General features: G+C 39.5%; 103 protein-coding genes, 3 pseudogenes and 2 riboswitches. Of the genes and pseudogenes, 32 read left to right on the top strand and 74 right to left on the bottom strand.

The window, feature by feature from the left end; genetic code table 11:
• Nucleotides 1-136: 136 nt before the first annotated feature.
• Nucleotides 137-1,009, bottom strand: a complete 873-nt coding sequence (locus JCM9152_RS11740; protein WP_235715695.1) for a nucleotidyltransferase-like protein — start codon at nt 1,007-1,009, stop codon at nt 137-139.
• 275 nt (nt 1,010-1,284) lie between these two features.
• Here JCM9152_RS11740 and JCM9152_RS11735 point away from each other — a divergent pair, with 275 nt between their 5' ends.
• The gene (locus JCM9152_RS11735; protein ID WP_035344412.1) at nt 1,285-1,653 is read left to right on the top strand and encodes a YgzB family protein; all 369 of its coding nucleotides are present in this window, start codon (nt 1,285-1,287) and stop codon (nt 1,651-1,653) included.
• A gap of 259 nt (nt 1,654-1,912) precedes the next feature.
• Here the strand turns inward: JCM9152_RS11735 and perR are convergent, their stop codons facing one another.
• The 4 genes from perR to JCM9152_RS11715 all read right to left on the bottom strand — a co-directional run bounded on the left by perR (nt 1,913) and on the right by JCM9152_RS11715 (nt 3,793).
• The gene (gene perR / locus JCM9152_RS11730) at nt 1,913-2,353 is read right to left on the bottom strand and encodes a peroxide-responsive transcriptional repressor PerR (RefSeq protein WP_035344410.1); all 441 of its coding nucleotides are present in this window, start codon (nt 2,351-2,353) and stop codon (nt 1,913-1,915) included.
• Between the two features lie 132 nt (nt 2,354-2,485).
• Nucleotides 2,486-2,788 carry a cyclic-di-AMP receptor gene (locus JCM9152_RS11725; RefSeq protein ID WP_035344408.1) on the bottom strand — a complete coding sequence of 101 codons (303 nt, stop codon included), beginning with the start codon at nt 2,786-2,788 and terminating at the stop codon, nt 2,486-2,488.
• A gap of 61 nt (nt 2,789-2,849) precedes the next feature.
• Entirely contained in the window at nt 2,850-3,323 is a 474-nt protein-coding gene (bcp, locus tag JCM9152_RS11720; RefSeq protein WP_035344406.1) for a thioredoxin-dependent thiol peroxidase, read from the bottom strand.
• A gap of 56 nt (nt 3,324-3,379) precedes the next feature.
• Nucleotides 3,380-3,793: a potassium channel family protein gene (locus tag JCM9152_RS11715; protein WP_035344404.1), complete on the bottom strand. Its 414-nt coding sequence runs from the start codon at nt 3,791-3,793 to the stop codon at nt 3,380-3,382.
• Nucleotides 3,794-3,945: 152 nt separating this feature from the next.
• Here JCM9152_RS11715 and JCM9152_RS21935 point away from each other — a divergent pair, with 152 nt between their 5' ends.
• The 3 genes from JCM9152_RS21935 to JCM9152_RS11705 all read left to right on the top strand — a co-directional run bounded on the left by JCM9152_RS21935 (nt 3,946) and on the right by JCM9152_RS11705 (nt 6,593).
• On the top strand, nt 3,946-4,074 hold the full coding sequence (locus JCM9152_RS21935; protein WP_081728019.1) for a sporulation histidine kinase inhibitor Sda: 129 nt from the start codon (nt 3,946-3,948) through the stop codon (nt 4,072-4,074).
• 136 nt (nt 4,075-4,210) lie between these two features.
• Nucleotides 4,211-5,509, top strand: coding sequence for a glutamate-1-semialdehyde 2,1-aminomutase (locus tag JCM9152_RS11710; protein WP_035344402.1), 1,299 nt, complete (start codon nt 4,211-4,213; stop codon nt 5,507-5,509).
• A 13-nt stretch (nt 5,510-5,522) separates the two neighbouring features.
• Nucleotides 5,523-6,593 (top strand): FUSC family protein, encoded by a 1,071-nt coding sequence (locus JCM9152_RS11705; RefSeq protein WP_035344400.1) that lies wholly within the window; start codon nt 5,523-5,525, stop codon nt 6,591-6,593.
• Between the two features lie 416 nt (nt 6,594-7,009).
• Here JCM9152_RS11705 and JCM9152_RS11700 read toward each other — a convergent pair whose 3' ends face one another.
• The 4 genes from JCM9152_RS11700 to fabL form a co-directional block, all read right to left on the bottom strand.
• Nucleotides 7,010-8,749: an ABC transporter ATP-binding protein gene (locus tag JCM9152_RS11700; RefSeq protein ID WP_035344439.1), complete on the bottom strand. Its 1,740-nt coding sequence runs from the start codon at nt 8,747-8,749 to the stop codon at nt 7,010-7,012.
• A gap of 481 nt (nt 8,750-9,230) precedes the next feature.
• Nucleotides 9,231-9,758 (bottom strand): nucleoside tri-diphosphate phosphatase, encoded by a 528-nt coding sequence (gene ntdP / locus JCM9152_RS11695; protein WP_035344398.1) that lies wholly within the window; start codon nt 9,756-9,758, stop codon nt 9,231-9,233.
• A gap of 311 nt (nt 9,759-10,069) precedes the next feature.
• Nucleotides 10,070-10,285, bottom strand: coding sequence for a gamma-type small acid-soluble spore protein (locus JCM9152_RS11690; RefSeq protein ID WP_035344396.1), 216 nt, complete (start codon nt 10,283-10,285; stop codon nt 10,070-10,072).
• A gap of 58 nt (nt 10,286-10,343) precedes the next feature.
• Nucleotides 10,344-11,096, bottom strand: coding sequence for an enoyl-[acyl-carrier-protein] reductase FabL (gene fabL / locus JCM9152_RS11685; RefSeq protein WP_035344394.1), 753 nt, complete (start codon nt 11,094-11,096; stop codon nt 10,344-10,346).
• Nucleotides 11,097-11,261: 165 nt separating this feature from the next.
• On the opposite strand from fabL, the gene yfhS reads away from it, so the two are divergent.
• Both yfhS and JCM9152_RS11675 read left to right on the top strand, forming a co-directional pair.
• On the top strand, nt 11,262-11,483 hold the full coding sequence (gene yfhS, locus JCM9152_RS11680) for a mother cell protein YfhS (RefSeq protein ID WP_035344392.1): 222 nt from the start codon (nt 11,262-11,264) through the stop codon (nt 11,481-11,483).
• Between the two features lie 22 nt (nt 11,484-11,505).
• Complete coding sequence (locus JCM9152_RS11675) at nt 11,506-11,841, top strand: hypothetical protein (protein WP_035344390.1); 336 nt, start codon at nt 11,506-11,508, stop codon at nt 11,839-11,841.
• 61 nt (nt 11,842-11,902) lie between these two features.
• Here the strand turns inward: JCM9152_RS11675 and JCM9152_RS11670 are convergent, their stop codons facing one another.
• From JCM9152_RS11670 to JCM9152_RS11660, 3 genes are all read right to left on the bottom strand, one after another.
• Nucleotides 11,903-12,658: an SDR family NAD(P)-dependent oxidoreductase gene (locus tag JCM9152_RS11670; RefSeq protein ID WP_035344437.1), complete on the bottom strand. Its 756-nt coding sequence runs from the start codon at nt 12,656-12,658 to the stop codon at nt 11,903-11,905.
• Between the two features lie 4 nt (nt 12,659-12,662).
• Nucleotides 12,663-13,778 (bottom strand): A/G-specific adenine glycosylase, encoded by a 1,116-nt coding sequence (gene mutY / locus JCM9152_RS11665; RefSeq protein ID WP_035344388.1) that lies wholly within the window; start codon nt 13,776-13,778, stop codon nt 12,663-12,665.
• 258 nt (nt 13,779-14,036) lie between these two features.
• Nucleotides 14,037-14,387, bottom strand: a complete 351-nt coding sequence (locus tag JCM9152_RS11660; RefSeq protein ID WP_235715694.1) for a hypothetical protein — start codon at nt 14,385-14,387, stop codon at nt 14,037-14,039.
• An 84-nt stretch (nt 14,388-14,471) separates the two neighbouring features.
• Between JCM9152_RS11660 and JCM9152_RS11655 the strand changes: the two genes are divergently transcribed.
• Entirely contained in the window at nt 14,472-15,452 is a 981-nt protein-coding gene (locus JCM9152_RS11655) for a metal-dependent hydrolase (RefSeq protein ID WP_035344386.1), read from the top strand.
• Between the two features lie 43 nt (nt 15,453-15,495).
• Here JCM9152_RS11655 and JCM9152_RS11650 read toward each other — a convergent pair whose 3' ends face one another.
• Nucleotides 15,496-15,654 (bottom strand): YfhJ family protein, encoded by a 159-nt coding sequence (locus JCM9152_RS11650; protein ID WP_369384557.1) that lies wholly within the window; start codon nt 15,652-15,654, stop codon nt 15,496-15,498.
• A gap of 168 nt (nt 15,655-15,822) precedes the next feature.
• Between JCM9152_RS11650 and sspK the strand changes: the two genes are divergently transcribed.
• Nucleotides 15,823-15,975 (top strand): small acid-soluble spore protein K, encoded by a 153-nt coding sequence (sspK, locus tag JCM9152_RS21930; RefSeq protein ID WP_060526032.1) that lies wholly within the window; start codon nt 15,823-15,825, stop codon nt 15,973-15,975.
• Between the two features lie 23 nt (nt 15,976-15,998).
• Entirely contained in the window at nt 15,999-16,154 is a 156-nt protein-coding gene (locus JCM9152_RS21925) for a YpzG family protein (RefSeq protein WP_081728018.1), read from the top strand.
• 339 nt (nt 16,155-16,493) lie between these two features.
• Here the strand turns inward: JCM9152_RS21925 and JCM9152_RS11645 are convergent, their stop codons facing one another.
• Nucleotides 16,494-16,805 carry a YfhH family protein gene (locus JCM9152_RS11645; protein WP_035344383.1) on the bottom strand — a complete coding sequence of 104 codons (312 nt, stop codon included), beginning with the start codon at nt 16,803-16,805 and terminating at the stop codon, nt 16,494-16,496.
• Between the two features lie 13 nt (nt 16,806-16,818).
• The gene (gene recX / locus JCM9152_RS11640; RefSeq protein WP_035344381.1) at nt 16,819-17,619 is read right to left on the bottom strand and encodes a recombination regulator RecX; all 801 of its coding nucleotides are present in this window, start codon (nt 17,617-17,619) and stop codon (nt 16,819-16,821) included.
• A 97-nt stretch (nt 17,620-17,716) separates the two neighbouring features.
• On the opposite strand from recX, the gene JCM9152_RS11635 reads away from it, so the two are divergent.
• From JCM9152_RS11635 to JCM9152_RS11615, 6 genes are all read left to right on the top strand, one after another.
• Nucleotides 17,717-18,631, top strand: a complete 915-nt coding sequence (locus JCM9152_RS11635; RefSeq protein WP_035344379.1) for a TIGR01777 family oxidoreductase — start codon at nt 17,717-17,719, stop codon at nt 18,629-18,631.
• Nucleotides 18,632-19,247: 616 nt separating this feature from the next.
• Nucleotides 19,248-19,796, top strand: coding sequence for a GNAT family N-acetyltransferase (locus JCM9152_RS11630; RefSeq protein WP_173402070.1), 549 nt, complete (start codon nt 19,248-19,250; stop codon nt 19,794-19,796).
• 521 nt (nt 19,797-20,317) lie between these two features.
• Nucleotides 20,318-20,428 carry a YfhE family protein gene (locus JCM9152_RS23705; protein WP_081728017.1) on the top strand — a complete coding sequence of 37 codons (111 nt, stop codon included), beginning with the start codon at nt 20,318-20,320 and terminating at the stop codon, nt 20,426-20,428.
• A gap of 433 nt (nt 20,429-20,861) precedes the next feature.
• Nucleotides 20,862-21,350, top strand: a complete 489-nt coding sequence (gene ectA, locus JCM9152_RS11625) for a diaminobutyrate acetyltransferase (protein ID WP_268870724.1) — start codon at nt 20,862-20,864, stop codon at nt 21,348-21,350.
• Nucleotides 21,351-21,426: 76 nt separating this feature from the next.
• Nucleotides 21,427-22,710: a diaminobutyrate--2-oxoglutarate transaminase gene (ectB, locus tag JCM9152_RS11620; protein WP_035344375.1), complete on the top strand. Its 1,284-nt coding sequence runs from the start codon at nt 21,427-21,429 to the stop codon at nt 22,708-22,710.
• Nucleotides 22,711-22,812: 102 nt separating this feature from the next.
• Entirely contained in the window at nt 22,813-23,199 is a 387-nt protein-coding gene (locus JCM9152_RS11615) for an ectoine synthase (protein WP_035344372.1), read from the top strand.
• Nucleotides 23,200-23,426: 227 nt separating this feature from the next.
• Here JCM9152_RS11615 and JCM9152_RS11610 read toward each other — a convergent pair whose 3' ends face one another.
• Entirely contained in the window at nt 23,427-23,723 is a 297-nt protein-coding gene (locus JCM9152_RS11610; protein WP_035344370.1) for a hypothetical protein, read from the bottom strand.
• Nucleotides 23,724-23,753: 30 nt separating this feature from the next.
• Complete coding sequence (locus JCM9152_RS11605) at nt 23,754-25,625, bottom strand: putative bifunctional diguanylate cyclase/phosphodiesterase (protein WP_035344368.1); 1,872 nt, start codon at nt 25,623-25,625, stop codon at nt 23,754-23,756.
• 258 nt (nt 25,626-25,883) lie between these two features.
• On the opposite strand from JCM9152_RS11605, the gene JCM9152_RS11600 reads away from it, so the two are divergent.
• Entirely contained in the window at nt 25,884-26,123 is a 240-nt protein-coding gene (locus JCM9152_RS11600; protein WP_035344366.1) for a hypothetical protein, read from the top strand.
• A 141-nt stretch (nt 26,124-26,264) separates the two neighbouring features.
• On the opposite strand, the gene JCM9152_RS11595 is transcribed toward JCM9152_RS11600, so the two are convergent.
• Complete coding sequence (locus JCM9152_RS11595; RefSeq protein WP_035344364.1) at nt 26,265-26,711, bottom strand: DUF5946 family protein; 447 nt, start codon at nt 26,709-26,711, stop codon at nt 26,265-26,267.
• Nucleotides 26,712-27,051: 340 nt separating this feature from the next.
• Complete coding sequence (gene rlmD / locus JCM9152_RS11590) at nt 27,052-28,455, bottom strand: 23S rRNA (uracil(1939)-C(5))-methyltransferase RlmD (protein ID WP_081728014.1); 1,404 nt, start codon at nt 28,453-28,455, stop codon at nt 27,052-27,054.
• A 515-nt stretch (nt 28,456-28,970) separates the two neighbouring features.
• Here rlmD and JCM9152_RS11585 point away from each other — a divergent pair.
• Entirely contained in the window at nt 28,971-29,333 is a 363-nt protein-coding gene (locus tag JCM9152_RS11585; protein ID WP_035344362.1) for a hypothetical protein, read from the top strand.
• Between the two features lie 374 nt (nt 29,334-29,707).
• Here the strand turns inward: JCM9152_RS11585 and pdaA are convergent, their stop codons facing one another.
• The 4 genes from pdaA to JCM9152_RS11565 form a co-directional block, all read right to left on the bottom strand.
• The gene (pdaA, locus tag JCM9152_RS11580) at nt 29,708-30,505 is read right to left on the bottom strand and encodes a delta-lactam-biosynthetic de-N-acetylase (protein ID WP_035344360.1); all 798 of its coding nucleotides are present in this window, start codon (nt 30,503-30,505) and stop codon (nt 29,708-29,710) included.
• Between the two features lie 424 nt (nt 30,506-30,929).
• On the bottom strand, nt 30,930-32,468 hold the full coding sequence (locus tag JCM9152_RS11575) for a fumarate hydratase (RefSeq protein WP_035344431.1): 1,539 nt from the start codon (nt 32,466-32,468) through the stop codon (nt 30,930-30,932).
• A gap of 149 nt (nt 32,469-32,617) precedes the next feature.
• The gene (locus JCM9152_RS11570; RefSeq protein WP_035344358.1) at nt 32,618-33,253 is read right to left on the bottom strand and encodes a histidine phosphatase family protein; all 636 of its coding nucleotides are present in this window, start codon (nt 33,251-33,253) and stop codon (nt 32,618-32,620) included.
• Between the two features lie 4 nt (nt 33,254-33,257).
• Nucleotides 33,258-33,440 (bottom strand): SE1561 family protein, encoded by a 183-nt coding sequence (locus tag JCM9152_RS11565; protein WP_035344356.1) that lies wholly within the window; start codon nt 33,438-33,440, stop codon nt 33,258-33,260.
• Between the two features lie 129 nt (nt 33,441-33,569).
• On the opposite strand from JCM9152_RS11565, the gene yfkAB reads away from it, so the two are divergent.
• Nucleotides 33,570-34,694 carry a radical SAM/CxCxxxxC motif protein YfkAB gene (gene yfkAB, locus JCM9152_RS11560; RefSeq protein WP_035344354.1) on the top strand — a complete coding sequence of 375 codons (1,125 nt, stop codon included), beginning with the start codon at nt 33,570-33,572 and terminating at the stop codon, nt 34,692-34,694.
• Nucleotides 34,695-35,194: 500 nt separating this feature from the next.
• On the opposite strand, the gene JCM9152_RS11555 is transcribed toward yfkAB, so the two are convergent.
• From JCM9152_RS11555 to JCM9152_RS11530, 7 genes are all read right to left on the bottom strand, one after another.
• Nucleotides 35,195-36,010 carry a YfkD famly protein gene (locus JCM9152_RS11555; RefSeq protein ID WP_035344352.1) on the bottom strand — a complete coding sequence of 272 codons (816 nt, stop codon included), beginning with the start codon at nt 36,008-36,010 and terminating at the stop codon, nt 35,195-35,197.
• 116 nt (nt 36,011-36,126) lie between these two features.
• Nucleotides 36,127-36,753, bottom strand: coding sequence for a YczE/YyaS/YitT family protein (locus JCM9152_RS11550; protein ID WP_035344350.1), 627 nt, complete (start codon nt 36,751-36,753; stop codon nt 36,127-36,129).
• Nucleotides 36,754-36,756: 3 nt separating this feature from the next.
• Nucleotides 36,757-38,139, bottom strand: coding sequence for an MATE family efflux transporter (locus tag JCM9152_RS11545; RefSeq protein ID WP_035344348.1), 1,383 nt, complete (start codon nt 38,137-38,139; stop codon nt 36,757-36,759).
• 32 nt (nt 38,140-38,171) lie between these two features.
• Complete coding sequence (locus JCM9152_RS11540) at nt 38,172-38,552, bottom strand: OsmC family protein (protein ID WP_035344345.1); 381 nt, start codon at nt 38,550-38,552, stop codon at nt 38,172-38,174.
• A gap of 710 nt (nt 38,553-39,262) precedes the next feature.
• A complete protein-coding gene (locus tag JCM9152_RS11535; RefSeq protein WP_035344343.1) occupies nt 39,263-39,634 on the bottom strand; it encodes a hypothetical protein in 372 nt (123 codons plus the stop codon).
• 109 nt (nt 39,635-39,743) lie between these two features.
• Nucleotides 39,744-39,890: a hypothetical protein gene (locus JCM9152_RS22835; RefSeq protein ID WP_162831724.1), complete on the bottom strand. Its 147-nt coding sequence runs from the start codon at nt 39,888-39,890 to the stop codon at nt 39,744-39,746.
• 128 nt (nt 39,891-40,018) lie between these two features.
• Nucleotides 40,019-40,435, bottom strand: a complete 417-nt coding sequence (locus JCM9152_RS11530) for a hypothetical protein (RefSeq protein WP_035344341.1) — start codon at nt 40,433-40,435, stop codon at nt 40,019-40,021.
• A gap of 181 nt (nt 40,436-40,616) precedes the next feature.
• Between JCM9152_RS11530 and JCM9152_RS21915 the strand changes: the two genes are divergently transcribed.
• Nucleotides 40,617-40,781, top strand: a complete 165-nt coding sequence (locus JCM9152_RS21915) for an FbpB family small basic protein (RefSeq protein ID WP_081728013.1) — start codon at nt 40,617-40,619, stop codon at nt 40,779-40,781.
• A 158-nt stretch (nt 40,782-40,939) separates the two neighbouring features.
• On the opposite strand, the gene JCM9152_RS11525 is transcribed toward JCM9152_RS21915, so the two are convergent.
• Together JCM9152_RS11525 and JCM9152_RS11520 are read right to left on the bottom strand one after the other, a co-directional pair.
• Nucleotides 40,940-42,715 carry a M3 family oligoendopeptidase gene (locus JCM9152_RS11525; RefSeq protein WP_035344339.1) on the bottom strand — a complete coding sequence of 592 codons (1,776 nt, stop codon included), beginning with the start codon at nt 42,713-42,715 and terminating at the stop codon, nt 40,940-40,942.
• Between the two features lie 538 nt (nt 42,716-43,253).
• Complete coding sequence (locus JCM9152_RS11520; RefSeq protein ID WP_035344337.1) at nt 43,254-44,000, bottom strand: formylglycine-generating enzyme family protein; 747 nt, start codon at nt 43,998-44,000, stop codon at nt 43,254-43,256.
• Between the two features lie 135 nt (nt 44,001-44,135).
• On the opposite strand from JCM9152_RS11520, the gene JCM9152_RS23295 reads away from it, so the two are divergent.
• On the top strand, nt 44,136-44,378 hold the full coding sequence (locus tag JCM9152_RS23295; protein ID WP_081728012.1) for a zinc ribbon domain-containing protein: 243 nt from the start codon (nt 44,136-44,138) through the stop codon (nt 44,376-44,378).
• A gap of 187 nt (nt 44,379-44,565) precedes the next feature.
• On the opposite strand, the gene JCM9152_RS11515 is transcribed toward JCM9152_RS23295, so the two are convergent.
• From JCM9152_RS11515 to rnhA, 3 genes are all read right to left on the bottom strand, one after another.
• Nucleotides 44,566-44,880: a catalase-related domain-containing protein gene (locus JCM9152_RS11515; RefSeq protein WP_035344334.1), complete on the bottom strand. Its 315-nt coding sequence runs from the start codon at nt 44,878-44,880 to the stop codon at nt 44,566-44,568.
• Nucleotides 44,881-45,265: 385 nt separating this feature from the next.
• On the bottom strand, nt 45,266-46,666 hold the full coding sequence (locus tag JCM9152_RS11510; protein ID WP_235715693.1) for an aldehyde dehydrogenase: 1,401 nt from the start codon (nt 46,664-46,666) through the stop codon (nt 45,266-45,268).
• Entirely contained in the window at nt 46,650-47,252 is a 603-nt protein-coding gene (gene rnhA, locus JCM9152_RS11505) for a ribonuclease H (protein ID WP_035344332.1), read from the bottom strand. The genes JCM9152_RS11510 and rnhA overlap by 17 nt, the downstream gene beginning before the upstream one ends.
• 83 nt (nt 47,253-47,335) lie before the next feature.
• Here rnhA and JCM9152_RS23700 point away from each other — a divergent pair, with 83 nt between their 5' ends.
• Nucleotides 47,336-47,470 carry a hypothetical protein gene (locus JCM9152_RS23700; protein WP_268870723.1) on the top strand — a complete coding sequence of 45 codons (135 nt, stop codon included), beginning with the start codon at nt 47,336-47,338 and terminating at the stop codon, nt 47,468-47,470.
• A gap of 89 nt (nt 47,471-47,559) precedes the next feature.
• Nucleotides 47,560-47,811 carry a hypothetical protein gene (locus JCM9152_RS11500; protein ID WP_035344330.1) on the top strand — a complete coding sequence of 84 codons (252 nt, stop codon included), beginning with the start codon at nt 47,560-47,562 and terminating at the stop codon, nt 47,809-47,811.
• 458 nt (nt 47,812-48,269) lie between these two features.
• Here the strand turns inward: JCM9152_RS11500 and JCM9152_RS11495 are convergent, their stop codons facing one another.
• On the bottom strand, nt 48,270-48,587 hold the full coding sequence (locus JCM9152_RS11495) for a hypothetical protein (RefSeq protein ID WP_035344328.1): 318 nt from the start codon (nt 48,585-48,587) through the stop codon (nt 48,270-48,272).
• A 402-nt stretch (nt 48,588-48,989) separates the two neighbouring features.
• On the opposite strand from JCM9152_RS11495, the gene glcT reads away from it, so the two are divergent.
• On the top strand, nt 48,990-49,820 hold the full coding sequence (gene glcT, locus JCM9152_RS11490) for a glucose PTS transporter transcription antiterminator GlcT (RefSeq protein WP_035344326.1): 831 nt from the start codon (nt 48,990-48,992) through the stop codon (nt 49,818-49,820).
• 181 nt (nt 49,821-50,001) lie between these two features.
• The gene (gene ptsG / locus JCM9152_RS11485; RefSeq protein ID WP_035344324.1) at nt 50,002-52,038 is read left to right on the top strand and encodes a glucose-specific PTS transporter subunit IIBC; all 2,037 of its coding nucleotides are present in this window, start codon (nt 50,002-50,004) and stop codon (nt 52,036-52,038) included.
• 70 nt (nt 52,039-52,108) lie between these two features.
• Here ptsG and JCM9152_RS11480 read toward each other — a convergent pair whose 3' ends face one another.
• The 11 genes from JCM9152_RS11480 to JCM9152_RS11425 form a co-directional block, all read right to left on the bottom strand.
• On the bottom strand, nt 52,109-52,897 hold the full coding sequence (locus JCM9152_RS11480; protein WP_035344322.1) for a carbon-nitrogen family hydrolase: 789 nt from the start codon (nt 52,895-52,897) through the stop codon (nt 52,109-52,111).
• A gap of 131 nt (nt 52,898-53,028) precedes the next feature.
• Complete coding sequence (locus JCM9152_RS11475; RefSeq protein ID WP_035344320.1) at nt 53,029-53,532, bottom strand: hypothetical protein; 504 nt, start codon at nt 53,530-53,532, stop codon at nt 53,029-53,031.
• Nucleotides 53,533-53,856: 324 nt separating this feature from the next.
• Nucleotides 53,857-55,719: a PTS fructose transporter subunit IIABC gene (locus tag JCM9152_RS11465; RefSeq protein WP_035344316.1), complete on the bottom strand. Its 1,863-nt coding sequence runs from the start codon at nt 55,717-55,719 to the stop codon at nt 53,857-53,859.
• A gap of 1 nt (nt 55,720) precedes the next feature.
• Nucleotides 55,721-56,641 (bottom strand): 1-phosphofructokinase, encoded by a 921-nt coding sequence (gene pfkB / locus JCM9152_RS11460; protein ID WP_035344314.1) that lies wholly within the window; start codon nt 56,639-56,641, stop codon nt 55,721-55,723.
• Entirely contained in the window at nt 56,638-57,393 is a 756-nt protein-coding gene (locus tag JCM9152_RS11455) for a DeoR/GlpR family DNA-binding transcription regulator (RefSeq protein ID WP_035344312.1), read from the bottom strand. The genes pfkB and JCM9152_RS11455 overlap by 4 nt, the downstream gene beginning before the upstream one ends.
• 129 nt (nt 57,394-57,522) lie before the next feature.
• On the bottom strand, nt 57,523-59,412 hold the full coding sequence (locus tag JCM9152_RS11450) for an ABC-F family ATP-binding cassette domain-containing protein (RefSeq protein WP_035344310.1): 1,890 nt from the start codon (nt 59,410-59,412) through the stop codon (nt 57,523-57,525).
• 142 nt (nt 59,413-59,554) lie between these two features.
• A complete protein-coding gene (locus JCM9152_RS11445) occupies nt 59,555-60,034 on the bottom strand; it encodes a glutathione peroxidase (protein ID WP_035344308.1) in 480 nt (159 codons plus the stop codon).
• Nucleotides 60,035-60,102: 68 nt separating this feature from the next.
• Nucleotides 60,103-60,828, bottom strand: a complete 726-nt coding sequence (gene treR, locus JCM9152_RS11440; RefSeq protein ID WP_081728011.1) for a trehalose operon repressor — start codon at nt 60,826-60,828, stop codon at nt 60,103-60,105.
• Nucleotides 60,829-60,848: 20 nt separating this feature from the next.
• Complete coding sequence (gene treC / locus JCM9152_RS11435) at nt 60,849-62,513, bottom strand: alpha,alpha-phosphotrehalase (protein ID WP_052015882.1); 1,665 nt, start codon at nt 62,511-62,513, stop codon at nt 60,849-60,851.
• A 93-nt stretch (nt 62,514-62,606) separates the two neighbouring features.
• Nucleotides 62,607-64,019: a PTS system trehalose-specific EIIBC component gene (gene treP / locus JCM9152_RS11430; protein ID WP_035344304.1), complete on the bottom strand. Its 1,413-nt coding sequence runs from the start codon at nt 64,017-64,019 to the stop codon at nt 62,607-62,609.
• Between the two features lie 228 nt (nt 64,020-64,247).
• Nucleotides 64,248-65,561 carry a polysaccharide biosynthesis protein gene (locus tag JCM9152_RS11425; protein ID WP_035344302.1) on the bottom strand — a complete coding sequence of 438 codons (1,314 nt, stop codon included), beginning with the start codon at nt 65,559-65,561 and terminating at the stop codon, nt 64,248-64,250.
• 138 nt (nt 65,562-65,699) lie between these two features.
• Here JCM9152_RS11425 and JCM9152_RS11420 point away from each other — a divergent pair, with 138 nt between their 5' ends.
• Together JCM9152_RS11420 and JCM9152_RS24085 are read left to right on the top strand one after the other, a co-directional pair.
• Nucleotides 65,700-65,996 (top strand): putative quinol monooxygenase, encoded by a 297-nt coding sequence (locus tag JCM9152_RS11420; protein ID WP_035344300.1) that lies wholly within the window; start codon nt 65,700-65,702, stop codon nt 65,994-65,996.
• A gap of 303 nt (nt 65,997-66,299) precedes the next feature.
• Nucleotides 66,300-66,446 carry an LPxTATN C-terminal sorting signal domain gene (locus JCM9152_RS24085; RefSeq protein WP_158318434.1) on the top strand — a complete coding sequence of 49 codons (147 nt, stop codon included), beginning with the start codon at nt 66,300-66,302 and terminating at the stop codon, nt 66,444-66,446.
• A 301-nt stretch (nt 66,447-66,747) separates the two neighbouring features.
• Here the strand turns inward: JCM9152_RS24085 and JCM9152_RS11415 are convergent, their stop codons facing one another.
• From JCM9152_RS11415 to JCM9152_RS11355, 13 genes and pseudogenes are all read right to left on the bottom strand, one after another.
• A complete protein-coding gene (locus tag JCM9152_RS11415; protein WP_035344298.1) occupies nt 66,748-68,568 on the bottom strand; it encodes an ABC transporter ATP-binding protein in 1,821 nt (606 codons plus the stop codon).
• A pseudogene (locus tag JCM9152_RS11410) lies at nt 68,561-70,284 on the bottom strand (ABC transporter ATP-binding protein). The gene JCM9152_RS11415 and the pseudogene JCM9152_RS11410 overlap by 8 nt, the downstream one beginning before the upstream one ends.
• 303 nt (nt 70,285-70,587) lie before the next feature.
• Complete coding sequence (mgrA, locus tag JCM9152_RS11405) at nt 70,588-71,583, bottom strand: L-glyceraldehyde 3-phosphate reductase (RefSeq protein WP_035344296.1); 996 nt, start codon at nt 71,581-71,583, stop codon at nt 70,588-70,590.
• A 31-nt stretch (nt 71,584-71,614) separates the two neighbouring features.
• On the bottom strand, nt 71,615-72,535 hold the full coding sequence (locus JCM9152_RS11400; RefSeq protein ID WP_035344294.1) for an aldo/keto reductase: 921 nt from the start codon (nt 72,533-72,535) through the stop codon (nt 71,615-71,617).
• A 317-nt stretch (nt 72,536-72,852) separates the two neighbouring features.
• The gene (locus JCM9152_RS11395) at nt 72,853-73,842 is read right to left on the bottom strand and encodes an ABC transporter permease (RefSeq protein ID WP_035344292.1); all 990 of its coding nucleotides are present in this window, start codon (nt 73,840-73,842) and stop codon (nt 72,853-72,855) included.
• Nucleotide 73,843: 1 nt separating this feature from the next.
• Complete coding sequence (locus JCM9152_RS11390; RefSeq protein ID WP_035344290.1) at nt 73,844-75,343, bottom strand: sugar ABC transporter ATP-binding protein; 1,500 nt, start codon at nt 75,341-75,343, stop codon at nt 73,844-73,846.
• A gap of 221 nt (nt 75,344-75,564) precedes the next feature.
• Nucleotides 75,565-76,686, bottom strand: a complete 1,122-nt coding sequence (locus JCM9152_RS11385) for a sugar ABC transporter substrate-binding protein (RefSeq protein WP_052015884.1) — start codon at nt 76,684-76,686, stop codon at nt 75,565-75,567.
• A gap of 102 nt (nt 76,687-76,788) precedes the next feature.
• Nucleotides 76,789-76,903, bottom strand: a riboswitch (SAM riboswitch).
• A gap of 108 nt (nt 76,904-77,011) precedes the next feature.
• Nucleotides 77,012-78,622, bottom strand: a complete 1,611-nt coding sequence (locus tag JCM9152_RS11380) for a hypothetical protein (RefSeq protein ID WP_035344288.1) — start codon at nt 78,620-78,622, stop codon at nt 77,012-77,014.
• Nucleotides 78,623-78,624: 2 nt separating this feature from the next.
• Nucleotides 78,625-79,409 (bottom strand): annotated as a pseudogene (locus tag JCM9152_RS11375) (ABC transporter ATP-binding protein).
• Between the two features lie 303 nt (nt 79,410-79,712).
• Nucleotides 79,713-81,398 (bottom strand): ABC transporter permease, encoded by a 1,686-nt coding sequence (locus tag JCM9152_RS11370; RefSeq protein ID WP_035344286.1) that lies wholly within the window; start codon nt 81,396-81,398, stop codon nt 79,713-79,715.
• A gap of 22 nt (nt 81,399-81,420) precedes the next feature.
• Entirely contained in the window at nt 81,421-82,548 is a 1,128-nt protein-coding gene (locus JCM9152_RS11365; protein ID WP_035344284.1) for an extracellular solute-binding protein, read from the bottom strand.
• A 268-nt stretch (nt 82,549-82,816) separates the two neighbouring features.
• Nucleotides 82,817-83,872, bottom strand: coding sequence for an ABC transporter ATP-binding protein (locus JCM9152_RS11360; RefSeq protein WP_035344423.1), 1,056 nt, complete (start codon nt 83,870-83,872; stop codon nt 82,817-82,819).
• A gap of 354 nt (nt 83,873-84,226) precedes the next feature.
• A complete protein-coding gene (locus JCM9152_RS11355) occupies nt 84,227-85,747 on the bottom strand; it encodes a NarK family nitrate/nitrite MFS transporter (protein ID WP_035344281.1) in 1,521 nt (506 codons plus the stop codon).
• 220 nt (nt 85,748-85,967) lie between these two features.
• Here JCM9152_RS11355 and JCM9152_RS11350 point away from each other — a divergent pair, with 220 nt between their 5' ends.
• Nucleotides 85,968-87,401, top strand: a complete 1,434-nt coding sequence (locus JCM9152_RS11350; protein WP_035344279.1) for a methyl-accepting chemotaxis protein — start codon at nt 85,968-85,970, stop codon at nt 87,399-87,401.
• 235 nt (nt 87,402-87,636) lie between these two features.
• Here the strand turns inward: JCM9152_RS11350 and JCM9152_RS11345 are convergent, their stop codons facing one another.
• From JCM9152_RS11345 to JCM9152_RS11310, 8 genes and pseudogenes are all read right to left on the bottom strand, one after another.
• Nucleotides 87,637-88,326: an ECF transporter S component gene (locus JCM9152_RS11345; RefSeq protein ID WP_035344277.1), complete on the bottom strand. Its 690-nt coding sequence runs from the start codon at nt 88,324-88,326 to the stop codon at nt 87,637-87,639.
• Nucleotides 88,308-89,939 carry an ABC transporter ATP-binding protein gene (locus JCM9152_RS11340; protein WP_035344275.1) on the bottom strand — a complete coding sequence of 544 codons (1,632 nt, stop codon included), beginning with the start codon at nt 89,937-89,939 and terminating at the stop codon, nt 88,308-88,310. The genes JCM9152_RS11345 and JCM9152_RS11340 overlap by 19 nt, the downstream gene beginning before the upstream one ends.
• Nucleotides 89,921-90,799 carry an energy-coupling factor transporter transmembrane component T gene (locus JCM9152_RS11335; protein ID WP_035344274.1) on the bottom strand — a complete coding sequence of 293 codons (879 nt, stop codon included), beginning with the start codon at nt 90,797-90,799 and terminating at the stop codon, nt 89,921-89,923. The genes JCM9152_RS11340 and JCM9152_RS11335 overlap by 19 nt, the downstream gene beginning before the upstream one ends.
• A gap of 15 nt (nt 90,800-90,814) precedes the next feature.
• Entirely contained in the window at nt 90,815-91,624 is an 810-nt protein-coding gene (locus JCM9152_RS21405) for a DUF4430 domain-containing protein (protein ID WP_052015879.1), read from the bottom strand.
• Nucleotides 91,625-91,779: 155 nt separating this feature from the next.
• Nucleotides 91,780-93,648 carry a DUF4430 domain-containing protein gene (locus tag JCM9152_RS11325; RefSeq protein ID WP_158318433.1) on the bottom strand — a complete coding sequence of 623 codons (1,869 nt, stop codon included), beginning with the start codon at nt 93,646-93,648 and terminating at the stop codon, nt 91,780-91,782.
• 130 nt (nt 93,649-93,778) lie between these two features.
• Nucleotides 93,779-93,967, bottom strand: a riboswitch (cobalamin riboswitch).
• A 194-nt stretch (nt 93,968-94,161) separates the two neighbouring features.
• Nucleotides 94,162-95,646: a glutamate synthase subunit beta gene (locus tag JCM9152_RS11320; RefSeq protein ID WP_035344270.1), complete on the bottom strand. Its 1,485-nt coding sequence runs from the start codon at nt 95,644-95,646 to the stop codon at nt 94,162-94,164.
• Nucleotides 95,639-100,236: pseudogene (gene gltB, locus JCM9152_RS11315) on the bottom strand (glutamate synthase large subunit). Before gltB ends, JCM9152_RS11320 begins: the two are co-directional and overlap by 8 nt.
• A 190-nt stretch (nt 100,237-100,426) precedes the next feature.
• Entirely contained in the window at nt 100,427-100,936 is a 510-nt protein-coding gene (locus JCM9152_RS11310; RefSeq protein ID WP_035344268.1) for a hypothetical protein, read from the bottom strand.
• Nucleotides 100,937-101,039: 103 nt separating this feature from the next.
• Between JCM9152_RS11310 and JCM9152_RS22625 the strand changes: the two genes are divergently transcribed.
• Complete coding sequence (locus tag JCM9152_RS22625; protein WP_156314989.1) at nt 101,040-101,207, top strand: hypothetical protein; 168 nt, start codon at nt 101,040-101,042, stop codon at nt 101,205-101,207.
• A 329-nt stretch (nt 101,208-101,536) separates the two neighbouring features.
• Here JCM9152_RS22625 and JCM9152_RS11300 read toward each other — a convergent pair whose 3' ends face one another.
• The 3 genes from JCM9152_RS11300 to JCM9152_RS11290 form a co-directional block, all read right to left on the bottom strand.
• Nucleotides 101,537-103,318, bottom strand: coding sequence for a methyl-accepting chemotaxis protein (locus JCM9152_RS11300; RefSeq protein ID WP_035344265.1), 1,782 nt, complete (start codon nt 103,316-103,318; stop codon nt 101,537-101,539).
• A gap of 199 nt (nt 103,319-103,517) precedes the next feature.
• Entirely contained in the window at nt 103,518-104,567 is a 1,050-nt protein-coding gene (locus tag JCM9152_RS11295; RefSeq protein ID WP_035344263.1) for a cation:proton antiporter, read from the bottom strand.
• Nucleotide 104,568: 1 nt separating this feature from the next.
• Nucleotides 104,569-105,069, bottom strand: coding sequence for a cation:proton antiporter regulatory subunit (locus JCM9152_RS11290; RefSeq protein ID WP_035344418.1), 501 nt, complete (start codon nt 105,067-105,069; stop codon nt 104,569-104,571).
• Between the two features lie 158 nt (nt 105,070-105,227).
• Here JCM9152_RS11290 and JCM9152_RS11285 point away from each other — a divergent pair, with 158 nt between their 5' ends.
• A complete protein-coding gene (locus JCM9152_RS11285; RefSeq protein WP_235715692.1) occupies nt 105,228-106,058 on the top strand; it encodes a DNA alkylation repair protein in 831 nt (276 codons plus the stop codon).
• Complete coding sequence (locus tag JCM9152_RS24350) at nt 106,016-106,306, top strand: YhaZ family DNA alkylation repair protein (RefSeq protein ID WP_500778236.1); 291 nt, start codon at nt 106,016-106,018, stop codon at nt 106,304-106,306. The genes JCM9152_RS11285 and JCM9152_RS24350 overlap by 43 nt, the downstream gene beginning before the upstream one ends.
• Before the next feature lie 64 nt (nt 106,307-106,370).
• Here JCM9152_RS24350 and truA read toward each other — a convergent pair whose 3' ends face one another.
• The gene (gene truA, locus JCM9152_RS11280) at nt 106,371-107,105 is read right to left on the bottom strand and encodes a tRNA pseudouridine(38-40) synthase TruA (protein ID WP_035344261.1); all 735 of its coding nucleotides are present in this window, start codon (nt 107,103-107,105) and stop codon (nt 106,371-106,373) included.
• Between the two features lie 188 nt (nt 107,106-107,293).
• Between truA and JCM9152_RS24080 the strand changes: the two genes are divergently transcribed.
• Nucleotides 107,294-107,845 carry a VOC family protein gene (locus JCM9152_RS24080; RefSeq protein ID WP_369384555.1) on the top strand — a complete coding sequence of 184 codons (552 nt, stop codon included), beginning with the start codon at nt 107,294-107,296 and terminating at the stop codon, nt 107,843-107,845.
• 534 nt (nt 107,846-108,379) lie between these two features.
• Entirely contained in the window at nt 108,380-109,846 is a 1,467-nt protein-coding gene (locus tag JCM9152_RS11270; protein WP_035344259.1) for a hypothetical protein, read from the top strand.
• A gap of 298 nt (nt 109,847-110,144) precedes the next feature.
• Here the strand turns inward: JCM9152_RS11270 and JCM9152_RS11265 are convergent, their stop codons facing one another.
• Nucleotides 110,145-111,326: an MFS transporter gene (locus JCM9152_RS11265; RefSeq protein ID WP_052015877.1), complete on the bottom strand. Its 1,182-nt coding sequence runs from the start codon at nt 111,324-111,326 to the stop codon at nt 110,145-110,147.
• Nucleotides 111,319-111,804 carry a MarR family winged helix-turn-helix transcriptional regulator gene (locus JCM9152_RS11260; RefSeq protein WP_052015875.1) on the bottom strand — a complete coding sequence of 162 codons (486 nt, stop codon included), beginning with the start codon at nt 111,802-111,804 and terminating at the stop codon, nt 111,319-111,321. The genes JCM9152_RS11265 and JCM9152_RS11260 overlap by 8 nt, the downstream gene beginning before the upstream one ends.
• Between the last annotated feature and the right edge of the window lie 47 nt (nt 111,805-111,851).

Genomic DNA, 111,851 nt, shown 5'->3' with positions numbered 1-111,851 from the left:
TTTTCAGCGACTTTTGTATCATAACATCAAATCATTTTTGATGTCAAGATCTTTTCAGAAATAATTCATCGCTCATTTCAGCGACAAATAATAATATATCATCGTAGAAGAATAACGTCAATACTTTTTTTCAAGATCAACAACGTGAATAAATATATTGCTTATACTCCTGATTACTTACTTGCTGCTCTTCAGCCTTTAGCTTTCTTTTTTCTACTAAATGACGAACGAGTAATTCTAAATCAACACGATATGCTTCAAGTTCATTTAATTTCATTAAATCAGTCATCGTAAGGGGGCGTTTCTGCTCTGTCAATACCATTAAGAAATGCCGACTTCCTATATCCGTCTTCGATTGAATAGCAAGCTCCATCGCCAACAATAATAATTCTATTCTCTTTTCAACCGATTCGTTACTATTAAAAAGCTCCTGATGCAATTTATAAATTTGTGGATCTATTCTTTTCACTTGCTCCCAAACGATAACTTCTGAATACATTCCTTGATCAACGATCGACAAGCGAGCAAGGTGATGAAGAGCGTGCATCATATGACTAAACGAATCATATAAGTGCCCTTCACGAAAAAAGGTTTTTCCCTCTTCAAACCTTCTTAACAATTTACTAAATTGGATCGTTAGTTTCTTTTGACGATCTCCAGCAGGTAGAGCATCAATTCGCTCCTTAATCATACGTAAACTTTCATTTCGATCAAAGGCCACTTCTCCATTCACAACCCAATCGATTAAACGGCGATGATTTCCCGTCATTAATGTTTGATCAATCATCTCCATACTAATGCAATGAAAAGAAACAGACTTCTGTTCTATTACATAATGATGGATATCCCATGAATAATTAGAATCATCTTTAATAAGAAGAACAACAACGTCAAATCCATCCGTAACCGTTAATGGTACATTCACCTTTTCAACCACAACAATAGCTAAAGTCCCATCATGACTTGCATACTTCTGATACATTTGACGCAAAGATTGATCAATCACCATAGTTCTTCCCACTCCTTATTAATCACATGCAAATCTATACTAACTATTCTCCACATTCAAAAAAATTCCTTCTACCGACAATTCATTTCTCTGTCAAATCCGATAATGGCCTTCTATGATATACTAGAATGAAGGAGGCCACTGAAAAAGTACAAATCAACTATTTCAGTTCCTATGATTTGACAAGCAATGGCTTCACTCGTTACTTAAAGGGCATCAAAAAGGATGAACATTAAACTTTTTCAGGCCCTTATGAAGAGTTAGGAGGGAAAAACGTGGGATTGAAATACGCAAACAAAATTAACAAAATCAGAACCTTTGCGTTAGGTCTTGTTTTTGTTGGGATATTAGTCATGTACATCGGAATCTTCTTTCGTGAATCACAGGTCATTATGATTATTGCCATGCTTCTTGGGCTTCTATTTGTCATGTCGAGCACAGTCGTCTACTTTTGGATTGGTATGCTATCAACGAGGACGATCCAAGTCGTTTGTCCAAATTGTGGTGGCGCCACAAAAATGCTAGGACGTGTCGATGCATGCATGCACTGTAGCGAACCTCTTACATTAGACAAATCATTAGAAGGAAAAGAATTCGATGAAGCCTTTAATAAGAAGCAGCAAGAAAAAAGCGATCCTTCATAACTGACTATCATTATCAAGCATGTTTTCTCATTTGAAATGTAAGTGAGTTTCTCTCAAAATACCCTTATCTGATCGTTACTTAGCACTGGTGAGCTACCTCATGCAAAAGCAATATGGTAGTAGCTCACCGCTGCCTTGATCTATATACTACGCTATAGCAATCCCTAGTCTCTCGTAAAATTATTTCTATAATCAGTATCCATCGTGAGCTTATAAAAAAAGAAACCCAAACAGCTATTAACCATTTGAGCTCCATTGTTTAATGTTGCTTTGCTTTTGTTTGACAATCCGGACAAATGCCATTAATCTCCATTCGATGATTTAGCACTTTAAATCCTGTCACATGCTCAGCAAGTGTCTCCACTTCATCTAATCCCGGATAGTGGAAATCGACGATCTTCCCACATTCATTACAAATGACGTGATAGTGATCGGATGTCACCGAATCAAAACGACTCGATGAATCACCATACGTTAACTCCCTTACGATACCAGCTTCCTTAAAGACGCGTAAGTTATTATAAACAGTCGCGACACTCATATTTGGAAAACGCCCTTCTAACGCTTTGTATATATCATCAGCTGTTGGATGGGTCATTGATTCAAATAGGAATTCTAGAATCGCATGACGCTGAGGAGTCATACGCACACGTGTACTTTTCAACGTTTCAAGTGCATCTTGTAAGCGATGACCAGACATAGTCATGCACCTCTCTTTCTAAAAAACCATTCTTACTTTGTAATTAGTATAATATCGAACGGTCACATTGTCAATCAAGGTCACATGAAGAATATTTTGTAATTAGATCATGTCGCTAGTTCGATACATTTTTTACCGTTGGTTCGCTGCCAGAAAAGGCGCTGAATCCTTCACGTCTACTAAAAATGAGGTGAAGCGATGAGCTTGTTTACTCTTTCGTTGCTTTTTCTTCTCTAAATCTAGACATGCCTCTTTAATCGATTCCTTTAATATAGAGACATCCTGTTCTTCAACTCCAAACAAGAAAGTTGTATTCCCCTTACGCCAAAACCCACCAGAGCTCGCGAGTTCTGTCATACGGTAATCCTTTTGCTTCAATTGCTTTTCAACTTCATCTCTATAGAAGTTATCAATAATACATACAAGCAGTTTCATCGCCTTTCCTCCTATATCCTGTTATCTATTTATACTCTTCGTTGAAAGGATTGGTTCCTGTCTATCCTTCTATTTCATCCTTAATATACGTTAATGCCTCTTCGACGTGATTCTTCACACGTACCTTGCGCCATTCTTTGATTAGCTTTCCTTCTTTATCAATAATAAAGGTTGAACGTTCAATGCCCATATACTCTTTGCCAAAATTCTTCTTCAGCTTCCAAACACCATATAACTCACTCACCTGATGATCTTCATCTGCTAGTAAATAAAAAGGAAGGTTATACTTATCCTTAAATTTCTCATGTCTTGAAACCGGATCAGGACTTACGCCGATAATGACGGTATTTAAGGCAGAGAAGTCCTCCATATGATCGCGGAAATCACATGCCTGTGTCGTGCAGCCAGGTGTCATATCTTTCGGATAAAAATACAAGACAACCTGTTTGCCACGGAAGTCTTCTAGCGATACACGTTCTCCTGATACGTCTTCAAGTGTAAAAGTAGGTGCGGCTTGTCCTATTTCGACCATGATTCAATCATCCCTTCAATCGTTTCTTCTAGAGTAGCTGATGTGCAGAAGAAATACAACTACCGTCCCATTTTTGCTTGCAAAAATGTGTTCATGACAAATGCCGCTGGCAAAAGAAAGCCTATGAGAGACTGGACAACCGCAAATAGACGTCCTAATCCAATTGGAACGATATCACCATATCCAACTGAGAGCATCGTGATTGCACTAAAGTACATCATATCAAGCATACTAATCGTTTCTCCGAATAACGGTGCATCGATTTGAATGACACGAATGCCAATCAGTTCAACTCCTGTATACAGGATCGCAAAGGAGGAGATTAACGTAACATATACGAGGATGAGAAGACCAAAGTGCCTTAACGAAACAAGGTGCGTTGAAGGGTGGGGATGAAATCGTAAAAGCATTAGTAGACTCACAACTGTTCCAACCGTTGAAATCAATAATATTATGACGACAATCAGCTTCATATTTTCCCCCTCCCTCCTTTCCATTATATGAATAGTAATTGACCGTTAGAAGGACATGTTTCCTACATTTCCTAATAGTTTTTCTACTTTTCCACTGGTAAAATAGTAAGGGAACATCTGTACTTATCTTATTACAAGAGGAGGGTTGAGTGATGCAAAATTTAACAGATGAACAGCTGTTAGAAGCCTATGCTCAAGCAAAAAAAGCACAATTAAATGAAGCCTTTCTCACATTATTACTAGAAGAAATCAAAAGAAGAAACCTCCAAGATCGAATTTAAACATGTTCATCTCTCCTATTAGCCGAAGGGAGGCAAGGTATTCAAACTTTTTCAGTACTCTCTTGGATACTTGCCCTTCTTTGGCATCTATGATTGAATACTATCATGACAAGGAATAAGTATAGGAGAGATCATCATGAATTGGTCAAAATCAGAGCAATACTATAAAGAAGCACAACAACATATTTTAGGTGGTGTGAATAGCCCTTCACGAGCCTACAAAGCTGTCGGTGGAGGGACACCTATTTTTATGGAACGAGCAAAGGGAGCCTACTTTTGGGATGTGGATGGTAATCAATACATTGATTATCTTGCAGCCTATGGTCCGATTATTACTGGACATGCACATCCGCACATTACGAAGGCTATACAAAGAGCAGCCGAAAGTGGCGTTTTGTACGGAACACCGACGACGTTAGAAAACACTTTTGCGAAAATGTTAAAAGAAGCTATCCCTTCACTGGAGAAAGTCCGTTTTGTTAATTCTGGTACGGAAGCAGTGATGACAACTATTCGTGTTGCACGTGCTTACACAGGTCGAGATAAAATCATTAAATTTGCCGGCTGTTATCACGGGCACTCAGACCTTGTTCTCGTCGCAGCTGGATCTGGTCCCTCTACTTTAGGTACTCCAGACTCAGCTGGTGTCACAAAAAGCATCGCGAAGGAAGTGATTACGGTCCCGTTCAATGACATTAATGCTTACGAAGAAGCATTAAAAAGATGGGGCGATGAGGTGGCCGCTGTTCTTGTTGAGCCGATTGTCGGTAACTTCGGAATCGTTCAACCGCAGAAAGGCTTCCTAGAGGCTGTTAATTCGCTCACTCATGATTATGGTGCTCTTGTGATCTATGATGAGGTTATTACAGCCTTCCGCTTTATGTATGGTGGCGCTCAAGACTTACTCGGTGTCCAACCAGATATGACTGCACTAGGGAAAATTATTGGGGGTGGCTTACCGATTGGCGCTTACGGCGGAAGGGCAGATATTATGGAAAAGGTCGCTCCACTTGGACCTGCTTACCAAGCTGGAACAATGGCTGGAAACCCGGCCTCGATGAGTGCCGGAATTGCTTGTCTTGAAGTATTACAGGAAGAAGGACTTTACGATGGCCTTGATCGTTTAGGCGCTCGTTTAGAGGAAGGTATAATTCAATTGGCCAAAAAGCACGATCAATCGATTACCGTTAATCGTTTAAAGGGAGCTTTAACCATTTATTTTACAGAAGAAACGATTACGAATTATGAACAAGCCGAAAACTCCAATAGTGAACAGTTCGCCGAATTTTTCAAAGAAATGCTCAAGCGTGGAATTAATTTAGCTCCGTCCAAATATGAAGCATGGTTTTTGACGATTGCTCATACAGATGAGGATATAGACCAAACATTAGCTGCTGTTGATGGAGCATTCGCTGTGATGAACGCCGCAAAATAAATGAGGGATAAACATGAAATTAGGTGCACGCATTTTCAAAACAGGCTTAGCGATTATACTTTCACTCTATATCGCTTCATGGATCGGTCTTGAACCTCCGACCTTTGCTGCCTTAACAGCAGCACTCGCGGTTCAGCCATCAATCTATCGGACGTTCCAAACGATACTTGATCAATTCCAAGCGAATATGATCGGGGCAGTACTTGCGGTGATATTCGTTTTAACGCTAGGAGCCGATCCGTTTGTCATTGGGCTTACAGTCGTCTTGGCGATCGCTCTTATTTTGAAATTCAAGCTTGAACCAACGACCATTCCGATTGCAATTGTGACAATCATCATTATTATGGAAAGCCCAGGGTCGAACTTTATTGAATTTGCTCTAAGCCGATTTTCCCTTATTATATTAGGAGTGCTGTCGGCATTTATCATTAATCTGCTCTTCATTCCTCCTAAATATGAAACGAAGCTATACCAGAAAATCTTAAAAGTCTCTGAAGATATTCATCAATGGCTACAGTTATTTATTAGACTAAGCGCCGATCACCATGCACTTAAGAAGGATATCGTCCGACTTGAAGAAGAATTAGTCGAGATCGACAACCTGTATTTATATTATAAAGAAGAACGAAATTACTTCATGCGTAATAAATACGCTAAAGCACGGAAGGTCGTTCTTTTCCGACAAATGGCGATCACAACAAAGAAATCACTCTTCGTCCTGAAAAATATCGAAAGCCGCTTAAATAACCTCCATGAACAAGCGAAGGAGGTTCACGAATTACTTGAGAAACAACTATACGAGCTTACAGCCTACCACGAGCTCTTAATGCTTCGTTATATTGGTAAAGCTCATGTCGAACAAACCGATTCGACGAAGCTCGCCCTAAATGAACGAAAAGAAGCCTTATTTAATCAATTAATTGTATTACGTGATCAGGAGACATTAACCGGAGAAGAATGGATGCACACCCTTCCAGCCATTACCCAATTAACCGAATACCAAGAACAACTAGAGCACCTCGAACAGCTCATCGACAGCTTCTTCAGCTACCACACAAGCGAGAACAAAGTGAAGGTAGAATAAGAAAAACGCGTTAGCGTCTTTTCTTATTTGCATTGTGCGGAGCCGTTACAATGGTTTGAAGTTATTCTGAAAGTGGGGTTTTTCAGAATAACTTGTAACGAGCGAAGCAAACGCCACCTGCGAATTCGCTTACATCTCCCTCGAATCATTCGTTGCGGTTCCTCATTCCGCTATTTCCTTCATTTCAACGCGTTTGAATGGCTTTCGGTTCCTCATTCCGCTATTTGTCCTTGCCTCCCTCTATTTCCATCCATTTAGCTTGAATAGAGGAACAAGGATTCCTTTCCCTTCGCTTTAGCGAGGTTATCCCCATTTTAAAGGAATGAGGATTACTCTTAATTCTCTCACCTGCCCTGGCTTCCTTCACAAAAAAGCTCTCCTACAACGTCCTTACAACGTCATAAGAGAGCAATTCTTTAAAGCTGTTGGACATCAAACAGCTTCTTGTATGCTCCTCTTCGGTTCATTAGCTCTTGATGATTCCCCTCTTCAATAATACGTCCATTTTCGATCACAATGATCCGATCGGCATGAGTAATCGTGGATAGGCGATGCGCGACGATGAATGTCGTACGATTTCGGGCAAGCTTTTCCATCGCCTCCTGAATGTAATGCTCACTTTCCAAATCCAAGGCGGAAGTCGCTTCATCAAAAATAAGAATCGGCGGATTTTTTAAAAATACACGAGCGATCGCCACTCGTTGCTTCTGTCCACCAGAAAGCTTCACCCCACGTTCACCAACCTCGGTCTCATAGCCATTTGGTAAATTCATTATAAATTCATGGGCATTTGCCGCTTGAGCCGCTGCAATCACTTCCGCATCTGTTGCATCAGGCTTTCCCATTAATATGTTCTGCTTAACCGAATCACTAAATAGAATATTATCCTGCATAACCATGCCGATTTTATCACGGAGAGAACGCACTTGAAATTCCCGTATATCAGTACCGTCAAACAAAATCTGCCCTGACGTCACATCGTAAAACCGTGGAATTAAGCTAATAAGTGTACTTTTCCCACCACCACTCATTCCGACAAAGGCGACCGTCTCTCCTTTATTAACTTCAAAGTTCAGGTTTTGCAAAATACGATCGTCTTCTTCATATTCAAAGCTAACATCATGAAATGTTACTTGCCCATTTACATGATCCAACGGCTGTGCATTTTCACTATCTTTAATGTCATACTTCTCATCAATAAATTCAAATACACGATCCATTGACGCAATCGCCTGTGTCAACGTCGTTGACGAATTCACTAGTCTTCGCAAAGGACCATACAGCCTTTCCATATAAAGGACAAAGGCTGTCATCACACCGACTTCAAGCTGATTGGTAATGACAATATAACCCGACACGAAGATCACTAGCAATGGCGCAATATCGGTAATCGTATTGACGACGGCAAACGTCTTAGCATTCCATTTCGTATGATCAATCGCCCGCTTGAGAAAATGCTTGTTACGCTCTGCAAAACGCCCTTGCTCATAATCCTCTAACGCAAAGCTCCGAATGACATTCATTCCTTGCACACGCTCATGCAAATGCCCTTGCACCTCAGCCAGCGCTTGAGAACGAACACGAGTTAATTCACGTAGTCTCGCATAAAAATATTTAACGGAAAATCCGTAGAACGGAAACATCGAAATCGCGACGAGTGTAAGCCAAACATTGAGATTAAACATAATAATAAGTGCAATAATAATCGTCGCTAAATCCAGCCAAATATTCATAAGTCCCGTAATGACAAAATTCTTCGTTTGCTCCACATCATGAATCACTCTTGATATGATTTCTCCTACTTTGCGATTTGAATAAAACCGCAAGCTCAGCTTCTGAATATGAGTAAAAAGCTGGTCACGAATATCATACAAAATTTTACTACCAATCCATTGTGCAAAGTATTGCCGGAAATATTCAACCGGTGGTCTGACGACAACGAATAGAATCCCCATTACGATCATTACTTTAACGAGAGTGGACATCTTCTCATCCTGCGACATCGCTTCGGCAAAAATAATATCATCAATTACATACATCATCACAAGCGGGAGCATTAATGGAATTCCGAATTTTAATAGTCCAATTAAAACAGTAATAATAATTTCCTTCCAATATGGCTTTACAAATGCCATATAACGTTTCATACTCTCCAGTGTCAATCACCCCTCAAGCCATAGCGTCTATCTCTTCTCTAAAATTACTACCATTTTGGTGCAACTCTTACTAATTGTATGTTGCGCAGTCGTGCTACGTGGACAACGTCACCCCGCGAGTTCCCCTGCATTCTCATTGATGGATTCTCGTTCCGCTATTTAAGCATATATGCCTCGCTGTTCACTTCTTCTGGCGTATTAGCAGATTGACGTTCCACCTTCGTATTTCGCCCATTTAATAGAATAGAATGACGTTCCATTCAATATAACAAAAACCACGCAACGGCTATTGTCCATTGCATCGTGCTAAGCCGCGACAAAGCGTGTAACGCCGAAGCCAATGTCCTACTCAACTAGCAACTTTTAAACGTTTTTTAGGGTGGCGTTATACGTTCTTATTGTTAAAAAAGTTGTCCCTATTAACGGGACAACTTCTGATTAGAAGCCCTTCATCCACGCAACTGGATAATCGCAACCTGCTCTATCGATATTGTAAAAAACGTTCATACCAATTCTCCACAAATTGCGGAGCAAATGGCCCCTTTCGTTGATGGATCCATGATATAAGCTCATCAACACTACGTTTTAATATCGTATCAATGGCAGGTGGGTATTCCATCATTTTACTATGCAACTCATATTCATCTTCATCTAAGAGCTTAAAGGTCATGTCAGGAAAAACTTTAATATCAAGGTCATAATCAATATACTTTACCGCCTCTTGATCCCATGTAAACGGAGAACCTAAATTACAATAATAGTATATCCCATCCGAACGAATCATACCTATCGTATTAAACCATTTCTCCGCATCAAAATAGCAGATTGCAGGTTCTCGCGTTCTCCAATGTCGACCATCAGATTCCTTCACTAAAATCCGGTCATTCCCTCCAATAATAACCTTTGACGTCCCTTTAAGCACAATTGTTTCTTCCCAAATGCGATGAATCAATCCATTATGCTTGTAGCTATGGATTTCGATGTTGCTTCCAACTTTGGGAAAATTCATAGGCTACTCCTTTCTATTCCATTTTAAAGACGTCAGTAGGTAGAGTAGGATTCCTTATATACAGCCCAAAACCACACGTATCCTCTCTATTCACTACCCTTTACAATCACTAAACATTTTCCTTCACATCTATTATAACTCTTTCAGATTCGATTTGAAATGATTTGACTATTTTATACATGCACATTTTTTGGATAGTGTTAAAAAGGACGATATACAGAGAACCATTGGATGTAATAATCGCATTCATAGAAACGACAAAAAAATACCCTCTGGACGTTATGCCAGAAGGTATTTTTGATTGACAGCAATTATTTTTGTTGCTGCTGGTTCGCAGAAGCTTGTTGTTTACGAGCTTGAGACTGCTGGTTTTGTTGGCGAACTTCTTGTGCATTTGTTTCGCTAGCGAACTCAGTGTTTAAGCTAGATCCTTGTGCAGAAGCTGCGTTTTGCTTACGAACTTGCTGCTTGTTTGTTTGTGCAGCTTGTTTCTGCGCTTGTTGCTGTTGTTGTTGGTTGTTATTCATGTATCTCACCTCCACGATTATTAAGGTGTCCGGGGGGTGAGAACTTTATTCAAAAAAATTACGTTAATAACGAAATTCCCCCATCAACAATGAGAGTCTGACCTCGAATCATATCGGCATCTTCGGAAAGTAAGAATAAAACAGCCTTTGCCAAATCTTCCGTTTCAACAATTCTACCTGCAGGTGTACGATCCTTGGCATCATTTAATAATTCATCACGGTTAGGAAAATGAGTGAGAGCATCTGTATCAACCGCGCCACCTGATACGGCATTGACTCGAATCCCTTTTTCCGCTAACTCCACAGCTAAATAACGTGTTAATGCTTCGACTGCAGCTTTTGATACACCAACGGTTGTATAATTTTTTAAATAGCGAATCGAACCGAGAGAGCTTAAGCTGACAATCGCGCCACCTCCATTATTCTCCATCCTCTTTGCCGCTTCCTGCGCACAGAAAAGAAGAGCCTTACTATTAATATCCATCGTCCAATCCCAATGACTTTCCTCTAATTCCATCACTGGTCGCAACACACCAGATGCGGCATTGTTCACAAGTATGTCAAGCCTTCCAAACTCTTCATCAATTTGCGTAAACATTTCTTTAATTTTTTCTGGCTTCCCTACATTCGCTTTAATAACGAGTGCCTTTTGCCCAAGTGCTTCAACTTCTTGTGCCACTTCAAGCGCAGCCTTTTTACTTCGCGCATAATTTATGACAATGTCATATCCTCTTTTGGCTAATTTAAGTGCGATATTTCTTCCAATTCCACGGCTACTGCCGGTTACTAGTGCTACTTTACTTTGTTCCACTTACACTCCCTCCTTCAATATCAACAATTCCCTCTATTATACCGTATAGTGCAAAAGACGAACAGGAACACTATAAAAGCCTGTTTAAAAGCAATAAATAGAGGTCATTTAGAACAATCTCTATAAAATGGTTTGAGCGAGCCATAATCATTAGGAGGTATAAATATGTATGTTGGACGTGATATGACCGAGCTTTCGATGCTATCCATTGAACAATGGACAGATAAAGAATTAGCCTATTTCCATCATAGTATGCAGCAAGTAACCCCTTATTTAAATATAGAGGGTGTGACGATCCATCGCGAAATTATTGAGGAAATTGAACAAAGAGGGGGCTTAAAGCACGACGCCACCTGGACTAACGGAACCGAAATTCATCCAGATTAACTGCATAGAAAGGAAGAATCCAATGGAAAAGCAATTGTATTATGTAAATTTAAACCCGATTAGTATGGATGATATTAGCCCTATCCGCGTGAATGATGGTCAGCTCATTGAATATGAGATCGAAGCGACATCATTAGAAAAGAAAGAACTCGAAAAGCTTCTACGCGAAGTACAAGCTCATGACGTTGAACTTGGAAACTTATTTACCTTTCGTCATTTCGACGATCAGGAAGGAGATCGTGACAAGAACGAATACCAAAGGGGCTTAAATGACGTATTTGAGGAGCTATATCGCTTAGGAACAGAAGAAACGAAAGCAAAGATCCGCGAAATCCACCTCATTAATGATGATCAATAGATCGTGTAACGAATAACGTACACCATGAACATGGAGCATTTCATGGTGTACGTTATCATTATTAAAAGCTATTTGACTGTCCACCGTCGACATTAATAGTAGCACCTGATACCCAACTTGCTTTTTCTGAGGCTAAGAAGACAACGACGTTCGCCACTTCCTCTGGTCGGCCGAAGCGTCCTCCTGGAATTTCCTCCTCAACAAACTGCTTCATTTTCTCAGGGTTTTCCTCAATTCTTTTTTGCCAATTACCTGTCGGATGTAAAATTGATCCAGGAGCGACACTATTCACCCGAATCCCATCGGCCATCACTTCATCAGCTAATGCCTTTGTAAAGCTAATCATCGCCGCCTTCGCATTATTATACGTTGCCTTCCCTCCTGCCTCACGTCCGAAAATCGATGAAATGTTAATAATCGCGCCAGACTGCTGGGTCTTCATGTGCGGTAAGGCTAATTTACTAAAATGCACGGCTGAGAAATAGTTTAATTCTAGCCCCTCGTAAAAAAGCTCCATACTCGTTTCCTTAATTGCCCCTCCGTTACTTCCACCAACATTATTCACTAAAATATCGATCTTGCCATAACGCTCGATGATATGTCCCATAACACCCTCACGCTCTGTTGGATCCATTAAATCTGCTACTATCGTCTCGACATTGGCAAGCTTTTGTTCTATGTCAGCTAAAGCCTCTTTTCCTCGCGCAACGACGACGACTCTCGCTCCTTCTTCATGCAGACCGTTAACAATCGACAAGCCAATTCCTTTAGACCCGCCTGTTACTAAGGCTACTTTTCCGTTTAGCTGCAAATCCATCGAATCACCTTCCATAACCTTTCATTTTCTTCTCAAATTGCTGTCTTTCTTTTAATGCTTCAATGATCTTTTGATGGGAAACGGGAAAGGCATAATCCTCTAGCCTTTCGATTTCAACCCATTTGCTTTCAGAAGTATAAGTGGAAGACTGATTCCCTACCGTTCCCTCATACACGTCAATTGTCCACTTCAAGTGTGAGAAGACATGCTCCACTTCCTGCACCTTGTCTTCAAGCTTTAATGAGAACTTATATGTCGCAAATTGCTCATAGATTGCGTTTACCTGCTCGTCTCTCCTTGCTTCCACCATCGGAAATTGCCAAAGTCGTGCTAACAAGCCATTTTCCGGCCTTTTCTCAATCAACACTTTACCGTTATCATTTTGAACAATCGTTGCTGCGAGCTCTTTGGACTTTGGCTTTTTCTTTTTCGATTTCACTGGTAGCTCGTCCTGCTTTCCTGCGGAATAAGCGCGGCAAACTTGTTGTACTGGACAGATTAAACAGCCTGGCGAGGTAGGCGTACAGATAAGTGCTCCTAGCTCCATAAGTCCTTGATTAAATCCAGATGGATCTTCCTTATGAATAAGATCGTATAATATCGTCTCAAAGAGCTTTCGAGTAGCAGGCTTAGCAATGTCATCATTAACTAACAATACTCGCGCAAGCACTCTCATCACGTTTCCGTCTACTGCAGGCTCAGCCTTTCCATAGGCGATACTTAAAATCGCCCCTGCCGTATAGGGTCCAACTCCTTTAAGACTTGATATTTCTTCACGAGTGTCTGGTACGACTCCATTAAATTGTTCGAGAACCTGCTGCGCTGCCTTTTGCAAATTACGAACTCGTGAGTAATAACCTAATCCTTCCCACGCTTTTAAGATCGCATCCTCATCTGCCTTTGCTAAATCCAAAAGCGTAGGGAACTGTCTTATAAATGCCTGATAATAAGGGATTACCGTATCGACACGGGTTTGCTGAAGCATAATTTCCGATACCCATATTTTATAAGGATCACTCGTCTGTCGCCATGGCAAGTTACGTTTCTGCGAATGGAACCACTCAACAAGAGCTACCTGAAATGTTTTCTGTGAAAAATCTTCTACATATGATTGACTCATCTTCTCCCCCTTGTTGTTAAAAAGGCATTGAAAAAATTTTTTTACCTATTTCAGCGCCACATAGAACTAGAATTAGGATCCTCATTCCTCTATTTGATCTCTATCTGCTTAATTCGACTGCTTAGCGGATCTTCATTCCTTTATTAAGCCTTCTCATCCTCATTTCCTCTAAAAACAATCACATTAGAGGAATAAGGATTCCCAAATTCGCTTTGTCTGCATTTTTCCCTTATTTAGCGGAATGAGGAACCGTTACGACTACAAATCATCCAGACAAGACTTCGTGTTTGAACAACCTCTTATACACCTTTTCGTTGAAAGGCCCAGCAATGGATTTTCTTCTCTCCACTCAATAAACGGGACAATTGAGCTGAACACAGGATGCTCCGTAGATTGCCTTAGCTTCTTTAATGCTTGGTAATGAGAGACCGTCGGCACTTCAAACATTTCAACATATAGGTATGGCTGATCCTCTGCGACAAACCATTCGATTTCACTTACATCATAATTTGGCAATGTCGTAAGTACCATTTCCATCGCCGCTTCATATTCTTTAATTTTTTGTGGTATTATTTTATACTCCATGAAAATTTGTAAAGGTTTCGTCATCTTTTCCTTGTCTCCCTTTTTAATCTCTTCACTTTCGGGTATAAATAAACTATACCTATTTCAACCGATAAGGAGGATCTCAGCATGGATACTGGAACACACGTGGTGATGGGTATCGCACTTGGTGGATTAGCTACATTAGATCCCATTGTAGCAAACGACCCGCTCTTACCAGCAGCGGTCATGACTGCAACCATTATCGGTTCACAAGCTCCTGACTTTGATACGATTTTAAAATTAAAAAACAACGCCGTCTACATACGGAATCATCGAGGTGTCACCCATTCTGTACCCGCACTTTTCACATGGCCGTTACTCATTACAGGTGGGATTACATTATTTACAGGCACAAGCAATTGGCAAACGATCTTACTTTGGTCTTTTATTGCTGTGTTCCTACACGTTTTCGTTGACATCTTTAATGCATATGGCACGCAAGCATTAAGACCTTTCTCGAATAAATGGATTGCACTTGGCGTCATTAATATCTTCGACCCTTTTATTTTCATTAGTCACTTAGTTGCTCTTTCCCTATGGCTAGTTGGGTCTTCACCCGGACCTGTCATGCTGATATTGTACATCATAATCGCCCTCTATTATATATGGAGGATTTTATCAAAGAAAGCTGTCGTACAAATCGCCAAAGAAGCCCACCCAGACGCAACACATGTCTTTGTTTCACCAACTATAAACTGGAGTCAATGGCACGTTGTTATTCGAACGCCTAGCGTCATGTATGTAACAGAATGTCGTAACCGTCAATTGGAATACTTTGAGCAATATGCCTTTGATCCAATTCCTGATACAGAGGTCTTAAATGCTGCACGACAAGACGCAAACCTTGATGCTTTTCTTTCCTTTTCACCAACATATCGTTGGGAAACGTTTGAGAAGGATGGCATAACAGAAGTTCGTTTCGTTGATCTTAGATATCGCAGCAAAGGCCACTATCCATTTGTGGCGATCGTCCAGCTAGATGAGGAGCTTTCAGTTATGAATTCCTATACCGGCTGGGTATTCAGCGAAGAAGCCTTACAGAAGAAACTTAACATCGTCCTCCCCTAATCGTTCGTAGATTTTGGCGGTCGCTGACCGCCGAAAACACTCGTTAATGTGGAAACGGATCTTCGTTGTTCAAATGGTTAAACTTCTTCTCTTTCGGCTTATAATGATGAAGATGCGGGCCATATTGAGCTATCCATTTGGTGACAACCTTCTCCGTCATGTCCTGCCCTTTGTAGCTCCAGCCACCCTTCGCTCTTGTCACCTCAAAATCCTCCCATAAACTTTCAACCCATGTTCGCTTCAAGAAGCTGTTCCGTTAAACGTTGAAAGCGAATTTCCATATCGGTGCCTCCTTTGTCAATCATTGCGTGAAATAATCACATTATATCAAACCATACTATTACTGAACATGTTTAAAGGAGGGGCATTCGTGAGAAACAAAGCAAAGGACTTTCCTAATCATATTAACTTCAAAGGAAGTTCACCGAAAGATTACAACACCTATGAATCATTACGACCAAACGGGACAATTAATACGCGCCCACAAGAGCGAATGAAAAATAGCCAAGAGCAAGAAAAGTAGTTGATCAATCGGAGGTGTCCGTCATGAATAAGGAAACGATGCATGCATTCGAATACAAAAGTCCATTTGATTCTCCTCGAGCCAATCCTAAACATGCTTCACATCAAGTGAACGGTGAAACACAAATGTCACAGCATGATATCAAAACAAGAATCCACCGCCGAATCCAACGAAGTTAATGCGCTGTAGAAAGCCTTACGATGAGCCTTATACTCATCGTAAGGCGCTTTTATCATTACCATTCAGTAGAACACCGTAAAAGCTAAACAATCCTTCCCTTTATATAAAGCGCTTGATCTGCTACATGGACTAACTGTTCAATTGAAGCTTCATGCTCCGGGTGGGGAAATACGTTTAAGAAAGTACTCGAAATCGGAAACAATATCTTTAATCAAACATGAAGATGTTAATAGCCTAGGTCAAGATTGTTTAATCCAAAGCGGGATATTCCCAAAATAGCCTTGTGCAAATGCAACGACATCCAAACATGAAATCACCTGCTCGGATGTCGTTTTCGTTTATTTTCTTTCAAGCAATGAAATTGGAACAGCTTCTAAGCTCTTAGCTCCATCTCGATAGCCCCAAGCAAAATAACCATTCAAATAATCAATTTTAAAGCTTGACGTGCTACCTTTTACAGAATAAATTTCACCAGGCTTGTAATCAATGGGATCTAACATATAAGCTTGGGCCATTAACATTTTTCGTTCATAGACTGCAAATTCGTTCGACATACCCATTTGTTCTGCCTTCTTAGCTTTCTCGTTAAAATCAGCTATCGCTGTTCTCAACTCATGTTCGGTCATTTCACTGAATCGTTTCTCTGTCACTAGAATTCACTCCTTATTCTTCCTTCAAAAATTGTTCAATTAGATCGATTGAGAAGCCTTTACGATAAAGGGCTTGCTTACACTTTTGCTGGAACTCCCAGCCATGTAAATGTCGATACTTTTTCCTTATCTTTTCCCCTTGATAACAAATCGCTTTCCATTCTTCACGTTCGTGATCCTCATTTTCAAACGTGCTTAGCGCTTCTGAAATAATCGCTTCGGTGTAGCCTTTTGTATATAACTGCCCAACGAGCTTATCTTTCCTCGCTCGTTGTGACAAGCGTATATCCTGTTTCTCTTTCTTTTCAATCCACTTTCTCACTTCTCCCACCCATTCTTCAAATGGTATTTCCATTAAATGAGCATCAATAATTTCTTCATTCACTCCTTTCATCATTAATTCTTGCTTTAATTTCATCGGTCCCTTCACTTGTGTTAATTGTTTTGATTGAATATAAGCTCGTGTAAATTCCCGGTCATCTAACCATTTTTCTTGCTCTAATTTCTTTATTGTTATATCAATATACTTTTCATCCTTCTCTTTTCGGATTAAATAATCACGAATTTCTTTGCGTGAGCGCATTCGATAAGACAAATAATGAATAGCTAAGTGGTAAACCTTCCTTTCTTCATCTGCTTCAATTAAGGCCCGCAATTCCTTTTCATTGATTTCTTGTCCTTTATGTAGACGATATTTGACTAGAACATCTTCATCAACGCTAAAGCCATATTCTTCTCCATTTCCGCGATTCACAAAGATCGAATACCTCGACTTATTCTTCTTTTGAACTTCTATTTTCGTAATAGCTACCATATTCTCCAGACTCCTTCAAACCGTTAATGTTGGCTATTTATCATAGAACCCTTACAATAAATCTATACATGTCAATGTCTAAAGGGAGGTCAACCAATTGAACATTGCAATCGCAGGTGGCTCAGGTTTAATCGGCTCTGCTTTAACTGAACATTTAACGAAACAAGGACATACTGTTTACATTTTAACAAGAGATGCTACAAACAAACCAGTAAAAGAAAAAGTTCATTATGTCGAATGGTTACATGATAAAGCTACTCCTGAAAAAGAATTGCAAGGTGTCAAGGCTATTATTAACTTAGCAGGAGAATCAATCGGCTCTGGCAGATGGACAGAAGAGCGAAAGCAAGCGATTCTCAACAGCCGCATCGAATCAACACGTGCAGTCATCGACTTAATCAAGCAGCTTACTCCTACTTTACGCGTATTAGTCAATGCATCAGCGATAGGCTATTATGGCCATTCAACGAGTAAAACCTTTTCTGAAGACTCAGAGCCTGTTGATGATAGCTTTTTAACGAAAGTCGTAAATAGTTGGGAAACGGAAGCCGCTAAAGCCCGTGATTTCGGGGTACGAGTTGCCTTTTGTCGGCTAGGAATCGTACTTGACAAGAAGGAAGGGGCATTGCCGAAGATGCTTCTGCCATATAAGCTTTTTGCAGGTGGAAACCTCGGTACCGGAGAACAGTGGATGAGCTGGGTACACATGGACGATGTTGTGCGCTTATTCTCTCTTGCCATAGAAAACAGTGCAATTATAGGACCATTAAATGTAACAGCTCCAAACCCAGTTCAAATGAAAGAGTTCGGCCAAACATTAGCAAGCATACTAAATAGACCTCACTGGTTCCCTACCCCAACCTTTCTCCTTAAGGTCGTACTCGGAGAAATGAGTACATTAGTACTTGATGGACAAAAGGTCTTACCAAAGAAAAGCGCAGACTTCGACTACACGTTCCAATATGCTACGTTAGAACCTGCTCTAACTGATACGTTAAAAGGGAAGAACTGACTGAAAAGACTGTGATGATTTAAGGAAACCGGACAATGAATTTCTTTAAGTTCCTGTTGAAATAGCTCCATTCACTACCTGTCTTATGGCGAGAAAGTCATTCACCACACCACTTTAAAAGATCTAGCAACTACACTCATTGCTTCGAGGCCATTCAAAAAGGGAACAATTGCCGTTTTTGAATGGCCTCTTTCATAAGAAGTTCAATTCGCATACTTGTTCATTTTTCTTCTGCTTTTTCCCTCTTTTTTTGCACCCCACCTTTTTCTTTGAAAACCTTGTCTATTCCTTAATCTTTTTGTAAAAAAATGATTAATTTTTTCATGAAAATTTCATGAAAAAGTGGTATCTTTTTTACAAAAAAACATTTAATATAAAAGAGGAATATAGAGTTAAACGTCGTATATTAATAAAAATGATGTGTTTCATATGAATAACTAACGATTTTAGCGTATTATACGTTATTATTCCATTATATAGCGAATGGGAAGGCAATTGGTGCGCCATCAGCTTGGCTGGTTCTAGTGGGTTCGATTCCCACCCCGAATTTGATGTGTTTGATTATTAAATTCGAGGGTGGATTCCCATTCTACCTCTATCAAGGGGGGTTTTTTTGATGATTTTAAAACAAAGAGATGTCGCAGATTGCCATCACTTATATGAATTATTAGTAGACCCAGCCGTTTTTCCCTTTGTACGGGAAAAGGCACATACGTATGATGAATATGTCTTTTTGACAAAAAAGACAATCGAAGCTGAGGAGTGCGGAGAATTAATTTCAAGGACTATTGTCGATGAATGGGGCTCTCCGATCGGCACGATTAATTTGTATGATGTTCATGAACAATCAGGCTTTTTAGGTACATGGATCGGCTCACCTTATTTTGGACTTGGTTATAACCAGAGAGCAAAGGAAGCCTTCTTCAATGAATTGTTTTTTTCCTGTGACATTCAAACGGTCTATATGAGAATTCGTAAGCATAACGAAAGGTCCTACCACGCTGCATTAAAGCTGCCTTATTGTACACTGGCTAATGAATTACGTCCTGATATTTTCGAAGCGCTCAACCAAAAGGGAGACTACAACTTATTTCAAATTGAAAAGGATCTTTATCATCTTCATTTAATGAGAACTTCACCAACAATCGAACGAAAAGAAGCATAGTCTAATCCCCAATTGCGTTGTACGCAGCCTTTACAAGAGTTAGAATGCCATGTGTGTGCTGTGCTTCACTATTTGTAGCCTCTATTCCTCCTTAGTTAGCGGGATTCTTCCTTTAACTTCAGGAGGATTTTCTTTAGTCTTTTACGCGCTCAAATTTGCGTGGCAAGATGACTGGCGTGTGATCTCACGTAGCATTCGGTTCCTCATTCCTCTATTCTCACTCTATTTTACTTTTTTGCATCGCTATGGTGCCCTGATTCCTCTATTTCAACTTTTCTTTCTTATTTTGTACTCGATCTCACTGATTAAAGGAATGAGGATTTCATTTGTTACTCATACAATGGGAATTTAGCTTTTTTACGGCAGGAGGATTCCCTTTAGCCCCTCTTACGGGCTCTTTGCGTGGCATCAGCCTCCTCTGCTTTTGAATTTAACTCACTATATACCCCTTCTCTTAGGATAAAACGACTTTCTTTTGACGAAGCTAGTACTAACCCAATCAGAAAGTGGTGACAGACACAATGGAAAGTAAAAAACGCCGAGCTCAAGAAGAAAGACGAACACTACGTAAAGCACAAGAAGTGAAATTTGGTTCAGAATTCAGAGCTGCTGACAGAGCCGCACGAAGATAACATTCCTATCTCCCCTGAGGATGTCTCAAACTGTATTTTTAAGACATCCCTCTCTCTCATCTATCGATTTCTTAATTGGTATCTCACTATAATACTCACCCATTTTTTTCAAATTTGCTTCTTCATAATTTCTTAACAAAAAAATCCCTTCCATCCAAATAGCGCATAAACCCTTATACAGCAAAGGATACAACTCCACTTGAAAATTTCTGATATTTTCAAATTGTAAGGAAACCTAACCATACAGCAGTATTTACAGCCATTCATGTTCTTACTTCCATTCAACCAATCTAAGAGTGGCTCATCACGATTAATCCTTCTTTTGGTAAGTTGCGCCATTTTCCCGAACACGCTTATCATAATAATAGTTCATTTAACAAATTGAATTTCGAAGGAGGAAACTGATATTAAAAGCCAAGGAACTCCTGTAGCGTTGAAAACGGATGAGGTTGTCTTTTCGAAACCTACTGTTAAAGACGGAGCAGGCATGTGGAATTTAGTCAATGAATCAACACTCGATCAAAACTCTGCGTACAAGTACATTATGATGGGTGAATTTTTTGCAGAGACTTGTGTTGTAGCAAAAGAGAACGATCATGTAGTAGGATTCGTTACAGCATTTATCCCTCCAGAGCGGCAAGATGTCGTGTTTGTTTGGCAGATAGGCGTTCATTCTTCTCAACGCGGCAAAGGACTCGCGTCAAAAATGCTAGAAGAACTTGTTAATCGACCTGGTTGTGCTGATGTCAAATTTGTTGAAGCAACGATTACGCCTTCAAATGAAGCATCTCAAGCATTATTCCGGCGATTAAGCCAAAAGTTCGATACACAATGTGAAGTGAAGGAATGCTTTTCAGAAGATCTCTTCCCTGAGGATGGTCATGAAGAAGAGTTAACATTCCGTATTGGACCTATTCGCTAAGCAAATAAGGACTTGTCAGTGAAACGAAACCATTCCCTTTTTGAAAAAGGGTCAAAAAACAGGAGGAAAACAAATAATGAGTCAAACAAATATGAAGATTTTTGAAGAATTAGAATCTGAGGTACGTAGTTATTGCCGTAGTTTCCCAACTGTATTTACAAAAGCAAAAGGCTACAAAATGTGGGATGAGGACGGTAAAGAATATCTTGATTTCTTTGCAGGGGCAGGCGCTCTTAATTATGGTCACAATGATCCACATATGAAGGCGAAGCTCGTTGATTATATTTTAAATGATGGAATTACTCACTCATTGGATATGGCAACAGCACCAAAGGCCGAATTCCTAAAAACGTTTAATGACGTCATTCTAAAGCCTAGAAACCTTGATTATAAAGTTATGTTCCCAGGACCAACTGGAACGAACACGGTGGAAAGTGCATTAAAGTTAGCTCGCAAAGTAACAGGGCGTACAGATATTATTAGCTTCACTAACGGATTTCACGGTATGACAATTGGTGCACTTTCCGTAACAGGAAATGCCTTTAAACGTAAAGGTGCTGGTATTCCATTACAGAACACCGTGACGATGCCGTATGATAGCTTTGTCAGTGAAAGCCTTGATACGCTAGAGTACCTTGAGCGCTTCCTAGAAGATGGCGGTAGTGGTGTCGAAATCCCTGCTGCAATGATCCTTGAAACGGTTCAAGGTGAGGGTGGAATTAATGCTGCACGTTTTGAATGGTTACAACGTGTTGAGCAAATTTGTAAACGTTGGGGCATCCTCCTTATTGTCGACGATGTTCAAGCTGGTATTGGACGTACAGGAACGTTTTTCAGCTTTGAGAAAGTTGGCATTAAACCGGATATCGTATGTATGTCTAAATCAATCGGTGGAATGGGATTACCACTGGCGATTACATTGATTCGTCCTGATCTAGATATTTGGGCTCCTGGTGAGCATAATGGGACATTCCGTGGAAACAACCATGCGTTCATTACAGCAACAGCATCTCTTTCTTATTGGGAAGATGATAAGTTTGAAAAGGATATCCAAGAGCGTTCAAAACGCATTTATTCCTTCTTAGAGCGCATCGTTGCGGATTATCCTGAATTAGAAGGTGAAGCAAAAGGACGTGGCTATATGGTCGGAATCGCTTCTCAAGTGGACGGCCTAGCATCAAAGGTCGCAGCGGAAGCCTTTGAACGTGGATTAATTATGGAAACATCAGGTCCTAATGATGAAGTATTCAAGCTATTCCCTCCTTTAACAATCGATGATGAAGGATTAAACAAAGGGTTTGAGATTATTGAAGATAGTGTTAAAGCGGTTCTAGGTGCTAGAGAGCTTGTCACTTCTTAATAAAATTAAACGATTTAAAAAAGGGGATCTTAGAATTGCTTGAGATCCCCTTCTCTTATAAAACGACAATCAAATCACTACTGACATGGAGGCTATTTTAAAATGAAAGTTGTAAAATTAGAAGATATTATTGGAACAGAGCAAGAAGTAGATGGAGGCAATTGGGTTAGCCGTCGTCTCGTATTGAAAAAAGACGGTATGGGCTATTCCGTTCATGATACGATTATTCGTGCTGGTACAGAAACGCACATTTGGTATCAAAATCACTTAGAATCAGTTTATTGTATCGAAGGTGAAGGTGAAGTCGAAACACTTGCTGATAATAAAGTATGGCCTATTAAGAAAAATGAAATTTACGTATTGGACAAAAATGATGAGCATCTCCTACGCGCCAAAACAGATATGCGTATGGTATGTGTTTTCAACCCACCGATTACGGGAAGAGAAGTCCATGATGAGAATGGTGTATACCCAGTAGACGAAGATTAAGAAAAATCACGGTAGCAGTCTTTTCTTATAAGCGTCAGGTAACTCCATTGTACTACCCGCTAGCTTCTTCGGCTCCTATTTTATTCATTCTTATTTTTAAAAATAAGGAGACCGCAATGCGGTCTCCTTAAATGAATCGGAACAGAGTCTAAGTAACTTACGGACGCCGATGCCCTTCTCTCTCTGAATTCAGATTCAGCTTCTCAAAGAACCCGCCTTCGTTTGTATTAATGTAAGTACATTGATTGAAATGTGACGTCCTCCTTCCCCACACCTATCTGTTCAAGAAAATCGAACAATTCTCCAAAGGAGCCACATGGATAAGGAGTTTCACAAACTTTATTCGCTTTTTCAAGCTGTTCAATATACTCTTCATTATTGCCTAACCCATCTTGCATCTTCAAAACAAGCTCTAAAGTTTCTTCATCCTTTGCCAATGTCATATATCCCTCATTTTTATTATAGTAAATAATAAAAGGGATATGAGTATACGGATGAATAAACGATGCTTTATACATGACCATTTCCATTCCTTCCTTCTTACACGTTTTAGCCTAAGTCACATTTAGCCTTTTTATCTTACATTTTAATTGTTCTTTTTGCGCAACAATTTCTTCTGCTGAGATCGGCTTACTTATGACAAACCCTTGAACGACTTCACATTCGTTTTCATACAGCTTATTTAGTTGTTCTTGTGTTTCTACACCTTCGACAACCACTTTCAATTTCAGAAGTTTCGTCATTCTTATAACTGACGATAAGAGGGCATTTGCCTTTTCGTTCGTTGTAATATCACTAACGAATGAACCATCGACTTTGACAATATCTATTGGCAAATCTCGTAACTGATTTAGTGAGCTATACCCCGTACCGAAATCATCTATACTAATACTAACACCTAGCTTTTTGATTCTCGTTAAGATTTGCTGAACACTTCCCTTATCCATCGCCATCGTTTCAGTAATTTCTAACTCTAACCGATTAGGCTCAAGGGCGTTCTCCTTCAAAAACTGCTCCATTTTCTCAATTAAATTATGTTGGAACAGCTGACTAACTGATAGGTTTACAGATACAGAAGGAACATAGATTCCTTCCTCCGTCCATTTCCTCATTTGGATACATGCCTGTTCGATGACCCATTCTCCAATTAATAAAATGAGCCCCGTCCTTTCTGCAATCGGAATAAACTCCCCTGGTGAAATCATTCGACCACTTGGATGGTTCCAACGAACTAACGCTTCTACTCCGACTAGATCACCCGTTTGAATATTTAGCTTTGGTTGATAATATAATAGAAGCTCTTCTTGGTCAATTGATTTACGCAAATCCGCTTCAATTCTCATTGCCTCATTAGGACGTGTATTCATTGATTTATGGAAAAAAGCAAACGGTTGATGATTTTCTCTCGCATGCTCGAGCGCATGTTGAGCATTCTTTTGCAAGTCTTTCACCGTTTCACCAACACTGTGAAAGTGGGTAACGCCAACCGTTGCCGTTAAGAAAAACTCATATTGATCGACTTTAATCGATTGTTCGATGGTTTTAATTGCAAAGCGTATCATCTTGATCGTCTGTTCATTAGGGCGCATCTTACGATCAATAATTGCAAAACGACTATCACTAATTCTCGCTATGTATAAATTCGAACTTAATAAAGGTTTAAATCGCTTTGCCAATAAGCGAATGACCTCTTCAGCAATTTCCTGATCAATATGCTTACGTATGAAATTCAAGCGATTGACCTTTAAGATATAAAAACCAAATGGCTCTCCATATTTAATTCGTTCAAATAACGTATATTTTAAGCCTTCATAGTTAGCAAACTCTGAAACCGGGTCATTAAAGTATAGAAAACGAACCTCTTCTGCCGCTTGTTCCTCTTTTGTTATATCGGTTACAATGCCACCAATGTTCATTAATGATCCGCTTTCTGAATAAATCGGATATATTTGATCTTGCACCCAGCATTCTTCTCCATTTTTTTGGATGATGCGATATTTAATCGTTACATTTCCATCTCTTTCGATCTTCTTCTGCCAATATGATGGTGAATACCTCTTTTGGTCATCTGGATGTATCCGTTCATACCAAAGAGTTGGCGATGCTACTAATTCCTCGCTCGAATATCCAAATATTTCACTGACATAAGAAGACACCCGTAATAATTCGTTTGTTCGACTATCTCTAAGCCATAACACTGAATGGGCTGATTCATACATGCTTTCAATTTGATGTTGCGCTTTGTTCTTCTCTTTTATTCCAATGAATATTCGTACAAATAACAGAATGAGCAGGATATATATAGTAAACTCCACAACCCCTAAAAGTGACTCATTTACAACATAAGGTAAGCTAAACTGCAAACCAAGCAAACAAATTAAGACAACTAGTAATTGATTGATCGTTAATAAAGGTTTCCGTATCATCCTATCTTCCCCCATGACAACAACCTAAAACCTACATCATTTAAAGCGCTTACATGATTATTCAACAAAATAAGGCAATTTCCTCTTTTATTGTATCACGTTTCAACATTTTTTTGAAACAATCTGTTAAAGTCTGCAAGAAATTAGGGAAAAACCTTTCTTTTCCACTGAATCCTCTTCGAAGAATTCAGTTATTTTTTTCTCCTTATCTAATAAAATTATGTTAGAATGTATTACGATGGAAACGAGGTGATAGAAATGCAACCATTAAAAAATCCAGGATTAGCAGCAGTCCTCAGTGCTCTTTGGTGCGGACTCGGTCAAATTTATAACGGCCAAATTGGAAAAGGAATTATCTTTATTATTATTCAAGCAATAAATGGCCTTCTTATGTTTCTTTTAATTGGCTTTATTACAGCACCACTTATGTGGATTTGGGGTATGATCGATGCATATCGAGTAGCAGAACGAATGAATCGGCAACATCAATCAAGATAGCAAAAGCCTAGTGTAGCTGCCGTGTTACACTAGGCTTTTATGCTAAGTTAAAATGAAGCGTTTTGGAGGATCGGCACAATGAATTTATATTTTCATAGTTATTCTATATAACTAAGCTATAGGAATTCTTCTATTTTATTATCATCTTAACTCTTTTCTTATTTGCTCTTTCCATTTATTAATATTCACGATTGCCTGTTTCTCCCCACCTAAATATATATCTTCAATTGTCATAGACCACAGTTTTAGTTTACGCTTTCTTTCTTTACTTGGAATAGGGGTTGTGATTTTATCTACTGATTTAACTATTTCTCGATTCTTTTTGAGAATATATGGAGTACTCCAATTATTATCATAAGCGTTAATAAATAGTTTGACTAAATTTTTATATCCTTCTTCTGTATAATTTGAAGGATGTTGTATCATATAACATGAAACAAGCCAAAAATGCAGCTCATACAGTTTAGGGTCATTATGCTCCCAAACAAGTGGAAAACCGAATTGCTGATAACATGAAAGTCCATCAGTCTCCCTAGCTCCACATTCAATGCATATCCCAGATTCCATAACAGTGTTATTATCAACCATGTACCATTCAAACTCCTTTAATACATTCATTAATGATCATTTTATCCTTTGACGTAGTGGCAATGTCAACTTCATTCTTCATCTTGGAAAATCAATGATAAATTTGTGATAACTAGGCATTGAACCTACTAGTATTTGCTCCTTAGTTCATAATAATCAACTTTCCTGATTGTATTAATAAACTAAGGATTACCAATACAAACACAAGAATACAATTATTAGAATGCGATCTTTTCGTATCTTGCAAGGCTTTATTTTTTAATGCAATATGATGAGTAAATTAAGATATAGTCCATGAATACGCCCTTTAATTAAAAAATGAGCCTAGTTGAGCTCATTTTCAATTCTTTACTTCAAGAACCACAACATTTTCCACCTGGGCCGTCCACGGAAACATATCTACTGGCTGGATCGACTTCACTGCATAGTTCTCTTGGCGTAGCTCCTCCACATCCTTCGCTAATGTTGCCGGATTACAGGAGACGTATATAATCTTTTTCGGCTTTACTTTCTTAATCGTTTGCAAAAGCTGCTTGTCACAGCCCACTCTCGGTGGATCAACGATGATCACATCAGGCTTCCAACCTTGCTTAATCCACTTAGGCAGTAAGTTCTCCGCTTTTCCTACTTCATACGCCAAATGATGATATCCATTTTCCTGTGCATTCATTTTTGCATCCTCAATCGCCTCAGCAATGACATCCATCCCTCTCACTTCAGCAACCTGATCAGCAATCCATAACCCAATTGTTCCAACTCCACAGTACGCATCGACTACTTTTTCTTTTCCCGTGAACGCTCCAACTTCCTTTACTTTGTTGTAAAGCTTTTCGGTTTGAACCGGATTCAGCTGGAAAAACGCTCTTGCTGATAAAGCAACCGATCTTGAACCTAATTTCTCAACAATCGCGCGATTCCCAGCAATCACCTTCGTTTGATCACCGAAAATGAGCGACGTTTTCTTTTCATTCACATTGTGAACAATCGATTTCACTTCGGGCAAGCGCTGATTGATTTCCGCAATAATTGCATCTTGCCTCGGTAGATCATTAGTTTTCGTCACGAGAACGACTTGAATCTCTCCTGTCTCAAACGCTACTCGTGATACAACCGAACGAATCGCACCTTTATGCTTGCGCTCTTGATAAATCGACACGTTTAAATCGGTTAATATTTGCTTGACAACTCTAGTCACTCGATTAATCGCTTTGTGCTGGATGGGACACTCAGACAAATCAACAAGCTCATGGGAGTTTCGTGCATATAGACCCGCTCTTACGAATTTCCCCTCCTTCTTTACTTGCATTTGACTCTTATTTCGATAGTGCCAAGGGTTGTCCATTCCAATCGTCGGTTGAATGTTCAACGTATCGATATTCAGCTTTGTATGACGCTCAAACGCTTGTAAGACAATACTACGCTTTTCTGCTAATGTCGCCTCATAATTCATATGCTGCAGCTGACAGCCTCCACATTTTTCATAAACTGGACAAGGCGGATCAATTCTCTCACTTGATTTCTTCCTTGTTTTTAACACTTTCGCCTCCGTATAACGAGGGTGGATTACCTCAGCCTCTGCGACTACCTCTTCACCAGGTAACGCTCCTCTTACAAACACAACCTGCTTCTTAAAATAGCCGACACCTTCTCCATTAATTCCAAGTCGTTTAATCGTTAACGGAAACTTCTGTCCTTTTTCCATTTGATTTGACTTCATGTTTTGACTTTGTCCCTGTCTCTTCATTCTACTCAACTCCGATCACACAATTCCCTTCATTATAGCATAAGAAGCCGACTTCATTTAAAGCTATCAGCATAGGTCAAGGGAAGGAGCATTCTAAGGATCAAAGTGCACCTATGGCCAATATGGTGCAGGATTCTCCTTTATACTCTCGTAAACCTGCGCCTATTTCTGGGGTGATGCTCGTTCCCTCTCTCTTCTCTCACAAAACTGCGCCTATCCCCGTAAGTAATACACGCTTCCCCTCTCTATTCTCACAAAACTACGCCTATCCCCGGGGTAGCACATGTTTCTCCTCTAAACTCTCACAAAACTACGTCTATCTCCCGGGGTGGTGCTCGTTTAAATAACGAAGAAACGTATTCCAACCTGCAAATTTCGATGTACTCCGTTTACTTTTCTTCTACAGAAAGTTGGCATTTCTATATACCTACGAAATCTTCCTAAACTTACTAGGCCTCTTCCCTCTTTACCTCTGATAAAATAGATACAGCAGAAACAAATAAAGGAGAGATAACGTGTCAATACCTACAGATATTGCCTCATTACAAATTATGGCACATGTTTATAAGAAGGAAAGTATGCAAACTATTTTTGAGAAAACAGTGGAAAGCTTAGTTGAACAAGTTCTATACATTGATTGGGCCGGAATCTATATTTACGAACAACTCGATCATAAGCTTGTCGCCGCTTCATCCTTTGAAGATGATTTGAAATGGGAATGTAACGGAGAACTAAAATTTCCTATAACCAATTCGTCTCATGAGGAAATCGGTATGCTCATCGTACGAAGTCGCCAACCAATCGCCTTTGATGTAACAGATGTCAGTACACTTGAAACGATCGCAGCCGCAATTGGTCAAGAAAGTTGTGCCAATTAAATAAGAAAAAGGGCACTAAAAAGTTGGGATTTTAACTTTTTTTGTGCCCTTAGAGGCGTTATGAGAAGCCGTTAATAGGGTTCGCCAACAAAGGTAATCCTCATTCCTCTAAATCAGAGAAAAGTCGCATTCTGAGGTGAAAATGTAACTTTCATTCCGCTATTTTGGCTTTTATGGCTCCTTTTGAACTCATTTAGCTTAAATAGAGGAAATGAGAAACCGTAACGACATAAAACAGGGAATGAGGGGGAAATAGAGGAATGAGGAGCCGCATAGAGCACTGACCTTTGTACCCGCATAATGACGATCCGTTACGAAATTTTTAGCCACCTCTCTTTTTCTTGGTCTTCCTAACCTCTTTCTCTTTAGCTTCTTTAAGGAAATGGTAATGCCTCAAGCTGCTTCTGCAACATTAAATCATCCAGGCTTTTAAAGACATACCCTTGTTCTCTTAGGTCATCAATGACTCGCGGTAATGCTTTAGCATTGTCGCTTGAAACTGAATGGATGAGCATAATTGCCCCTGGATGGATCCGTTTCATAATTTGTTCATAGGCATATTCTTCTCCCTTTTGCTTATCAACCTCCCAATCTTTATAGGCCATCGACCAGAACACGTTTGTATAGCCCAGCTTTTGCGAAAGAGCCAAGGAACGTTCGCTAAACTCTCCTCGAGGCGGACGTAAATAGTGCATCTCCTTAACACCTGTTAGCTCCGTAAACCGTTCCTTTACGTTATTTAATTCATTAAAAAGTCGTCCATCACCAACCTTTGGTAAGCTAGGGTGGTACCAAGAATGGTTGCCAACAATATGACCCTCCTCAGCCATTCTAATAACAATGTCTGTTGCATCCTCTAAATAATGCCCCGTTACAAAAAAGGCTGCTGGTACTTGTTTTTCCTTCAATACATCTAAAATAATCTCGGTATAACCATTTTCATAGCCGTTATCAAACGTTAAATACAACTCTTTCTGACTCGTGTCACCGATAAAAAAACCGCCCGTTTTTTCAAGCAATTCTATGTAATGAGACTCTGTTGTTACAGGTTTTTGATCCTTTTCCGGCTTATAGCTCCAATTATAAATCGTCTCATCATAAGCAAACGCGTTTGGAGTGAGAACAAAAATGAACAGAAAACTAAGCACAATAACAAGCAACCGCTTTTTCATGCTTTCAACTCCTTTTTTTCTTTTATAATGCCATTCCTGTTCACTCTTTATGTATGAAAGCTAAGACTAGACAAAGTGTTCCTGTCTCAAGAAGAACCATTAACAATGACGCCACAAATAACACGCTCTATTAGTCGGTTCCTCATTCCTCTATTTCTGCTTTATCTCTTATTCTGGCCGTATTTTGCTGAAACAGTGGAAAAAAGATTCCCTTTCTTCCTTAAGCAGTCGGTATTTCCCCTTAATAACGAAAGTGGATTCCTTTTAGACTAACCCTTATAACCAAAAAGAAATGCCCCATCAGGAGCACTTCTCTTCTTTTGCATTGTGAGGAGCCGTTTCAACGCTCTTCATTGAATGATTCCGCTAACTTCTTCGGTTCTTCTCACATGTCTCCCTCGAATTTTAATACATTCGTATCTCTTTAAAATACTCGTTCTTTAAACTGTTCAAGCTTCTCTAATGACGTCTTATCGACATCAGCATGTAAGCTATTTCCGTGTGAATCCATTGTGACAATTGCTGCAAACCCTTCTACCTCAAGGTGCCACATTGCTTCAGGAATTCCAAATTCCATTAGGTCAACCCCTTTTACTTCCTTAATACAGTCTGCATAGTATTGTGCTGCACCGCCGATCGCATTTAAATAAACCCCTCCATGCTCTCCAAGTGCCTTCAACGTTTTTGGTCCCATACCGCCTTTTCCGATCACCGCACGGATACCAAATTTCTTCATAATGTCTCCTTGGTACGGTTCTTCACGAATACTTGTCGTTGGACCAGCCGCCTTAACGTGCCAGTTTTCCTCGTCGTCCTTCATCATAACTGGACCACAATGGTAAATGATTTGTCCATTAAGGTCAATCGGCGCATCATGCTCCATTAAATGATGATGAATCGCATCTCTTCCTGTATGCATCATGCCATTAATAACAACGACATCTCCTACTTTTAGCTCACGAATTTGTTCCTCAGTAATCGGTGCCTCTAGCACTACCTCACGAACCTCTTCCGTTGCTTCTGCAACAGCAACTTCTTTTGAAGGTTGTTCCAAATCAACCGTTTCGTCATCCTTATACAACCAATCAACAATATCGCCTGATTGCTGATCTAACACAACTCCTAACCGACGATATGCCCAGCAATTGTACGCTACCGATACGAAGAAGCTTGCTGGTAAACGATTCATCGCACCGACCTTACAGCCTAACAGTGTCGCTTCACCACCAAAGCCCATCGTTCCAATACCGAGCTTGTTAGCATTTTCTAACACATATTCTTCTAGCTTGCGTAAATCTTCATTTTCATTCACGTCATCGACCGTTCGGAACAGCTGCTCTTTTGCCAATGAGTAGCTAGTCGTACGATCTCCACCAATGCCTACTCCAATAAACCCTGCACTACAGCCTTGTCCTTGCGCTTGATAGACCGAGTGCATGATGCATTTACGAATACCATCTAAGTCACGTCCGGCACGACCTAGTCCTTCTAATTCTGCCGGCAAGCTGTATTGAACATTTTTGTTCTCACAGCCACCCCCTTTAAGAATTAGACGAACATCAATGACATCCTTTTCCCATTGCTCAAAATGAATAACAGGCGTACCCCCACCAAGGTTATTACCACTATTTTTCCCCGTTAACGAATCGACTGAATTCGGTCTTAGCTTCCCGTCAGCTGTCGCCTGTTCAATCGCTGCATAGATTGCTTTTTTCATTTCAATTTGATTGACACCTACAGGTACTTTAACCTCAAATGTAGGCATCCCCGTATCCTGACAAATCGGTGAAATGTTCTCATCGGCCATACTAATATTATCTGTTATCGTTTTCAAAGATAGTGCAGCACGAGTACCGGCATTCTCTTTTGCCTTCGCTGCTACAATCGCACGTCTTACGTCATTTGGTAGATTTGTAGACGTTTCCACAATTAGCTTATACATACTCTCCTGAAGCTTCTCCATACCCATTATCAGATCTCCCTTTCCATCTATAAAGTTCTTACTATCATCTATTATAAAGCGAGAAGCCTATGAAAGAAAAGGAAAAGGGGCAGACTTTAAGGACATTGAAAAACCTTACTTTTCAATGTCCTTCAGACTCCCTTTCTCTCTTACAAAAGCCCCTTACTACTTGTTTCATTCATAAGCAGATGATCGGTTTTGTTCGTATAATGAATGAGTGGCGAATATTTTCCTTCTCGCCATTCAATACTTGTCACACTCGTATTCGACAATTGAAACGGGCGCTTATGCCTTGGCCATTGTTCACCTACGATAATATACATTAAAAAGATGCTTAGAAATCCGCCGTGGGAGACTACTGCAACATGTTCATTCATATGTTTCTGTAGCATCTCCGAAAGAAAGTGGCTACATCGATTCGTAATCGACTCAGCTGATTCTGTCCCTTCGATTCCTGATAGAATAATTGACGTCTCAATAACATCAGGATATTTCTCATATATCTCGGTCCGGGTTAAATTTTGTAATGGACCTAAATGAATTTCACGAACATCTTGAGCTTTCACTGGTTTCACATCGATATGATTGGAAATAATCGATGCTGTATCCCACGCTCTAATTAAGTCACTACTATATAAATGAGTAATATGCTTTTCTTTTATATAGCGTCCAACCAACTCCGCTTGCTTTCGTCCGTTGTCCGTAAGATGGTACTCTTCCTGACCTTGGATTCTCCCTAAAGAGTTCCCCTCTGATTCACCATGTCGAATCAAGTACAGCTTCATCTATTTATTCTCCTTTTTGTTGCCAGCCTTTGCGAAATTGCTTACACTTTTCTTCAATATCATCTAACATTGCAAGCACGCGATCAATTTCCTTCACACCTGCCTCCTCTGGATCAATCTCATCTAATACATGTAAAACCGTGTGAAGTCGCTCGTGCAATTCGTCCATTTGCTTTCCTTGTTTCATGCTTTCGCCCCTTTATTCGCTCAAATTCTTTTAAATTGTAACAAACATACACACTTGAAACAATCACCCTTTGTCTACCACTCGTCATATCACTTGTTTTACGTTATGATTAGAATGGAAAGGAGCACGATGGTAGTGATACATACGAAACAACCGATTACGCCTAACCATGATCCGTGGGAAGCGTATGAAGATATAAAAGAATACGGCAAAATGACCTTAACAAACATTGAATTTACTACGACGACGTTATGCAATATGCGCTGTGAGCATTGTGCGGTTGGTTATACATTACAGACGAAGGACCCCGATCCGCTCCCGTTAGATTTGTTAATTAAACGGCTTGATGAGATTCCAACGCTGCGCTCCTTTAGCATAACAGGTGGAGAGCCTATGCTTTCGATGAAATCGGTCGATCAATATGTCGTACCACTTCTCAAATATGCACATGATCGTGGCGTTCGTACACAAATCAACTCGAATCTAACCCTTGATTTAAAGCGATACAAAAAGATCATTCCTTATTTAGACGTTCTTCATATATCCTATAATTATGGGAGCGTTGATGATTTTGCTTCAATTGGCTTTGCTGTCATGGATCGCAAGCCAACCATTGAGCAACGAGAGAAGCTATATAATCGAATGATTGAAAATGCAAAAGCTCTAACAAGTGAAGGAGTACTCGTCTCAGCAGAAACGATGATCAATAAACGAACACTTCCTCACCTTGAAAAAATTCATGAGAAAATCGTTGAAATGGGCTGTCAACGGCACGAGATTCACCCTATGTACCCAAGCGACTTCGCAAGTGCATTAGAGGTCGCTTCACTTGATGACATTCGCGCCGGCATTCATCGTTTACTTGACACACGTCATGAAGACGTCTGGATGTTATTCGGTACGTTACCGTTTTATCCGTGTAATGAGAACGAGGAAGATCTACACTTATTAAAGAGGCTTTATGATGCGAACAATGTCACGGTGCGAAATGACCCAGATGGGCGTTCACGTTTAAATGTAAATATTTTCGATGGCAGTGTGATCGTAACTGACTTCGGTGATGAAGGGCCATCCCTTGGAAACATCCAGCATACACGCTTACAAGATTCTTACGATAGATGGCTTCAATCTCCACTTGCACAAACTCTCCACTGTCATTGCCCAGCTGTACAATGCCTTGGTCCGAATGTGCTCGTTAAGGATGCTTATTATCCAACAATTGATTTTCAATCACGCAAATCAAACATCCAGTAAACTATACGGTTTACTGGATGTTTCCCTTCCCTCAAATCTGTACACGAAAGCAACTGACTTTTCTCATTGCGTAGAATAAATCCCTTCCCATTTTAATAAAGATAGTAATGCGAAAAGGGGGAATCGAAATGGCAAGTTAGGTTTTCGAAAAGAAGAATTATATTAAACCAAAATACGATGACGGTCGTGCGAATTACGAACATAACCCACCAGACCAATTTACTTTGTTTAAATGTGTCGTTTTGGCAGGATCAATTATAATCTAAAAAGATCCGCAATAGAGAAAGAGCACTGAATAAGTTTGGTTCTTACCTTTTCTAGTGCTCTTTTGGCAATGTACGAAAGCGAACATCGGTTGAAGTTATATCACCATAGGTACTAGGAACTTTTTCATTAGCTTCCATTAGCGGTCTTTTTTAGCCTACAATAGTTTGGTTTAACTGTAAGGATCTTCATTTAAATCGAAACGAAGTCGATCGCTCATTCTCTTTCATGGCTTATTACCGCGGCTTACTAGAGGAGATAAATGTGAACGAAAGATGATCTTGAACAGGAATCCATGATCCGACACCTTGCTGAGTGACATTTTTCACTTCTAGTCTTCTTTTCCCACCTTTAAACGTTAAATAAACCTCGCCATACGTTACTTTCCCTTTTTCATGAACAGCCGGAACATGACTGTACAAATACCCCACCTGCTTAGCAGGAACGTTATACTCATTTTGCTTTCTCGTTCCTTGTCCAATGACCGTTTCAAACGCAAGAGGTAAATTCGTTTCTTCTGCTGCATGAATCATCATCATTTTTTTTACGGCTTCACTATTCGGTATTTTAGCGGTTAAACCACCCGTAAACTTCTTCTGTTGCTCTTGGTAATAGGATAGTTTCTTTGAACTGTTCCCACCCCGATTATCGACAAAGTTCGTATTAATTTTCTGATGTTGCCAATTCACTTCCGTACTTTCAGATTGATACGATAACGGCCATTCTCCTAAATAAATCGATGCCCGAAAGCCAATTGCTAATTTTGAATAGTGGATCGTTGATTCATTTAATAATTTGACTAAATCAGGGTTTTCAATTGTAATGTCCGTTGTACCCATTAATTCATCTGCAAGCTCACTTGGCTGCAAATAAGGTAAATCTTGTGTAGGGTTCGTATACGTATTTTCCTTACCGATTTTAATGACAGTATCAGGCACATCAAAGTTGCTTTCCTTCTCTTTCGTCTTATCGTCTTCTGATTCAGCTAGCATATGAACCGGAGACAGCATAACAGCCAACATAACAATGAACCATATGAGTACACGCTTCATCGTACACTCCTCCTTCAATCTAAACTATTTTATGAGTAGTTTGAGCAGAGGAAAAAGATATTATCCATCAAAAGGCCAGTAAAAAGTTTGATTACAACTTTTTACTGGCCTGATCGTTAACTATGTTCATTTTTTACTTTTTCCCATTGAATTTTCTTCTCAACTCTCGGATAGAACCATTGAATCATTGGGCCAATTAAAACGGTAACTAAGATCGTTCCTAATCCAATCGGTCCGCCAACGAAAAAGGCTATACTTAACGCAAGAAGTTCAGTGATCGTTTTCGCAATTAAAAAATTCACCTTTAGCAAATCTTTAATCGCGAGCATCAAACCATCAACCGGAATACGGGCAAACTTAGCTTGTAAATAGATAGAGGCACCAAAAGCTATAATGACAATACCTAAACACAAAACAATGAGCTGTAATAGAAACGTTGCAAAAAACGTATTAGAAAAAATATACAACAACCAAAAATCGATAAAATATCCTAACACAAAAATCGTAACAATTGAATATAATTCAGGCTTGGCTTTTGCAAGTAAAGCATTTAGAAAAATTAATGCAATACCTATAAAAATAACCCAGTTGCCGACAGTATATGTCGTCATATTTGCTAAACCAACATTTAAAGCATCCCAAGCGCCCGTGCCTAATCCAGATATAATCGTTAACGATATTCCAAATGAAACGATAAATAATCCACCGACATAGCTTAGAACTCTTATTGTAAAAGCATTCATTCGTTATAACTTCTCCTTATTTCTTTTCGTATCCATCGATGTCCGTTCAGCAATATCTTCACTGATCTTTCGCCAATTTCCGTGGAAATAATAGCCGATTGCAAAGAAACTACTCACAATAAAACTAACTCCCATCCCAAGTGCAATCCCATTTTCGCCCCAAAAATGCGAAAACAATGCTGTTAATGGGTATCGAAGCAACCAGAATGAAATGATATTTAGCATTAAGATTGGGAACATTGCTCCGGCAGCACGTGCGATCCCATTTAAAACAAAGTTAATGCCTAAAAAAGGGTAAAAAAACGCAATCGTTTGAACGTACATTGTACCAAATTCAACTGTTTGCTCGTCTTGGATAAACATTTGAATGAGTGGTCTTGCACTAACAAAGACAATCAAACTAATCATAAATGAGACGACAACAATTAATCCTACAGCTTTTTTTGCTATTTCATCTACTCGTTTCCACAGCCTAGCACCGATATTTTGTCCTGCCATACTATTAACAGCTGAACCTAACGTTAACGCAGGAAGCATGATATAGCTATCTAAACGTTGAGCAGCACCAAATCCAGCAACTACATCTTCCCCATAGCTCGTGACGACACTCATAATCGCTAAGATTCCTGCTGATATTGTCATCATCGAAAGCCCAGCAGGTAAACCCATTTTAAACAGCACAATGAAGTAATTACGATCCGGCCATGTCGGCACTTGAAACGGAATTCCCGCCTTCTTGATCGAAAACCATAGACCATAGACAAAAGCTGTTCCTTGCGCGACAATCGTCGCATAAGCAGCTCCATCAATTCCTAAATTAAGCACATAAATAAAAAATGGATCAAGTATGGCATTTAGTAACACAGCGATAAAAATAAAACGGACAGGTGTACGACTATCTCCCATCGCTCTAAGTACGGTTCCAATAAAATTATAACCAAATAAAAATAAAATACCGACAAAGTTAATCTGCAAATATGATTGCGCTAGTGGAAGGACGCCCTCAGGTGTCCCGAGCAAGCGTAAAATCGTCCCTGAAAAAAAGAAGCCAATAAAGCCTAACAATATGGTTAACGTCCCAAGAACGAAGACAAACGCATTTAAGGATTCCTTTAGCCCTTCCTCATCTTTTGCTCCTTTACGTTGACTAATAACGGTTAATGTCGCACCATTTAATCCAATAATAAAACTTAAAATCGTAAAGATCACAGTTGCTGAAATCGTGATCGCAGCTAACGCATCAGCCCCTAACAAGTTTCCAACCCAGATGGAATCAATTAATTGATAGGAGGATTGTAAACCATTACTCAAAAAAATCGGCCATGAAAAGATAATCATCTTCTTTAAGATCGGTCCATGTGTAAAATCGAGCTGCTCTGCTTTCATGTTCTTTCCTTCTTCCGCACCATGGGATCAAATTACATCTGCTTGAAACTTTCCGTCACTTGAATACTGTCTTTCACCGATTGAACGATCGGGCAATTTCTTTTCGCAATTTCAAGTGACTTCTCTATTTGCTGATCACTTGCAGAACTTCCTACTATATTAAAATGAAGATGGATATCTGTCACTTCATTTGCACCTGCTTCATTCCTTGTCACATCCGCTTGAATCGTAATATCGTCATATGTAATTCGCTTTTTTTCAAGAACCTTACGTAATACTCCACCGCTACAAACCGCAACAGATGACACTAGTAGCTGAAACGGTCGAAATCCAAATTCCTCATTCCCAGAAACATCTAATGTCCCAAATTCAAACTCACCTTGAAATCCATTCTCTTTCATTTTAAATTCCATCATTCCACATCCTTTTCTTTCAATTCTTCAGTTTAGTCTAACATACGTTTGCTTAAGATGTGACATCCCAAATACAAAAATGCGATAACGAGGGCACTAATAAAGTTTGGTCATCCGCTTAAGGGCCGACTCCTGTAGGAGGAAAGGGCAGGTTGAAATCCACCGGCGTGTGGTTATTCAACGTCCTCCATCTCAGTAGCGGGTTCGAAGCTTAGTAACAAATCTCTAAACAAAAAAGCCTGTCAACCGTCTCGCTTTTGCTAGACTTTGTTGACAGACTAAAGGTGGCCAACGTAATGTGGCCACCTTTTATTCACCTAATTCAGCGATCATTTATATATTATTCAACGAACAATGTGGGGTCGAAACGATTTTTATCTTTTGGAGACACCTCATCTCATTCATGTTAAAAAACAATCTTGAAAATCTTTGTTATCCTCCAACGTAATCACCTCATTAAGAATTGACTACAAAATCAGTTACTATCCTATTGTGCCTTTGAACAATGATGATCGTGAACATTTGGTGAGTGAGTAACAGCTTTTGCTGTCCTCGACTATTATCATGTCCGTTTGTCATGAAACTATACAGATTTTTTTAGGAGATCAGACATTAGCCCAGTGGCTTTTTTTGATCGAAAGGAAGCTCTTTTCCTGAGATTCTCTTCGCAAAAAAATTGAGAGCTTGTCTCCCCAAGACAACCGCTTGAATTATTCTTTCAATTTCTTCACTTCTTGTGCAACGCCCTTCGTCGCTTGAATCACGTCTTCTGAACTTTCTTTAATATGAGAAACAGTTTCAGACATCGTTTTCAGATCGGTGGAAATTCCTCTTATAGCTTCAGAAATTTCATTAGAAACTTGCTTCACCTGCGTCGTAATTTCCTCACGATGATCACGAATAAAACGGACGGCTGCTGATGCACTATCTGTTACGTTCTTACACTCCGAAGCAACCTTCGTTCTCCACTCCTTCTTTGCAAGGACAAGGCCAACAGCCACTGCTCCACCAATCCATAAGCCTTTGCATAATGAACTACATTTCTTCTTCTTCGTTAATTCGGTCTTTACTTGTTCACTCATCATCCCATCCTCCTTCACAAGTCTTTCTTTTATTGTACCAACAAGCACGCAAAAATGAAAAGAAAGGGATGCACGAATTCACAGTGCATCCCTTCATATCGATCAATCCTTAATTATATGCTTGTGTGAGGAAATCATCTGTTTCAACAGATTCAAAGCCTTCATACTCAGCACTTTTCAACTCGTTTAACTCGTTTGCTAAGCGCTCTAACTCTTTTTGCATATCCTCGATCATTCGCTTTTGAGAAACCGTCATATGACCTCGCTCCTTTTTTCGTCGTTTTCCCCTGATTGAGCACTCGCTCAGTTTTATAATAAAAAAAAGAAATTCATTACTTTTAAAGTTAAAAATATTCTAACAATAATTTAGTGATTTGTAAATAGTTATTGCTCATTTATTTGTTGAATTAAATTTTTTTCATATTGTTGTCTCTCTAACAACTCATTGAGACGCTCCACAACAACATGATCTGTTGCCTGATTCGATAATGCATGCAGCTTTTGCTGACGCTGTTGATCTGCCTGCTTTTGTTCCGCTACGCCAGCGTGATACGATTCAGGCCTGTTAAATGGTAATTGATCGACAGACGGCTCTTGACCTGTCAAGTATGAATATACCCATTTGATGCGACTATAATACAACCTTCTGCTCGCTAACACACGTCTCCATATTTGCCGCTCTTCTCGATCAATGGCAATAACAGATAAATAATCGATTCTCAATACGTCTGAACTTTCATATTGAAGGATGCTTAGCAGATCACGAGGATTAATTTCACGAGCATATAACATATAACTCAACGTTACCACCTCTACATGACTACTCTTATTGAGGTTGTTAAAAAAGGGCGGGTTTCCACTTTTGAATGACCTCGTTTCGTATGATGCACAATTCAACTTTTCGAAAAATTATAATAATTCAATCATTAAGTGGGGCATATCTGTTATAATAGTTGTATTACTAAAGAAAAGGTGATGTTTAATGCGTAAACATTTAACATCGTTTCAAGACCTCGTTCAACAAAACAAAAAACAATTACTCGAAGACCCCAAAGCTCTAGACGAAATTGAAAAACGGCTAGAAGACAGACAAATGAAAGCAAGTCTCCAACACGTACAAGACGATCCCGACCAAAAAGAAAACTAACGACCCTATCTACAAGCTAAAAATCGCTCAGACCTATCATCCTGATCGATTTTTTCTTTATGCGGGCATTCAAGAGGAACGCCCGCATGATTACCACCATTCTATGCTTTACGTTCATATATATGCACGTTCACCATTAAGCTCCTATTAAAACCTTTTCATTCCTTTGTTAACGTCATAAATTCATCAATATCTGCTAAAACGACATCTATAGCCCCCTGCCAAAAGTCAGGCTTCGTCAAGTCAACATCGAGATGCTTCCGAGCTAACTCCTCAACACTCATTCGTGCAGTATCCACTAACAAGGCAATATAGCTTTCCTCGTAAGAGCTGCCCACCTCCTGCGCCTTCTTATACAACCCGAGACTAAATAAATAACCAAATGTATAAGGGAAATTATAAAAAGGGACACCGGTTATATGGAAATGCAATTTAGATGCCCAAAAAGTGGGTGAGTAAGTTGACAGTTGCTGCCCATATGCCTCCTGTTGTGCAGTGATCATTAAATCATTTAATTGCTCAGCCGAAAGCATACCTTCTTTTCTTCGTTCATAAAAGCGAGTTTCAAATAAAAAACGAGCATGAATGTTCATGAAAAAGGCGATAGCTCGAGAAATTTTATTATCCAATAGCGCAATTCTCATTTCTTTCGTGTCTGCTTCCTCCACTAATGCATCTGCAACAATAGCTTCAGCAAATGTCGAGGCCGTTTCAGCAACATTCATCGCATACCGTTGTGCTAATGGCTCCTTCTCCCTCAAACAATGCGCGTGAAACGCATGGCCCAATTCATGAGCTAACGTCGCCACGTTAGACATCGAGCCGTCATACGTCATAAAAATTCGTGATTGCTTTGACAGAGGAAACGTTGTACAAAACCCCCCTGGTCGTTTATGCGAACGGTTCTCAGCCTCCACCCAACCATCTCGCAAAGCTCCTTCAGCGAACACCGCTAGCTTCTGACTAAAACGTTTAAAGTGGCTAATAATCAATTCACATGCCTGCTCGTAAGGAATGCTTTGATTGTGCTGCAGTGGCAATGGTGCATTCACATCATAAATAGCCAGTTTCTTTATTCCTAACAACGTTGCTTTTCTATCCATAAAAGGATAAAGCATTTGTTTGTTTTTCTTAATCGTATCCCACATCGCACTCAACGTTTCGTCCTTCATTCGATTCATTTCAAGCGGTTCCTTTAAAACAGAAGTCCAGCCTCTCGCTTTATACAACTGAGTACGGAAACCAGCCAAATGATTTAAAGTGGCCGCAAACAGTCCAGCCTCTTCTCCCCAAACTTTCTCCGATAAATGGAAGGCTCGTTCACGAACTTGACGGTCTGCATCGTGGAGCAAATTTTGCAATTGTCCTGCTGATAGAAACTTTTCTTGGCCATCCTCTACAAATGGTATACTCATTCGACCGACTGCCTGTTGATACACCTTCCCCCATGCATGGTAGCCATCAATAGCCAATTGTGCTGCTAGCTTCTCTTCAGCTGGTGGAAGCTTTTCCTTCGCATTCTTCCTTCTTTCCAATAGGTGGAAGGATATTTCTTTCATCTTCTTCTTTACTAATAATTGCTTCCACTTTGCTTCAGACAGCAGGGTTAGTTCAACATCAATCATCCCCCAAATTGTTTGCAAAGCTGTCGACTGTTCCGTTATTTTCCCCTGCCATAAAGTTGCTTTTTCATCCTTAACATTTTGAGCGGTTAAACAACTGACAAATGCACTCGCCTCTCTTACACGCTGCATCGCTTGCTGAGTGTCAACAATAATTGATTCGAGCTCTTCTACCGTTCTTATTCCCGATTGCAATCGTCCTTCCAGCTCATTGAAAAAATCATCCGTTCCCTCGACAAATTGCTTAAATTCACTTGATGTACTACCTCCCTTAAAGATAGAAGAAAGCTCCCATACGTCTGGATAATTCATACAACTCCCCTTCCCTAATTTGAGGCACCTTAAAAGTTAATAACCAAGCTTTTTCAGCGACCCTTTATTTTACTAATAGTCTATTTCAATATCGTTCATTCTATCACCTTCACAACGAGGAATGATACGTACAAAGTCCGATCCTTATATACTAATTAACAAGATTACGGAAGGATTCGATGGAAAAGAATGGCTGTATCAAATGGGGACATACCGAAAACAAAGGGGAAATAGCTACAACTGGATGTTAGACATTTGTGGGTTGAAATAAAGTTTGATCAAAATAGGGCTATAACGCATGATTCAATAAAAAGATCGGAGCCTATTTTTGAAAAAAACAATAATCAAAACAGGCTCTCAATATATTTCGTTCCATAAATTTTTATAAAAAATTCGATCATTTTCTACCTTTGGTCTTCCCAAGCGGACCCTAGATAGTTTAAGAGAAAATACCCTTCCAACCCTCTTTTCGGTTCCATGAACCTTGTAAGACCCCTTATAATTCCATTAATGTATATTGATTCAGAGTTTCGCACTATTAGACGATTGATCTAGCAATTCTAAATCCGATATCATCTATATAAAAATCAGGCATGCTCTTTCGACGACAAGTAGATCCACATCCACGTTCTTCTTCTGCCCAACTTCCTCCACGAATTATTCTGTAATTTCCAAATGTCTCTTCATCGTATAAGTCCCAGCACCATTCCCAAACATTTCCGATCATGTCATATAAGCCCCAATCATTAGGCTTTTTTTCACCAACTTCATGTACTCGTTTGTTAGAATTATCTTTATACCAAGCAATTTCATCAATTTCACCATACCGATATCCTTTTGATTTTGCCTTACAAGCATATTGCCATTCAGCATCGGTCGGTAAACGAAAACCATTAGTACTATAATTGCAAATAACTGATTTACTTTCATTATCAAAATCATAAAACTTTTCATAACCCAGCGCACCAGATAATAAATTACAAAAATTCATTGCATCTATCCATGAAACATTCACCATTGGTTTTCGAGCATCAGTTGTTGATAAAAATTTGTTCCCCATAATATTCGCATAAAGATCTTCTGTCACCACATATTTGGCAAGATAAAATGGCTTTATCTCAACATTCCAAATAACTTCCCGTAAATTTTTTCTAATACCCGGCATTCCAAATTTATAGTTTGAACTAATCCATTTTTGATCGTTTCGAAAATCTCGTAGGCGGATTTCTCCTTCAGGAATAAACATCATTAAATCGTTTAAGTAGTCATTTAAATTATCTACCATTGTCCTCTCCTAGTCTTGAATTAATGTTTTTAGACACAACATTTAAAGATCTTTTAAGGATTATTGTTTAAAAGTTTCTTCACAATATCATACCAATATTAATATCCAGTTTTATTTTGAAGTCTATTCAAGAACATGGCTCATCGTATTGTGGTCTATCACTATGTTAATTTCACCATAAAGAGCCCGTTTAGACAAAGCTTATCCAAACGGGCAAAAAAGTGCAACATTTTTATAAACGGTACGACTTTATTTCAAATCCACAACATTCAACATAACAAATTTATCGTTGTATATTGCACAAACTGTGGCTACTCAGAGCTCTATAATAGTGAAATGTCTAGCACATCAAATGTCCTTGATTTCTTTTTTGGATAGGCTAGTTCGTGTGCAATTTACGGTATTGTTTCAAACAATGTGCGGCTTTGTTGAGAAACAAGCGGTGTGGCAGAGCCATTGCCCTCTTTACACTCGCTCTCAACTACTCTACAACGATATTCGCATAGAAATTAAAAGCAGTGTCTCTAGTCCATTATGCTAAAGACACTGCCTCAACTATTTCCATTTAGCCATTAAGCATACCAACATAAGGTGAAATATCCACATCTAGACGGTCTGCTAAGTTATGTCCTAACTGTTCATCAGCACGATAAAAATTGCAAATTGCGATTAACCGAGTTCGCTCCTCTACTTGTGAAAGCTCCGAGACTACATTAGTCACAAGAAAGTCCTTTTGCTCCTTCGTGTACTCACGGTAAATGTCCCCTGCTTCCTTGAAATCCTCCTCTTTCGCTATGTGTTTACTAGCAAGTTGCTTCATTAACGGGTATCCCATTAACACTTCTAATCCTTGCTTAACATCATTTGATTGATTACTCATTATGAATCCCCCTATATCCTCATTTCACATCGTTGTCACTCTAGACATGACCTACAAGAAAAATCGAATTATTTATAATAATTATTATATGATTATATTTATCATTGTATACAATCAATTTAAAGCTGTCAACTTTTATTTATAATAATTATAATTAAGAGGTTCTCTTTAAAAGTCTTGATAATAGGAGACCGCAGAAACATATAAATCAACCTTTTATCCTCTTTACTTTGACTAGCAGTGTGTAGAAGTAAAAATCGATCTTCAATACTCTCGACGATGTCTCTCTCTTTGTTATACAATCGTTTCAGTTTCCATCTTAATTTTATTTATGATTTATTCTCAATTAGAAACTCGATAAACTATTTAATTAAGAATAGGAGCTTTATTTCACCCATTTTCTTAATAGAGATAGTAGCACCGAGCCTTGCTTGTAGCGAAAGGGAATATCAAAGTTTGTTGCCTGCTTCAGCAAACTCTTTTTCGTCGTAAAGGTTAAAAAGCTCTCATAGCCGTGGTAAGCTCCGATTCCACTCTCACCTTTTCCCCCAAACGGTAAGTGTGGTGTCGCCAAATGCATGATTGTATCATTAATACAACCGCCACCAAATGAAATGTGTTGCGTCATCAGCTCCTGGAACTCCTTCGTTTCTGAGAAAACATAGAGAGCTAATGGATTCGGATTACGATTGACCTTTTCCATGCAGTCCTCAGTTGAAGTGTATGAAAATATCGGTAATATAGGACCGAATATCTCTTCTTGCATAATAGACGCATCCCATGCCACATTCGTTAAAATCGTTGGCGATAACAGATCATTTTCAGCATCAACTTCTCCTCCTACTACGATTTCACCATCTTCCAAGAAGGATACTAACCGTTTCAAGTGACGCTCACTCACGATTTTTGGATAACGCTTCTGTCGTACACGTTTTGAAAATAACTTCTGCGTATGCTTTTTTAAAAGTGGTAGAAAGGAATCCAGCACCTCTTCATGCACGAGGACATAATCAGGTGCTACACACGTTTGACCAGCATTCAAAAACTTCCCCCAGGCAATCCTCTTAGCAGCCAAATCTAGCTTCGCACTTCGGTCGACAATGGCCGGACTTTTCCCACCAAGCTCAAGTGTTACCGGAGTTACATGCTCAGCTGCAGCCTTCATCACAATCTTGCCTACCTTTGTACTTCCAGTAAAGAATATATGGTCGAAGCGCTGTTCTAACAAAGCTTGACTGACTTCGACATCTCCTTCAATCACCTTCACATACTCATCATCGAAATACGTTCTAATCATTTCAGCAATGACTTTTGAAGTATGTGGGGTTAATTCTGACGGTTTGATAATTGCGCAATTCCCTCCGGCAATCGCTCCAATTAAAGGTGCAATTGCTAAATGAAATGGATAATTCCAAGGGGCAATAATCAAGCAAAGTCCATGAGGTTCATAATAGACGATACTTTTCGAACCTTTATGCGTAATCGGTGTCTTGACCTTTTTAGGCTGTATCCATTTTGATAAATGAGTAAGGACATGTGTAATTTCTTGGTAAACCGGGGCAAATTCCGTTAAGAATGCTTCTTCTTTCGGCTTATTTAAGTCAAGCAATAGCGCCTCTAACAACGGTTCCTCATATTCCTTTACCACTTCCTTTAATTGTTTTAACTGATTTAATCGAAATGTTAAAGAGCGTGTACTTCCATTCATGTAATATGCTTTTTGCCTATTAATGACCGTTTCCATAGCTATCTCTTCACTCCCGTCTATATTAACTCTTTCTACCATAATCAGCTTTAATTTCTCCCCACTTCTCGGTGTGCCATTTCTTAATTTCATTCTCATACTGATTCGTTTGTAGCCAATGTTCGGCACGGTCCATCAATGACCAAATGTATTCAGTTTGTAGATTTCTTTCTAATGTCGACTTTGCTTTCTTTTGCTTCACCCATTTAATCGCCGTCAAAGAATCCGAATAAATGGTTTTATGACTTCCTTGCTTATGTAAATAAGCGAGACCATGAACAATCGCCAAAAATTCACCCATATTATTTGTCCCTATTTTTATTTCATCATGGGCAAAGAGAATTTCCCCAGTTTTCGTATCGACTCCTTTATATTCAACGATACCCGGGTTCCCACGACAACCAACATCAACGGAGATACTATCCCATTCAATTTCACCATCGTCACATTGTGCTGTCTTCTTCTGCGCCTGTTCACCTTTCAGTGCTCGCTCCGCTTCTTCTCTAGTTGGGTAAGATTTGAATTTAGCACCGACATACCCTTTCACCTGTGCTTCACATTCCATCCACGACGTAAAAATCCCCGTCTTACGCCCTTTCCAAACGACATAAAATTTCTTTTTAGCCAATTTAACACCTCATGAATAAGATTTGTTGTTAATGAAATAGTAACAATGAAATAACGAATTGACAAAGAAAGGAGCATATACTCATGAAAAAGCGCAACCCGCAAAAGGACAAAGCCATAACGAATAACAAAACACCGAAAGAATCACTACTAAACGAGGAAGTCGCAAGCGAAATGATTGATAACGGATCAAACAAAGCGAATAATAAAACACGATAGTATCCTTTCCTAGACTTATTTCTTTGAAAGCTTTAACGTATATCATCGCCTCTTTTGTCCAATAATGGTTCTAAAAAGAGGTGATGAGCATGAATATAAGTATTAATCGTAAGCGTACCGTTCAAGAGGCTGGAGATTTAATTAGCACGAAAGGCAATCACCTTTATGCGATCATTGAAGATAAAGGTGAGCGCTTCCCTTATCACTTAGTCTGCTTGAAAACGTTCACCATTGTCGAAAGCTATGACACTCTCCCTACGAATAAAGAAATTGAAGAAGATACCGGAGAAAAAATCAACGGCATTTACGATCACACCGATTCTCATATTAGTGTGTCATAACAAATCGTAACAACGTCTTTTCTAATTGGCCGTTGTGTGAATCCGTTAATAACGTTTTGCTCATAAATTCGTGTATCAAGTGTGGACGACAGCTTTTACGAACCTACTTGCATACGACCAACCAACAACTGTAATCCTCATTCCTCTTAATAAGAGGAGGAACTCTTCCTGAGAAGAAAATGTAGTCCTCCTTCCGCTATTTTCTCTTTCATGGCTCCTTTTGAATTCATTTAACTTAAATAGAGGAATGAAGGAACCATAACGACATGAAACAAGGAATGAGGGGAGAAATAGAGGAATGAGGAATCCCATCGAGAGCCCTTACAATGAGGTTTGGGTACAACTGAAAATCGGGTTCTTTCAATAAGCAAAATCCTGCTCTACCTGCTAATCCTAACTATATCCCTTTAAGCGAAAACAACACGTAAAGCTACCAAGCTCTACGTGTTGTTCTTTGTCTATTTCGCTTCTGCCTCTTGCTCTTCAAACCATTCATCTAACACCTTCGCATCCAAAACTCTAGCCTCAACAAAGGCAATTTGCTTGTCAATAAATAAAGGCTGCCATTCGATCTTGAGATCCTTCGCCATACCAACAAGCGTCAATAGCTCCTGCCATGCCACATAGCGCTTATACCAGAAGAATTGAGGCTGTTCTGTCATATATGGGTAGAGATCATCAAACTCAGTGTGCTTACAATCAACCGTTCTCTCAAACTGTCGTTTCGCCGCTTGAAGGCGTTGTTCAAAATAAGAATGTAATTGTTCTTGCTCCATGTTTATGATACCCTCCCATTTAAAAAAAGTTATTCTCTATATGTCTATCATACCACGATCGTCATCATGACAAAAGGATGACGATTGGCACAGATTCATATAATGTTACCAATATGTCCATCATTCGAAAACGTTGGGAATTTTCGGTTTTTTTCGATCCCTTCTAGCAATGGGAAAAGCCGTTACCTGTTTTGATTAGCTGATACGAGTACTCTTCTAGTGTCAAGCGCGTAACGAGTGCAGTTCTTGCTAGTCAAATCCATCTTTTTTATTCACACTTCCAAAAATAGACAACATGCAATGATTGACGCTTTCATTCAATCTCGCTATGATAGTATGAGTGTCAATTGTACGAATACGATAGACTTATAAAGAAAATCCTAATAAGATGGGAGGTTAGTCATGCTCTCCGTCAAAAAATCATTAAATAACAATGTCCTCGTAGCCACAGATTCTAAATATGGTGAAGTCGTTCTTATCGGTAAAGGGATTGGCTTTGGTAAAAAAAGTGGTGAGACGGTATCTGAGGAAGAAGCAGAGAAATTTTTTATTTTAAAAGAAGCAAAAGAGCAGGAGCAATATAAGCAGCTACTTGATTATGTCGATGAAGGGTTTATTGGTTTAATGGATGATATGATTCATTTAATCGAAAAACGCTTCTCCATCAAGCTCCATGAGCATATTCATATCGCCTTAACTGATCACTTATTCTATGCAGTGAAGCGTGTTAAGCAAGGTCTCGATATTTCGAATCCCTTCCTTACAGAAACGGAACTCGCTTATCCGAAGGAGTATGCTGTTGCCAGTGAATTAATCGAATACTTGAATGAGTCACTTGGCATTCACATTCCACCTGGCGAAATTGGCTTTGTTACATTGCATATTCATAGCGCCTTGTCGAACCGTTCTCTATCCGAAGTCAATAAGCATACACGATTAATTGGTGAATTAGTCCAAATTATCGAAAATGTCTTATCGATTTCGATTGATCGCCAAGACATAAATTATTTACGATTAGTACGACATCTCCATCATGTCATTGAACGAATCGAAAAGGAAAATTACATCGATAATCAAGAAACTTTAAAAAGAGTGTTGCAAGAAGAATATCCAATATGCTACAATCTTTCTTGGAAATTGATGAAGATTATGCAACAAACATTGCACCGTAATGTTCCTGATGCTGAAGCCGTTTACTTAACATTACATCTTCAGCGTCTAGCTAAAAAATAATGTCATTTTTATTATTCTTTTTACCGTGTGACTGGTCATGCAGGCATGAGAGAAAAGAGAGTAATTCACATTGATTAGGAGACAATAATGTTATCCTATATCATTTGTGATACTTCTTTTCACTCATGTCTTTTTTTGTTGTATCGTCTTTATCAAACTAATTAATGAGGAGGAAATGTAAATGTTTAAGAAGTCTTTTGGTGTATTGCAACGTGTAGGTAAGGCACTTATGCTGCCAGTAGCGCTTTTACCAGCAGCAGGTATTTTGCTTGCATTTGGTGATGCTCTGCAAAACCCTGATATTACCTCTGCGCTCCCAGCACTTGAAGCAACTTGGGTTGTCATGCTAGCAAGCATCATGCAAAGTGCTGGTTCCATCGTTTTTGATAATCTTCCGCTTTTATTCGCTGTTGGGGTAGCGATCGGTTTATCAAATGGAGACGGTGTTGCCGGACTTGCTGCCATTATCGGTTACTTGATTATTAACGTAACGATGGGGGTTATGGGTGGTATTAATGCAGACATGATTAATGCTGAAAACCCACAGTATAGTTTAATTCTCGGTATTCCTACTTTAGGAACAGGGGTATTTGGTGGGGTAATCGCCGGTCTACTAGGCTCCTATATGTATAACAAATTTTTTAACATTGAGCTTCCACCGTACCTTGGGTTCTTTGCCGGAAAGCGCTTTGTTCCAATTGCAACTGCTTTTTTCGCCCTTTTCGTTGGGATTCTTCTACATTTTGTTTGGCCTTCTGTGCAAACAGGAATGAACGCGATCTCTTACTTAATGGTCGATTCCAATCGTACGCTAGCTGCTTTTATCTTTGGTGTGATTGAACGTGCATTAATTCCATTCGGATTACATCACATTTTCTATTCACCATTCTGGTTTGAATTTGGTCAATATACAAATGCAGCTGGTCAGCTCATTCGTGGTGACCAACAAATTTTCTTCAATCAAATTCGCGATGGTGCCGAGTTAACAGCTGGTACATTTATGACGGGGAAATTCCCATTCATGATGTTCGGACTTCCAGCAGCAGCACTAGCAATTTATCATTGTGCACGTCCTGAAAAGAAAAAAGTAGTAGCTGGAATTATGATTTCTGCTGCCTTAACGTCTTTCTTAACAGGGATTACAGAGCCACTTGAATTCAGTTTCTTATTCGTTGCTCCGTTACTATTTGCGATTCATACGATATTTGCAGGTTTATCATTTATGATTATGCACATGCTTGACGTAAAAATTGGTATGACCTTCTCAGGTGGGGTTATAGACTTCTTACTTTATGGTGTCTTACCAGGTCGTACAGACTGGTGGCTTGTTATTCCAATTGGTTTAGTATTTGCTGTGATTTATTACTTCGGCTTCCGCTTTGCCATTAAGAAATTTAACTTAATGACACCAGGACGTGAAGAAGACGAAGAAAATGAAGAAAAACCATCAGGCTCTACATCAGAATTACCATACAATGTACTGAAAGCACTTGGCGGAAAAGAGAATTTAACGAACTTAGATGCTTGTATTACACGTCTACGCGTTAGTGTTGATGATGTCAATAAAGTGGAGAAAGACACATTAAAGAAGCTCGGCGCATCTGGTGTTATGCAAATGGGCAATAACATTCAAGCGATCTTTGGTCCTCGTTCTGATCAAATTAAATCACAAATGCAAGATATAATAAGTGGACGTACACCAGCTCCCGTAGAGGAACAACCAGTTGAAGAAAAGACAGAAAAAACATCATCTACTATAAATGGTGAGCTGTCGTTCCACGCACCAATCACTGGGACTGTTTTACCAATCACTGAAGTTCCTGATCAAGTATTCTCAGGTAAAATGATGGGAGACGGCTTTGCCATTGAACCATCAGAAGGCTTAGTCGTTTCACCTGTAAATGGTAAAATTATTAATTTCTTCCCAACGAAGCATGCGATTGGTATTTTAGCTGATTCAGGTCAAGAAATCTTAATTCACGTTGGTCTTGATACGGTGAACTTGAAGGGTGAAGGCTTTGAAGCGCTTGTTTCAGAAGGTGACACGATTACACAAGGGCAGGAACTTCTAAAATTTGACCTTGATTATATTGGAACGCATGCGACTTCTACGATCACACCGATTGTTTTCACGAACTTAGCTGAGGGACAATCCGTTAACATAATCTCAGAAAACAGCGTTAGTCGCAATGACAGTGAAATCATTACTATTAACTAGGTAAATAAGGGCACCAAAAAAGTTAAAAACTTTTTTGGTGCCCTTTAAGCAATGAGCGCAACCATTGCAACTATTTATATAAGGAAGGAACTCGACTCTTAAATACTGGAACATCTTGACGAATGCGCTGGACTTCTTCCAAATCTAATGAAGTGAACAACGTCTCTTCCTTTTCAATCGAACCTTTAGCGACAACTTCTCCCCACGGGTTAATCACTTGAGATTGACCAGCAAACTCCACTCCATCATATGCACCGACACGGTTTGAACTAACAACATACAATTGATTCTCAATCGCTCTTGCCCTCAGGAGCGTATTCCAATGCAGCTCTCTTGCTAACGGCCATTCCGCAACAACAACAAGCATTTCCGCCCCCTCCAAGGCCAAAGACCTTGCAAGCTCCGGAAACCGCAAATCATAACAAATGATCACACCTATTTTACGCCCATCTAATTCAAATACTTCTGCCTTGTTTTGACCACCAGTTAAATAATCGTCTTCCTTTAGCATCGGTACTAAATGAATCTTATCATAATGGTATGCTAGCTCCCCTTGACGGCTATAGACGAGAACTCGATTGTAAAAGTGACCTTTTTCTTTTACAACGATTGACCCTGCTATAACATTCACTTCATATTTTTGTGCTAATCCAACTAAAAAGGATTCCATTTCATCGTTGTTTTCACCAATTAACTGCTGAAGCTGTGGAAGTGTATAAGCAGTTGTCCACATTTCTGGTAAAACAAGCAAATCCATTGACTCTCCTGTACAAACCTCTTCTGCCCAGTTCGCTACTTTTTGACGGTTTTGTTCAATCTCCCCCGCAATAATATCCATCTGATAAATCGCAACCTTCATCTCCGTTCGCCTACCTTATACTAATATGTGTATGTTTATTTTATCATAATACGATTTTTTTAAAGACTGAAAGAATCAATTAACGAGGGCACTGAAAAAGTTTGGTTTTTACTTCTTCAGTGAACACATTGTTAACCTGTTTTCAAGTCCAGATTCCGTGCTTTCCTCTCTCGAATGTTTAATAATAAATAAAAAACAAAATAAAATACGATGAAGTTAGCAAAAATTTGAGTGTTCATAACCCAGCTCGAAACCCCAGAAAATAAGTTTGAAATAAAGAAACTTGAACCATTATTATCACCATATAAAGTTAAAAATGGAAACGGAAATCCGTATGAATACATGTATTTAACTGTATGCAGATGCGTCGGAGACCTATCTGGAATAACCAGTATGAATAGAATGATTACACTGATCGAAACCCAAGCCGCTTTCCTAACCACATATCCCTTCCCCCATCCTTTTCTCTTATATAATACATATATGAAAATAAGAGTAAATATAAACGAAGTCCACAAGTATTTTTCAGCATCAATACCAATAAGTGAATAAGCAATGAATGTCATAATGCTTATAGCTGTGCCACCAACAAAAAGTAATACGTTAAACCGCATTAATTCTGACATTATTTTCACGACTTTCCCTCCTAAAAAAGGACGATATTCTTCTTATACAATTCAATCGCGTAAAGACAATATGTTTTAGACCGTTTATAAGAGAACTCCGGTAAGTTTTTTCCTATTTGTATTTTTGAATTGGTTTTCATCATCTTTAACTATAGCATAAAATAATGAGGAATTTTGATCTGACGTACCTTTCCCTCTCAGCTCCTCCCTTTCCTGCGTCATTCCCAACTGGAAATAAACTCTTCTTTCATTGATGTTTATCATCACAAAACGATCTAAACAGAAAAAAGCACCCAAGCCGTATCATACAGCGTTGGGTGCTTCCTATTACTCTTAAACCGTTTTCTTCTTCCATACTCCTAGCATGAGAGCTGTAACGATTGCTCCGACTAAAATCGCAAACAAGTAAGCAAGCGCACTTCCATAAACGAGTGGAATGACAAATGCTCCACCGTGCGGCGCCGGTAAACCAATTCCGAATAGGGCTGTTAATCCACCAGCTACAGCTGAACCGACGATAATCGAAGGAATCACTCTTCCCGGATCGGCAGCGGCAAACGGAATCGCTCCTTCTGTAATAAACGATAATCCTAATACGTAATTTGTCTTACCACCCTCACGCTCTTGCTTCGTAAATTTATTTTTAAAGAAAGTCGTTGCTAAAGCAATTCCAAGTGGTGGAACCATTCCACCAGCCATAACAGCTGCATGAGGACCGAAGTTCCCAGCATCAATCATCGCAATTCCAAAGGTAAAGGCCGCTTTATTAACAGGACCCCCCATATCAATTGCCATCATTCCACCTAAAATAATACCGAGAATGATCATATTCGACGTACCCATTCCTGATAGCCACGATTCTAAGCCACTATTAAAGGCTGCTAATGGACTAACTAGCAATAGCATTGCCATCCCAGTCAAAAAGATATTGAGGACTGGATATAGTAAGACGGTTTTAATTCCTTCTAAAAATTGCGGTAATCCTTCTAGCAAACGTCTAATAAATAAAGCAACATATCCTGCTAAGAAACCGGCAATTAAACCACCTAAGAAGCCAGCTTCACCTGTTGAAGCAATTAACCCACCAACCATACCTGCCGCAAAACCCGGGCGATCAGCAATACTCATCGCAATAAAGGCCGCAAGAACAGGAATCATAAGACCGAATGCATTGCCACCACCAATCGTCATTAGCATATCAGCAAAGGCATTGTAGCTTGGGTGACTCGGATCACTCGCCTCAATTCCAAATATAAACGAAATCGCAATTAGAATACCGCCTCCGACAACAAATGGCAGCATATTTGATACACCATTCATTAAGTGCTTATAGAAGCCTCGACGCTCACCAGATCCTTCATTTGCTCGACTGCCTCGTTCTGCACTTTCATACACCGGCACTGATTCTGATAACGCTTTCATGATTAACTCGTTAGGCTTACGTATACCATCTGTCACTCCTGTTTGAATAACTGGTTTACCACTGAAACGAGCCATATCTACTTTCGTATCAGCGGCAATTATAATTGCGTCAGCCGCTGCGATCTCTTCAGCTGTCAGACGATTTTTCACTCCGCCTGATCCATTCGTTTCTACCTTAATCGTCACTCCTTGCTTTTTTGCTTCTGCCTTTAAAGCATCAGCAGCCATATACGTATGAGCAATGCCCGTCGGACAGCCTGTTACTGCTAATAGCTGGAAGCCAGAGCCTGAAGGTGAATCTCCTTCTGGTTTTTGCTGCTCCTCTTCCTTTTCATCAATCGCCTTTACAATGTCGTCCTCTGAGCTTGCTACAAGAAGCTTGTTGCGAAACGCTTCATCCATTAAATAGGTAGACAAACGTGAGAGTGTGTCTAAATGTGATTGAGTCGCATTTTCCGATGCTGCAATCATAAAGAACAAGTGAGTCGGTTGTCCGTCTAACGATTCATAGTTTAATCCATCCGACGAACGCCCAAACGCAATGGCTGGTGTTTGGACACCGGCACTTTTCGCATGAGGAATCGCGATACCATCACCAATTCCCGTCGTACTTTGTTCTTCTCTTTCCCAAATCGCTTTCTTATACTGTGAAGGATCATTTAACCGTCCAGCAGAGTCAAGCTTTCTAACGAGCTCATCAATCGCTGAAGACTTATCAGTTGCTTTCATATTTAACACAATCGTATCTTTTTTTAACAGCTCTGAAATTCTCATTTTACTCATCCCCCCATTTTGTAATAAACACTTCTCTTGCTAATGTCTCAACAGCCTCTCTTTGGCAAAAGCCTTGCGAGAATGCTGTCGCACTTCCTGAAGCAACAGCAAAGGCAAAGACCTTTTCAATTGGCTGTTCCTCACGTAAAGCCGACAAAAATCCTGCCACAACGGAGTCACCTGCACCAACGGAATTAACGACCTCACCACTTGGAACGTTCGCCATATAAATCGCATCATCCGTCCCTAAAATCGCCCCATCCCCAGCAAATGACACAAGTACAAACTGAATGCCTTTACTTAAAAGCTCTCGAACATAAGGGATTGCCTCTTCTTTTGTTGAAATCGTTGTTGTAAATAATTCGGCTAATTCATGGTGATTTGGTTTAATAAAGGTTGGCTCTTTTTCAATCACTGATTGTAACGCTGCTCCACTCGTATCTACAAAGACTTGAACATCTTTGCCCTCTATTCTCGTTAACAACCGCTCATATATTGATGAAGGCATCGTTTCAGGAACACTACCAGCTAACACGAGTGAATCTCCATCTTGTAATAGGTCAAGTTTTTTTTCTAAATCACTCAATTCGTCCTCCGTTATTTGGGGAGAAACGCCATTAATTTCTGTTTCCATCGTACTTTGGATTTTCATATTGATTCTTGTATCTGCGTTGATCGATGTGAATTCTGTGACAATCCCATCACGCTCAAGCTGCTCTTGCACGAAACGACCTGTAAAACCACCAATCAATCCGTGCGCCACACTAGTATGACCTAAGCTTTTTAATGCTTTTGAAATATTAATGCCTTTTCCTCCAGCCACTTTACGATCAGCTTTTGCACGATTAACGTGACCAAGCTCAAATTGATCTAATCGAACAAAGTGGTCAATCGCTGGATTTAAAGTAACGGTCCTAATCATAATGTCACCACCTCTAACGTTGTTTGACCTTTTAATTCATGATAGTAAGTGTCATCGATTTGCTCGCTCGTTACAACTATTACATTTTGAATATGAGCGAATGTCGAGAAGGAGACTTCACCGAACTTTGAATGATCCGCTAAAATAATTCCTTGCTGCGCTCGCGCTATGGCGTATTCCTTAATAAACGCTTCCTCAGGATCTGGTGTCGTACACTCACCTTTTAAGCTAATACCATTCACACCGATAAATGCTTTATCAAATTGGAACATTTCTAAGCTCTTTATCGCACTTCTGCCGATGAATGCACTCGTCCCAGATTTCACATAACCACCGATGACATGTGTCTTAATGCCAACCTCAAGCAGTGCTGCTATATTCATCAAGCCATTTGTCACAACAACAACGTCTTTATCCTTTAAGAAAGGTACCATTTCTAGCGTGCTTGTACCTGCATCTAAATAGATACAATCGCCCTCTTCTACAAATGATGCCGCCCATTTTGCAATTTGTCTTTTTTCATGACTGTTTTTGGCTGTTTTCTCCTCCATCGTTGGCTCAACTAGCTTATTCTGAGGTAATGTCGCGCCTCCATGTAATCGCTTTAATTTTCCTGCTCGTTCAAGCTCCATCAAATCACGGCGGACTGTAGATTCCGAAGCTCCTGTCACATCCATAATTTCTTGGATTTTCACTGTTTCCTCTTCTTGTAACATCGCAATAATTTTCTTCTGACGCTCGATCACTAACATGATCATCACCTCTTATATGTATTAGTATATAGTCAAAAACATTCAAAATCAATCATTATTTTTAAAAAACATTCAAAAAGTAGTAATAACCATTCATAAACAGTCACTACTACTTTATCATACAAGCTTTTATTGTTGTAGCTCTTCGATTAGCAATGATAACTCCGTCCATCGCTCGATTGCCGCTTCTAATTCCATTTCTACCTGTTCTTTTTCATTTAATAACGGCTGAATTTGCCCGAAATCACTGCCTGCATTTTCAATGGCTTTCTCAATCTCCTCAACCTGTTGCTCTAGCATCGTAATTCGTTCCTCGATTTGATCCCATTCTAGCTGTTCCCTATATGATAGCTTCTTTCTCGCTTTCGGCTTTTCTTTCTTTTTGGGCTCTGGATAACTGACTCGCTTCCTTTGCTCCTCCACTTCCTTCTGAACTTCTAAATAATCGGAGTAATGACCTTGGAAGCGTGACACTTTTCCATTCCCTTCAAACACGAGCAACCGATCAACGATTCGATCTAGAAAGTAGCGATCGTGGGATACGGTTATAACGACACCTGGAAATTGCTCTAAATAATCCTCTAAAACCGAAAGTGTCTCGGTATCAAGGTCATTTGTCGGCTCATCTAGAAACAGTACATTCGGCTCCTCCATTAACACCCTTAGTAAATAAAGGCGACGTCTCTCTCCACCTGATAAGCGCCTAATGTACGTATATTGACTTGAGCGCGGGAATAAAAACCTCTCAAGCATTTGCTCAGCTGAAATTTGTGTGCCATCTGCTGTATATACGACCTCTGCAATTTCTTTTATATAGTCAATGACTCTAAGATCTCCGTTGATCTCTTTATCCTCTTGAGTGTAATAGCCGATATGAACCGTCTCCCCGATCAATACCTCTCCCGAATCAGGTTTGCTCCTACCAGCTAATATGTTTAATAGTGTCGTCTTTCCTGTTCCATTAGCTCCGACAATCCCTATTCGTTCGCCGGGAATAATAAGCTCATTCAATGAATCTACAATCTGCTGATTGGCGAATTGTTTAGAGACAGCTTTCAATTCAATAACTTGCTTCCCTAATCTTCTCGAACCAATCGCAAAATCGAACTCCCGTTGAATCGACTCATGCCCATCTTCTTTTATTTGATCTATGCGCTGAATACGTGCTTTTTGCTTCGTTGTTCTCGCCTTTGCACCGCGCTTTAACCATGCAAGCTCTCGTCTTAATAAATTTTGGCGCTTCTGCTCCTTATGTTCTGCTTGCATTTGCCGCTCGGCTTTCTTCTCAAGAAAGCGCTCATAATTACCTTCATAAACAAATAAAGCCCCTTGATCTAGCTCAAACATATAATTCGTCACACGATTCAAAAAGTAACGATCGTGGGTAATTAATACAATTGCCCCTTTATAATTCGCTAAATAACCCTCTAACCATTCAATCGAAGCATGATCAAGATGATTCGTCGGCTCATCAAGCAATAATAAATCGGCTGGTTGAATGAGCGCCTTCGCAATCGCCACACGCTTCTTCTGACCACCTGATAGTTGACCAATCGTTAAGTGAAAATCACGTACACCTAATTTCGTCAAAATCGTTTTAGCCATAGTGTTTGCTTCCCATGCTTCCAGCTCATCCATCTTCTGTTGCCACTTCATATACGTTTTTTGGTACGCTTCGTTTGCTGGTTCTCTCTCAAACCTCGATAAACTTTCCTCATAAGCACGCATCGTGACCATGATGTTCGAATCACCAGCATAAATCTCTTCTAGCACCGTAAGTCCATCATCTAAATCAGAGTGCTGTGACAAATATTCAATTTGAAAATCATTCGCATGATGAAGTTCCCCTGTATCTGCGCCTTCCACTCCGGCGATTATTTTCATAAGCGAAGATTTTCCTGTTCCATTCACTCCAATCAGCCCAATGCGTTGCTGCTCTTCAATTGTAAATGAAATATTTTGAAACAGAACCTTCTCTCCATATGACTTCGTTAAACGGTCTACCTGCAAAATACTCATATCATCATCTCCTATGGCCTAACTCCAACACACAGAAATGTTCAAGCTAAACATTTTCGGTGTCCTTGACCTAACCTATCAAAGGGTTGTCTCAATCGGTCTATTGACCTTTTAAGACAACCCTTCATTCATAGTGACTCTATTATACCTTTAATACGTTCTTAATATCATCTTCTATTTTTTCTGGCTTCACTTGTGGTCCATAGCGTTCAACAACATAACCTTCTTGATCAACAAGGAACTTTGTGAAATTCCATTTAATATCTGAGCTAAGAACTCCTTTTTTCTCTTGCTTCAAATATGAGTACAGCGGATGAGCTTCTGATCCATTTACTCGTATTTTAGCAAACAGTGGAAAAGTCACACCGAAATTCAATTTACACGTTTCAGTCATATCCGCATCAGCTACAGGCTCCTGATTCATGAATTGATTCGTTGGAAATCCTAACACATCAAAGCCTTGCTCATGGTAGCGCTGATATAGCTCTTCAAGACCTTCAAACTGTGGAGCTAGCCCACACTTCGTCGCTGTGTTTACAATAAGTAAAGCCCTTCCCTTATACTCCTCTAGAGATTGCTCTTCTCCGTTTGCTTTCTTCACAGTAAATTGATGAATACTCATACAAGTACCCTCTCCATTCTTTTAACATTTATTATTAAAGAAGGTGATGCAAAAAACGAATAGTCTGCTTACCTTTGCCTTCTACGTGCAAAGTCAACAAAGCGAAATTTATCAGGCCGATGCCGTGATTCCGTCAATTGAAATTGTGTCGTATCTTCTAAATAAACATGACTTTTCACAACTACAACGAGCGAATAGTCTTCTAAGTCGAGTAACGTCCGATCTTCCTTCGTTGGTATCTCAACAGTAATTTCCTTTTTCGCAAAACTAATTGCTAAGCCTAATTCTGACTCAATATATTCATATAAAGAATTTTCACTAATTTCCTCAGTCAAATCTGGGACCATCGACGTTAGCAAATAATCCTTATCTAAAATAATCGCTTCCTCGTCTATATCACGAACGCGAACGAGTTCCCACACGGTTCCATTAGCACTCTCATCTAGATAAAATTCAGCTTTTAACGATGAATCTAGCTCTATTTCTCGTAATGAGATGACCGTCGTCTTCGAACGATGTCCAAGCTTTTCCGAAACTTCTTTATAGCTAACAAGTCCTGAAATCGGAAAATTAAACTTAGACATATCTAATACGATCGATCCCTTGCCTTGCATTTTTTGTATATAACCTTGTTCCGATAAGAGCTTCAAAGCCTTACGAACTGTCTCACGTGATGTGTGATATTGCTGTCTTAATTCATGCTCAGACGGGAGAAACTCCCCCGCCTTAATCGTTCCATTTTGTATTTCCTTTGCAATTTGTTCATATATCATTTGAAATTTATTTTTCACCATTCATCACCCATTCTAGTGTATCACTTCTTATGGAAAATGAGGGAATCATATGGAGAAAGTGTTAACTTTTTTTCAAGCTTACGCTCTATACCATTTGTAAGTAGGAGCTCGGCATCTAGATCGTGATGCCATACTTCAGGAATTTCAAATGACACTTCTTGACTATAAAAATTATTCATGACAAGTAATTTCTCTTCTCCCATTACGCGCTCATATACAAATAATTGCGGATGATCGTTTACAAGCTCACGATAGACACCTTCCGTGACAATATCTAATTCATGACGCAAACGAATGAGCTGTTGATAAAAAGAGAAAATCGATTCTTCCTCTTTCATGGCATTTTCCGCATTAATTTCTTTATAATTCTCTGCAACATCAATCCACGGTGTCCCTTTTGTAAAACCTCCATGAGGCTGATCGTTCCATTGTACAGGGGTTCTAGAGTTATCACGTGATTTTTCTTGAATAATCGCCATGACATCCTCTTCTGATTTCCCTTCTTTCTTCATTTGTCGATAATAATTTAATGTCTCAACATCCCGGTATTGATCAATCGTCTCAAAATAAGGATTCGTCATACCAAACTCTTCGCCTTGGTATATATACGGTGTTCCTTGCATCATATGAATCGTGGCTGCGAGCATTTTGGCTGATTTTTTATGATAGTGTTGATCGTTTCCATATCTTGATACAACACGTGGCTGATCGTGATTACACCAAAACAATGCGTTCCAGCCACCTCCTTTATGCATGTCGACTTGCCATGTTGACAGAATCTTTTTCAACGCTTGAAAATCAAAGTCAGCTAACGCCCACTTTTCACCATTAGGATAATCGACCTTTAAATGATGAAAATTAAACGTCATACTTAATTCACGGCGCTCTGGATTTGAATAGTTGATACAATGCTCAATGGATGTAGAGGACATTTCTCCGACCGTCATACTATCGTATTTTGCGAGAACATTTCTATTCATTTCTTGTAAAAACTCATGAACACGAGGGCCATCTGTATAAAAGCGACGTCCATCACCTTTGTCATCATTCGTAAAGGACTGATCCTTAGAAATTAAATTGATTACATCTAAACGAAATCCATCAATGCCTTTCTCAAACCAGAAATGCATCATATCATAAACAGCTTGACGTAGCTCTTCATTTTCCCAGTTTAAATCAGCTTGGGTGACATCAAAGAGATGTAAATAATATTGTCCAGATTTCTCGTCATATTCCCAGGCGTTCCCACCGAATTTTGATTGCCAATTCGTCGGTTCAGCACCATCGACCGGATCTTTCCAAATGTAAAAATCGCGATAACGACTACTAGGAGATGCAATCGCTTCTTTGAACCATGTATGCTCCGTTGATGTGTGATTAACGACAAGATCCATAATGAGCTTCATTCCACGTTTATGAACCTCTGACATTAGCCTTTCAAAATCCTCCATCGTTCCATACTCTTCATGTATCGCAAAGTAGTCGGAAATATCATATCCGTTATCTTTTTGCGGAGATGCGTAAATAGGAGTAAGCCAAATCACGTCCACTCCTAATTCATATAAATAATCTAGTTTTTCAATAATTCCTTGAATGTCTCCTATTCCATTTCCTGTCGTATCATTAAAGCTTTTTGGATAGATTTGATAAACGACTGCTTTTCTCCACCATTCCTTCACTGTGATAGCCCCTTTCTTTGAATCTGATTCTTTGAAAAAAGCCTAACAAGAAGCTTTACTCTCCTCATTAGCTCATTCGCCTCTTTTTCCTTGAGACGGTTATTGATCTTTCATTCGTGTCTTCCCATATAAGAAAGTTAAGACAAACGGTACAACGATTGCAATGACCATTCCAACTAAGAATACGAGCCAATAACCTGCTGTAATCGAGAAGATCCCGGGTAAGCCCCCTACGCCGATCGAATTCGCTGTAACAGAATTAATCGTAATCCATACAGCACCTATCGCTGAACCGATAATGGCACATATGAATGGGAAGCGATAGCGCAAATTCACTCCAAACATCGCTGGCTCAGTAATTCCTAAATAAGCTGATATGGAAGATGTCATCGATAATCCTTTTACCTTCTCATCCTTTAATACATAATACATGGCAAGTGCTGCCGATCCTTGAGCTATATTGGACAGTGCTAAAATAGGCCATAAGAATGTGCTCCCTGTACTCCCAATCAGTTGCAAGTCAACCGCTAAGAATGTGTGGTGCATTCCAGTAATAACGAGTGGTGCATAAATAGCTCCATATAACAAACCACCAATAGCCGCAACATTACTAAAAATCCAAACAAAGACATCTGTAATGATATTACCAATCCAAAAGGTTACAGGTCCAATCGCGATAAAGGCGATAAATCCAGTCACTAATAAGGCAACAGGTGCAACAATAAGTAACTGAAACCCATCTGGAATACGCTTTCTTAATGCAATCTCAATTTTCGCTAATACATATGCCGCAACTAAAATCGGTAACACTTGACCTTGGTATCCCATCTTAGCAATATCTAAACCGAAAATATTCCAATAAGGAATATCTCCATCCTGCAATGCATCACCATATCCCCAAGCATTAAGAAGATCTGGATGAACGAGCATCAATCCAAGGACAATCCCTAATAATTCACTGCCACCAAAACGCCTCATCGCCGACCAGCCGATGAGACCTGGCAAAAAGACAAAGGCCGTATTCGCGATAAGATGAATCATATCAGCTAGATCCGCCCACTGCGGAAACATTTCTACAACTGACTGTTCACTGAAAATGCCTTCAGCAGTCAGAATATTATTAATCCCCATTAATAAACCAGCTGTAACAATCGCAGGTAATATCGGAATAAAAATATCAGCAAGTACTTTAATCGCTCGTTGTAATGGGTTTAAATTTTTCTCTGCAGCTGTCTTCACTTCATCCTTTGTCGCCGCTTTTTTTCCTGAAAGCTCCATTAGCTCCGCATACACTTTGTCAACAGTTCCTTGTCCAATCACGACCTGAAATTGACCATTTGTCGAGAATGAACCTCTTACAACATCAATTTCCTCCAGTTTATCCTTATCTACCTTATCTTCGTCCTCCAATGCAAACCTTAATCGTGTGACACAATGAGTGGCCGATGCAATGTTCTCTTTTCCACCAATTGCATCAAGTATCTCTTTGGCCGCATCTCTATATTGACTCATCTTTACAACTCCTTTCACAAATTATCATGGTCTTCCACTAACATGTTGTATATACAAGTGATCACGCTTACAGATGATCATATCTTGTATATACAACATTGTCAAGAAAATAAGTTCTATTTATTATTTGTTCTATACCCCGTAATTATGAATGTTAAGCTTTCATTAAAAAGGGTATTGAGAAAGTTAACAACAAACTTTCTCAATACCCTTTTTTTCAGTGTTCTTCTATTTATTCCTTAACCACCACGATACTCTTATCCTTTCACAAATCGTTATATAATGCATCATTGTCAATAAGACGGCTGATACGTTCATCCCAATAATAATACCATCCATTTGAAAGGCTGCCATCGATCCAAGAACATACATCAAAATAAAGGAAACAATCGTTGTATATAAAGCATGTAGAAATGCCTCTTTCACGAGTCCGAGTCCAATTAAGTACGCTTGCATTGGAATAACAAAATAATGAAACAGGAAGTAAGGCAATAGTAGTTGTAAATAGCGGACGGCAGGCGAATCATCAAAGAATAAGCTCGTTAGCATTTCTGCATAAAAGTAAAAAACACAAACAGCTACTAATCCATAAATCGCTGTAATCAGCATAACTTTTTGTAGTAACGATCTTAACTTTGCTAAATCCGCCTTATGAAAAGCTTCCGAAACAGTCGGAATCAAGACAATTAACAGTGAATGCGCAATAAAGGCTGGAAAAAAGCCAATCGAAAAGGCCACCCCAGCAAGCTTTCCGTATTGTACCATCGCCACGGATTCAACCATACCCGAACGAACGAGCGCACTCTTAATAAAGAAGGGCTTAATTGCAAACGTTGCTGAATGAAAAATGCGTAGCCCTGTTGTCGGAACAGATACCGATAATAACGAATGTTGAACCTTCTTCCAACCGACTTCAGCACGCGGCTTTTTCTTTAATTTGTACATCTGTCGCAAAAAGGCAATAAACAAGTAGAGAAAGACAAGCGCCTCACTCGCAATAAGAGTAACAAAAGCAATGACTAGAGCAAATTCAATATGATAGGAGGACCATAAAAAGAAAAGAACGAGCAAAGCAAGCTGAGCTGCCCGTCTAATAAAATTGGCAAGCGCAATTCTGCCCATTTGCTGTGCTCCCATAAAGTATCCCCTTGCTACAGAGGAGAACGTCACAATCGGTATTAAGCTAATGAATAACCATGGAACAACCGGATGATATTGATCAAATACCGGTAATAAAGGAAGAATGATAACAGCTACAAGCATACAAATAGCAGCACAAACGGTTGCAAAGCGTAATGCATGCTTGAGCATGCTACGGTGAAATAACTCTTCCTTTTCAGCAACAAACTTTGAAATCGATATTGGTAATTCTAAGCTAGATAGCACAACAATGAACATCACTGTTGGAAAAATAGCCATATACAAACCAAGGCCCTCTTCTCCTAACTCACGTGCTAAGACAACATTTATAATAAATTCTATACACTCTACTATGAGGGCAACTACGATTAACAATAGCGCACTCTTAAAAAATGTCTTCATCGTTTCTCTCCCTCTTTCATCTGTCCGTACACTATATGAGACAAGTCATAAAAATATCGATACTTAAGTGAAAAAGTTTGACACATTTCCAGACATTTGCGAAAGTAAGAGAGAAAACAACTAGTAGGAGGGCTTCCAATGTATATTATTCATGCATTTTTATCTGTCAAACGTGAGCAACGTGAACATTTTTTACGAGATGTGCAACCTTTAATTAAATATTCACAAGCAGAAGAGGGAAACATTCGATATGAACTGTACGAGCAAAGCTCAGCAGACAATCAATTTATTATGGTAGAAGAATGGAAATCTAAGGAGGCGATCGAGTTCCACTTTCAAACAAAACATTTCGTTGAATTTGGTGAACAATCTAAGGATTATATGGCTGCTCCTCCACAAATCAAACAATTCGCTGTTCAAGCAGAACATGACTAGGTCTTTCATTTATCATGGAGTGGTATCCCAACTACATTCCATGATTTTTTTATTTCGTCTCCTTCATAGACGCCCTTCTCCTACAGCTCTTCACATAATCCTAAAAAAAAAGTATATGAAAATATCGAAAATCGGGCACCCTCATTAAGTTCATTCGATTGACGACATCGAGGAAGAAAAGGATGATCCATCAAACGAAGAAAAGGACGATGAAAAAAAAGATCCTCCTGGTGGCGAACCTCCGACAAATGACCGGACATTAACGGATGACAAGGATGATCTCCTTAACGAAAAACAAAATAAATCGAGACGATCATAAGCTCGCAGTCAGGATTCCCGCTTCCAAACACTGCGATCAACACCTATAATCATTTGTTAATCGGCTTACTCATCATTGCAATCGGTTTAACTACTCGTGTAAGTAAGAAAAAAACACAGGCGCTTGGATAATAAGAAAAACGCGATAGCGTCTTTTCTTAATTGCGTTGCGCGGAGCCGTTACAACAATTTTCATTTATTCTGAATGTGGGGTTATTTCAAAATAACGTGTAATGAGTGAAGCCAACGCCTTTCCTTTGACACAGGAATGCCTTTTTTATCTTTTTAAAAAAAACGCGGTAGCGGTTCTTCTTTTCTGAGTCTATAAAACTAACCCGCGATGAGAAATACATCTCAAAGGAGTCCACTGAAAAAGTGAAAATCGCACTTTTTCAGTGGACTCTCTCAAAGCGGGTTTCCCACTTAACTCGTCTTAGCCTTCATTCGTCCCTTTTTCATTCATTTCATAATATAAACCACCGTTTGTCATTAATTCCTCGTGTGAACCTTGTTCAACAATTTCACCTTCCTGAAGAACTAAAATACGATCTGCCTGCTGAATCGTATTTAATCGATGTGCGATAACAAAGCTTGTTCTCCCTTGCATCAGCCTCTTTAACGCATCTTGGATTTTGATCTCGGTCATTGTATCAATGTTACTCGTCGCTTCATCTAAGATGAGAACGGATGGATTAACAAGGATCGCTCTGGCAATTGATAAGAGCTGTTTCTGTCCTTGACTTATTCCACTCCCTTCTTGATCAAGCATCGTATCAAACCCCTCAGGTAGTTTCATAATAAAAGAATACGCATTAGCCTTCTTCGCCGCTTCTTCTATCTCTTCATCGGTTGCATTCAGACGACCATAACGAATGTTCTCACGAATCGTCGCTTGGAACAGAAACGAATCTTGCAGAACAAAACCCATATGCTGTCTTAGACTCTCTCTTTTTAACTCTGATAAAGGAATACCATCAATAAGAATAGCTCCAGAGTCTGGCTCATAAAAGCGTGATAACAGATTGATAATCGTTGTTTTTCCAGCCCCTGTAGGACCTACAAGAGCAACCATTTCCCCTGCTTTGACACGAAAGCTAACATTCGCTATTGTTTTACTTTCTTCTTCATAGGAGAAATGAACATCCTTGAAGACAACATCCCCTCTTATTTCTTTAATCGGCTTCGCATGTTTTTGATCTGCTTCCTCAGGCTCATCAAGCACTTCAAACACACGCTCAGCACCAGCAACAGCTGACAATAACGTATTGAATTGATTAGCTAAATCATTTAATGGCCTTGTAAATTGTCGAGAATACTCTGCAAAGATAACAATAATACCGACCGTAACAGCACTATGTTCCTGTAACGCCAACATCCCACCAATAAAAGCAATAACGGCAAAGCTTAAATTATTCAATACATTCATCAGCTTTGGAATAAGCCCAGAATAGGTTTGTGCCCAGAAACTAGTCATCCGTACCTCTCCGTTTTTTTCTTTAAATTGCTGAATGACATGATCTTCTTGAGAGAATGCTTTAACGATTCGTTGTCCTGATATCGTTTCCTCGATAAAACCATTTGCAGCGCCTAAGCTTTTTTGCTGCTCTTTGAAAAATACCGAGGTTCGTTTCGTAATCCACTTCATTCCGAATACCATTAAAGGTACAACAGTAACTGTAATAAGCGTCATAAGTGGACTCAACCAAAGCATAACAGCTAAAATACCGAAAAACGTTAGCACACTTGAAAAAATTTGAATGACCGAGCTATTCAATGTATTACTTATATTTTCAATATCATTTGTCATACGACTCATAAGTTCTCCATGCTGTCGTTTATCAAAAAAAGGGATAGGTAGCCGTTGAATATGATTAAAAAGCTCCGTTCTAATCGTATAAACCGTTTGTTGTGCAATTCGAACCATCCAAAAGTGTTGCAGCCACATCGTCAACGCATGAGACACATAAACGATGAGCAAAAAGGCTAGCAACCATATAAGCCCAGAAGCGTTTGCAGCCATTAAATAGTCATCAATCGTTACTCCAATTAAAAAAGGTCCTAATAAACTTAAACCTGAGCTTAAAATAATCATTAGAATAACAAGCATCAACATCCGTTTATGTTCACCTAAATAGCTCCATATCCGTTTTGTTGTTATGAACCAATTATCGATTTTTTTCGTACTTTTGTCATTTTTACTACGTTTGATTGATATACGCTCATATTGAAAGGGTCTACTAAATGGATTACTCATGAATAAGCACCCCTTTTTGTTCTTGTGATTGGACTAGCTCTTGATACATAGTCGATTGTTGGAGGAGCTCTTCATGTGACCCTTTCGCAACGATTTGCCCATCTTCCATTAAGACAATCAGATCAGCATCCATCGCTGAAGTGATCTTCTGTGTAATTAAAAGTGTTGTACAGGAGTGCGAGCGAATCGCGTTTAACAGCTTGGCTTCTGTTCGAACATCTAACGCACTTGTACTATCATCCAATAACAGAATTTTCGGTTTCCGAACTAATGCGCGTGCAATCGAAATTCGCTGTTTTTGACCACCAGATAAATTCACACCTTTTTGACCAATCAACGTGTCATATTTTAATGGAAGTGACTGAATGGTATGAGCAATTTGAGCTTCTTCCACCGCTTGAGTCATTTCCTCGACTGACACATTTCGTTTTCCCCATAAGAGATTATCCTTAATCGTTCCTGAAAATAAAAAGACTTCTTGTGGAACATAACCAATGGCTTGACGAAGTTCCTCACTATGAAACTGATTGATTTTGTTTCCATCAATATAAATCGTTCCTTTTTGCGACTCGAACAATCGCGGGATTAATTGAAAGAGAGATGACTTCCCTGAACCTGTTTCCCCCATAAAAGCAACCGTTTGACCTGCTTCAATCGACAATGAGATATCAGTTAGCACATCCTCCTTCATATTAGGATAATGAAAGGAAACATGCTGAAACGTAATTGCTCCTTTTTCAACCTTAGCAGACTGTGGTCGCTCAACATCTTTTTCAGTTTCCTCTTCCAACACTTGCGAAATCCGCTCAGCAGAAGCTTTGGTCCGTGAAAAGATAATCACAAACATCGAAAACATTGAGAGTGCTCCTGTTATACGCATCGTATAATTAAGAATGGCGACAACCTCACCAACCTGTGCATTTTGACCAACGACTGCCATATCACCGAACCAAATAATAGCGACAATCGCCGTATTCATTAATAGCAGTAATAAAGGCATCGCTACTTCCATTAATCGCATCACGTTAATCGTTTTTTCTTTTAATTCCTCATTACGCTGTGAGAAGCGGCTCTGTTCGACTTTACGAGTAACAAATACTTTAATCATTCGAATCGCTTGTAAATTTTCGCGGAAGACGTGGTTAAGACCATCTAAACGCGCTTGAACATCTTTAAATAATCCAGATCCTTCTTCATCATCCATGTTAAAAACAAAATAATAATCGGGATCGTTACAACTAGAATAAGGCCAAGTCTAACGTTGACAAACAAAGCCATGATCACTCCGCCAAAAACAATTAGTGGCGCTCGAAACATAATACGCAAGCACATAAATATCGTATTTTGAATGAGCGTGACATCGTTTGTCATTCTCGTTATTAACGACGATGTTTGAAATCGCTGTAGCGTTTCATAGGAAAAGCGTTGAATCTTCTCATACATGTCTCCTCTTATATCATAACCGGTACTTTGACTTACATGACCTGCATAAAAGGAATTAATAATTCCGGAGATGAAGGCAAGTAAAGACATCGCAATCATCATACCTCCCCATCTCATCACAAAAGCCATATCATTTCCTACAATCCCGTCATCAATGATTCTAGCTAATAATAATGGATGAATGAGCTCAACAACCAATTCCACAAACATTAAAGTAAGGGCAATCCATATCGGAATTCGGTAAGGCTTTAAAAATGGAAATAACTTCAGCATGATGCTCCTCCAAGTTCTGTCTGTTCATTCGCATTCTTTCGTATCCATGTTATAAGAAAAACGCGATAGCGTCTTTTCTTAATTGCGTTGTGCAGAGCCGTTACAACGGGTTCAAGTTTTTATGAAAGTGGGGTTCTTTCAGAAAAATGCGTAACGTATGAAACCGTCTTTCACTTTTGAGTTGGCCAACACCCTCTATGCTTTTCCCCCATTTCTCCCTCGGGTTTTATTCTTTCTTATTCTTTAAAAAGCTGTCCAATCAGGCGGTACCCTCGTGGACAGCTTATGACCATATTCATTTCATTAGTCTTGTAAAATTCGGTCAATTTCATCAAGCTCATCCTGTGAAAACTTAAGGTTACGCACTGCTTGAACATTGTCTTCGATCTGGCTCACCTTGCTTGCTCCGATTAAAGCAGAGGTCACCTTACCATTACGTAGCACCCATGCTAACGCCATTTGAGCAAGTGTTTGACCTCGTCTAGCAGCGACTTCATGTAAGCCTTGAATCTTCCGTATCACTTGCTCCGTAACTTGATCCTCACCAAGAGCTCCCGTCTCCTTAGCTGCTCTAGATTGTGGTGGGATACCTTTCATATATTTATTCGTCAACAGACCTTGCTGTAATGGGCAGAAGGCAATGGAGCCAACCTTCTCCTCTTCTAATACATCCTGTAAGCCATCCTCTTCAATCCAACGATTTAGCATTGAATAACTCGGCTGATGAATGAGCAATGGAGTTCCTAAATTATTTAGAATACGAGTTGCTTCTTTTGTCTGCTCCGCGCTATAGCTTGAAATCCCAACATAGAGCGCTTTTCCTTGACGAACTACTTGATCAAGAGCAGCCATCGTCTCTTCAAGTGGAGTATCGGGATCTGGTCGATGTGAATAATAAATATCCACATAATCAAGACCCATTCGTTTTAAGCTTTGATCAAGACTAGCAATTAAATACTTTTTCGAACCCCATTCGCCGTAAGGCCCGTCCCACATGTGGTACCCTGCTTTCGTCGAAATAATTAGTTCATCACGATAAGGCTTGAAATCGGTTTGTAATATCTTCCCAAACATTTCTTCCGCTGATCCAGGAGGAGGACCGTAGTTGTTAGCCAGATCAAAATGAGTAATCCCTAAATCAAATGCCCGACGTAGCATTGCTCGGCCATTCTCAAACGTATCAACACCACCAAAATTATGCCATAAACCTAACGAAATCGCTGGTAAAAACAATCCAGAATGCCCTGTCCGGTTATATACCATCGAATCATATCGATTATCACTTGCAACATATGTCATATTATCTCTCCTACTTATTTATGTGCCACGATTAAACAGATTGAGGGTGCTTTTCACTAACCATATCTAATGCAGCCGCTAACGCGTTACTTTCAACTTGTTCTACATTTTTGCAACCAGGAATCACACTTGTCACAGCTTCATGTTTCAAGCACCAGGCAAGCGCCCATTGTGCCATATTAACACCTTTTGGCACTTCATTTCGTTGAATCTCTTCAACTAGCTCGAGCTTCTGCTGCAACTGCAATTGATCATGATGAGAACGGACATCACTGTCAACAAAGGACGCACCTGGCTTATATTTCCCACTCAAAAAGCCGCTCGCTAATGGTACTCGTGCCAATACACCTAATTGTTGCCGCTCACATGAAGAAAACACCTTCTCCTCAGGCTCCCTCTCTAAACGATTATAAACAACTTGAATCACGCTAGCATTGAATTCAGATGCCATATCGGTTTGATAAATGTTATCATTAGCACCTATGGAAATACCCAAATGTCTAACCTTTCCTGCTTGAATTTGTTTATCTAGTGCTGTCCATAGTCCATCATTCCGAAATGCTTCATCACTACCTGAATGAAATTGATACAGATCAATATAATCCGTTTTAAGCGCTTTCAAAGACTCATCTAATTGCTGTATCACTTCTTCAGCACTCCAATGATTCGTACGGTCAAACGCTCCATGAAACTTATGTCCAAATTTCGTCGCAACAATCCAATCTTCCCGCTCGTCCTGCTTTAAATAGTTGCCGATAAAAGACTCTGAAAGGTGGTCACCATAACATTCAGCTGTATCAATAATGTTAATGCCAACCTCTTTCGCTCGCTGCAAAATAGCATTCACTTCATCTTGGGTAAATTCCTTGCCCCATTCGCCTCCAAATTGCCACGTTCCAACTCCAACTACGGACACGTCTAATCCAGTTTTTCCTAGCGTACGATATTTCATGGACCTTACCCCTTTCGAAAAAAATAGACTACTATACTTATTTCGATAAAAAGCGTGGAAAACCTGCTAAATCTTCAGAGATTATTTTATCATTCTTTCCTTCTAAATAACAAAGAAAAGGCATGTTTTCAGGAAAAACAAACTCCTTCTACATACCTAACGTATTCTTCCTATAACCTTCCTAGCTATAGGAGCATAATCAAAAATTATCCCAAAAAATATGGCAATGGCTCCGTTCGCTACGCGTCTTGTGGTCAGAAAACCACTCACCACAAGACTTTTAAAAGATGTAGCGACTACGCTCATTGCCTATAAATCTATTTTTTCAATTTATAATACGTAATCGCTAACGCAAAGGCGAGTACAGTCCCTTTTACTATGTCCATCGAATAATAAGGCACAGACATCATTACTAGACCATTGGATAAGATTCCAATCAATACTGCACCGAAAAAGGTTCCTATTGCATTAGGTTTACCTGCACCAAGTACAGAAAAGCCAATAAATGTTGCTGCTACAGCATCCATTAAATATGGACTACCAGCATTTATTTCAGCTGTAGCAACTCTTGACGCTAGCACGATCCCCCCGATAGCAGCAAAAAGTGCTGATAATAAGTAGGCTGTGACTTTGTATTTATTAACAGGTATTCCTGATAATCTTGCAGCTTCCTCATTTCCACCGATCACATACATAAAACGACCATGCTTCGTATAGGTAAGGAAAATATGAACGAGAATGACCGAAATGATCATAATAATAATAATCCAAGGAATTCGACCAAGCTGTAAGAAGAACGAGCTTAACGCCCCCGTTGCAAACGAGCCGTCTGACATCACCATATTTTCAGAAACGGTTGCCCCTTTCGTATACGTTAAAGCAATCCCTTGCACGATAAACATCGTTGCAAGTGTTAAAAGCATATCAGGTATTTTAACCTTCACAATCATAAAGGCATTAAATGCTCCAACAAGTAATGCTGCAATTAAAGCGGCGAAGATCGCTACGAACGTATTTTGTGAAAACCAGACGAACATCGAAATAACGATGGCATTCGATAAGGATGCAACTGAGCCTACTGATAAATCAAAGCCATTGACAGATAATGAGATCGTAATCCCAATAGCAATAATCGTTACAATTGATATCGAACGTAAAATATTAATCATATTTGAACTTTGCATAAAAGAATCCGTTACCAATGAGAAGAATACAATGAGCACAACGATCGTTAGCAACGTTCCATATTTATAAAAGAAGCGAAATGCATCAAATTTTTTCTCTTTTCTGTCTGCTACTTCTTGCACGTTAGTTCCCTCCAGTCGAGAAATACAGCAGCTCTTCTTCATTTGTTTCTGCTGTCTGTACCTCTTTTACCATTTTTCCATCGTACATCACGTACACACGGTTCGTTACACCAACGAGTTCTGCTAGCTCTGATGAAGCATAAATAATCGCTTTTCCTCTCTTCGCTAATTCTTGTATTAAGAGAAAGATATCTTTTTTCGCCCCAACATCAACACCTTTTGTCGGTTCGTCAAACATGTAGACGTCTGCATCCGCAATCAACCATTTTCCAATGGCGATTTTCTGTTGATTTCCACCTGATAAATGTTCAACTAGAGCTAATTCTGATGGAGTTTTGATCCCAAGACTTCGAATCATCTCTACTGACTTTTTACGTTCTGCTCGCACATTTAAAAAACCGAATAGCCTAGTGAAGGAAGACAGGCTAGCCGCTGTCAAATTTGTCGTAACGGATTCTGTTACAAGAACCCCTTCTTTACGTCGTTCTTCTGGAACGAGCGCTAAGCCTTTCTGAACAGCTTGATGGGGTGCTTTCAGCTTTAATTTCTTTCCTTTAAGTAAGACGTCTCCAGATAGATTCGTTGAATTTCCGAATAACGCTTTACATAACTCTGTTTTTCCGGCTCCTACAAGTCCTGCTATCCCAAGGATTTCACCGGCATGAACGTGAAAATGAACATCATGAACCTTTTGTTTATCTGAAAGTCCTCTTACTTCTAGGATACGCTCCCCACTTACCTCAAAGCGACCCGGGTATTGATCTTCGAGCTTTTTGCCAAGCATTTTTTCGATCACTTCATTTTGTGTTACATCTGACGTTCGTAGTCGTTGAACAAATTGACCATTTCTCATCACCGTAATCCCATCACAAATTTGAAAGATCTCTGGCAAACGATGTGAAATGAAAATAATTCCGACTCCACTAGCCTTTAGCTCTGCGACAATACGAAACAATTCATTCGTTTCGGTTTGACTTAAAGGTGCTGTCGGTTCATCTAAAATGAGAAATTGACAGTTTGAACGAACCGCTCTTGCAATTAAGACCATTTGCTTTTCGGCAAGCGTCAATTCATTAACGAGTGTTTTGGAAGAAATACGAATATTCATTTTGTCCAATATTGCTTTAGCCTTTTCGTGAATTGATGACCAGCTAACCAATTGCTTCTTCCCTAATTCATTAACCGTTTCATTCAGCATAATATTTTCTGCTACCGACAAATAAGAGATCAAAGCCGTGTCTACTTCTTGATAGACAATTTGAACACCAGCACTTTGAGCGTCCTTTGGTGATCGAATCTCCACCCCAACACCATCAAAGGATATAGAGCCTGTATAATGACTATAAGCACCTGACAATACTTTCATCAAAGTCGATTTTCCAGCACCATTAGCCCCTAATAATGCATGAACTTCACCCGTTTCAATTTGAAACGTTGCATGATCAAGCGCTTTTACACCAGGAAATTCAATTGATATGCTTTCCATACGTAATATCGTCATGACGATTTTCCCACCTTACGTCTTTTCCTCATACTCTTTCAACTTCTTCACCACTTAAATTGGAGGGCATAGCAAAAGTCAAAATCCATTTTTGCAGCTCTTAAACAGAAGGAGATGTCTAAAAGAGCCCTAACTCCCCCTTTTAGACACCGAAATGGGAGGTACTGAAAAAGTTGGGTTTTTAACTTTTGCAGTGTCATCTGAAAAGATCCTCTTTGACTTTACTGCTGATAATGTTCTTTAAGCTCTTTCATCCAATCTTCTTCGAAAGCATCTGTTTGTCCCCAGCCTTCAATAATATCAGCAAGATTCACCATATTCACAGACTCTTCTTGTCCTAGTAATTGGTCTTGTGATACTAACGAAGCTTCAAGGTCATACGTTTGTGGTGTTTCTTCACCAGCAAGCTTCTTGGCTAAAATTCTCACATTAACAGCGCCGATTAATTTCGGATCAACAGCTGCTGTATACTTCCATGGATTGCCTTCCTCTTGTAGCTCTTGTAAATCTGCATTTGAAATATCTATACCATAAATCGCAATATCCTCACGACCTGCTTCCTTCAATGCCCTTGTCGCACCAATCGCAAAAGCATCCCACGTTGCAAAGATCGCATCAATTTCACCTTCAGGATACTTGGTTAACATCGCTGAAACTGCATTTTGTGTTTGGACTGATGTATCCTCTGCCGCTACCCCAAAACGCTCAAGCTCATTGATTCCTGGATTGCTATCAAGTACTTCTTGATACACATTATTACGTCTAACCATTGGCGGGAATCCATCGACCCATAGGTAAACAATATTCGCCTCACCATCAAAATCCTCTACTAATTGATTTAACGCTAACGATGCTAGCTCTTCGTCATCTTGAGAGGTTAATGTCACACCTTCAATGTCTAACAAACCACCATCTGAATCAAACGCCACAACGCTTTTTCCACTGTCCACTAATTCTTGGACACCTTCAATCGTTGCCTGATCATCACCGTGTGAAATAATAACACCATCATAGTCACCATTTACCGCCTGTGCAATCGCATCATGAAACGCTTCGGTATTTCCATTCGCTGTAAAGGTTTCTACATCAAATCCAAGAGCTGATCCTTCCTCTTGGGCTCCAGCTAAAAATTGCGCTGTATGATCGTCACCACCTATTTTACGGATAACTTTCACTTTCACTTCTTCTCCATCAGCAAATCGCTCTGGAACATGTTCAAAGCTTACATCACTATCATTACTCCCAGCTTGCCCTGTTTGTCCTGCGTCATCAGCTGTACCACATCCTACAAGAAGTAATCCAAGTGCAAGTGGTGCAATCGCATGTTTCAATACGTTCTTCATTTCTCCAGCTCCCCTTTTCTCTTTCATTACTATCATTCATTGACCACAAAAAAACCTCTCTTATCGATAAAGAGAGGTTCATCATGCTATGATTGAAATCCCCTCTCATCTTTCAAAGTATGAAGACATCATACTTTGCAGGATTTAGCACCATTTCTCAAGTAAGAACGGTTGCTGGGCGTCATCGGGCCAGTCCCTCTGCCACTCTTGATAAGAGTCTATTTATCTAATTTTCTGTCAAAAATGAATAATCTAACTTTAATACCTTATCGAAAAGAAGTCAATAGAATTCCGACAAGAAAAATATGTTTTTTACATCTTTCAACTAAATACGCCTCCAAGCGAGCCAATTCGCAACGATTATCATAAGTAAATAACCATAAACCCCACCAGAGAACTGGAGGCTAACGTAATGACCTAAGAAAAACACACCACCTAATAAGACTAAGCCAAGCATTTGCCACCCTTTACTATCTTGAATCACTTTAAATGATTTCGAGAAAGGACGCTTCATACGCACAGCGATTAGCTGACAAATAGCCATATAAAGCATACTTGAAAAGAACAATACAATTAAATCAGGAATAATTCTAATAGAGAATATCCAAAGAAAAATGAGCGAAACGAGAACATATAACGGCAACACAAGCTTGACTAATAATGCCTTTAATGTGCCTTTAACTGCCAAATGCAACCCTTTTAACGGTGATGATTCATACATCCATGCTCCTTTATAGCCTTCAGAGTATTCCGCCATTACGACTATAGTTGGAATGAGCAAAATCGTAAAATACATCGATAAATACCATTGACTACTTGCGATCTCTCCCCAAGTGCTATTTCGCATTTCTGAGAAAAGAAAGAGATAAGGCAAGACAAGTGCAAGACCAATGGATGGATAAACCTTCAACTTAAATTGGCGCTCCCTTTTTACGATAATACTCGCGAAATGGAAAAAGGCCCGTTCTTCCTTGCTCGAGCAAATAAGATTCGAAATCCATATAAGCCATCTTTTCTTTCGTTCCTTCGTATTTCTTTCATGACTGTCAAGCTTCTGCAAATAATACTCAAAGGTCGGCATGAACCTTGCGTAAAAGACCATTGCCACAATAGGAACGAGAATCGCTAGACTCGTAAAACTTATAAGATATGGATTTACCACCTGATTAAAAATGAGCTCAAATAGTGCTGCAAACCAAATAGGCGGTAAGAAGATTTGCCACCATGCTGCTTGGAACTCTATGTTCAGATCTACAAATTCAAATGAACGAACAACAATTTGATAACCGACAATCAGCGCGATAGATAGCCCAATTTGAACATAATTAATCATATCCTTCAGCACTTCACCATTAAAGAAACGTAAAATCAGTAAATATAATAGTGTTGTTATGACAATAATGAATAAATTCAAAAGTACGATACTACCTAAAAACAACAGCGCAAAGCCAACTCCTCTTACAGTGATTGCTACAATTAGTGGAATCGCGATAATAGCTAGCGATAATTGTAGTAAATAACTTGCAACATGAATCACCTTCACAGCGGCTAACGTTTTCTCTGTAATCGGCTTTGTTGCTAGAATAGATCGGTCACGAACATCTAGTAACACAGATGAGAAGTCTGAAATAAGCGATGACATGACAAGAAATATATAAATCGAAAAGACAATACTTAATTGAAATAAGTACTCTTCACCGAAGAGAAAGGGAATTAAAATAAGACCGAATAGTGCATACATCCCTAATGATAATAGAAATTGATTCTTTTTCTTATCTTCTTTTTTTGTTGAATCTGCAAATACCGTCGGAACACGTCGCTGATCCATTTCAAACTTCACTTGTAAAATCGTTCTCATATCAGCAAAATCGATTCCAAGCAAACGGAATACTTTTTTACATCGATCTAATAAACGTAGTAGTAAAAAATCCTTCATCCTTACACCTCTTGAACAATCGAAACAAATTTACTTGCGATTTCTCGATGCTCATGAAAGCCAGTTAATTCATTAAAAATCTCTTCTAATGAGCCTTCCATATTCTTTTCTCTTAGCTCATCAAATGTCCCGTCTGCGATAATCTTCCCTTCAGAAATGAGGACAATTCGATTACTAATCTTCTCAACAACATCCATAATATGTGATGAATAGAAAATCGTTTTACCTTGAGAGGCCAATTGTGCCATAACTTCTTTAACGATCATCACACTATTTGCATCTAAACCACTCAGCGGCTCATCAAGAAACAGTACATCAGGATTATGTAATAAGCTTGAAATAAGTAAAACTTTTTGACGCATCCCCTTTGAAAAAGAAGAAATACGAGAATAATAGACCTCCTCCAATTCAAATTGCTTCATGAGCCGACGCGCTTTATAATCAGCTGCTTCCTTCTCAATCCCATATAACTGACCGATAAACGTTAAATACTCTTGAGCCGTCAACATATCATATAATTCAGCAACTTCAGGGACATAACCAATCTTCCGCTTATACTCAACATTTCCAGTTGTGATATCTTCGCCAAGAACTTGCACTGAGCCCATAAACCCTTGGACAAGCCCAAGCATAATTTTCACGGTTGTACTTTTCCCAGCACCGTTTGGTCCGATGTACCGATAATTTGGCCTTCATACACATCTAAATTTATGCCTCGTAAGACATACTCATCATCATATTTCATCATCAAATCTCGCAATGAAATAACAGGTACCCGATTAGTCATAGCTACAACACCTTCTATCCTAGTTTGTGGACAGTATATCATATAAAACCTCTAAATATTCCCTTTTCTTATGATTCCCTTCCATTCATAGTGTGTATCGTTTCAGGCACGAACGCTTTACTAAAAAGAAAAGTAAAGTGCGAAGCCAACGCTCTTCATTGAATCGACCACTAACTTCTTCGGGTTTCCTCGCATTTTCTTCCTCGTATTTTATAAATTTTTACCTTTTAAAAAAGAAGAGGCCGTCATACAAAGTGACAACAACCTTGTATTCACAGCCTCTTCTTCAACCGACACTATCGATTAGTACTTCTTTAATAAATAACGCAACGGAATAACCGAAACAACAATAATCAGTAACGCTGCCGGTGCAGCCAAATGATAAATCGCCTCTGTTGCTTCAAAATAAACTCGAACAGCTAACGTATCAAAGCCAGGTGGCCTTAGCATTAATGTAGCTGGTAACTCTTTAATCGAGCTTACAAATACGAGCGCACCTCCTGCCAATACACCGGGAAGGATCGTTGGTAGGATCACTTTAAACATCACTTTCCACGGTGGATAACCGAGACTTCGCGCCGCTTCATCAATTCGAGGTGATACTAAGCTAAGCGAGGCTTCACCCGATTGCATCGCTTGTGGTAAGAAGCGAATGACAAACGCAATCGCAATCATGTAAAACGTATTGTACAACGCTGGAATATGATTATTAAAAATAAAGATCATCCCTAAACCAACAATCACACCAGGTAACGCGTAGCCGGCATAGCTTAATTTATCAATGAAATTCGTCAATCCTGATGGATAACGTGATTTCAAATAAATAATCGGTAATGCTAGCAGCATACATAATAGTGCAGCAAGACCTGATACGAGTATACTATTCCAGGCAAAGCCAAAAAATCTCGTATCAAGTGCACCCATTCCAATTCCAATCACCGACCAATAAATGAGAACGGCAATTGGTAAAACAACGGATACGAGAAACACACTACAAACATACAGAAAAGCAAATGGCTTCCACTTTCCTAATGATAAAATGTCTGGCTCTCGGAACGTATTACTCGTTTGATAATAGTGGCTTTTCCTCCGCGTCCTTGACTCAATCCATAAAATCAAAATCGTCAGTACGATTAGCACAAGGCTTAAAACAGAAGCAGAAGCCGTATCAAAGCTCGAACGTTGAAAATAAATCGCAGCTGTAAACGTCACAAAACGGAGCATCGCTATCGCCCCAAAGTCAGATAACACATACAACGATATTAGAATCGCCCCAGCTCCGATCGCCGGACGTAAGAATGGTAAATTAACCTTCCAAAAAATTTGCGCTGTATTTAATCCTTGAGAACGAGCCACCTCTTCAAAGTTTCGATTCATCTTCCGTAATGACGCACTAGCAATAAGAAACACATACGGATATGTAAACATGGATAGTACAAAAAAAACGCCCCAAAATGAATAAATATTAAGCGGGTATTGTCCGAACCATTCGACGAGGAAAGGTATTTCACGCCACATATCTCTTAGCCAGCCACTTGGACCGATAACAATAATATATGTAACCGCACCAACATACGGTGGGATCACGAGCGGCAGCGCCAATAACCATTGCCACACTTTCCTTCCAGGTAAATCAGTCCGAACGACTAGCCATGAAAGAGAAATACCAATGATGACCGCAAAAGCGGTGACTGCTATTGTCAGTGAAAACGTATTCCACAACAATTCAGGAATACGCCCATCTAGCAATCTCATCCAACGATCCTTCCCAGCAAATAAGGAGCGCCAAATGACATAAACAATCGGTATCGACATGATGAGTGCTACTAAGCTACCGACAAATAAAAGAACTGGCCCTGGAGGATTCCCATTCCAGCTATTCAACCATTTTTTTTTCATAAAATGGAGAAGGGTTGGAGAATGATTTTCTCCAACCTTAGGATCAGCTTGATGCTGTTTATGTTCTTTATTTTGATCGTGCTTATCCATGCTGCCCTCTCCTAATCCATCATTATCTTAAATCAAGATCTAATCCTGAATCTTCGATTAATGCTCTTGTATCTTCGAAGTAATTTCCTAATTCCTTCAACGGCATGTCTTGAACATGTAATTCATTGAATGGTAATGCAGCTTCATATGGTGGCTCAAGATCTGGATTAATTGGAACTTCAAGAGATTCGCCGACAAATGCCAATTGATTTTCTGGCTTCAAAACCCATTCGATAAAAGCTTGAGCATTCTCTTCATTTGGACCACCATTTACTAAGCCAACACCGGCTGCATTAGCAATCGCACCCATTTGTCCATCCTCTTGATCTGCATAGATAAATCCTACATTATTATCAGACGGCTCTTCTAATTGCTGATGATAATAGTAATTATTCACTAACCCGAATGCATGCTCACCTGCACCAACAGCACGTCGGATATCACCATGACCTTCAAAGATTCCAGCAGCGTTATCTTTAATCGCAGTAATCCATTCAGCAGTACGCTCATCGCCCCATTCATGACGTAGCGCAGAAACGTTTCCGATCATACCACCGTTACCACCACGAGTAATCGCGTATCCATTTTCAACATTTGCCCATTCTGGATCAAATAAATCCTCCATGCTTGTAGGCATCTCATCTTCTGATATTAAATCTTTATTATAAATAAACCCACGTGCTCTAGCTGATAATGCAATCCACGCATTGTCATCGGCACGGAATTGTTCATCAATTGATTCTACACCTTCTGGATTAGTTCCAGTTAATAAGCCTTGGCCATTTAAGTATTCTAGAGCACCAAGATCATTGGAAATGAAAATGTCAGCTTGTACATTTCCTTGCTCTTCTTCAATTTGTAACGGATCAGCACCATGTAATGCACGAACTGTCACACCTGTTTCATCTTCAAACTTATCTAGTAGGTCTTGTACGAAATTCTCATTACGTGAAGAGTATACTACAAGTTCCCCTGATAATTCTACAGCGACTTCATCACTATCATCATTTTCATCTTCAACGGGCTGTTCTTCAGCTTGGTCATCGCCTTCTGTACTTTCTGGTTCTTCATCATTACCCCCGCAAGCAGTTACAACAAAAAGTAATAACGCAAGCAAACTAGCAAGTAAAAGCTTTAATCCCTTATTCATCTTAATCCCCCTAATACTTTTTATTTAACCCCTACTGAAAATGATTATCAATTTCATTTAGGAACACAAATTGAATTATAATTGAGCTTATTTCAATTGTCAATATTATTTCAGAATAAGGTTAACATTCCATGCTCCATATAAAATGGCCACTATAATCAGGCAACAAATTAAGCACACTGAAAAAGCACAAATCAACTTTCTCAGCGCAACGAAAATTCACCTTGTAGTGACCAATCATTATGTTAAAAATCTGATAAGCATATGGCTATACTTCAACAAGCGCAACTAGTTCAGTCTTTATATCAAATGCGACGACTTGGCCAGCTTCGATCTCCTGCTCAATCGGAGCGTATACAACGATAGATTGTGCTTGTTCATTGTCTCCTAATAAGACTTCAACCTCTTGATATTCACCACTATAGGTCACTCGTTCTACACGACCAGAATAGCTCCCATTCTCTGCTAATTGACAACCTTCTGGACGAATCGAAACGCGTACATTTTCCATAAGCTCCTCACTTTGCTTTGGCAATGTAACACGGCCAATATACGTATCAACATGCTTTAAATCAGGACAAAGCGTGCCCTCTAACAAGTTCGTCTTACCGACAAATTGCGCAACGAAGCAATTTTTGGGACATCGGTACATATCCCTTGGTGTCGCAATTTGTTGGATAACGCCTTCGTTCATCACTACCACTCGATCAGATACAGCAAATGCATCCTTCTGATCATGTGTGACGATAATAGCTGTTGTGTTCGCTTTTCGTAAAATAGCGGTCACATCATATCTCATTCGTTCACGTAAACCAGCATCTAAATTACTGAATGGTTCATCCATTAACACAACATGAGGTTTAGGGGCTAGCGCACGAGCCAGAGCCACACGCTGTTGCTGCCCTCCAGAAAGCTCACTTGGATACCTTTTCGCAAATTCACTTAACCCTACTAGCTCTAATACTTCTTTAACACGCACCTTCTTGGCACGTGTACTCCATTTATTTAAACCAAATGTTATATTCTTTTCTATCGTTAAATGTGGAAACAATGCATAGTCTTGAAAGACCATTCCAATTCCACGCTTTTCAGCTGGTACATACGTACGATTACTAACAATCTCCTGTCCGTCAATTGAAATTGTACCTGATGTGGGATTTTCAAAGCCAGCAAGCATTCGTAACGTTGTTGTTTTCCCACACCCACTCGGACCGAGTAGAGTTAGAATTTCACCCTTTTCAATGCTGAGCTCTATATGGTCAACTGCAATATGATCAGCCTTCGCGTATTGTTTCGTTAATTGCTGTAATTGGATAAAACTCATTATGTATCTCCCCTGTCCTGTTGTCCCATCTCCTTGAGAATGAAACTCAATACAAATTGAGTTTAGCACACCTGTTAAAAAGGCGTCAATGACCACTTCAGCTTTATTATTGACAAATTCATGTATATAAGTTATTTCTGTAAAAATAACCAACCTTGATGAAGCCCCATTCCTCTATTTGACCATTTGTACATCCATTTACTTTTCTTTTTACGTATTAGCGGAATGTCGTTTCACTTCGTACACTTAAACAATATGTATCCGGCATTTAAAGGAATGGAGGTTCCATTAAAAAAAGAAACAGGAGTGTCAAATAATGACACTCCAAAAAGTAAATTCCTAGAACTTTTATACTTACAATGCCTTTTTCACTTTTTCCTCTCCCGTTAACTCCTCAGAAAGCTCTTCTATCACTTGAGCTTGGTCAGCAGAAGATTCATAGTATTCATCAGCAAATGAGTTCTTTGGCTCCTCTAACATGAAATAGCAAATGACAAAGCTAACAAACGCTCCACCTGCTAATATGAAAAAGAATTGCTGAGGAGATACAAACGTATAAAGAGTTAAATATATGGTTGCACCTACATTCCCATACGCACCTGACATTCCTGCAATTTGTCCAGTAATTCGCTTCTTAATCATCGGAATGACAGCAAATGTCGCTCCTTCAGCTCCTTGTATAAAGACAGAAGTTAACACAACAACAACCACAGCTAATACAATTGGCCACGAAGAATCAATGAACCCCATTCCAACTAAGCCTAATGAAATACCGAACATATAAATAAGCATAATCTTTCGACGGCTACCCATACGATCTGATAATACACCGCCTAAAGGACGAGCCACTAAATTGATAAATGCGAACGACGCCGCAATTAATCCCGCTGTTGCTGGAGTTAATGAAAACGTAAGCTGAAAGAACATTGGTAGCATCGAAATAATAGCTAATTCTGCTCCAAAGTTAGCAAAATACGTACTATTTAAAGCCGCAACATTTTTAAACTTATATCGATCATCCTCAGGCACACCTTTTTTTAATAAAGGCACATTCACCTGGAGAATTTTGTACACTTGATAAATAAAGACAAGTCCGATAATGACCCATGTGACATATAAGAACGTTTCACTTAAAAAGCCCATTCCCTCTAGTCTCCAAGCACTTAGAGCCAACGCCCCACCTAAAGGAATCGTCCAAAAAATCAATTGAACCATATCACCCCAGCTACTTACTTCCATCGCACCAGATTTCTTCGGCTTCAGTAACACTTTTCCTTCTGGCGTATCTCGTACTGCAAAATAGTAGATAATTCCATAAACAAGACAGAATACCCCCGTAAGTGCTAAGGCATATCTCCACCCATTATCTCCACCGAACAATGTTAATGCAATCCAAGGTAGAATCATTGCCGCAGCCGCTGAACCAAAATTCCCCCAGCCACCATAGATCCCTTCGGCAAACCCTACATCTTTTGGAGGATACCATTCAGAAACCATCCGTATCCCAATCACAAAGCTTGCTCCAATACTACCGAGAATTAAACGTGATATGGCAATTTGCGCCCACGTATCACCAAAGGCAAACACAAAAGCAGGAATCGACATAATGATCAGCAAACCTGAATAAACAACTCTTGGACCATACTTATCAAGTAATGAACCGATAATAATGCGAGCCGGAATCGTTAATGCTACATTCAATATACCGAGTGCCGCAATATGTTCAGGTGTTAACCAATTTAATTCCGCTAACATCGTCGTGGCCATCGGTGCCATATTATACCAAGTAAAGAAAGAAACAAAAAACGCAAACCATGTAAAGTGCAAAACTTTTGTTCTCTCATCTTTAAATTTAAATAAATCTGATACCGTCATCTCTAACTTCCTCTCCAATCACATGTTTTAAATTCTAATACTATTAATACATGTTTATAGAGCCCCCGTCTGCAATCGCGATAGAAAACCTCCCAACCTTTATAGGCCAACGCTTTCACAATAAATACACTGTTATATCTTCTTCCAAAGTGATTGTTTTTCTGTTTGCAAAACAGAGATAATAATAGGAAGTTTATGTTTTTCAAAGGAGTGAAACCAATTGTTACTTTTAACAAACAGAAAGAAAGAGGATGTCATTTTAAAGCAATTCTCTGAAGGAGATTTAAGTAAAAATGTTCAACAAAGTAAAAATCGTCATGTAAACTTGTTTCAAAAAACGATCCACATGTTTAGACCCTTTCTCCAAATAACAAAACGATCAAGCAAGGATCTCTACGCGAAAGTAACAGGAGTAGCTCAATCATCCGCTAATTTAGAAGAAGAAGTCAGTACCGTTACTCATACGATGAATGAATTAGCGAAAGGTATTCAGCAACAAGCAGACGAAGCTATTACGATATCCGAGCAAATGAATCATGTTCATTCAACAACAGAAACACTTAGCTCTAAACACGCTCAAATTTTCCATTCAGGTGAGCAAATTGAAAGCACCGTTGAAACCGGAATTATACAGATGAATGAATCTAGTGAGAAAATGAACTTATTAAAAAGTGAGAGTAAAAAAAACTACGAAGAAGCACAAAACCTAATGAATGCGTCTAAAGAAATCACGTACATTATTGACCTTATTCAAAAGTTAGCTAAGCAAACAAGTCTACTCTCCTTAAATGCCTCAATCGAAGCTTCTCGTGCTGGTGAACAAGGCAAAGGCTTTGCTATTGTTGCTAAGGAAATTGGTGAATTAGCTGATCAATCCAAATCTGCCACAGAAGATATTGAAACCATTATTAAATCCTTACAAGATCAAATTACACATTCAAACGATCGGACTCTTGCTACTTTATCATTAGTAGATGATACGACATCTAGTATTAAACAAACTGAAAAAAATTTTCATCAAATCATGGAAAAAGTCCAACAAATCAAAACCGATATTAAAGCAGTAGAAAAGGAAGGAGACACTCTCATTAAGAGTACGGAAACGACAAAAGAAGCTCTTCACCAATCAGCAGCTATTAACGAAGAACTCTCTGCTGCGAGTCAGGAGGTACTAGCCTCTACATTAGAACAACAACAAACGATTGAACGAATGAACATAACGATTCATGAAACAACAAAGGATGTATTTGCTCTATCCGCCGTTACGTCCCTTTTTACATTACCTAACGAACAAACCAATAAGCATAAAGTTGAAGCATTATTTAAACAGGCATTAACGATTAGAGGGATGATGGTTAACATGATCGCGTCAACGAATCACGAACAGATCGTTTATTGGAAACAGGAAAAGGAACGAACTGAGGAGCACCTATATGATCAAATAGAAAAGCTTTCTTACGTCGCTACTAACGAGGAAGATACATCAAACATTCAGAGGTTCAGAAAATTATGGACAACATTTAATGAAATTACAACATTAAATACGAAATTAATGCTTGAAGGAAATGCTGAGCAAGCAAAACAAAATGTAGCTACAATCGGGAGGAAGCAGTTTAACAAAATCGTTCAGTTATGTACGAATTGGTTGGCGTAAAAAGTGGCCCTAAACAGCGAGAATGTGTCCAAAATGAAGCCGTAAAGTCCATACTAGCGGAATGTGGAACCGCATCGACGTGACAAAGCGAAATGAGCGAAAATAGTGGAACGAGGAACCGCACCTAGCGGGGAGGGCTCCCTTTCACTCGTTGCTCGCTTGCGGTTCATTTCTAGCTTTATACCATCTAAAAGATCTTCTACTTATATAACAACCACTCACGACACATTACATCCTACTCCATAAGTCCGTATTTCTTCTTAAAGCGCATAAGGATTTTCATCCAAATACCACCAAAGACGAGTAAAAAGAGTACGTTGGAGGCTGCATGCATCGTATCAAACAATGCGCTTCCGAAAAAATACGGAACGAGAATCGAGAAATTCCATTCGCCATCAACAAAGATGAGTGATAATACACCCCAAGCGTTCATGATCCATCCAAACAAAAAACCCCAAGCAATTGCAAATAACACTTTTCCAAGTTTTCTTTTTAGCCAAAAATGATTTCGCCATAGCCCTGCTGTCAATCCAACTAAGCCCCATGCAAGCATTTGCCATGGTGTCCAAGGACCTTGACCTAATATCATATTAGATGCAAGCGCTGCAACGACTCCGATCATCATGCCACTTTCCGCACCAAACACAAAGCCTGACATCATGATGACAAACGTCGTCGGCTGTACACTCGGAATACTCGCAAACGGAATACGACTAACTGCCGCAACCGCAGCAAGAACGGCTAATAATACAAGTTCTCTCGCCTCTAGTTTCCTACGCTCAAATCGAATAATAAAGAGAAGAAGGGCTGTTATAATAATGACAAAGCTAACCCATAAATAGTGATCAACCCACAGCAACGAGGCCATAATCACGAAACATACCATTGTTATTAAAACGAACCAAGTTAATGTTGATCGAAGCATCGCAAAGCCCTCTCCATCGTCATGACGTCATCTGATTTCCCGCGGAATAGTCGTTGAATCATCGTTGTATAAAAGAAATTCCCTTTAAAGAAGTCATCTGGTACACCTTCTGATGTAATTTGGCCTTGAAACATCATTCCACACTTCGTTGCATAACGTGCTGCAAACTCAATATCATGTGTTGTCATAAAAACGGTGATCCCTTTTCCCTTTAGTTCCACTAACATATCACCTAATCGTTTCTTTGAGACCGGATCTAGTCCTTTTGTCGGTTCATCGAGTAAAAGTAGCTTAGGCTTACGAATTAAAATACAAGCAAGGGCAGCCTTTTGTAGCTCACCACCACTTAGATCATACGGGTGGCGGTCTTTTAAGTGTTCAATTTGCAATACTTCTAACAAAGAATCTGCTTCATCTTGATTCGTTACATTCCATTGTGCCATCACCGCTGCTAACTCTTCTCCGACCGTTTCATGGATAAAGAACAACTTTGGGTTTTGTGGTAAATAACCAACGATAGAAACAAGCTCTTCAGATTGCTTCCATTTAATCATTTGACCATACAGCAACATCTTCCCTTTTTGCGGCTTCAGCAATCCCATTAATACCTTCAATAAGGTTGTCTTCCCAGAACCATTTCCTCCAACAAGTGCATAGATTTCCTCATGATAGAGAGCCAATGTTAAACGATGAAGAACGGCCTGATCCTCCTCATATTGAAAGGACACATCTCGCAGTCGGATCATTTCCTCCACTGCCTGCGACGAAGCCTTAACCTTTGGAGCAAGCAAAGAATGCCGAAGCTGCTGATCTAACCATAATCGTCCTTCTTTCACTGTAAGAGGGATATGTAGCAATTGTTCATGAACAGTCAAAGCTAGTGAGGGTGTAGTTGGTACAAATGGTTGATAAGAAGACTTCCATAACGTTCTCACAATCTCTTTCGGTGTACTACATTCTATAATAGACCCTGCTTGCATTGCCACAACTTGATCAGCCAAAGCCATCACATCTTCAAGTCGGTGCTCCGCGATAATAATCGTCATACCAAATTCTTGATTTAATTGCACAAGCATTTCTAAAAAATCACGAGCACTTACTGGGTCGAGCTGGGCCGTCGGTTCATCTAGCAACAAAATATGAGGCTGCATTAATAAGATCGAAGCGACATTCACCTGTTGCTTCTGACCACCAGATAATTCATGAGTTTTTCTCGTTAGTAAATCTTCAGCACCAAGAAAATGCACCATTTCAGCTACACGATTCCGCATCTCAACAGTCGGTAAGCCGATATTTTCTAAACCAAACACTAACTCATGTAGAACCTCATCGGCTACAACTTGATTATCAGGATCTTGAAAAACAAAGCCAATATCTTGTTCATTCTCTAAGTGTTCAATTGACTTCCCTTCTAATAACCTTTCTCCTGTTAACTGACCATGAGGCTGAATCGATGGTTTTAACAACTTTAGCAGCGTACTCTTCCCACATCCAGATGGGCCTAATAACACAACAAAGTCTCCTCGTTGAATAGTTAAAGAAATGTTTTCCAATGCCGGCCTTTCTCCATCTGGGTAGGTAAAGCAAAGGTTGTTTAATTGAATATACGCCATTTAAGCATTCCACCCCATTCTAGCCATAACGGAAATAAGAAATAAAAGATAAACAAACAGAACAGAAACTTGTCGCCTCCAACCAATTGAAGCGAATCCATAACTGGATAGATCGTTAAATAGCCAAATCCTACAAGCCGACCAACAATCATGATTGTTAAACTACCTATAATAAAAGTAACACTCAGCATATCGTATGAATACCAACGAAAGTGATCATATGAACTTCTCTTCCCTTTTCCATATGCTCTTGCCTTCATCGAATCTGCCGTTTGTATCGCTTCTTCCAATGAATACGTCAGCAAAATTTGTACATAGAGTAGACCTTTTTTCGCTCTTTCACTCCACTTACCACGAGTGACTAAGATCCCTTTACTATGCTGGACCATGTTAATGTCGTCCAGTCTTCTTTTCATAAGTGGAATAAAACGTAACGTAAGCATTAACAGCAACGCAAATTGCGGCAGCACACGCCCAAACAAAAACAATAACTTATTTGGCGTCATAACCCGATTAAATGAGATAAAAAGCACAACGATACTTATAAGTGAAAAGGCAGTAATACCACCGTACAAAAGGGCTTCAAGTGTGATACGACGATTTCCCCATTCAACTATCACATGTAACCCTCTTTGATTAAAAAGCGGATTAACCATCACAAAAATGATCGCCGTCAAAAAGATAAATAACACCCAACCACGAACCCCACGAAAACGATCATGCAAATATTCGCGTAGTAAAATGACAAAAAAAGCAGCTAACAAATAATACGGGTGTAGCATAAGCATTAATAGAGCAATAGCACCCCCATAAAAAAGAAAAGTCGTTATCGGGTGTAGTTGTTCAAATCGAAGGATCATGAGGACAACCTACTGTCATTCTTCTGTATATAACCATTCTACTCGATCTCCTTCCTTTACCGCTGTTACACCCGCACTTTGGGAAATACTCGTACCATTTACTTTCGCTACCCAACCGCTCCTCGGTCCGTAGTCAAATTCGTATATATTGGCAATTCCTTGAACATAAGCAGCTGCGCCTCTCCCGGTTGAATCAACATGGATACTAGCCGACTTCCCGTACTTTGTCAGTATATCCAAAACTGTATCCCCATCTGCATATGCGACTTGTCCTTCACCAATTTTCCCTTTATCACTAGGCCCTTGAATGACAATTGTCACAGTTGGTTCTGGCGAAGACGGAGTTTTCTCTTCTTTAGCCTTTGAATCATTTGATTTCGAAGACGAGCTTTCTTGCTTTTTTTCTTCCTTTTGTTTTGAATTAGATGTCTGATTATTAGATGAATTGGAATGAGAGTTCGATGAGGATTGTTCCTTTTTCTCATTCGAACTAGACTGACGGTCGCTTGTCTGACTCGACTCTTTCTTTTCTGTTGATTCGTCCACACGGTCTTCATTCGACGAAGAAGCTGTCGACTCAGATTGTTCACTTTCCCCCGACTTACTAGGCAACACCACTTCCGCATCCTCTAGCTGTTCAACCTCTTCTTCCGCGTTACTCTCTTCGTCACCTAGTTCTGCATTTTCACTTTGTTCGACTTCAACATCCTCTATTACTTGTTCTTGATCATCCTGAAGCTCTTCTTTATTTCCAGTCCCACAACCTACTAAAATGCCAATGGTCATGAACATGAGCAACAAAATTTGGAACCAACGAATTCTCATCCTCACAACACGCTCCTCTTCTATAAACTAACCTACTATATATCAAAAATGGAACTCCTATTATTGCTTAAAGGGCACCAAAAAAGTTAAAAACCAAACTTTTCAGTGCCCTTGAAAGTATACCTTTTCAACGCCCTATGCATCAATAAAAGGGACTATTCTTCCTTCATCATTGCACGACGTTTCATTATCACAAATGCTATCACACCTATTAGCAATAAAACAAAACCAACCATAAGTAAATTAAATGTATTCGTTGCCGTATCCGGTAATCGCTCACCTTCATCTAATGATTCCGATATATTAGTAGAATCTATTTCTTTTTCATCATTTTCATCATTAATAACAGGTTCAGGGGGCTCTACTGGTTCCTTTTTAATAGGATTCGTTATTTCATCTTTCTCTTTTAATCCATGTTGAACTTCTCCATCAGCTAATGGTAAGTGATACAAAGACCCTTCCCCATTAGCATATAGCTGATAAGCAACAAGAGCTCGATAGGCTTGATCCGTTGAAAATGGATCACTGTCAGAGCCATATCCATCCTTCCAATAAAATCCACCGTCATCATTTTGAAAGCTTAACAAGTAATCAACAAACTTCGTACTTTCACTATCACTTGGATCCTTTGGCTGGTTTGGTTCAACCCCAGCCGTAGCAAGTGCAATAACGACTTGAGCAGCAGTCGAGCTATTGTCAATTTGTGCAGCATTATTATGAATATAACGTAATGCTTCATTCACACTTTGTTCGACTTCTGTTTGAGACGTATGTGGTGCCAATGCGGTGATAACCATCGCCGTTGTATCCAAATCAGCTGAACTACTACCATCCCAAGACCAGCCACCACTTTCATTTTGCGCTTCTAGTAAATGTGAAATCATTCGTTCTCGATCCCACGCTGCTCCATCTGGTGTTTCAAAGCCCGCACTATCTAATGCAAGTAAACCATACACAACACCATTTAAACCTTGACGCGTTAATTCACCATTATAAATAGCTTCAACAAGATTGTATCCTTCAATATTTGTCGGATTACCACCTGCTGCTAAAATACCTAACGTCACACGCTCATAATCGGTTATATTACGAAACTGTCCTTCATTCTCTCTTAATGTCTCTTTCACTTGCTCTAAATAGCTACTCGGCACTTCTTTTCCTGCTTGTTTTAATGCTATCGCATTCCAATCACCGATCGTACCTGCAAGTACATAATCCGTTGCTGAATCGATCGCACTTTGAATAACTTCTGGATCAACTCGTTCTGCCTCAATTTCTTCTTCTGTTACTGGATTCTCTTCATCAGAATTGCCAGGATCTCCGCCTTCATCTTCTGAATCATTTTCGATGAAAACAAAAGAAATCAGGTCTTCATTAGTCAGCAAGTAATCGCTAGCACCGACTTGCGCAGACTCTCCGTTAACGACTAATGACCAATAATCAGGATACTCTGCCGTTAAACCATTAATTCCAGTAATAAAATTCCCAATGTCATATACATCATACTCTAAGTTATCATGACCGACGACTACCTTAACTAAATCAAAAGCCGTTGCCCCTTCAATAAATCCAAAACTATAATCATAAGCTTGAACTTCTTCTATCCCTACAATTTCAAGATCAACGCTATCACTTTCAACTGTCCAATCAATTAATTTAAATGTTAGAAAATCGTCTTCATGAACTAAAAAGCTATCTGCACCTGTTTGTGCTGAGATGCGATTAACATAAAATGCCCAGAAATAGTTTCCTTCTGCCTGTACTTCATTAATTGTATGAATAAACTTTCCGTACTGCCCATCATCATACCCAACATTCTCCTCACCTATAGCACGTACGAGTAAGTCAAACGCCGTATCTCCCTCTTCAACCTCATACTCACTAGCATCAACCGTCACAACCTGATCACTTTCTTCTAATTGCTGATCCGATGCTTCCTCAGCAAATACCGCTGTATTAACACTTCCAAAGAACAATGAAAACACAAGCAATACTGCCATCATTTGATGCAACCATTTTCTCATTTTCGTTCCTCCCCATTTCTTTATATCCATTAAAAAAAGCCCCTCTAACTAAGAAGGAGCTAAAAATGTTAAGAGTTTAATAGCATCATAATACTATACATTCTTAACACCCCTTCTATCCGCGTAGAACATGGTGCTGACATAACAGGCAGGTTTCCTGGCTCATGGTCATCGCTTCCTACGTCTTCCCATCTTAATATAAGACAGTGACAATAGTAGGTTGCTCTCATTTACAGTGGCGGGACCGCGTTGGTTTCTCACCAACTTCCCTATTAAGCTAGCGTTTACGAAAACTAGCACCTGTTTGACTAATTATGAACTTATCGAAGTAATTATACTTGAACTCACTCTAGTAATCAATATGAAAAAATGTGTAGCATTGTTTTATAAAAACTGACACTGGAGAAACACACTTCCTCCAGTGTCACCAACAATAAACAGACGAAATAACGTAGAAACGGCTTTGAGAATCATTTCTCAAAGCCGTTTTGTCTACGGTTTGAAGCCTACCTTCTAAGGTAAGCTTGTCTCTCCCATTAAATACTTGTCGCATTCACGTGCTGCTTCTCTTCCTTCATTAATGGCCCAAACGATCAAGCTTTGGCCTCGGCGCATATCACCTGCCGCAAATAAACCGTCAATATTCGTTCGATAGGAACCATATTCTGCCTTTACATTTGATCGATTGTCTAATTGAACGTTAGCTTCTGTCAGAAATTCCGTCTCCGGACCGCTAAATCCAATGGCGAGTAACACTAATTGGGCAGGCCAGCGTTTTTCTGTACCCGGTAATTCTTTCCTTATTTTCCTTCCTGCTTCATTCATAACTGTTTCCACTTCAACGGTCTCAACATATGCAACGTGACCTTGATCATCACCTATAAATCGCTTCGTCATAACGGCATAAGCGCGTGGATCTTCGCCAAATACTGCAGCCGCTTCCTTATGTCCATATTCCACTCGATGAATGACAGGCCATTGTGGCCATGGATTATCAAGCTCGCGCTCAGTCCCTTTCTTCGGGTATATATCAAATTGAATTAGACTCCGACACCGATGGCGAACGGATGTCGCTAAGCAATCTGTACCTGTATCCCCACCGCCAATTACGATGACATCTTTATCCTTGGCCGAAATGTATGCACCATCTGCATGACCAGAATCTAATAGACTTTTCGTATTTGTATGCAGGAAGTCCATCGCAAAATGAATCCCTTTTAAATTCCTTCCGTCCACTTCAATATCACGATGCTTCGCAGCTCCGCCACATAAGATGACCGCATCAAAGTCAGAATGGAGCTTTTCAAGTGGATACTCTTTCCCAATTTCCGTATTCGGTTGAAACGTGATGCCTTCTGCTTGTAAGATGTTCACTCTGCGCTCAATCACTTGATAAGGAAGCTTCATTTCCGGAATTCCATAAGTCAATAATCCACCTATTCGGTCATGCCTTTCATAGACCGTTACTAGGTGACCAGCCTTATTTAATTGAGCAGCTGCGGCTAACCCCGCTGGCCCTGATCCGACAATAGCGACCTTTTTACCAGTCCGATCAGTTGGTGGTGTAGGCTTGACCCACCCTTCCTTAAAGCCACGTTCAATAATCGCTAATTCAACTGATCGAATTGCCACAGGTGGTTCATTGATCCCTAGCACACACGCCCCTTCACACGGTGCAGGACAGGCCATCCCCGTAAATTCAGGGAAATTATTACGCTCGTGTTCACGATCTAATGCTTCCTTCCATTGCCCTTGATAAACGAGGTCATTCCACTCAGGAATGAGATGATGAACTGGGCAACCTGTCGTCATGCCATTGAGCATCATTCCTGTATGACACGTAGGCACTCCACAGTCCATGCAGCGTGCCCCCTGCTGCTGGAGCTCCTGTTCTTGATGACGTAGCGTATAATCATCCCAATCCTTCACGCGCTCTTTTGGATCACGTTCAGGTAATGGCTTTCTAGTGTAATCAATAAATCCTGTTGGTTTACCCATTGTTCACGTCACCATCCTTCACAATATCGACGGCCACTTTACTTTCCTCAAAAGCTGCTAATGCCGCTTTATATGAGTCATACCCTTTCACTTTAAATCGATCAATCCTCTTCTTCATCACCATATAATCACGTGGAATCACACGAATAAACTGCTTAGATATTTTATCCCAACTTTTCAAAACTTCTTTTCCTCGCTCACTTTTCGTGTAGTAGACATGCCTTTCGACCATCGCTTGAATACCACTTAATTCTTCTTCACTAGCATTCCCAATAACAACAAGCTCTTGATTGCAATGCTTTGCAAATTGCTGATCGAAATCGAGCACATAAGCGATTCCACCAGACATTCCTGCAGCAAAATTCTTGCCTGTTTCACCTAAAATGACGACTGTCCCACCGGTCATATACTCACATCCGTGATCACCAACCCCTTCAACAACGACGTTAGCACCACTATTTCGAACACAAAAGCGTTCACCTGCTATTCCATTCACGTATGCCTCTCCTGCTGTTGCCCCGTAAAAGGCAACATTACCAATAATGACGTTGTCTGCAGCCACGAATGTCGACCTTTTAGAAGGACGTACAATTAATTTTCCGCCAGACAATCCTTTTCCGAAGAAATCGTTCGCATCACCAACTAAACGCATCGATAGACCTCTTGGAATAAACGCACCAAAGCTTTGTCCAGCTGAGCCAATTAATGTTAGTTTAATCGTATCCTCAGCTAATCCTTCTATTCCGTACCTCTTTGTAATCTCACTACCGAGCATCGTGCCAGCAACACGGTTAATATTACGTATCGACAATGTTGATTCTACTTTTTCCTTTCGCTCTAATGCAGCTTCACAACGTGGGATTAATTCTTGCTGATCTAACGTCTTATCTAATCCGTGCACCTGCTCGATCGTCGCATATCGACTTACTGAATGTACCTCATCCGGTTGATATAATAATGAGGATAAATCGACCCCTTTTGCTTTCCAATGCTCTATCGCTTGATTAGCCTCTAACAAATCCGTTCTCCCGATCAACTCATCCATCGTTCGAACCCCTAATTGAGCCATGTATTCTCGTACCTCTTGAGCAATGAATGTCATAAAATGAACAACATGCTCTGGTGTACCGATAAATTTCTTCCGTAAGCTAGGATCTTGTGTCGCCACTCCGACTGGACACGTATTCAAATGGCAAACTCGCATTAAAATACAGCCTAACACAACGAGTGGCGCTGTTGAAAAGCCATACTCCTCTGCTCCAAGCAATGCTGCAATCACGACATCTCGTCCCGTCATCATCTTTCCGTCTGTTTCTACGACAATTCGATCTCGAAGCTTATTTAATAAAAGGGTTTGATGGGTTTCGGCAAGTCCAATTTCCCAAGGTAAACCAGCATGCTTCAAGCTCGTCCTTGGCGCAGCACCCGTTCCTCCATCGTAGCCACTAATTAAAACTAAATCAGCTCTTCCTTTGGCCACACCAGCTGCAATCGTTCCGACACCTCCACCCGAGACGAGCTTTACACTAACTCTTGCCTTCGGATTAGCATTTTTCAAATTGTGAATCAGCTCAGCTAAATCCTCAATCGAATAAATATCATGATGAGGTGGAGGTGAAATCAAGTCGACACCTGGTGTTGAACCACGAACTTCAGCAATCCAAGGATATACTTTTGAACCAGGTAAATGTCCGCCCTCGCCTGGCTTTGCCCCTTGCGCCATTTTAATTTGAATTTCATCAGCATTTAATAAATAATAGCTATTTACTCCAAATCGACCGGATGCTACTTGCTTGATCGCACTTCGTCGTAAATCACCGTTTGGATCGGCCAAAAAACGTTCAGGTGCCTCTCCACCTTCACCTGAATTGCTTTTTCCTCCTAACCGATTCATCGCAATCGCTAATGCTTCATGCGCTTCTTCACTAATCGAGCCATAGGACATTGCACCTGTTTTAAAGCGTTTCACAATCCGTTCGACTGACTCTACCTCATCAAGTGCGATCGATTTGTTTTTTTTAAATGCTAATAATCCACGAATCGATTGTAAGTTATGGTTCGTGTCATTTAACAATGACGTATATTGTTTAAATAACGAATAATCATTGGTTCGGCATGCTTGCTGTAATAGATGAATCGTTTGTGGATTATATTGATGGTCCTCTCCCTCTTGCCGCCATTGAAAATCATCTCCAGATTCAAGGTGAAGCCTCTCGCTACGGTTAGAATAAAACGCCTGTCGATGCTTGAGCCTCATTTCCTCAGCCATCCTATCTAAATGAATTCCATCAATACTCGAATACGTCCCCGTAAAATATTGATCGAGAACATCTTGATCGACCCCAACTGCTTCAAACACTTGTGCACCTTGATAGCTCTGTAATGTAGAAATACCCATCTTCGACATGACCTTCACAATTCCACTCGCCGCCGCTTGACAAAATGTATCAATCGCCTGTTCCTCACCAATCCCACGAATATCCCCATGTTCGATAAGGGAACGGATTGTATCAAAGACCAAATAGGGAAAAACAACCTCAGCACCAAATCCTAGCAATGTTGCGAAATGGTGAACCTCACGTGGTTCTGCGGATTCAAGCATTATACTGACTTTCGCGCGAAGACCAGCACGAATTAAATAATGATGCAAGCCTGAAACAGCCAAAAGCGATGGAATCGAATACGAGTCTTTATTCACACCACGGTCAGAAAGGATGACTAATTCAGTTCCATTTTTGATCGAGGACGCCACGTTTTTGCATAATCTATCTACATAAACTGCTATTTTCGATTGACCTTCCACTGGAACTCGAATCGAGAAAATCTCAGTTTTAAATGAACTGTTTGTTAGCTGACTCCATACCATCTCCGTTGCGATCGGACTATTGATTTGAATCTTCTTACAGCTTTCATCAGTTGGTTGAATGATATTTCGTTCTGCCCAATTGTCGTTACGACGGACGTAATTATTTTCTCTCTTATCGCATCAATCGGTGGGTTCGTCACTTGCGCAAACTTTTGCTTGAAATACGTATACAAAGGCATCGGCTTTTTTGACAATACCGCAAGCGGGGAGTCATAGCCCATTGAACCGACAGGGTCCTTCCCGTCTGTAACCATCGGCTTGATTAATTTATTTATCTCTTCAACTGTATAGCCAAAGGCTGCCTGTAAGCGAACTAATTCATCCCCAGTAATAGGCTCTTCACTTTGACTATTTGGAGAAAGAGTATGTAGCGGGATAAGGTTCTGGTCAAGCCACTTTTTATAAGGGTGCTTCTTTGCATACGCCTTCTTTAGCTTCTCATCTGGAACAATTGTCTTTTTCTCAAGGTCAACTAGCAGCATCTTTCCAGGTAGCAGCCTTCCTTTGTATTCAATCTCCTCAGCCGTTATATCAAGAGCACCAACCTCTGAACCAAGAACAATCATGCCATCCTTTGTCACATAATAACGCGCTGGTCGTAACCCATTTCGATCAAGGCATGCACCAATTTGGTCTCCGTCTGTGTACACAACAGCAGCTGGCCCATCCCAAGGCTCCATTAAGCAACTATGGTATTCATAGAACGCTTTCTTCTCTTCTGAAATGAGTTCATGGTTCCACGGTTCTGGAATCATCATCATCGCCGTATGAGCAAGGGAACGTCCCGATAAATGAAAAAATTCAAAAGCATTATCAAACATGGATGAATCACTTCCGCTCTCATCAATAACGGGAAAAAGCTGAGCATATTCTCTCTCAGAAAACAGCTCTGACTGACATAAAGCTTCTCGCGCCTTCATCGCAAGGACATTACCTTTAATCGTATTAAACTCTCCATTATGAATCGTCATCCGATTAGGATGCGCTCTTTCCCAGCTCGGAAACGTATTTGTACTAAATCGCGAATGGACAAGCGCTAATGCCGATTGATAATCACGGTGATTTAAATCAATATAGAAGGAGTCAAGCTGCTCTGGAATTAGCATCCCTTTATACACAATCGTTTTTGAGGAAAAGCTACAGATGTATACCCCTTCTGTATAAATGGAATCTGCTTGTTGGCACGCTTTTTCAATTCGTTTTCGAATAACATAAAGCTTTCGCTCAAACTCATTTTGATCACGTATTTCTTTACTTGGCTTTACAAATACTTGTCTAATATACGGCTTAGATTTCTTGGCTAAGTCTCCAACGAATGAATCATTAACAGGTACGGTTCGCCAGCCTAGTAATTGCTGACCCTCTTCTTCAATCATTGTAGACACAGTTGTCTCTGCTCGCTTACGAACAGCAGGGTCCTTTGGTAAGAAGAGCATCCCTACCCCATAAGCTCCTTCTTTCTCCGGGAGGTAGATATCTTCTTTCTCACATTGCTTAACAAACAGTTTATGAGGAATTTGCGTTAAAATCCCCGCACCATCCCCTGTACTAATATCTGCCGATTGCCCTCCACGATGCTCTAAATTACACAGGATCGTAATGGCGTAATCAATAATATCATGCGTTCGCTTCCCATCAATATTGGCTACCATTCCAATTCCACACGCTTCATGCTCTTCACTCGGTCGGTACAAGCCTTTACGTTGCCTCGCAACTCCATTCATCGTGATCACCTCTTCCGCTTTCCAATAACTGTTATACATGTAAACAGTCTTATAGTATGCAAAATAAGACAATTTATCCCCACATGACCTATGAGCAATAAAACAATGATAAATTCTGATTATGTAAAAAAGGACACCGAAAAAGTGGAAAATCAAACTTTTTCAGTGCCCTTCATTTCGCTATACGTTGTTAAATACGACTTAACGCTCTTAATGATTTCATTAAGTAAGAGAGTAGCTCTGGAATATCGCTCATATGACGTTCATTTAGCTTTCGATCAAATCGAACTGTTATTTGATTTAAATACGTTCGCTCTTCTCGCTGAAAAGTGAATTGAATCCGTTGCTCGATCGGTAAGCGTGATTGCCATATGTCCTGAAGAATCTGCTCAATTTGCACACATTGAGTATCTACATCTGATAACTCCATATACAGTCGAACGATGAATGAACAACCGGTTTCACCTTCAAGCTCCAATAACTCTGTTGCAGAGTCTAATAAAGATGCACGCAAACAAACTTCTGCTTTGATAGAAGGTACATCATGTAATCTGAATTGTATACGGCACATTCGATCCATTGTCGCAAGGTCAACTCTATCTGAGCGATCAACAATATCGATCACCTGATCGATATTATCTAAATCATACAGTTGGTTTTCAAACGCTACTTTTAAGTTTTCATAATGAGTAGGATGCATACATTTCTCACCTCCCAAACTTTACATTCATTTCACACGAGCACCTCCACATTATGTAATGAATACAATGACAAGAATTCATAAACAATGGAGGTGACCGGACGTGTTCCCTTGGTTACAAGAAATGAGCTTACATGAGCATCATCATAATCCCACATATAATAGTCATACCCATTACAATTATCAGCCTTACTTCCAGCCTTGGCAACCTTGGTATCCGATTTATCCGTGGACGCCTTGGTCTCCATATCAGCAACCGCGATATTGGTGATAGTCCTTCTTCATAGCACTGTGCTTAGTGGTTCCATGTAACGTACTGAGCCAGTGCTATTTTCATATGCTCATTTAAAATCACAACAATCTGTCCATGTAATTGAATTTCACCAAGCATATGTCACCTCATGTTTGTTTATCCTCACTCGTCCTAATGAATAATGAGCTACTTCTGAGGACATCGAAAAGTTAAAAAACAAATTTTCTGAGTGCGATTCTACTTACATTATTCCCTAAATCTTAACACCTATGAAAATAGCCTTTATTATAGATGGTCACGTGATAAAAAGCATCTAAAAGAGCAACACTCTCATAGATGCTTCGTTTCTACATCGTAAATTCATTAATTTGCTCCTGTAGCTTAACTGCCATGGAACTCAATTCTTCTGCGGTTTTAGCAACGACATTCATTGAGGCGAGAGTCTGTTCAGAGGTTGCAGCAACCGTATCAGTACCTTCAGTCATCGACTGCGAAATTGTTGAGAACTCATTTATCGCTGCCATCAACTCTTCACCTTTTTCATTCATAAATTGTGTAATGGTTGTCACTTCAAAAATCCTCTCATCAACTTGTCCATTAATTTGTTCAATTTGATCAAATAACTGCTTCATTTCTCCCATCGAAGCAAGACCAACTTGAACATCCGCTTGTACTTTTTCCATTGATGACACTGTTGAGCTCGTATCCCCTTGAATTTCACCGATCATTTCTTTCACTCGTACTGCTGACTGACCAGATTGTTCAGCTAGCTTACGAACTTCATTCGCTACTACCGCAAATCCTTTTCCATGTTCACCTGCACGAGCGGCTTCGATGGAAGCGTTCAATGCGAGTAAATTTGTCTGCTCACTTATATCTGTCATCGTGCTAATGATTTCATTTATTTCTCTTGAACGCTCTTCTAAACGACGAATCATCATCATTGATTGACCAACTGATCCTGACATCTCTGTAATTTGGCTAGAGGTTTGATCCATCTTACTCTTGCCTTCTTTGGAAATATGCACAGATTCATTAGACTGCGACTTCAAATCGTCAGTAGCTACGATGACTTCCTTCAAGCCCTTCTGTTGCCCTTGAACAGCTTTTAAACTATGATCTGCTCTATTTTTCACCTTTTCAGCTAGTGTCGAAAGCTCTTGGATTTCATAGGCTGTATGCTCGCTCGTCGACGTATTCTCTTCGGCACTTGCCGTTAATTCTTCTGAGGAAGAGGTTACCTGCGAAGAAGATTCGGCTATGTGACTAATCATCTTTTTAAGCTTCCCTTGCATTTGATTAATAGACTGTGCTAGTAAAGAAATCTCAGTTTGTCCTCTTTCATCAAGTTCATCTCCACTTAAATCACCCGCTGCAATTTTTTCTGCTGCCACTCTGACAAGATCCATTTTCTTCGTCAATTTCTTCATTACAACATATAAAATAGTCGAAGAGGCTACTGTTATCACTGTACCAATGATGAATGCTGCCCATGCAAATAAGTGAACCGATTCATAGAACTCCTCACTATATGCTGCAACTCCATACATCCAGCCCCATTCGTCATAAAACGTTACGTATGCATGCTTCTCACGTGGCAAATCTTCCCCTTCATTGATCCACATATATGTATAATAACGATCGTCCGGATTCGAATGGCTAGCAGCTTCAATCAGCCCTTGGATCATATAATTTCCATCGGCATCTTGAGCATTATACAAATTATTACCTTCATTTCCGTATGGATGCATGACGGTTGTACCATCGTCTAAAAAGCCATAAAAATACCCATCATCACCATAAGTAAAGGGAACTGAGCTATAATCTCGATACGGATGACCTGATTCATTCGTACGAACAATTTCACCTGCTAATTTCACTCTCGCTTGCTCTTGTGCTTCATCTAACGTAATCAAGCCAGCATTGACTTGATCTTGTAACGTTTCCATTAATGAACCTGCCGTATCAACTAAATTTCTTAAATCTTGTTGACCAGCTTCCGTTAATTGAGTTTTAGCAATTTGATAGCTTGAAATGCCTAATAACCCAACTGAAACAACCATAATACTTGCCATAATAAGAAAGATTCGATTTGCTAATTGGTTTGTCCATTTTCGTTTTTGCTTCACCTTGATGCCCTCCCCCATTACGTCTAATTGCTGTTCATCACTCTAAACTACACTATCCATCTACCAACCAATAATTTTCGACATTTTACAACAATGAAAGCGTTATATATTATATATATCGACAAAAATGACTTTTTGTTAATAAAATGTTTCGATTTTCACACAAAAAAAAGATGCCTTAAAGACATCTTTTTCACTCCTAATCTAAAACGACTTTTCTCTTATTTTGTTGCTTCATCAATTTCTTTGAAATCGTAGGAGCAAATTGAAAGAGTAATATACCAATCATCGCTGAGATCAGTATAAAGATACTACTAAAGGCTTGTATCATCCCTGTTGCTAATGTAGCAATAATAATGGAAAACTCCCCTCTTTGAGTAAGCGAGAGACCAGCTCTTAAGGCAACCTTTTTTGACAATCCATACCATTGCCCTCCAAAGTAACCAACAATCAGCTTAGCTATAATCGACCATACAATTAACGTGATCAAAAGTGGAACCATCGGTATCCCTTCACTAAAGGTGATCGTTGTACCTAACACCTCAGATAAATCCAAATACAGCGCTAAACCACCATACGCTAGCGCTAGTCCAATGACAAATAGAAGGAAAATCTCATGATTCATATAGCGATCAAATACTGGCCCCAATTTACTAAATAGAAAGCGTCCTAATATAAGAGCACCTACAATTAAAGCGAGCACTTTAATTAACAATAGCGACATAGAAGAATATGTAATAGCGGTACCAGCTGTTAAACCAACAAGGATCGCAACGAGAATAGGTGCAACTAAATCTTCGAATATGAGAAGACCAAGCATAAACTCTGATTCCGGGTTAGCCATTCTTTTAGAGCTTTCAAGCATTTTAGCTGTAATCGAAGAGCTTGTTGCATAAGCAACTCCTCCAATGATTAAAGAAGGGATCATATCTAGTCCCATTAATAAACAAATCGCAACTGTAACTCCAAAGCACAAAACGACATCTAATACTCCTGCTGACATTACTTTTTTGGCAACATTTAATAGTTGCTTAATAGGGAACTCCATTCCAAGCATGAAGAATAATAGAACAATCCCAACTTCACCTGCAAAATGTAGCAAATGTGTATCAGTTATAAAACTAGCAACGATAACCCCCGCCAAAATATAGAATACCACGTTAGGAACCTTCAGCTTCAAGCCGACAAAACCTGCAATAAATAATAAAAGAAAGAGCAAACCTGCTGATAGTAATTCTGGAAACCCCATGTTATTGACCCTTTCCTTCACAAATTAATTCAAATTCATCGACCGCATCCTTCTTTCCGACAAGCATAATTGTATCGCCTCGTTCAATTTGGTCATCCTCAGCTAAATCAACAATAAAGTCATCGCCCTTAAAAATACCGATAATCGCTCCACCTTGTGGAACTAACTTTTTCACTTCATAAAACATCATTCCCACTACTTTGGATTTTTTGGGAATGTCTATCCATTCAACAATGACATCTTTTCGAGCCATTTTCAGCTTCTCAAGCTTGTCACTTTCCAATGGATTAAATGTAGCACCAAGTAATTGTGCGCCAATTTGTTTCGTTTCCTCAGAGGATAAATTAAACGTAAAAATCGCCTCGTCATCATCTCGATGCTCAAAAAAGTAAAGCTCTCTTTTACCTGTATAATGTACAATTATGGCCATCATTTGATCGTCACCATTAATAAAGGTAATCTTTTTCCCAACACCTGGTAAATTAGAAATGTTCATTTCCATGCCAATCACTCTCCCTCATTTCTCCTTTTTTTCATCGCTTGGATAAATATGATTTATTATACAACGATCTCATTTACTTCTCCATTCTCACTCTCTGCATCGTATACTCTTTCAATGATTTCGGTTACAATGATAACGAAGATAAGGAGGAGCTTATAATGGCTGAACCACTAAAAAATATGTACAACCAAACATTTTTCCTGCAATTCTCAAAAAAGGTGACAAACGAATATCCCCCTTTTCGAGCTAATACATTTTTGGAGCTGATTTTTAATGAAGATTGGGAAAACAAAGAGCTGAAACAACGAATTCGTCATATAAGTGAATGCTTAGCCGAGACACTTCCAAAGGATTATTCACAGTCTCTTAGTATTCTTCATAAGCTCGCACCTACTTGCCGTGGTTTTGAATACTTATTTTTACCTGATTTCGTCGAAAAATATGGTATTCATTCTCGAGAAGAGTCACTCCAAGCTCTTAAAGTGTTTACTGCCTCTTCCTCAGCAGAGTTTGCGATTCGTCCGTTTATTGAAGCGCACCCAAAAGAAACGATGACTCTTCTACTGAAATGGGCGACAGATTCGAATGAGCATGTTCGTCGTCTTGCAAGTGAAGGCTGTCGACCACGACTCCCGTGGGCTAAGCCACTAACGATCTTCAAGAAAGATCCGTCGCTTATTATCCCTATTTTACAAACGCTGAAACAAGATGAAAGTGAATATGTTAGGAAAAGCGTCGCCAATAATCTCAATGATATTGCCAAAGACAATCCCTCTATCGTAAAGGAAATTTGTCTACAGTGGAAAGGACAGCACCCTCACACTGATTGGATTTTAAAGCACGGTTGTCGCACGTTACTTAGGAAAGCAGACCCTGACATTCTAGAATTATTCGGATTTGAACGTCAACCACATGTACAAATAGAGGATTTCACTCTTTCTCAGTCATCCTTACAACGTGGCGAAGCCTTACCTTCACATTTCAATTAAAAAATGAGACAAGCACACCGTACAAATTAAGGATTGAATACGGAATTGATTTCGTCAAAGCGCGTGGAAAGACGTCGAGGAAGCTATTTAAAATTACAGAAAATACTTATCAAAAGGGGAGCTTCTCCTTTGAACGAAACCATTCGTTTAAAGATTTATCAACGAGAACGCATTATCCAGGTGAGCACGCTATCGTTATTATGATTAACGGTAGTGAATATGCTCGTTCAACTTTCATACTATCTTAAACCATAAACAGCAGCATGCGTTCCATGAAAGAGTTAAACTTCCACGGAACGCTTGTTTGTATAATTAAAATTCAATTTTCTCCAAATGTAATCCTTGAGCCTCGGCAAATCCTACACGGCTTCGGTCTTTCGTTTGCAGAATATCAGCTACTTCGTTTGCCTGCTTCTCTCCTAATCCGACTTCGATTAAAGTCCCAATCATTTTTCGAACCATATGATATAGAAAGCCATCTCCAACAATTCGAATTGATAGTAAGCCGTCGGCCTCATCAATATCGACCGAGCGAATCGTTCGTTTCATTGATTTCTTTTTCGACTTCGCATTAGAAAACGCAGTAAAGTCATGCTTTCCTATAAAGTACGTACTTGCTTTCTTCATCTCTTCCAAACTTAATCGATCATTGACATGCATGCTGAACTTTCTTAAGAATGGATTCGTATAGCTTTTGTTCCAAATTTGATATAAATACGTTTTATCCTTTGCATTATAACGAGCATGAAAACGATCATCAACTTTTTTTACTTCAACAACGCTAATATCATGAGGTAAATATTGATTAACATATCGTTGTAGTTCTTCTGAAGAGCGAGGTTTACTCAATTTAACATTAGCAACCTGTCCATAAGCATGAACACCTGCATCGGTTCGACTACTACCAATAATCTCAATTTCTTTCCCTTCTAATTTTGTTAACACTTGCTCAAGCTTACCTTGAATTGTATTCTCTTGACTCCCTAACCTTTGCCAGCCTTTATATCGTGTCCCATCATATTGAATCACCATTTTATAATTATTCATGTTGAACTCCTTCTTTTTTCATTTCCTGTTCATGTGTGTATCATATCATCCTCATACAGGAAATACGAACTCCCCCCTATCCATAAATAATTCTACATTAAACTATTAAGCACAAAATTAGATTTTTATTTGCACCTTCTATTATAATAAATTCATGTTACATACAATGAATTCGAAGGAGTATGCAAATGAATTTCCATACAGCCCCACACACATTTGTGAATAACGTTCATTTACTTGTAGAAGACCTTGAACGCTCTTTTACCTTTTACACAAAAATTCTAGGCTTCATCCTTTTTGATAAAAGTGAAAATCAAATTCGTTTAACAGCTGACGGCTTACACCCATTATTGACCATTGAACAGCCTAAACAGATTAAACCTAAAGTTCGACGAACAACCGGTCTCTATCACTTTGCTCTCCTTCTGCCAAGACGGTCTGATTTAGCTAAGTCTTTCCTACATTTGGAGAACAAACAGTGGCCTATTGCCTCATCCGATCATCAAGTAAGTGAAGCTATATATTTATCTGACCCCGACGGAAATGGAATTGAACTTTACACAGACCGCGACCCAACTAAGTGGAAATGGGAGAAAGAACAAATCCATATGACGGTTGACCCTCTCGATTTTGATAGCTTATTATCAGAAATAGATGGAGATTCGAAGTGGAGTAGACTTCCTTCTGAAACCGTAATAGGACATATTCATTTACATGTGTCACATATAGACGAAGCCTAACGCTTTTATCGTGATGCTCTAGGGTTTGATGTCGTTTGTCGCTACGGTGCACAAGCTAGCTTTCTCTCTACTGGAAAATACCACCACCACATTGCTATAAATACATGGGCAGGTGTTGGTGCACCAACACCTGAACGGAACGAAGTAGGCTTAAAACAATTTACACTTATATACCCTTCAGAGCACGCACGTAGTCAAGCGATCTATACTTTACATCAAAAGGGGTTCGAAGTGCTTGAGGAAAACAAGAAGGTTCTCACGATCGATCCCTCTGGTCAAACAATTGAATTAGACAACCTTAAATAATCAGCTCTTTTGTACAAGACTTTTAAACTGCGATGCTCTCCTTACGTTGAGAACGCAGTTTTTTTCTTGAAAATCATTACTTTTGACATGGTCTATTTTATTTAACAACCTCCTTTTATCCTATTATCAACCTCCTTTATTTTCGCCAAAAATGATTCTCACTTCCTACGGATTTTATGAGACAATAACAAACGTATTTCGATTACCAAGAAAAGGTGTGATTGTATAATGAGAGAAAATAAAGCTAAGTTTGGTTTGGGGATAGGTATTGGCGTTATTGCCATCTTCTTAATCGGTGGACTCATTGTTTATTCATTTTTGTCATCTCCAGAAGTAAAGCTGGCCAACGGACTACAAAACTTACTGAACGAAGATCGTGTTCAAGTCGAAAGTGAATTTGATTTAAGCTATGACTTTGACTTCGATGAATTATTGAATGATCCATACATGAGTGAAATGGATGAATTTGCATTTAATCTCGTTGAAGATCTATTTAATAGTCTTTCTGGAACAAGCTCTATTATCTATGATAAAGAATTAGATGTTATGGAGCTATCTGGCACATATGGAATTTCAGGAGATATTTCAGGTGAAGATATTTCTTTACACATTCCAATATCTATGTATTTCTCTGGAGAAGAGGACGTTATGGCGATTGATTTAGACCCATATGCGCAATTTATTCCAGATGCCATTGATGTGATATCTTATAATATTTTACCAAACATTGAAGAAGTTCAAGAAGAATTAGAGCTTATTACAGATGGAGAAGACGTTGGTGACTTCTTCTCAAGAGAATTAAACGATTTATTACAACCAACGATTGACTCATTGCTTACTGGTAAACAGTTCTCTGATACATTAGACTTAGATCGCGATCGACTGTTTACACAATTAGAAGATAATGAACGCTATGTTCTTGAATTTGTTTTCGAAAAGATGATTGAGTACCTAGATGAGCACAATGAAGAGGAACTGATCACAGAAGAAGATGGTTGGATTTATGTAAACTTAGATGATCAACTTTTACTTCAATCCATCTTGTATGCATTTGAAGAGGCTAAAGAAGATGAAGATACACTCGCTGCTCTCGAAGAAGAATTAGACACTTCAATTGATACGGCCATTTCAAATATCGAAGAATTCCAAGAAGATATAAGTGAAATGACATTTGACTTTAACATCGGTTTCCTAATCGAAAGAGGGCAAATTGTACAGAGCATCACAACGTCTACATTTTCATTCGAAGAAGACGGTGTCTCCTTTACAGGTTCCTCAACTGTGAACAGTGACTACCTGTATGGGGATCAAGCTGCATTTTCTTTCTACGATGCAGAGCGGGATGAGCTAAGCGAAGCCGACATGGAACAATATTTCTATGACCTAGAAATGCAAATTGAATCACGTCTTGAAGACATTTATGCTGACCTTTATGCAGACATGTACTATTTTGAAGATGAGTTTGATTGGGACGCAGAGTGGGATGAAGATTATGAACTAGATTGGGATTACGATGAATACTATGAATATGAGCTAACGGAAGAAGAGCTTGAACTAATTGAGTCCATCGAATCACAAAGCGTTTCTCATGAAGATTTTGATATTACTGAAGAAGAAATGTACTACTGGGTGCTTGACCTTGAAATTGAAGGATTCGTAGAGTTTGGTACAGCGGATTATTACTTCCCTGAATAAATCTACAACCTATGAAAACGAGGCTGGGGCAAAAGTATTTTCATAAGTGAGATACCAAACAAATATAGAGTGGAGCACATTCACCGCTCCTGAAATATACTTCGCTTTCCGCGGGAAGCTGGTGAGCCTCCGTGTGCTACGCACTGCGGGGTCTCACCTTTGCTTTTCATCCCACAGGAGTCTACGTATATTTCATCCCCTACGTTCTCTAAATGTTCGAATTCTCTGCTAAATACTTTTGTTTTGGCCCAGCCTCGCCTCTTATAGGATAATTAAAGTTACTATTACAACTACAACTTTATCTATCTTTCACATGCTGACTACTCCCAATTATTGCTCGTCGTCGTATACTAGCATGTAGAAAAAATCCAATACTAACTAAAAATAAGCTACCCGCCAATAAAAAGTACGTAAATCGTATCGAGCCATCCCCAACTAATACGCCAATGCTATCTAATATAATCGGAGATAAAAATTGACCTAGAAACAGCATACTTGTCACAACCGCCATTGCCTGAACAACTTGAACACGTGGAACTAGATGAGTCACATGATCAAATACAATCGGCATTAATGACCCAAAGCCAAAACCCATCAATCCAACCCCACAACCAATAATAATCGCATTTGGTGCAAAAGCAATAATCAAAAATCCAACAGCCATTAACAGTAGCATACCCGTATAAAAAAAATGCTGGAAGAATCTTTTCGTTCGAGCTAATATAAGACCAGCAACGAAACCGGCTGCTGTTCCAGCGGAAATAACCATACCCGCATTTTGTGAGTTGCCGATGCCTTCTTGTTGCATAAATAACGCCATATTAGATGGTAATGCAAAGAATACTAATAAAATAAAGAACATGGCAACACCTGTAAAGTAGACTCTTTTCGGTAATGGCTCTAATTTCACTTGTCCCCCTTGATCAATAGGCTGTTGTTTCGGCAAAAACAACCAAACAATGATCATGGAAACAACAACTAAGGCATACACACTAAACGCTATTCTCCAACTAATCGCTGCTAGAACCCCTGATAATAAAAACAAAACCACACCACCAAGATTATTAACAGCACTTACCTGTCCCATAGTTGTGGTTCGTTCTTGTCCATCGAAGAAATCCGCTACTAACGAGGTAGACAGAGGCATCATGAGACCAACCCCAATTCCTAAAATCGCTCGAAATAATAATAGTAATTCAATCGTTGGAACGAGCCCACCACCTAGACCGCCAATTAAATAGAAAACCATCCCAACTAGTAAAATAGATTTCTTCGAAAATTGTCTAGTCAGATAACTTGAGACAAAAATAAAAGGAATAATCATGACCGAAGGCAAGGTTAAAATCAGTTTAATCGTCGTCTCATTTGAATTTGGAAAAGCAAGAGCAATATCTCCTAATGCTGGTGAAATCGCAGCTCCAGCCATCACTGTAAGAAGTGACACCGATAAAATGGCTGTTTTGATCAGTTTTTTATTCATCTGCTCCCTTCTTTCCATCAAGGTTCTGAAACACTTTGTTCGTTGCTATATTTCTATATGCTATTTCCTTTAGCACTCGTTTCGTTGTCGCAACATCTTCTTCAGGAATGCCAGCTGTCGCCTCCTCTAACGTCTGTTGCACTAAATCCATTAATTTCTTCTGTTGTTCTTTCCCTTTTATAGTTAAATAAATTCGTTTGCAACGACCATCTCTCGGATCCTTCTTCCGATCAATCAATTCTCGATTCAACATATTCCGAATCAACCTCGACATGCTTGCCTGATCTCTTCCTGTCCGTTCAGCTAACTCTAATTGTGTCAATCCATTTCGATTCCATAGTTGCACTAGAACCGTCCAATGCTCTGTTGTCGCATCAAACCCATTTTCAGTAAACGTCCGTTGCACACTATTAGACAAAGACCTCCCTGCCATTGAGACAAGAAATCCTAACGCATCTTCTAATTGATATGTATTCATCTTTTCAACACCTCAAACGTAGCATACAAGCAAAATACTTGTCTATG

Source organism: Halalkalibacter hemicellulosilyticusJCM 9152 (assembly GCF_000513115.1).
GTDB classification, from domain to species: Bacteria; Bacillota; Bacilli; order Bacillales; family Bacillaceae_D; genus Halalkalibacter; species Halalkalibacter hemicellulosilyticus.
The sequence above is the reverse complement of the archived record's forward strand: the minus strand, read 5'-3'. Positions and strand labels throughout refer to the sequence as shown.

What these genes read in the sequence shown, in the direction of transcription:
- JCM9152_RS11740 (WP_235715695.1), bottom strand. Translation starts at nt 1,009, where the DNA reads ATGGTGATTGATCAATCTTTGCGTCAAATGTATCAGAAGTATGCAAGT.
- perR (WP_035344410.1), bottom strand. Translation starts at nt 2,353, where the DNA reads ATGTCTGGTCATCGCTTACAAGATGCACTTGAAACGTTGAAAAGTACA.
- JCM9152_RS11725 (WP_035344408.1), bottom strand. Translation starts at nt 2,788, where the DNA reads ATGAAACTGCTTGTATGTATTATTGATAACTTCTATAGAGATGAAGTT.
- JCM9152_RS11715 (WP_035344404.1), bottom strand. Translation starts at nt 3,793, where the DNA reads ATGAAGCTGATTGTCGTCATAATATTATTGATTTCAACGGTTGGAACA.
- JCM9152_RS21935 (WP_081728019.1), top strand. Translation starts at nt 3,946, where the DNA reads ATGCAAAATTTAACAGATGAACAGCTGTTAGAAGCCTATGCTCAAGCA.
- JCM9152_RS11710 (WP_035344402.1), top strand. Translation starts at nt 4,211, where the DNA reads ATGAATTGGTCAAAATCAGAGCAATACTATAAAGAAGCACAACAACAT.
- JCM9152_RS11705 (WP_035344400.1), top strand. Translation starts at nt 5,523, where the DNA reads ATGAAATTAGGTGCACGCATTTTCAAAACAGGCTTAGCGATTATACTT.
- ntdP (WP_035344398.1), bottom strand. Translation starts at nt 9,758, where the DNA reads ATGAATTTTCCCAAAGTTGGAAGCAACATCGAAATCCATAGCTACAAG.
- JCM9152_RS11690 (WP_035344396.1), bottom strand. Translation starts at nt 10,285, where the DNA reads ATGAATAACAACCAACAACAACAGCAACAAGCGCAGAAACAAGCTGCA.
- yfhS (WP_035344392.1), top strand. Translation starts at nt 11,262, where the DNA reads ATGTATGTTGGACGTGATATGACCGAGCTTTCGATGCTATCCATTGAA.
- JCM9152_RS11675 (WP_035344390.1), top strand. Translation starts at nt 11,506, where the DNA reads ATGGAAAAGCAATTGTATTATGTAAATTTAAACCCGATTAGTATGGAT.
- JCM9152_RS11670 (WP_035344437.1), bottom strand. Translation starts at nt 12,658, where the DNA reads ATGGATTTGCAGCTAAACGGAAAAGTAGCCTTAGTAACAGGCGGGTCT.
- mutY (WP_035344388.1), bottom strand. Translation starts at nt 13,778, where the DNA reads ATGAGTCAATCATATGTAGAAGATTTTTCACAGAAAACATTTCAGGTA.
- JCM9152_RS11660 (WP_235715694.1), bottom strand. Translation starts at nt 14,387, where the DNA reads ATGACGAAACCTTTACAAATTTTCATGGAGTATAAAATAATACCACAA.
- JCM9152_RS11655 (WP_035344386.1), top strand. Translation starts at nt 14,472, where the DNA reads ATGGATACTGGAACACACGTGGTGATGGGTATCGCACTTGGTGGATTA.
- JCM9152_RS21925 (WP_081728018.1), top strand. Translation starts at nt 15,999, where the DNA reads ATGAATAAGGAAACGATGCATGCATTCGAATACAAAAGTCCATTTGAT.
- recX (WP_035344381.1), bottom strand. Translation starts at nt 17,619, where the DNA reads ATGGTAGCTATTACGAAAATAGAAGTTCAAAAGAAGAATAAGTCGAGG.
- JCM9152_RS11630 (WP_173402070.1), top strand. Translation starts at nt 19,248, where the DNA reads ATGATTTTAAAACAAAGAGATGTCGCAGATTGCCATCACTTATATGAA.
- JCM9152_RS23705 (WP_081728017.1), top strand. Translation starts at nt 20,318, where the DNA reads ATGGAAAGTAAAAAACGCCGAGCTCAAGAAGAAAGACGAACACTACGT.
- ectB (WP_035344375.1), top strand. Translation starts at nt 21,427, where the DNA reads ATGAGTCAAACAAATATGAAGATTTTTGAAGAATTAGAATCTGAGGTA.
- JCM9152_RS11615 (WP_035344372.1), top strand. Translation starts at nt 22,813, where the DNA reads ATGAAAGTTGTAAAATTAGAAGATATTATTGGAACAGAGCAAGAAGTA.
- JCM9152_RS11610 (WP_035344370.1), bottom strand. Translation starts at nt 23,723, where the DNA reads ATGGTCATGTATAAAGCATCGTTTATTCATCCGTATACTCATATCCCT.
- JCM9152_RS11605 (WP_035344368.1), bottom strand. Translation starts at nt 25,625, where the DNA reads ATGATACGGAAACCTTTATTAACGATCAATCAATTACTAGTTGTCTTA.
- JCM9152_RS11600 (WP_035344366.1), top strand. Translation starts at nt 25,884, where the DNA reads ATGCAACCATTAAAAAATCCAGGATTAGCAGCAGTCCTCAGTGCTCTT.
- JCM9152_RS11595 (WP_035344364.1), bottom strand. Translation starts at nt 26,711, where the DNA reads ATGGTTGATAATAACACTGTTATGGAATCTGGGATATGCATTGAATGT.
- rlmD (WP_081728014.1), bottom strand. Translation starts at nt 28,455, where the DNA reads ATGAAGAGACAGGGACAAAGTCAAAACATGAAGTCAAATCAAATGGAA.
- pdaA (WP_035344360.1), bottom strand. Translation starts at nt 30,505, where the DNA reads ATGAAAAAGCGGTTGCTTGTTATTGTGCTTAGTTTTCTGTTCATTTTT.
- JCM9152_RS11575 (WP_035344431.1), bottom strand. Translation starts at nt 32,468, where the DNA reads ATGGAGAAGCTTCAGGAGAGTATGTATAAGCTAATTGTGGAAACGTCT.
- JCM9152_RS11570 (WP_035344358.1), bottom strand. Translation starts at nt 33,253, where the DNA reads ATGAAGCTGTACTTGATTCGACATGGTGAATCAGAGGGGAACTCTTTA.
- JCM9152_RS11565 (WP_035344356.1), bottom strand. Translation starts at nt 33,440, where the DNA reads ATGAAACAAGGAAAGCAAATGGACGAATTGCACGAGCGACTTCACACG.
- yfkAB (WP_035344354.1), top strand. Translation starts at nt 33,570, where the DNA reads ATGGTAGTGATACATACGAAACAACCGATTACGCCTAACCATGATCCG.
- JCM9152_RS11555 (WP_035344352.1), bottom strand. Translation starts at nt 36,010, where the DNA reads ATGAAGCGTGTACTCATATGGTTCATTGTTATGTTGGCTGTTATGCTG.
- JCM9152_RS11550 (WP_035344350.1), bottom strand. Translation starts at nt 36,753, where the DNA reads ATGAATGCTTTTACAATAAGAGTTCTAAGCTATGTCGGTGGATTATTT.
- JCM9152_RS11545 (WP_035344348.1), bottom strand. Translation starts at nt 38,139, where the DNA reads ATGAAAGCAGAGCAGCTCGATTTTACACATGGACCGATCTTAAAGAAG.
- JCM9152_RS11540 (WP_035344345.1), bottom strand. Translation starts at nt 38,552, where the DNA reads ATGGAATTTAAAATGAAAGAGAATGGATTTCAAGGTGAGTTTGAATTT.
- JCM9152_RS11535 (WP_035344343.1), bottom strand. Translation starts at nt 39,634, where the DNA reads ATGAGTGAACAAGTAAAGACCGAATTAACGAAGAAGAAGAAATGTAGT.
- JCM9152_RS22835 (WP_162831724.1), bottom strand. Translation starts at nt 39,890, where the DNA reads ATGACGGTTTCTCAAAAGCGAATGATCGAGGATATGCAAAAAGAGTTA.
- JCM9152_RS21915 (WP_081728013.1), top strand. Translation starts at nt 40,617, where the DNA reads ATGCGTAAACATTTAACATCGTTTCAAGACCTCGTTCAACAAAACAAA.
- JCM9152_RS11525 (WP_035344339.1), bottom strand. Translation starts at nt 42,715, where the DNA reads ATGAATTATCCAGACGTATGGGAGCTTTCTTCTATCTTTAAGGGAGGT.
- JCM9152_RS11520 (WP_035344337.1), bottom strand. Translation starts at nt 44,000, where the DNA reads ATGGTAGATAATTTAAATGACTACTTAAACGATTTAATGATGTTTATT.
- JCM9152_RS23295 (WP_081728012.1), top strand. Translation starts at nt 44,136, where the DNA reads ATGGCTCATCGTATTGTGGTCTATCACTATGTTAATTTCACCATAAAG.
- JCM9152_RS11515 (WP_035344334.1), bottom strand. Translation starts at nt 44,880, where the DNA reads ATGAGTAATCAATCAAATGATGTTAAGCAAGGATTAGAAGTGTTAATG.
- JCM9152_RS11510 (WP_235715693.1), bottom strand. Translation starts at nt 46,666, where the DNA reads ATGGTAGAAAGAGTTAATATAGACGGGAGTGAAGAGATAGCTATGGAA.
- JCM9152_RS23700 (WP_268870723.1), top strand. Translation starts at nt 47,336, where the DNA reads ATGAAAAAGCGCAACCCGCAAAAGGACAAAGCCATAACGAATAACAAA.
- JCM9152_RS11500 (WP_035344330.1), top strand. Translation starts at nt 47,560, where the DNA reads ATGAATATAAGTATTAATCGTAAGCGTACCGTTCAAGAGGCTGGAGAT.
- JCM9152_RS11495 (WP_035344328.1), bottom strand. Translation starts at nt 48,587, where the DNA reads ATGGAGCAAGAACAATTACATTCTTATTTTGAACAACGCCTTCAAGCG.
- glcT (WP_035344326.1), top strand. Translation starts at nt 48,990, where the DNA reads ATGCTCTCCGTCAAAAAATCATTAAATAACAATGTCCTCGTAGCCACA.
- ptsG (WP_035344324.1), top strand. Translation starts at nt 50,002, where the DNA reads ATGTTTAAGAAGTCTTTTGGTGTATTGCAACGTGTAGGTAAGGCACTT.
- JCM9152_RS11480 (WP_035344322.1), bottom strand. Translation starts at nt 52,897, where the DNA reads ATGAAGGTTGCGATTTATCAGATGGATATTATTGCGGGGGAGATTGAA.
- JCM9152_RS11465 (WP_035344316.1), bottom strand. Translation starts at nt 55,719, where the DNA reads ATGAGAATTTCAGAGCTGTTAAAAAAAGATACGATTGTGTTAAATATG.
- pfkB (WP_035344314.1), bottom strand. Translation starts at nt 56,641, where the DNA reads ATGATTAGGACCGTTACTTTAAATCCAGCGATTGACCACTTTGTTCGA.
- JCM9152_RS11455 (WP_035344312.1), bottom strand. Translation starts at nt 57,393, where the DNA reads ATGTTAGTGATCGAGCGTCAGAAGAAAATTATTGCGATGTTACAAGAA.
- JCM9152_RS11450 (WP_035344310.1), bottom strand. Translation starts at nt 59,412, where the DNA reads ATGAGTATTTTGCAGGTAGACCGTTTAACGAAGTCATATGGAGAGAAG.
- JCM9152_RS11445 (WP_035344308.1), bottom strand. Translation starts at nt 60,034, where the DNA reads ATGAGTATTCATCAATTTACTGTGAAGAAAGCAAACGGAGAAGAGCAA.
- treR (WP_081728011.1), bottom strand. Translation starts at nt 60,828, where the DNA reads ATGGTGAAAAATAAATTTCAAATGATATATGAACAAATTGCAAAGGAA.
- treP (WP_035344304.1), bottom strand. Translation starts at nt 64,019, where the DNA reads ATGAGTCAATATAGAGATGCGGCCAAAGAGATACTTGATGCAATTGGT.
- JCM9152_RS11425 (WP_035344302.1), bottom strand. Translation starts at nt 65,561, where the DNA reads ATGAAGACATTTTTTAAGAGTGCGCTATTGTTAATCGTAGTTGCCCTC.
- JCM9152_RS11420 (WP_035344300.1), top strand. Translation starts at nt 65,700, where the DNA reads ATGTATATTATTCATGCATTTTTATCTGTCAAACGTGAGCAACGTGAA.
- JCM9152_RS11415 (WP_035344298.1), bottom strand. Translation starts at nt 68,568, where the DNA reads ATGAGTAATCCATTTAGTAGACCCTTTCAATATGAGCGTATATCAATC.
- mgrA (WP_035344296.1), bottom strand. Translation starts at nt 71,583, where the DNA reads ATGACATATGTTGCAAGTGATAATCGATATGATTCGATGGTATATAAC.
- JCM9152_RS11400 (WP_035344294.1), bottom strand. Translation starts at nt 72,535, where the DNA reads ATGAAATATCGTACGCTAGGAAAAACTGGATTAGACGTGTCCGTAGTT.
- JCM9152_RS11390 (WP_035344290.1), bottom strand. Translation starts at nt 75,343, where the DNA reads ATGACGATATTACGTATGGAAAGCATATCAATTGAATTTCCTGGTGTA.
- JCM9152_RS11385 (WP_052015884.1), bottom strand. Translation starts at nt 76,686, where the DNA reads ATGAAGAACGTATTGAAACATGCGATTGCACCACTTGCACTTGGATTA.
- JCM9152_RS11380 (WP_035344288.1), bottom strand. Translation starts at nt 78,622, where the DNA reads ATGAAGGATTTTTTACTACTACGTTTATTAGATCGATGTAAAAAAGTA.
- JCM9152_RS11370 (WP_035344286.1), bottom strand. Translation starts at nt 81,398, where the DNA reads ATGGATAAGCACGATCAAAATAAAGAACATAAACAGCATCAAGCTGAT.
- JCM9152_RS11365 (WP_035344284.1), bottom strand. Translation starts at nt 82,548, where the DNA reads ATGAATAAGGGATTAAAGCTTTTACTTGCTAGTTTGCTTGCGTTATTA.
- JCM9152_RS11360 (WP_035344423.1), bottom strand. Translation starts at nt 83,872, where the DNA reads ATGAGTTTTATCCAATTACAGCAATTAACGAAACAATACGCGAAGGCT.
- JCM9152_RS11355 (WP_035344281.1), bottom strand. Translation starts at nt 85,747, where the DNA reads ATGACGGTATCAGATTTATTTAAATTTAAAGATGAGAGAACAAAAGTT.
- JCM9152_RS11345 (WP_035344277.1), bottom strand. Translation starts at nt 88,326, where the DNA reads ATGCTTCGATCAACATTAACTTGGTTCGTTTTAATAACAATGGTATGT.
- JCM9152_RS11340 (WP_035344275.1), bottom strand. Translation starts at nt 89,939, where the DNA reads ATGGCGTATATTCAATTAAACAACCTTTGCTTTACCTACCCAGATGGA.
- JCM9152_RS11335 (WP_035344274.1), bottom strand. Translation starts at nt 90,799, where the DNA reads ATGATCCTTCGATTTGAACAACTACACCCGATAACGACTTTTCTTTTT.
- JCM9152_RS21405 (WP_052015879.1), bottom strand. Translation starts at nt 91,624, where the DNA reads ATGAGAATTCGTTGGTTCCAAATTTTGTTGCTCATGTTCATGACCATT.
- JCM9152_RS11325 (WP_158318433.1), bottom strand. Translation starts at nt 93,648, where the DNA reads ATGAGAAAATGGTTGCATCAAATGATGGCAGTATTGCTTGTGTTTTCA.
- JCM9152_RS11320 (WP_035344270.1), bottom strand. Translation starts at nt 95,646, where the DNA reads ATGGGTAAACCAACAGGATTTATTGATTACACTAGAAAGCCATTACCT.
- JCM9152_RS11310 (WP_035344268.1), bottom strand. Translation starts at nt 100,936, where the DNA reads ATGCATCCTACTCATTATGAAAACTTAAAAGTAGCGTTTGAAAACCAA.
- JCM9152_RS11295 (WP_035344263.1), bottom strand. Translation starts at nt 104,567, where the DNA reads ATGGGGTTTCCAGAATTACTATCAGCAGGTTTGCTCTTTCTTTTATTA.
- JCM9152_RS11290 (WP_035344418.1), bottom strand. Translation starts at nt 105,069, where the DNA reads ATGGAAATGAACATTTCTAATTTACCAGGTGTTGGGAAAAAGATTACC.
- JCM9152_RS11285 (WP_235715692.1), top strand. Translation starts at nt 105,228, where the DNA reads ATGGCTGAACCACTAAAAAATATGTACAACCAAACATTTTTCCTGCAA.
- truA (WP_035344261.1), bottom strand. Translation starts at nt 107,105, where the DNA reads ATGAATAATTATAAAATGGTGATTCAATATGATGGGACACGATATAAA.
- JCM9152_RS24080 (WP_369384555.1), top strand. Translation starts at nt 107,294, where the DNA reads ATGAATTTCCATACAGCCCCACACACATTTGTGAATAACGTTCATTTA.
- JCM9152_RS11270 (WP_035344259.1), top strand. Translation starts at nt 108,380, where the DNA reads ATGAGAGAAAATAAAGCTAAGTTTGGTTTGGGGATAGGTATTGGCGTT.
- JCM9152_RS11265 (WP_052015877.1), bottom strand. Translation starts at nt 111,326, where the DNA reads ATGAATAAAAAACTGATCAAAACAGCCATTTTATCGGTGTCACTTCTT.
- JCM9152_RS11260 (WP_052015875.1), bottom strand. Translation starts at nt 111,804, where the DNA reads ATGAATACATATCAATTAGAAGATGCGTTAGGATTTCTTGTCTCAATG.